At 71.4% G+C, this 115,343-nt stretch carries 99 protein-coding genes, 5 tRNA genes and 1 pseudogene (2 of these 105 running past the window's edge); 86 read left to right on the top strand and 19 right to left on the bottom strand.

The window, feature by feature from the left end; translation table 11 throughout:
* Positions 1 to 1,146: the 3' portion of a radical SAM family heme chaperone HemW gene (gene hemW, locus FDF13_RS12105; RefSeq protein ID WP_137319861.1), read on the top strand. 87 nt of this gene lie to the left of the window's left edge; only the last 1,146 of its 1,233 coding nucleotides appear in the window; its start codon lies beyond the left edge, outside the window; it ends in the stop codon at positions 1,144 to 1,146.
* 13 nt (positions 1,147 to 1,159) lie between these two features.
* On the opposite strand, the gene FDF13_RS12100 is transcribed toward hemW, so the two are convergent.
* The 3 genes and pseudogenes from FDF13_RS12100 to FDF13_RS12090 form a co-directional block, all read right to left on the bottom strand.
* Entirely contained in the window at positions 1,160 to 1,732 is a 573-nt protein-coding gene (locus FDF13_RS12100) for a DUF4870 domain-containing protein (protein WP_137319860.1), read from the bottom strand.
* 166 nt (positions 1,733 to 1,898) lie between these two features.
* The gene (locus tag FDF13_RS12095; RefSeq protein WP_137319859.1) at positions 1,899 to 2,669 is read right to left on the bottom strand and encodes a DUF4870 domain-containing protein; all 771 of its coding nucleotides are present in this window, start codon (positions 2,667 to 2,669) and stop codon (positions 1,899 to 1,901) included.
* A 148-nt stretch (positions 2,670 to 2,817) separates the two neighbouring features.
* Positions 2,818 to 3,688, bottom strand: a pseudogene (locus tag FDF13_RS12090) (DUF3097 domain-containing protein).
* A gap of 145 nt (positions 3,689 to 3,833) precedes the next feature.
* Between FDF13_RS12090 and hrcA the strand changes: the two are divergent.
* From hrcA to era, 7 genes are read left to right on the top strand one after another with little or no spacing between them, the layout of a single operon-like run.
* Positions 3,834 to 4,844, top strand: a complete 1,011-nt coding sequence (hrcA, locus tag FDF13_RS12085) for a heat-inducible transcriptional repressor HrcA (RefSeq protein WP_137319858.1) — start codon at positions 3,834 to 3,836, stop codon at positions 4,842 to 4,844.
* Between the two features lie 14 nt (positions 4,845 to 4,858).
* Positions 4,859 to 5,977: a molecular chaperone DnaJ gene (dnaJ, locus tag FDF13_RS12080; RefSeq protein ID WP_137319857.1), complete on the top strand. Its 1,119-nt coding sequence runs from the start codon at positions 4,859 to 4,861 to the stop codon at positions 5,975 to 5,977.
* Positions 5,974 to 6,795 carry a 16S rRNA (uracil(1498)-N(3))-methyltransferase gene (locus tag FDF13_RS12075; protein WP_137319856.1) on the top strand — a complete coding sequence of 274 codons (822 nt, stop codon included), beginning with the start codon at positions 5,974 to 5,976 and terminating at the stop codon, positions 6,793 to 6,795. Before dnaJ ends, FDF13_RS12075 begins: the two co-directional genes overlap by 4 nt.
* Before the next feature lie 10 nt (positions 6,796 to 6,805).
* A complete protein-coding gene (locus FDF13_RS12070; RefSeq protein ID WP_254668795.1) occupies positions 6,806 to 7,843 on the top strand; it encodes a PhoH family protein in 1,038 nt (345 codons plus the stop codon).
* Positions 7,840 to 8,322, top strand: coding sequence for an rRNA maturation RNase YbeY (gene ybeY, locus FDF13_RS12065; protein ID WP_137319854.1), 483 nt, complete (start codon positions 7,840 to 7,842; stop codon positions 8,320 to 8,322). The genes FDF13_RS12070 and ybeY overlap by 4 nt, the downstream gene beginning before the upstream one ends.
* Positions 8,323 to 8,328: 6 nt before the next feature.
* The gene (locus FDF13_RS12060) at positions 8,329 to 9,588 is read left to right on the top strand and encodes a hemolysin family protein (protein ID WP_368074039.1); all 1,260 of its coding nucleotides are present in this window, start codon (positions 8,329 to 8,331) and stop codon (positions 9,586 to 9,588) included.
* A complete protein-coding gene (gene era, locus FDF13_RS12055) occupies positions 9,585 to 10,526 on the top strand; it encodes a GTPase Era (RefSeq protein ID WP_137319853.1) in 942 nt (313 codons plus the stop codon). The genes FDF13_RS12060 and era overlap by 4 nt, the downstream gene beginning before the upstream one ends.
* Positions 10,527 to 10,560: 34 nt before the next feature.
* On the opposite strand, the gene FDF13_RS12050 is transcribed toward era, so the two are convergent.
* Together FDF13_RS12050 and FDF13_RS12045 are read right to left on the bottom strand one after the other, a co-directional pair.
* Positions 10,561 to 12,216: a family 16 glycosylhydrolase gene (locus FDF13_RS12050; RefSeq protein ID WP_137319852.1), complete on the bottom strand. Its 1,656-nt coding sequence runs from the start codon at positions 12,214 to 12,216 to the stop codon at positions 10,561 to 10,563.
* Between the two features lie 319 nt (positions 12,217 to 12,535).
* Positions 12,536 to 12,805, bottom strand: coding sequence for a hypothetical protein (locus FDF13_RS12045; protein WP_137319851.1), 270 nt, complete (start codon positions 12,803 to 12,805; stop codon positions 12,536 to 12,538).
* A 248-nt stretch (positions 12,806 to 13,053) separates the two neighbouring features.
* Between FDF13_RS12045 and zapE the strand changes: the two genes are divergently transcribed.
* Positions 13,054 to 14,076: a cell division protein ZapE gene (gene zapE / locus FDF13_RS12040; RefSeq protein WP_137319850.1), complete on the top strand. Its 1,023-nt coding sequence runs from the start codon at positions 13,054 to 13,056 to the stop codon at positions 14,074 to 14,076.
* Positions 14,077 to 14,078: 2 nt separating this feature from the next.
* Positions 14,079 to 14,987: a PPK2 family polyphosphate kinase gene (locus tag FDF13_RS12035; RefSeq protein ID WP_254668794.1), complete on the top strand. Its 909-nt coding sequence runs from the start codon at positions 14,079 to 14,081 to the stop codon at positions 14,985 to 14,987.
* A 36-nt stretch (positions 14,988 to 15,023) separates the two neighbouring features.
* Here the strand turns inward: FDF13_RS12035 and FDF13_RS12030 are convergent, their stop codons facing one another.
* The gene (locus FDF13_RS12030; RefSeq protein ID WP_254668793.1) at positions 15,024 to 15,494 is read right to left on the bottom strand and encodes a TIGR02611 family protein; all 471 of its coding nucleotides are present in this window, start codon (positions 15,492 to 15,494) and stop codon (positions 15,024 to 15,026) included.
* 193 nt (positions 15,495 to 15,687) lie between these two features.
* On the opposite strand from FDF13_RS12030, the gene FDF13_RS12025 reads away from it, so the two are divergent.
* The 4 genes from FDF13_RS12025 (at position 15,688) to FDF13_RS12010 (ending at position 16,085) form a co-directional block, all read left to right on the top strand.
* Positions 15,688 to 15,760: transfer RNA gene (locus tag FDF13_RS12025), tRNA-Gly, on the top strand.
* A 24-nt stretch (positions 15,761 to 15,784) separates the two neighbouring features.
* Positions 15,785 to 15,855 (top strand) — tRNA-Cys (locus FDF13_RS12020).
* Between the two features lie 27 nt (positions 15,856 to 15,882).
* Positions 15,883 to 15,954: transfer RNA gene (locus FDF13_RS12015), tRNA-Val, on the top strand.
* 59 nt (positions 15,955 to 16,013) lie between these two features.
* Positions 16,014 to 16,085 (top strand) — tRNA-Val (locus FDF13_RS12010).
* Positions 16,086 to 16,565: 480 nt separating this feature from the next.
* Here the strand turns inward: FDF13_RS12010 and FDF13_RS12005 are convergent.
* The gene (locus tag FDF13_RS12005; protein WP_137319849.1) at positions 16,566 to 17,819 is read right to left on the bottom strand and encodes an IS256 family transposase; all 1,254 of its coding nucleotides are present in this window, start codon (positions 17,817 to 17,819) and stop codon (positions 16,566 to 16,568) included.
* 1,041 nt (positions 17,820 to 18,860) lie between these two features.
* Between FDF13_RS12005 and FDF13_RS15485 the strand changes: the two genes are divergently transcribed.
* The 14 genes from FDF13_RS15485 to FDF13_RS11930 all read left to right on the top strand — a co-directional run bounded on the left by FDF13_RS15485 (position 18,861) and on the right by FDF13_RS11930 (position 35,717).
* Positions 18,861 to 20,036 carry a DUF308 domain-containing protein gene (locus tag FDF13_RS15485; protein ID WP_137319848.1) on the top strand — a complete coding sequence of 392 codons (1,176 nt, stop codon included), beginning with the start codon at positions 18,861 to 18,863 and terminating at the stop codon, positions 20,034 to 20,036.
* A 217-nt stretch (positions 20,037 to 20,253) separates the two neighbouring features.
* Positions 20,254 to 22,254, top strand: coding sequence for a threonine--tRNA ligase (gene thrS / locus FDF13_RS11990; protein ID WP_137319847.1), 2,001 nt, complete (start codon positions 20,254 to 20,256; stop codon positions 22,252 to 22,254).
* A 1-nt stretch (position 22,255) separates the two neighbouring features.
* Positions 22,256 to 22,873 (top strand): HIT domain-containing protein, encoded by a 618-nt coding sequence (locus tag FDF13_RS11985; RefSeq protein ID WP_137319846.1) that lies wholly within the window; start codon positions 22,256 to 22,258, stop codon positions 22,871 to 22,873.
* Positions 22,870 to 24,918, top strand: a complete 2,049-nt coding sequence (locus FDF13_RS14850; RefSeq protein WP_254668792.1) for a prolyl oligopeptidase family serine peptidase — start codon at positions 22,870 to 22,872, stop codon at positions 24,916 to 24,918. Before FDF13_RS11985 ends, FDF13_RS14850 begins: the two co-directional genes overlap by 4 nt.
* Positions 24,919 to 24,922: 4 nt before the next feature.
* Positions 24,923 to 25,543 carry a phosphatidylinositol phosphate synthase gene (gene pgsA / locus FDF13_RS11975; RefSeq protein WP_137319845.1) on the top strand — a complete coding sequence of 207 codons (621 nt, stop codon included), beginning with the start codon at positions 24,923 to 24,925 and terminating at the stop codon, positions 25,541 to 25,543.
* On the top strand, positions 25,540 to 26,019 hold the full coding sequence (locus tag FDF13_RS11970; RefSeq protein ID WP_137319844.1) for an NUDIX hydrolase: 480 nt from the start codon (positions 25,540 to 25,542) through the stop codon (positions 26,017 to 26,019). Before pgsA ends, FDF13_RS11970 begins: the two co-directional genes overlap by 4 nt.
* Before the next feature lie 176 nt (positions 26,020 to 26,195).
* Positions 26,196 to 26,951, top strand: coding sequence for a YebC/PmpR family DNA-binding transcriptional regulator (locus tag FDF13_RS11965; RefSeq protein ID WP_137319843.1), 756 nt, complete (start codon positions 26,196 to 26,198; stop codon positions 26,949 to 26,951).
* Positions 26,951 to 27,550, top strand: a complete 600-nt coding sequence (ruvC, locus tag FDF13_RS11960) for a crossover junction endodeoxyribonuclease RuvC (RefSeq protein WP_137319842.1) — start codon at positions 26,951 to 26,953, stop codon at positions 27,548 to 27,550. The genes FDF13_RS11965 and ruvC overlap by 1 nt, the downstream gene beginning before the upstream one ends.
* Positions 27,551 to 27,679: 129 nt before the next feature.
* The gene (ruvA, locus tag FDF13_RS11955) at positions 27,680 to 28,279 is read left to right on the top strand and encodes a Holliday junction branch migration protein RuvA (protein ID WP_137319841.1); all 600 of its coding nucleotides are present in this window, start codon (positions 27,680 to 27,682) and stop codon (positions 28,277 to 28,279) included.
* A complete protein-coding gene (ruvB, locus tag FDF13_RS11950; RefSeq protein ID WP_137319840.1) occupies positions 28,276 to 29,343 on the top strand; it encodes a Holliday junction branch migration DNA helicase RuvB in 1,068 nt (355 codons plus the stop codon). The genes ruvA and ruvB overlap by 4 nt, the downstream gene beginning before the upstream one ends.
* 156 nt (positions 29,344 to 29,499) lie before the next feature.
* Complete coding sequence (gene yajC, locus FDF13_RS15480; RefSeq protein WP_302630558.1) at positions 29,500 to 30,084, top strand: preprotein translocase subunit YajC; 585 nt, start codon at positions 29,500 to 29,502, stop codon at positions 30,082 to 30,084.
* 54 nt (positions 30,085 to 30,138) lie between these two features.
* On the top strand, positions 30,139 to 32,307 hold the full coding sequence (gene secD / locus FDF13_RS11940) for a protein translocase subunit SecD (RefSeq protein WP_254668791.1): 2,169 nt from the start codon (positions 30,139 to 30,141) through the stop codon (positions 32,305 to 32,307).
* Positions 32,304 to 33,359, top strand: a complete 1,056-nt coding sequence (gene secF / locus FDF13_RS11935) for a protein translocase subunit SecF (protein ID WP_137319838.1) — start codon at positions 32,304 to 32,306, stop codon at positions 33,357 to 33,359. The genes secD and secF overlap by 4 nt, the downstream gene beginning before the upstream one ends.
* Positions 33,360 to 33,407: 48 nt before the next feature.
* Positions 33,408 to 35,717, top strand: coding sequence for a bifunctional (p)ppGpp synthetase/guanosine-3',5'-bis(diphosphate) 3'-pyrophosphohydrolase (locus FDF13_RS11930; protein ID WP_137319837.1), 2,310 nt, complete (start codon positions 33,408 to 33,410; stop codon positions 35,715 to 35,717).
* 4 nt (positions 35,718 to 35,721) lie between these two features.
* Here the strand turns inward: FDF13_RS11930 and FDF13_RS11925 are convergent, their stop codons facing one another.
* Together FDF13_RS11925 and FDF13_RS11920 are read right to left on the bottom strand one after the other, a co-directional pair.
* A complete protein-coding gene (locus tag FDF13_RS11925) occupies positions 35,722 to 36,294 on the bottom strand; it encodes a hypothetical protein (protein ID WP_137319836.1) in 573 nt (190 codons plus the stop codon).
* Positions 36,295 to 36,427: 133 nt separating this feature from the next.
* Positions 36,428 to 37,834, bottom strand: coding sequence for a DUF349 domain-containing protein (locus FDF13_RS11920; RefSeq protein ID WP_137319835.1), 1,407 nt, complete (start codon positions 37,832 to 37,834; stop codon positions 36,428 to 36,430).
* A 116-nt stretch (positions 37,835 to 37,950) separates the two neighbouring features.
* Here FDF13_RS11920 and FDF13_RS11915 point away from each other — a divergent pair, with 116 nt between their 5' ends.
* Complete coding sequence (locus FDF13_RS11915) at positions 37,951 to 38,646, top strand: MBL fold metallo-hydrolase (protein WP_137319834.1); 696 nt, start codon at positions 37,951 to 37,953, stop codon at positions 38,644 to 38,646.
* 18 nt (positions 38,647 to 38,664) lie between these two features.
* A complete protein-coding gene (gene hisS / locus FDF13_RS11910; protein WP_137319833.1) occupies positions 38,665 to 40,011 on the top strand; it encodes a histidine--tRNA ligase in 1,347 nt (448 codons plus the stop codon).
* 27 nt (positions 40,012 to 40,038) lie between these two features.
* On the opposite strand, the gene FDF13_RS11905 is transcribed toward hisS, so the two are convergent.
* Complete coding sequence (locus tag FDF13_RS11905; RefSeq protein ID WP_137319832.1) at positions 40,039 to 40,434, bottom strand: metalloregulator ArsR/SmtB family transcription factor; 396 nt, start codon at positions 40,432 to 40,434, stop codon at positions 40,039 to 40,041.
* A 62-nt stretch (positions 40,435 to 40,496) separates the two neighbouring features.
* Between FDF13_RS11905 and aspS the strand changes: the two genes are divergently transcribed.
* From aspS to nusB, 14 genes are all read left to right on the top strand, one after another.
* Positions 40,497 to 42,275 (top strand): aspartate--tRNA ligase, encoded by a 1,779-nt coding sequence (aspS, locus tag FDF13_RS11900; protein ID WP_137319831.1) that lies wholly within the window; start codon positions 40,497 to 40,499, stop codon positions 42,273 to 42,275.
* On the top strand, positions 42,272 to 43,750 hold the full coding sequence (locus FDF13_RS11895) for a replication-associated recombination protein A (protein ID WP_137319830.1): 1,479 nt from the start codon (positions 42,272 to 42,274) through the stop codon (positions 43,748 to 43,750). Before aspS ends, FDF13_RS11895 begins: the two co-directional genes overlap by 4 nt.
* A 70-nt stretch (positions 43,751 to 43,820) precedes the next feature.
* A complete protein-coding gene (locus FDF13_RS11890) occupies positions 43,821 to 45,227 on the top strand; it encodes an NAD(P)/FAD-dependent oxidoreductase (RefSeq protein WP_137319829.1) in 1,407 nt (468 codons plus the stop codon).
* Positions 45,228 to 45,459: 232 nt separating this feature from the next.
* On the top strand, positions 45,460 to 46,086 hold the full coding sequence (rpsD, locus tag FDF13_RS11885) for a 30S ribosomal protein S4 (protein ID WP_137319828.1): 627 nt from the start codon (positions 45,460 to 45,462) through the stop codon (positions 46,084 to 46,086).
* 191 nt (positions 46,087 to 46,277) lie between these two features.
* Positions 46,278 to 48,935 (top strand): alanine--tRNA ligase, encoded by a 2,658-nt coding sequence (gene alaS / locus FDF13_RS11880; RefSeq protein WP_137319827.1) that lies wholly within the window; start codon positions 46,278 to 46,280, stop codon positions 48,933 to 48,935.
* The gene (ruvX, locus tag FDF13_RS11875) at positions 48,935 to 49,417 is read left to right on the top strand and encodes a Holliday junction resolvase RuvX (protein ID WP_175406964.1); all 483 of its coding nucleotides are present in this window, start codon (positions 48,935 to 48,937) and stop codon (positions 49,415 to 49,417) included. Before alaS ends, ruvX begins: the two co-directional genes overlap by 1 nt.
* Positions 49,414 to 50,541, top strand: coding sequence for an endolytic transglycosylase MltG (mltG, locus tag FDF13_RS11870; RefSeq protein ID WP_137319826.1), 1,128 nt, complete (start codon positions 49,414 to 49,416; stop codon positions 50,539 to 50,541). The genes ruvX and mltG overlap by 4 nt, the downstream gene beginning before the upstream one ends.
* The gene (locus FDF13_RS11865) at positions 50,531 to 51,442 is read left to right on the top strand and encodes a shikimate dehydrogenase (RefSeq protein ID WP_217494858.1); all 912 of its coding nucleotides are present in this window, start codon (positions 50,531 to 50,533) and stop codon (positions 51,440 to 51,442) included. The genes mltG and FDF13_RS11865 overlap by 11 nt, the downstream gene beginning before the upstream one ends.
* Positions 51,443 to 51,484: 42 nt before the next feature.
* Positions 51,485 to 52,255: a prepilin peptidase gene (locus tag FDF13_RS11860; protein WP_137319825.1), complete on the top strand. Its 771-nt coding sequence runs from the start codon at positions 51,485 to 51,487 to the stop codon at positions 52,253 to 52,255.
* Positions 52,256 to 52,265: 10 nt separating this feature from the next.
* Entirely contained in the window at positions 52,266 to 53,459 is a 1,194-nt protein-coding gene (gene aroC, locus FDF13_RS11855) for a chorismate synthase (RefSeq protein WP_137319824.1), read from the top strand.
* The gene (locus FDF13_RS15020) at positions 53,456 to 54,292 is read left to right on the top strand and encodes a shikimate kinase (RefSeq protein ID WP_254668790.1); all 837 of its coding nucleotides are present in this window, start codon (positions 53,456 to 53,458) and stop codon (positions 54,290 to 54,292) included. The genes aroC and FDF13_RS15020 overlap by 4 nt, the downstream gene beginning before the upstream one ends.
* Positions 54,189 to 55,247 carry a 3-dehydroquinate synthase gene (gene aroB, locus FDF13_RS11845; protein ID WP_254668978.1) on the top strand — a complete coding sequence of 353 codons (1,059 nt, stop codon included), beginning with the start codon at positions 54,189 to 54,191 and terminating at the stop codon, positions 55,245 to 55,247. Before FDF13_RS15020 ends, aroB begins: the two co-directional genes overlap by 104 nt.
* 117 nt (positions 55,248 to 55,364) lie before the next feature.
* On the top strand, positions 55,365 to 55,928 hold the full coding sequence (efp, locus tag FDF13_RS11840; protein WP_137319822.1) for an elongation factor P: 564 nt from the start codon (positions 55,365 to 55,367) through the stop codon (positions 55,926 to 55,928).
* A complete protein-coding gene (nusB, locus tag FDF13_RS11835) occupies positions 55,925 to 56,332 on the top strand; it encodes a transcription antitermination factor NusB (RefSeq protein ID WP_137319821.1) in 408 nt (135 codons plus the stop codon). Before efp ends, nusB begins: the two co-directional genes overlap by 4 nt.
* Here nusB and FDF13_RS11830 read toward each other — a convergent pair.
* Positions 56,313 to 57,320, bottom strand: a complete 1,008-nt coding sequence (locus FDF13_RS11830; protein ID WP_137319820.1) for an alpha/beta fold hydrolase — start codon at positions 57,318 to 57,320, stop codon at positions 56,313 to 56,315. The genes nusB and FDF13_RS11830 overlap by 20 nt on opposite strands.
* A gap of 155 nt (positions 57,321 to 57,475) precedes the next feature.
* Between FDF13_RS11830 and pyrR the strand changes: the two genes are divergently transcribed.
* From pyrR to pyk, 36 genes are all read left to right on the top strand, one after another.
* Positions 57,476 to 58,027, top strand: coding sequence for a bifunctional pyr operon transcriptional regulator/uracil phosphoribosyltransferase PyrR (pyrR, locus tag FDF13_RS11825; RefSeq protein WP_137319819.1), 552 nt, complete (start codon positions 57,476 to 57,478; stop codon positions 58,025 to 58,027).
* On the top strand, positions 58,027 to 59,007 hold the full coding sequence (locus FDF13_RS11820) for an aspartate carbamoyltransferase catalytic subunit (protein ID WP_137319818.1): 981 nt from the start codon (positions 58,027 to 58,029) through the stop codon (positions 59,005 to 59,007). The genes pyrR and FDF13_RS11820 overlap by 1 nt, the downstream gene beginning before the upstream one ends.
* Entirely contained in the window at positions 59,004 to 60,311 is a 1,308-nt protein-coding gene (locus FDF13_RS11815; RefSeq protein WP_137319817.1) for a dihydroorotase, read from the top strand. The genes FDF13_RS11820 and FDF13_RS11815 overlap by 4 nt, the downstream gene beginning before the upstream one ends.
* Positions 60,299 to 60,796, top strand: a complete 498-nt coding sequence (locus FDF13_RS11810) for a hypothetical protein (RefSeq protein WP_137319816.1) — start codon at positions 60,299 to 60,301, stop codon at positions 60,794 to 60,796. Before FDF13_RS11815 ends, FDF13_RS11810 begins: the two co-directional genes overlap by 13 nt.
* Complete coding sequence (carA, locus tag FDF13_RS11805) at positions 60,793 to 61,947, top strand: glutamine-hydrolyzing carbamoyl-phosphate synthase small subunit (RefSeq protein WP_137319815.1); 1,155 nt, start codon at positions 60,793 to 60,795, stop codon at positions 61,945 to 61,947. The genes FDF13_RS11810 and carA overlap by 4 nt, the downstream gene beginning before the upstream one ends.
* 12 nt (positions 61,948 to 61,959) lie before the next feature.
* Complete coding sequence (gene carB, locus FDF13_RS11800; RefSeq protein WP_137319814.1) at positions 61,960 to 65,232, top strand: carbamoyl-phosphate synthase large subunit; 3,273 nt, start codon at positions 61,960 to 61,962, stop codon at positions 65,230 to 65,232.
* Positions 65,229 to 66,122 (top strand): orotidine-5'-phosphate decarboxylase, encoded by an 894-nt coding sequence (gene pyrF, locus FDF13_RS11795; protein WP_137319813.1) that lies wholly within the window; start codon positions 65,229 to 65,231, stop codon positions 66,120 to 66,122. Before carB ends, pyrF begins: the two co-directional genes overlap by 4 nt.
* Positions 66,123 to 66,167: 45 nt before the next feature.
* Positions 66,168 to 66,485: an integration host factor, actinobacterial type gene (gene mihF, locus FDF13_RS11790; protein ID WP_137319812.1), complete on the top strand. Its 318-nt coding sequence runs from the start codon at positions 66,168 to 66,170 to the stop codon at positions 66,483 to 66,485.
* Positions 66,482 to 67,093, top strand: a complete 612-nt coding sequence (gene gmk / locus FDF13_RS11785) for a guanylate kinase (protein ID WP_137319811.1) — start codon at positions 66,482 to 66,484, stop codon at positions 67,091 to 67,093. Before mihF ends, gmk begins: the two co-directional genes overlap by 4 nt.
* Complete coding sequence (gene rpoZ, locus FDF13_RS11780) at positions 67,094 to 67,411, top strand: DNA-directed RNA polymerase subunit omega (RefSeq protein ID WP_137319810.1); 318 nt, start codon at positions 67,094 to 67,096, stop codon at positions 67,409 to 67,411. It abuts the gene before it with no gap.
* Positions 67,408 to 68,676 carry a bifunctional phosphopantothenoylcysteine decarboxylase/phosphopantothenate--cysteine ligase CoaBC gene (gene coaBC / locus FDF13_RS11775; protein WP_137319809.1) on the top strand — a complete coding sequence of 423 codons (1,269 nt, stop codon included), beginning with the start codon at positions 67,408 to 67,410 and terminating at the stop codon, positions 68,674 to 68,676. Before rpoZ ends, coaBC begins: the two co-directional genes overlap by 4 nt.
* Before the next feature lie 9 nt (positions 68,677 to 68,685).
* Positions 68,686 to 69,888 (top strand): methionine adenosyltransferase, encoded by a 1,203-nt coding sequence (gene metK, locus FDF13_RS11770; protein WP_137319808.1) that lies wholly within the window; start codon positions 68,686 to 68,688, stop codon positions 69,886 to 69,888.
* Between the two features lie 7 nt (positions 69,889 to 69,895).
* Positions 69,896 to 72,124: a primosomal protein N' gene (locus FDF13_RS11765; RefSeq protein WP_137319807.1), complete on the top strand. Its 2,229-nt coding sequence runs from the start codon at positions 69,896 to 69,898 to the stop codon at positions 72,122 to 72,124.
* Positions 72,125 to 72,939: 815 nt separating this feature from the next.
* Complete coding sequence (locus FDF13_RS11760) at positions 72,940 to 75,318, top strand: HNH endonuclease signature motif containing protein (RefSeq protein WP_137319806.1); 2,379 nt, start codon at positions 72,940 to 72,942, stop codon at positions 75,316 to 75,318.
* Positions 75,319 to 75,580: 262 nt separating this feature from the next.
* A complete protein-coding gene (locus tag FDF13_RS11755) occupies positions 75,581 to 76,330 on the top strand; it encodes a M23 family metallopeptidase (protein ID WP_360316476.1) in 750 nt (249 codons plus the stop codon).
* 89 nt (positions 76,331 to 76,419) lie between these two features.
* Positions 76,420 to 77,484 carry a methionyl-tRNA formyltransferase gene (locus tag FDF13_RS11750; protein ID WP_137319805.1) on the top strand — a complete coding sequence of 355 codons (1,065 nt, stop codon included), beginning with the start codon at positions 76,420 to 76,422 and terminating at the stop codon, positions 77,482 to 77,484.
* A complete protein-coding gene (locus FDF13_RS11745; RefSeq protein ID WP_137319804.1) occupies positions 77,481 to 79,082 on the top strand; it encodes an RsmB/NOP family class I SAM-dependent RNA methyltransferase in 1,602 nt (533 codons plus the stop codon). The genes FDF13_RS11750 and FDF13_RS11745 overlap by 4 nt, the downstream gene beginning before the upstream one ends.
* A 9-nt stretch (positions 79,083 to 79,091) precedes the next feature.
* Positions 79,092 to 79,754: a ribulose-phosphate 3-epimerase gene (gene rpe / locus FDF13_RS11740; RefSeq protein WP_137319803.1), complete on the top strand. Its 663-nt coding sequence runs from the start codon at positions 79,092 to 79,094 to the stop codon at positions 79,752 to 79,754.
* A gap of 16 nt (positions 79,755 to 79,770) precedes the next feature.
* Complete coding sequence (locus FDF13_RS11735; protein WP_137319802.1) at positions 79,771 to 80,433, top strand: nicotinamide mononucleotide transporter family protein; 663 nt, start codon at positions 79,771 to 79,773, stop codon at positions 80,431 to 80,433.
* Positions 80,434 to 80,506: 73 nt separating this feature from the next.
* On the top strand, positions 80,507 to 80,770 hold the full coding sequence (locus FDF13_RS11730) for a phosphoribosyl-ATP diphosphatase (RefSeq protein WP_137319801.1): 264 nt from the start codon (positions 80,507 to 80,509) through the stop codon (positions 80,768 to 80,770).
* Between the two features lie 24 nt (positions 80,771 to 80,794).
* On the top strand, positions 80,795 to 81,637 hold the full coding sequence (gene hisG / locus FDF13_RS11725; protein ID WP_137319800.1) for an ATP phosphoribosyltransferase: 843 nt from the start codon (positions 80,795 to 80,797) through the stop codon (positions 81,635 to 81,637).
* On the top strand, positions 81,621 to 82,079 hold the full coding sequence (locus tag FDF13_RS11720) for a PH domain-containing protein (protein WP_137319799.1): 459 nt from the start codon (positions 81,621 to 81,623) through the stop codon (positions 82,077 to 82,079). The genes hisG and FDF13_RS11720 overlap by 17 nt, the downstream gene beginning before the upstream one ends.
* Positions 82,080 to 82,113: 34 nt before the next feature.
* Positions 82,114 to 83,316: a CaiB/BaiF CoA-transferase family protein gene (locus tag FDF13_RS11715; protein WP_137319798.1), complete on the top strand. Its 1,203-nt coding sequence runs from the start codon at positions 82,114 to 82,116 to the stop codon at positions 83,314 to 83,316.
* A gap of 5 nt (positions 83,317 to 83,321) precedes the next feature.
* Positions 83,322 to 84,827: a carboxyl transferase domain-containing protein gene (locus FDF13_RS11710; protein ID WP_137319797.1), complete on the top strand. Its 1,506-nt coding sequence runs from the start codon at positions 83,322 to 83,324 to the stop codon at positions 84,825 to 84,827.
* Positions 84,828 to 84,835: 8 nt separating this feature from the next.
* A complete protein-coding gene (gene hisF / locus FDF13_RS11705; protein ID WP_137319796.1) occupies positions 84,836 to 85,609 on the top strand; it encodes an imidazole glycerol phosphate synthase subunit HisF in 774 nt (257 codons plus the stop codon).
* Positions 85,606 to 85,965 carry a phosphoribosyl-AMP cyclohydrolase gene (hisI, locus tag FDF13_RS11700; RefSeq protein ID WP_137319795.1) on the top strand — a complete coding sequence of 120 codons (360 nt, stop codon included), beginning with the start codon at positions 85,606 to 85,608 and terminating at the stop codon, positions 85,963 to 85,965. Before hisF ends, hisI begins: the two co-directional genes overlap by 4 nt.
* Complete coding sequence (locus FDF13_RS11695; RefSeq protein ID WP_137319794.1) at positions 85,943 to 87,484, top strand: anthranilate synthase component I; 1,542 nt, start codon at positions 85,943 to 85,945, stop codon at positions 87,482 to 87,484. Before hisI ends, FDF13_RS11695 begins: the two co-directional genes overlap by 23 nt.
* On the top strand, positions 87,481 to 87,978 hold the full coding sequence (locus FDF13_RS11690; RefSeq protein WP_137319793.1) for a Trp biosynthesis-associated membrane protein: 498 nt from the start codon (positions 87,481 to 87,483) through the stop codon (positions 87,976 to 87,978). Before FDF13_RS11695 ends, FDF13_RS11690 begins: the two co-directional genes overlap by 4 nt.
* Before the next feature lie 84 nt (positions 87,979 to 88,062).
* On the top strand, positions 88,063 to 88,341 hold the full coding sequence (locus tag FDF13_RS11685; RefSeq protein WP_137319792.1) for an HGxxPAAW family protein: 279 nt from the start codon (positions 88,063 to 88,065) through the stop codon (positions 88,339 to 88,341).
* Positions 88,338 to 89,138: an indole-3-glycerol phosphate synthase TrpC gene (trpC, locus tag FDF13_RS11680; RefSeq protein ID WP_137319791.1), complete on the top strand. Its 801-nt coding sequence runs from the start codon at positions 88,338 to 88,340 to the stop codon at positions 89,136 to 89,138. The genes FDF13_RS11685 and trpC overlap by 4 nt, the downstream gene beginning before the upstream one ends.
* A gap of 68 nt (positions 89,139 to 89,206) precedes the next feature.
* Positions 89,207 to 90,436 carry a tryptophan synthase subunit beta gene (gene trpB / locus FDF13_RS11675; RefSeq protein ID WP_137319790.1) on the top strand — a complete coding sequence of 410 codons (1,230 nt, stop codon included), beginning with the start codon at positions 89,207 to 89,209 and terminating at the stop codon, positions 90,434 to 90,436.
* On the top strand, positions 90,436 to 91,218 hold the full coding sequence (trpA, locus tag FDF13_RS11670) for a tryptophan synthase subunit alpha (RefSeq protein WP_137319789.1): 783 nt from the start codon (positions 90,436 to 90,438) through the stop codon (positions 91,216 to 91,218). The genes trpB and trpA overlap by 1 nt, the downstream gene beginning before the upstream one ends.
* A complete protein-coding gene (gene lgt / locus FDF13_RS11665) occupies positions 91,211 to 92,377 on the top strand; it encodes a prolipoprotein diacylglyceryl transferase (RefSeq protein WP_137319788.1) in 1,167 nt (388 codons plus the stop codon). Before trpA ends, lgt begins: the two co-directional genes overlap by 8 nt.
* Positions 92,378 to 92,512: 135 nt before the next feature.
* Entirely contained in the window at positions 92,513 to 97,159 is a 4,647-nt protein-coding gene (gene gltB, locus FDF13_RS11660; RefSeq protein WP_254668789.1) for a glutamate synthase large subunit, read from the top strand.
* Positions 97,152 to 98,600, top strand: a complete 1,449-nt coding sequence (locus tag FDF13_RS11655; protein ID WP_137319787.1) for a glutamate synthase subunit beta — start codon at positions 97,152 to 97,154, stop codon at positions 98,598 to 98,600. The genes gltB and FDF13_RS11655 overlap by 8 nt, the downstream gene beginning before the upstream one ends.
* A 109-nt stretch (positions 98,601 to 98,709) precedes the next feature.
* Positions 98,710 to 100,221, top strand: coding sequence for a pyruvate kinase (gene pyk, locus FDF13_RS11650; protein WP_137319786.1), 1,512 nt, complete (start codon positions 98,710 to 98,712; stop codon positions 100,219 to 100,221).
* 54 nt (positions 100,222 to 100,275) lie between these two features.
* On the opposite strand, the gene FDF13_RS11645 is transcribed toward pyk, so the two are convergent.
* Positions 100,276 to 100,357: transfer RNA gene (locus tag FDF13_RS11645), tRNA-Leu, on the bottom strand.
* Positions 100,358 to 100,451: 94 nt separating this feature from the next.
* Between FDF13_RS11645 and FDF13_RS11640 the strand changes: the two genes are divergently transcribed.
* Entirely contained in the window at positions 100,452 to 101,069 is a 618-nt protein-coding gene (locus FDF13_RS11640; protein ID WP_137319785.1) for an ANTAR domain-containing response regulator, read from the top strand.
* A 46-nt stretch (positions 101,070 to 101,115) separates the two neighbouring features.
* Here FDF13_RS11640 and FDF13_RS11635 read toward each other — a convergent pair whose 3' ends face one another.
* On the bottom strand, positions 101,116 to 101,577 hold the full coding sequence (locus FDF13_RS11635; RefSeq protein WP_247424848.1) for a PaaI family thioesterase: 462 nt from the start codon (positions 101,575 to 101,577) through the stop codon (positions 101,116 to 101,118).
* Positions 101,578 to 101,661: 84 nt separating this feature from the next.
* On the opposite strand from FDF13_RS11635, the gene polA reads away from it, so the two are divergent.
* Positions 101,662 to 104,343, top strand: coding sequence for a DNA polymerase I (gene polA / locus FDF13_RS11630; RefSeq protein WP_137319784.1), 2,682 nt, complete (start codon positions 101,662 to 101,664; stop codon positions 104,341 to 104,343).
* A gap of 44 nt (positions 104,344 to 104,387) precedes the next feature.
* Here the strand turns inward: polA and FDF13_RS11625 are convergent, their stop codons facing one another.
* Positions 104,388 to 105,224, bottom strand: coding sequence for a class I SAM-dependent methyltransferase (locus tag FDF13_RS11625; protein WP_137319783.1), 837 nt, complete (start codon positions 105,222 to 105,224; stop codon positions 104,388 to 104,390).
* Positions 105,225 to 105,575: 351 nt separating this feature from the next.
* Between FDF13_RS11625 and rpsA the strand changes: the two genes are divergently transcribed.
* The 3 genes from rpsA (at position 105,576) to coaE (ending at position 109,880) form a co-directional block, all read left to right on the top strand.
* Positions 105,576 to 107,054 (top strand): 30S ribosomal protein S1, encoded by a 1,479-nt coding sequence (gene rpsA / locus FDF13_RS11620; RefSeq protein WP_137319782.1) that lies wholly within the window; start codon positions 105,576 to 105,578, stop codon positions 107,052 to 107,054.
* 80 nt (positions 107,055 to 107,134) lie between these two features.
* Positions 107,135 to 108,883 carry a YfhO family protein gene (locus FDF13_RS11615; protein WP_137319781.1) on the top strand — a complete coding sequence of 583 codons (1,749 nt, stop codon included), beginning with the start codon at positions 107,135 to 107,137 and terminating at the stop codon, positions 108,881 to 108,883.
* A 28-nt stretch (positions 108,884 to 108,911) separates the two neighbouring features.
* Positions 108,912 to 109,880 carry a dephospho-CoA kinase gene (coaE, locus tag FDF13_RS11610; RefSeq protein WP_137319780.1) on the top strand — a complete coding sequence of 323 codons (969 nt, stop codon included), beginning with the start codon at positions 108,912 to 108,914 and terminating at the stop codon, positions 109,878 to 109,880.
* Here the strand turns inward: coaE and FDF13_RS11605 are convergent.
* Positions 109,861 to 110,304 carry an OsmC family peroxiredoxin gene (locus FDF13_RS11605; RefSeq protein ID WP_137319779.1) on the bottom strand — a complete coding sequence of 148 codons (444 nt, stop codon included), beginning with the start codon at positions 110,302 to 110,304 and terminating at the stop codon, positions 109,861 to 109,863. The two genes, coaE and FDF13_RS11605, sit on opposite strands and share 20 nt — an antisense overlap.
* A gap of 220 nt (positions 110,305 to 110,524) precedes the next feature.
* Here FDF13_RS11605 and FDF13_RS11600 point away from each other — a divergent pair, with 220 nt between their 5' ends.
* Positions 110,525 to 111,796: an ABC transporter substrate-binding protein gene (locus tag FDF13_RS11600; RefSeq protein ID WP_137319778.1), complete on the top strand. Its 1,272-nt coding sequence runs from the start codon at positions 110,525 to 110,527 to the stop codon at positions 111,794 to 111,796.
* A gap of 111 nt (positions 111,797 to 111,907) precedes the next feature.
* On the opposite strand, the gene FDF13_RS11595 is transcribed toward FDF13_RS11600, so the two are convergent.
* From FDF13_RS11595 to FDF13_RS11580, 4 genes are all read right to left on the bottom strand, one after another.
* Positions 111,908 to 112,753: an ABC transporter ATP-binding protein gene (locus tag FDF13_RS11595; RefSeq protein ID WP_137319777.1), complete on the bottom strand. Its 846-nt coding sequence runs from the start codon at positions 112,751 to 112,753 to the stop codon at positions 111,908 to 111,910.
* Positions 112,750 to 113,724 (bottom strand): ABC transporter ATP-binding protein, encoded by a 975-nt coding sequence (locus FDF13_RS11590; RefSeq protein WP_137320483.1) that lies wholly within the window; start codon positions 113,722 to 113,724, stop codon positions 112,750 to 112,752. Before FDF13_RS11590 ends, FDF13_RS11595 begins: the two co-directional genes overlap by 4 nt.
* A gap of 89 nt (positions 113,725 to 113,813) precedes the next feature.
* On the bottom strand, positions 113,814 to 114,794 hold the full coding sequence (locus FDF13_RS11585; RefSeq protein WP_137319776.1) for a branched-chain amino acid ABC transporter permease: 981 nt from the start codon (positions 114,792 to 114,794) through the stop codon (positions 113,814 to 113,816).
* Positions 114,795 to 114,815: 21 nt separating this feature from the next.
* Positions 114,816 to 115,343: the final stretch of a branched-chain amino acid ABC transporter permease gene (locus FDF13_RS11580; protein ID WP_254668788.1), read on the bottom strand. The gene runs 903 nt beyond the window's last position; only the last 528 of its 1,431 coding nucleotides appear in the window; its start codon lies beyond the right edge, outside the window; it ends in the stop codon at positions 114,816 to 114,818.

Raw genomic sequence — 115,343 nt, 5'->3', positions numbered from 1 at the left:
AGCCTCTACGTCCACGTGCCCTACTGCCGGGTCCGGTGCGGCTACTGCGACTTCAACACCTACACCGCCGAGGAGCTCGGTCCCGGCGCCTCGCGCGCGGACTTCCGCGACGGCATCCGCGCCGAGCTCGACCTCTCCCTCTCCGTGCTCGACCGGGCCGAGGTGCCGCGGCGTCCGGTGGAGACGGTGTTCTTCGGCGGGGGCACCCCGACCCTGCTGCCGGCCGCCGTGCTCGCTGGGGTGCTCGCCGACATCCGGGAGCGGTTCGAGCTCGCTCCGGGCGCGGAGATCACCACCGAGGCCAATCCGGACACACTGAGCCCGAAGTACCTCTCCGAGCTCGCCGCCGCCGGCTTCACCCGCGTCTCGCTGGGCATGCAGTCCGCGGTGCCCCACGTGCTCGCCACCCTCGACCGCACCCACGACGCCCGGCGGATCCCCGAGGTCGTCGACTGGGTGCGCGCTGCGGGCCTCGACGTCAGCCTCGACCTCATCTACGGCACGCCGGGAGAATCGCTCGCCGACTGGCGGACCTCGCTCGAGGCCGCGCTCGCCTGCACCCCCGACCACATCTCCGCCTATTCGCTCATCGTCGAACCGGGCACCCGGATGGGCATGCAGGTGCGCCGCGGGGAGCTGCCGATACCCGACGAGGACGACCTCGCCGACAAATACGAACTCGCCGACTCACTGCTCGCCGCCGCCGGCTACGACTGGTACGAGGTGAGCAACTGGGCCCGCGGCGATGAGCACCGGTGCCGTCACAACCTCGCCTACTGGCACAACGCCGATTGGTGGGGCTACGGGGCCGGGGCGCATTCGCACATCGGCGGCACCCGGTTCTGGAACGCCAAGCATCCCCGGGCCTGGGCCGATCGCCTGCGCGCCGGGCAGTCCCCGGCGATCGGACGCGAGGTGCTCGATGGGCCCACGCGCGAGATCGAGCGGATCATGCTCGCCGCCCGGATCCGCGACGGGCTCCCGCCGGACTCGCTGCCGGCAGGTGCCCGGAGCGCGGTCGCGGAGTTCGAGGCGAGCGGGCTGCTCGAGCCCGGTGCAGCCGCGCGCGGGCAGTGGCGGCCCACCCTGACCGGCCGACTGCTCGCCGATCACCTCGTGCGCGTGCTCACCGACCACCTCGACTGAGGTGAGCCGGTGATCACTTGACGAGGTCGAGGGAGAACGGGATCCGGTAGCCCTCACCCTCGTTGGCCTTGATGCAGGCGATGATCTCGAACGCCAGGAGCGCGATGAGCGGCAGGAAGCCGGCGTACATGAGGAAGAGCCCGAGCCCGAATGTCACGAGCGCGAGGACGAACCCGACGACGCTGAACACCACCAGCGCGGCGACCGTCCAGATGACATAGCTGATCTGGGCGTTGAGGGAGTGGCGCGCCTGGTCGCGGATGAAGGGCGACTCGTCCTTCTTGAGGACGTAGATGATGAGCGGGGTGATGAAGCCGGTGAGCAGCCCGCCGAGGTGGGCGAACATCCCCATCTGCCGCTCGTCGGGATCGGCGTTCCAGTAGCGGGCCGAACCCGGTCCGTACGCGCCGACCGGATGCGGGCCGCGCAGCGGGACCCCGGCGCGGGCGGACCCCGGCGGCGGGCGCATGGGCTGCTGGTACGGGGGCTGCTGGGGATGCTGCTGATACGGGCCCTGCTGAGGCTGACCGTGCTGCGGGAACTGCGGCTGGGGCGGGACGTGTCCGTGCGGGGGCGGGTATGCCATGGGGATTCCTTTCGTCTGCTCCGAGACTACGCCGCCACGGTGGGCCGGTGCCATGGGTGCCGGTTGCAGGTCCGGAACATCGGGTACGGGGCGTTAGCCGGGTCCAGGACGCACGCGCGCCCCGCTCCGGTGATCCGGTGCGGGGCGCGTGCGGGGGCGCGACAGGTCACTTGACCATGTCGGCCTTCATCGGGATCTTGTAGCCCTCGCCCTTGTTCGCGGCGACGGCGGCGATGATCTCGAAGACGATGTAGATGATCGGCGGGATGAACGCGAGCCAGAACGTGATGAAGCCGATGAAAACGAGCATCAGCGGCAGGCTGATGAGCATGATGCCGTAGCACAGGATCGCGTTCATGATCTGTGCGTTGAGCGACTGGCGGGCGTGCTCGCGGACGAACGCGGACTCGTCCTTCTTCATGATGAACATGATGAGCGGCATGAGCCAGCCGATGAGCAGCGTGCCGAGGTGGGTCCACATCGCCGCCGAGCGCTCCGACTCGGTGGGCTGCCAGAAGTTCTGCGACCCGGGGCCGTAGGCCTGCGGGGGCAACGGGTGGCGCAGGCCCGGGCCCGGCGGGCGGCTCTGCTGGAGCCCGCCCATGGCCGGCTGCCCGTAGGACTGCTGCTGGCCGTAGGCCTGCTGCTGACCGTAGGACTGGGGCTGGGAGCCGTAGGCCGCTCCGCCCTGCGGCTGGGAGCCGTAGGACTGCTGCGGCTGGGAGCCATAGGCGCCGCCGCCCTGGGGCTGGGACCCGTGGGCCCCACCCTGCGGCTGGGAGCCGTACGCCGGCTGCTGCGAGCCGTACGGCTGCTGGGGCTGTGATCCGTAGGCCGCTCCGCCCTGCGGCTGCGAGCCGTAGGGCTGCTGCTGGCCGGAGGTGTAGGTGGGGGGCATGGGACGGCCGGGATCCTGGCCGTAGGGCTGCTGCGACATGCTGGGGGACTTCCTTTCCGAAGCGGCGCGCACGGATGCGATACGTCCCTACGCTATGCCACCGGGCCGCCCGGCGCATTCTCCGGGTGTTCCGATTCGGCCACACCGCGGTCCGCGCACGGGTGTGGGAGCAGCCTGCGAGAACCCCTCAGTGCGCTCCGGGCTCGACCGTGACGAAGTCGATGAGCTCCTCGACCCGACCGGAGAGCGCGGGGTCGACGTCGGCGATCGTGCTCACCGAGCGCAGGATCCGCTGCCAGGCGCGCGCGACGTCCCGCTGGTCCGAGGCCGGCCAGCCGATGCGGCGGAGCACCCCGGTCTTCCAGTCCTCCCCGCGCGGCACCTCGGGCCACGCGGCGATCCCGACGACGGCCGGGCGGACGGCCTGCCAGATGTCGACGTAGGGGTGGCCGATGAAGTGCACGACACCGGCGTAGCGCGGATCCCGGGTCACCGCCTCGGCGATCCGCATCTCCTTCGAGCCGGCCACGAGGTGGTCGGCGAGGACGCCGACCCGGTGCGCGGCATCGGGACCGAACTCGACGAGCCGGTCGGCCACGTCGTCGAGCCCGCCGAGCGGTTCGACGACGACCCCCTCGACCCGCAGGTCGTCGCCCCAGATCTTCTCCACGAGCTCCGCGTCGTGCTTGCCCTCGACCCAGATCCGCGAGCCCCGGGCCACCCGGGCGCGCGCCTCGGGCACGGCCACCGAGCCCGAGGCGGTGCGGCCGGGGAGCCCGGGTGCGCGGGACAGGGCGGACGAGGCGCACGGGGGAGCCGTCGATGAGGTAGCCCGGGCCGAGCGGGAACGGGCGCGTGCGCCCGCGCCGGTCCTCGAGGTGGACGACGTGGCCGGCGCTCGTCTTCTCGAAGCCGACGATCGCGCCCACCCAGCCGCTCTCTGCATCCTCGACGACGAGGCCCGGGGCGACGGGCACCTCGTTGGACTCCGGACGGCGCCGGGAGCGGGGGGAGGAGGCGGAGAGCACATCACGGCCGTAGGGGTCGGAATAGGTCATCAGGCCACTGTAGGTCGCCCGCACCCGGGTTTTGGGACTCACCCGCCCACAGGCGTAGGATTGGCACTCGAACATGTGGAGTGCCAGACAGTCGAGAGCCGAAGAACCGAGCAGTCGAACGGGAGCCGGACAGGGGGGGAGCGCGATGAATGACGGCCGCCGCGCCCGCGTGCTGCGGGCCATCGTCGAGGACTACGTCGCGACGAACGAGCCCGTCGGATCCAAGGCGCTCGTCGAGCGCCACGGCCTCGAGGTGTCCTCGGCGACGATCCGCAACGACATGGTCGCCCTCGAGCAGGAGGGGCTCATCGCGCAGCCGCACACCTCGGCCGGGCGCATCCCCACCGACAAGGGCTATCGGATGTTCGTCGACCGGCTCGACGAGGTCAAGCCGCTGTCCGCGGCGGAGAAGCGGGCGATCGCGCGGATCATCGAGCGCCCCGTCGACATCGACGACATGCTCGACCGCACGGTCCGCCTCCTCGCCTCGCTCACGCACCAGGTCGCCGTCGTCCAGTACCCCATGGCCACGACCTCCCAGGTGCGCCACCTCGAGCTCGTCGACATCGCCCCGCACCGCCTGCTCGTCGTCCTCATCACCGACTCCGGGCAGGTCGAGCAGCGGATCGTCGACTCCGGGATGCCGCTCGGCGAGACCGACATCGCCCTGCTGCGCGATGCGTTCAACGAGGTCCTCCACCGCACCCGGCTCGACCGGGTCGCGGCGGCCTGCGACACGGTGAGCGTGCCGCCGGGGCTGCGGGACGTCGCCGCCGCGATCAGCGAGGTCGTCACCGATCTCGCCCGCTCGACCCGGCAGGACCGGCTCGTCATGGCCGGCACCGCGAACCTCGCCCGCTCCGGGCGGGACCTCGGAGCGCACATCGGCCCCCTGCTCGAGGCCTTCGAGGAGCAGGTCGTGCTCCTCAAGCTGCTGACCTCGATGGTCGCGGAGACCGGGCGCGTGAGCGTGCGGATCGGCCGGGAGAACCCGGTCGAGTCCTTCGCGAGCACCTCGGTCGTGGCCACCGGCTACGGCACCGACGACTCCGAGGCGAAGCTCGCCGTCCTCGGCCCCACCCGCATGGACTACCCGACCACGATGGCCGCCGTGCGCGCCGTCGCCAAGTACGTCTCCGTCATCCTCTCGGAATAAGCAAAGGACTCTGAGTGAGCGATCATTACGCAACCCTGGGCGTCGACCGCGACGCCACCCCCGACGAGATCAAGAAGGCCTACCGGAGGCTCGCCCGGAAGCTCCACCCCGACGTCAACCCGGGGCACGAGGCCGAGTTCAAGGAGGTCGCCGTCGCCTACGAGATCCTCTCGGATCCGAACAAGCGGCAGACCTACGACCTCGGCGGCTCCGGCTCCGGGCAGGGATTCGGGGGCGGCGACTTCGGCGGCTTCTCCGACCTGTTCGAGACGTTCTTCGGCGGCGGCATGGGCGGGGCAGGGCGCACGCAGCCGGCCTCCCGGCAGCGGCGCGGCAAGGACGCGCTCATCGAGGTCGAGATCGACCTCGAGACGGCCGTCTTCGGCGACACCGAGACCGTCGAGATCGTCACCGCCGAGGTGTGCGGGACCTGCGACGGCGACGGTGCCCGGCCGGGCACCTCGGCGGAGACCTGCTCGCTGTGCCACGGCACCGGCAGCATTCAGCAGATGACCCGCACCCTGCTCGGCCAGATGGTCACCAATCAGACCTGCAACAACTGCGGCGGCTACGGCACCCGCATCACCGACCCGTGCACGAGCTGCGGCGGCGACGGCCGCGTCCGAGCGGAGCGCTCGCTGCCCGTGCGGATCCCCGCCGGCGTGTCCGACGGCGTGCGCATCAAGCTCGCCGGGCAGGGCGAGGTGGGTCCGGGCGGGGGACCGCCCGGTGACCTCTACCTCGAGATCCGGGTGATCGACCACCCGGTCTTCACCCGCGACGGCGACCACCTGCGGTGCATGCTCACCGTCCCGATGACCGCTGCCGCCCTGGGCTCCGCGGTCCAGCTCGAGACCTTCGACGGGGTGCAGACGATCGAGATCGAGCCCGGTCTCCAGTCCGGCACCGTCAAGCGCCTGCCCGGTCTCGGGGCCACCCGCCTGCGGCACTCCTCGCGCGGGGACATGCTCGTCACCGTCGTCGTGCAGACGCCGAACAAGCTCGACGCCCGGCAGCGGGAGCTGCTCGAGCAGCTCGCCGAGGCGCGCGACGAGGTCGAGCCCGAGGCGATCGTCGGCGAGCAGTCGAAGAGCCGCTTCAGCCGGATCCGGGAGAGGTTCGCCGGCCGGTGAGCCTCCCTGTCTACCTCGCCGACGGGCTCGCCCCGGCACCGGTGGGCGAGCGGGTGGCGTGCGGGCCCGACGTGGCCGGCCACGCAGTCCGCGTGCGCCGGATGCGCACCGGCGAACCCCTCCAGCTCGTCGACGGCCGCGGCCTGCGGATCACCGGCACGATCACGGCGGCCGCACCGGATGCGCTCACCGTCGAGGTCACCGCATGCACCCGGGACCCGGAGCCGGCACCCGGCCTTGTGCTCGTCCAGGCGCTCGCCAAGCAGGACCGCGACCTCCAGGCGATCGAGGCCGCGACCGAGGTCGGCGTCGACGCCGTCGTCCCGTGGGCGGCGCAGCGCTCGATCGCCGACTGGCCGGCGAAGAAGCAGGCGAAGATGATCCAGAGATGGGAGAACACGCTGCGCGCGGCGACCCTCCAGGCCCGCCGCAGCCGCATTCCCGAGCTCGCCGGGCTCGCCCGCGGCACCGGGCTGACCACTGCGTTCGCCCCCGGTGACCACGTCCTCGTGCTCCATGAGGAGGCCGCGGTGCATCTGCCCACCGCACTCGCCCGGCGCCCGGCGGACACCGCACGGATCGTCCTCGTCGTCGGACCGGAGGGCGGGATCGCCCCGGAGGAGATCGCGGCGTGCACCGAGGCCGGCGCGGTGCCGGTGCGCCTCGGCGACACCGTGCTGCGGACCTCCTCGGCCGGCCCCGTCGGCCTCGCCCTGTGCCAGATGCTCCTCGGGCGCTGGGCCGATGCTCATGTCGGTTCCGAGCCCGCCGTCGATTCCGAGCCCGCGGCCCCTGCCGGTCCCGGCGCGACCCGATAGACTGTCGCCGGTGGACACCGCCGCAGCGAAAGGACACCCCCTGAACCCCGCATCCCTCCCGTCGAAGGTCCGGCTCTCCGTGCCCGAGGGCATCGATCTCGTCGCGCTCTTCGGCCCCGCCGAGGCGAACCTCCGGGTGCTCGAGGAGCTCGCACCCGACGTCGACATCCACTGCCGGGAGCGCGACCTCACGCTCGAGGGCCCGACTGACGACGTCGACGCGCTCGTCACGACGATCGGCGAGCTCAAGAAGCTCGTGGCCGCCGGCCACCGGATCGACGAGGAGACCGTCGGGCGGGTGCACCGGATGGAGGTGCCCGGCGCCTCGGCCTCCGAGGTGCTCGGTGAGAACATCCTGTCCTCCCGCGGGCGCACCGTGCGGCCCAAAACCTTCGGCCAGCACCAGTACGTCAACGCGATCCGCACCCACACCATCACCTTCGGCGTGGGACCGGCCGGCACCGGCAAGACGTACCTCGCGATGGCGATGGCGGTCAACGCGCTCCAGCACAAGGACGTGTCCCGGATCATCCTCACCCGCCCGGCGGTCGAGGCCGGCGAGAAGCTCGGCTTCCTGCCCGGCACCCTCAACGAGAAGATCGACCCCTACGTGCGGCCGCTCTACGATGCGCTCCACGACATGATCGAGCCCGACCGGATCCGGCTGCTCCTCGACTCCGGGACGATCGAGGTCGCGCCGCTGGCCTACATGCGCGGGCGCACCCTCAACGATGCGTTCGTCATCCTCGACGAGGCGCAGAACACGACGCCGGAGCAGATGAAGATGTTCCTCACCCGACTCGGCTTCAACTCCCGGATGGTCGTCACCGGCGACGCCACGCAGATCGACCTGCCCGGCGGCACCCGGAGCGGCCTCAAGGTCGTCCGCGACATCCTCTCCGGGGTCGACGACATCGCCTTCTGCGAGCTCACGAGCAAGGACGTCGTGCGCCACAGCCTCGTGTCGGCGATCGTCGACGCCTACGACCTGTGGTCCGCCGCGGAGGAGTCCGCGCCCGGCCGGTCCCGGAAGGGCGGCAGGGGATGAGCGTCGAGATCGGCAACGAGACCGATTACGACATCGCGCTCCGCGAGGTCGAGGAGCTCACCGCGCACGTGCTCGAGCGGATGGGCATCCACCCCGCCGCCGAGGTGTACGTCCGGTTCGCCTCCGAGGAGGCGATGAGCGAGCTCCACGTCGAGTGGATGGACCTGCCCGGCCCCACCGACGTCATGTCCTTCCCGATGGACGAGCTGCGGCCCGGGGATACGGATGCCGAGGGCACGCTCGGCGACATCGTCATCTGCCCCGCCGTCGCCGCCGAGCAGGCGCAGCGCGCCGGGCACACCCTGCACGACGAGGTCCTCCTCCTCACCGTCCACGGCCTGCTCCACCTCATGGGCTACGACCACGGGGAGCCGGCGGAGAAGGAGGAGATGTTCGGTCTGCAGCGCAACCTCCTCCTCACCTGGTTCTCCGAGAGGGAGCCGGGCCGCACCTCGGTGCCCGAGCCGACGGAGGACTGAGCCGCCGTGATCCTGCTGTTCTTCGCCCTCGCGCTCGTCTGCCTCGCCGTGGCCGCGATGCTCGCCGCCGCGGACGCCGCACTCTGGGCGGTGTCCCATCACCAGATCGCCGACGCGGTCGAGGACGGTCGCCGCGGCGCCGCCAAGGTCGCCCGGATCCTCGCCGACCTGCCCACCCACATCAACGTCCTCACCTTCTCCCGTCAGGTGTTCGAGGCGATGGCCACGGTGTTCGTCGCGATGGCCTACAACGCGGTGTTCGATGCGAGCTGGCAGATGGTGCTGTGCACCGTGCTCACCGCCTCGATCGCGGTGTTCGTCGTCGCCGGGATCTCCCCGCGCACGATCGGCCGGCGGCGCTCGCTGTCGGTGTCGCTCGCCCTCGGCGGGCTCGTCGCCGGGCTGCGCACCGCGCTCGGCCCGTTCGCCCGCGTGCTCGTGTGGATGGGCAACATGCTCACCCCGGCCCAGGTGTACCGCGACGGCCCGTTCGTGTCCGAGGAGCAGCTGCGCGACCTCGTCGACCGCGCCGATGTCATCGAGGACGACGAGCGCGACATGATCAAGAGCGTGTTCGACCTCGGCGACACCCGCACCTACCGGGTCATGGTGCCGCGCACCGACCTCGTCACCGTGGACGCGGAGATCCCGCTCGCCAAGGCGATGAGCCTGTTCCTCCGCTCGGGCTTCTCCCGCATCCCGGTGATCGGCGAGGACGTCGACGACATCATCGGCGTGCTCTACCTCAAGGACGTCGCCCGCCGGCTGCACGCGCACCCGGAGGAGCAGGGCACGCCGGTCCGCGCGCTCGCCCGGTCCGTCGCCTTCGTGCCCGACACCAAGGCCGTCGACGACCTGCTGCGGCAGATGCAGCGCGAGAGCAACCACGTCGCCGTCGTCGTCGACGAGTACGGCGGCACCGCGGGGATCATCACCATCGAGGACATCGTCGAGGAGATCGTCGGCGAGATCGATGACGAGCACGACGTCGCCGACGCCGACATCGCCGAGATCACCCCGGGCGTCTTCCACGTGAGCACACGCACCCAGATCGAGGACTTCGCCGACCACTTCGACGTGCGGATCGAGGAGGACGACGTCACCACCGTCGGCGGGCTGCTGACCAAGGAGATCGGCCGCGTGCCGATCGAGGGCTCCGAGGCGGTCATCGCCGGCCTCAGCGTCCGCGCGCTGCCCGGTCAGGGCCGCCGCCACCGCATCACCCACGTCGTCGTCACCGAGACCCAGGAGGCGGTCACGCCATGACATCGCTCATCGATCCCGACGTCCCCGAGGGCCACCGCGCCGGCTTCGCCTGCTTCGTGGGGCGGCCGAACACCGGCAAGTCCACGCTGACGAACGCGCTCGTCGGGGCGAAGATCGCCATCACCTCGGCGAAGCCGCAGACCACCCGGCACACGATCCGCGGCATCGTCCACCGGCCGGACCACCAGCTCGTGCTCGTCGACACCCCGGGCCTGCACCGGCCGCGCACCCTGCTCGGCGCGCGCCTCAACGACCTCGTCGTGTCCACCCTGTCCGAGGTCGACGTCATCGGCTTCTGCCTGCCGGCGAACGAGAAGATCGGACCGGGCGACCGCTACATCGCCGAGCAGCTCCAGCAGGTTGCACGCCGCACCCCGGTCGTCGCGCTCGTGACGAAGACCGACCTCGTCGACCGGGAGCGGGTGGCGCAGGCGCTCATGGCGGTCGGCGAGCTCGGGGAGTTCGCCGACATCGTGCCGGTGTCCGCGCAGGACGACTTCCAGGTCGACACCGTGGACAGCGTGCTCGCCGGGCACCTCCCGCCCTCGCCCCGGCTGTACCCCGACGGGGAGCTCACCGACGAGCCGGAATCGGTCATGGTCGCCGAGCTCGTCCGCGAGGCGCTGCTCGAGGGTGTGCGCGACGAGCTCCCGCACTCGCTCGCGGTGCAGGTGGAGGAGATGGGGCCGCGCGAGGGCCGCGACGAGGACCACCCGCTGTGGGATGTGCACGTGAACATCTACGTCGAGCGGCCCAGCCAAAAGGCGATCGTCATCGGCAAGCGGGGTGCGCGGCTCAAGGAGATCGGCACCCGGGCGCGGCAGGGGATCCAGGCGCTCCTCGGCACCCCGATCTACCTCGACCTCCACGTCAAGGTCGCGAAGGACTGGCAGCGCGACCCCAAGCAGCTCGGGCGCCTCGGCTTCGACTTCTCCTGAGCCCCCGGCGGGTCCGCCAGGGGCTCAGGGGCTCTCAGTTCTCGACGCGGACGCCGCGTCCCGGCTGCCAGTAGAGGGTGCCGCCCTCGAAGGTCTGGCGCACCCCTCCGCCTGCGACGGGGGTCTCCTCACTGGTGGGGTAGCCGAGCCGGCCGTTCTCCCAGCCCTGGGAGCGCCAGTGGCGTTGGATGGCGCCGCGGGTGGCGTGGGCTCCGGTGTCGCGTGACCAGTGGATCTGGCCGCCCTCGAAGCGTTGGGAGGCGCCGCCGTTCTTGCGGAGTCGTCCTTTGTCTGCGAGGGGGAGGCCGAGCCAGCCGTCGGGTCCGCCGTGGGTGCGGTGGCGGGTGGCGATGGCGCCGCGGGTGGTGGTGACTCCGGTCTTCGCGGTCCAGTAGAGGGTGCCGCCCTGGAAGGTCTGGGTGGCTGCTCCTGCGTCGGTGCGGGTCTCCTCACTGGTGGGGTATCCGAGCCGACCGTTCTCCCAGCCCTGGGAGCGCCAGTGGCGTTGGATGGCGCCGCGGGTGGCGTGGGCTCCGGCGTCGCGTGACCAGTGGATCTGACCACCCTCGAAGCTCTGAGACGCACCGCCGTCGCGGAGCGCGCGCTCATCGGAAGTCGGCAGTCCGAGTGACCCCTCGGGCCCGTCGAGATCCTCGTACGTGCGTGCGATGGCGCCGGTGACGGCGTGGGCTCCGGTGTCCGGGGACCAGTAGACGGTGCCGTGCTCGAACTCCTGCTTGCGGGCGCTGGCCGGCCCGGCATCCTGTTCGGGGGAGACGGGGGCGCCGAGTTCGTCGGTGCTCGACCACTCGCGGCCGATCGCACCACGGGGGTACACGTCGTCGAGCGGCTTCATCCGCAGGTAGTCGACCCGGTCGACACGGGCGGGGAAGGGCTCATCGTGCTTCGGCGGCGGCACCCAGGTGACCGTGTCGGGGAAGACGTAGGAGTTGATGATGATCTGATACGGGTGGTCGTTGAGCGCGCTCCGGAACTCGTCGACCTCCATCCGGAGCGTCTCGGCAGTGGTCTCGGGTGTCTGTCCGCGGACCGACGGCACGAGCTGATCGTTGAAGTAGTAGCGCACCGCGTAGCCGTCCCAGGTCATCCGGTAGGTGTTCCACGCTCCCGCGATCTGCCCGGGCATGCTGTGCCCGTCCCGTCGGGTGCCGGTGGCGTTCTCGCGCTTCTCGCACGTCACATGGGTGGTGTTCGTCGTCTTGGCGCGCGCCGACAGCACCTCCGTGGTGTCGATCTCCGTCATCTGCGATTTCTCGACCCCGGGTGCCGTGCAGTACGGCTGATCATTGAGCAGCCACGCTGCGAAATACATGCCGTCGATCATGTCATCGGACATCCGTGCCCTGACTTCCATCTCGAACGGGGCGTCGTAGAGGAAATCGGTGTTGATCCGACCCGAGGTGTACATCGTGCGGGTACCCTCCGGGCACACCGCTCCGTCCGGGCTCTCGTTCTCCGCCGAGGCGATCTCGTCGCCGGTCAGGCAGTGCCGGGCAGTGCGGATCTCGAGGTCGCCGTCGCGGACTCGCACGGCATCTTTTGTATGGATCGTGTTGACATCGGAAGGGAGATTCGAGCGGGTCGTGTCGTAGACGGTCCAGCCGGTGCCCGGCAGCGGAGATTCGTCGTCGAACTCGTCGCCCGCGTCCAGTGGACGGTCCAGTCGCACCGGAAACTCGTGCGTCCATTCCGTGGTCCCGCCGATGACAGTCGGTGGGCCTGCCGACACCGCAGTGATGGTGATCGGCACTCCGGTCCGGATGCCATCGGCAGCGGTGTATCGGTCGGGCTTGGCCTAATCGAGGCCGTCCTTGGTGACTGCTGTCCCGTCGACGTCGATGTGATAGCGGACGCCGCGATCGGCCGGGATCCGCACCGAGGGTTCCCAGTCGTCGAAGGTCGGTCCCTGAGGGATGACCGGATCAGGGCCCGTCGTTGAACTTCGGGGGGATCGGAGTGACCGGTTCGTGCACCGTGAGGGTGTGCGTTCATTCGGTGGTGCCGGTGAGCACGGTCGGGGGTCCTGCAGAGACCGCGGTGACGGTGATCGGGACGCCGGCGCGGATCCCGTGCTCCGCGGTGAACGTGCCGGGTCGGGCGTAGGGCAGGCCGTCCTTGGTGACTTCGGTCCCGTCGACGTCGATGTGGAAGCGCACTCCGTGCTGCTCGTTGATGTAGACGGTGCCGTTCGTGTCATTGAACTTCGGGGCGATGGGTGTGACCGCGCCCGCAGCCGCGGCTGCAGGCAGCGTGCTCACCAGCATCACCACGCAGATCACAGCAGCGAGAACCGAACGGAGAAGTGTGCGGAGCGAGATCGTCATCGTCGAGGACCTATCTGGAGTGTGCACGACGGAGAGCCGTGTGCACCCGACCGAAACTTTGGAATCTGCTGAGTGATGCATGTGTCGTCACTGACCAAGTTACCCGAGAGTCGCGACCGGCTGTGGCAATCGCCCCCCGGCGGCGGGTCCGCGGGCGGGCGGCCTGAGTAGACTTGTGCCTTGTGAATGCATCGCAGACCGTCGCGCTGACGGACCGGAACCCGCGGGTCGCCCCCGACGAGCTCATCGCCGGTCTCGTCCCGCCGCCGCACTTCGAGAACGTGTCCTTCGACAGCTACCGGCCGGATCCCGCCCAGCCCTCGCAGGCCGAGGCCCGCGACACGCTGCGTGACTTCGTCACCGCGAAGCCCAAGCAGGGGATGCTCGCCAAACTGTTCGGCGGAGGCGAGAAGAAGGGTGCCACCAAGGGCGTCTACCTCGACGGCGGCTACGGCGTGGGCAAGACCCACCTCCTCGCCTCGGCCTGGCACGCCCACGACAAACCGGCGACGTTCGGCACCTTCGTCGAGTACACGAGCCTGATCGGAGCGCTCGGATTCCAGAAGGCTCGTGAGCAGCTCTCGCAGATGAAGCTCGTGTGCATCGACGAGTTCGAGCTCGACGACCCCGGCGACACGGTGATGATGTCCCGTCTCATGCGCGAGCTCACCGACGCCGGGGTGAAGATCGTCGCCACCTCGAACACCCTGCCCGGCGCGCTCGGCCAGGGACGTTTCGCCGCCCAGGACTTCCTGCGGGAGATCCAGGCGCTGGCCGATCAGTTCTCGGTGCAGCGGATCGACGGCGACGACTACCGCCACCGCGGAGCGCCCACCCCGCCCGAGGCGCTCACCTCAGCGGAGCTCGACGAGCTCGCGGGGAACGCCGAGGGCATCGTCGCCCGGGATCGGTTCGGGGAGCTCCTCGACCACCTCTCGACCGTCCACCCCTCGCGCTACGGCCGGATGCTCGGTGACGTCGACGCGGTTCTCTGGGACGATGTCGAGACGATCGAGAACGAGGGCGTCGCGCTGCGGTTCGTCGCCCTCGTCGACCGGATGTACGACCGCGGCGTCGACATCCACAACTCCGGCGCCCGTCTCGACGCGGTCTTCACCGACGACATGCTCGCCGGCGGCTACAAGAAGAAGTATCTCCGCTGCCTGTCGCGCCTCACCGCGCTGGCCGGCCGGGAGGAGAAGTGAGTGTGAAGATCCGGCCCGCCGAGGTGCCGCCGCTCGCGGCCAACGTCCCGCAGGCCGCACCGAGCGAGGTCGCCGACCTCCTCCGGTTCGCTCCCGGCAACAGCTTCGATGCCGTCGACCCCGAGGCCACACCCGGGTTCTCCGGCGGTAAGGCCGACGGGAAGATCGCGCAGTCGCTCGACAACGCGGTGCTCTCCGACCTCCAGGAGCGCCTGTTCGCCAACGCCGCCGTCAACGGCCTCCAGCACTCGGTGCTGCTCATCATCCAGGGTCGCGACAGCGCAGGGAAGGGCGGGCTCGTCAAACACGTCGTCGGCGCTTTGAGCCCGCACGGCGTCGAGGTCGCGGCGTTCGGCGTGCCCACCGCGGAGGAGGCGGCGCACTACTTCCTGTGGCGCGTCTACCGGCGGCTGCCGCGCTGGGGCAACATCGGCGTGTTCGACCGCTCCCACTACGAGGACATCCTCGCGGTGCGGATGCACGGCCTGGCCCCGCAGAAGGTGTGGGAGGAGCGCTACGACGTCATCAACGAGTTCGAGGAGGGCCTCCACGAGAGCGGCATCCGCGTGGTCAAGGTCATGCTCACGATCTCGCCCGACGAGCAGGAGGAGCGGCTGCGCGACCGTCTCGTCCGGGCCGACAAGCAGTGGAAGCACTCCGCATCCGACATCTCCGATCGTGCCGCATGGGGGAACTACACGACAGCGTTCCAGGACGTGCTCGACCGGACCTCACGCGCCGGGGCACCATGGTTCGTCGTGCCGGCGAACCGGAAGTGGTACTCGCGCTGGGCCGTCACCCGGATCCTCATCAACGAGCTCCAGCAGCTCGGTCTCGAATGGCCGCAGGGCGATTTCGACCCGGCCGCGGAGCTTGCACGACTCGAGGCGAGCAGGCCGAAGAAGTCCTAGCGCTGCGAGGCGGTACAACCTCCCTGGACATCACAGCTAGTCGAGGCCGAGCCAGCCGGGGACGAGCCAGCCGGGCACCCAGGACGGCAGGCCGATGAGGCGCAGCATCGTCCATACCACGGCGAGCACGAAGGCGCAGGTGGCGCCGGCGACGAGCAGGCGGACGCTCCAGTGGCGGCGGGTCAGCCACACCGTCCAGCGGTGGAGGAGTGCTCGGCCCCAGTGGAGGAGGTCGCGCGCCCATTCGAACTCGGAGGCGACGATCGCGACGCCGACGAAGACGATGACCCAGCCCGGGCCCGGCAGCGGTACGAGCACGAGCCCGCCGGCGATGATGAGCCCGCCGAGGGTGCCGACGCACCATTTGTAGACGAACGAGGCCTGGGGGTTGCGGTGGATCGTCGCGCGCCAGCGGAAGAAGCCCAGGCGGGCACGGCGCAACCAGGAGGGGCCGTGCTTGTGCGAACGCGACAGCCAGCCCGCCGGTCTCGTGTCCCTCGCTCCCACGCGCTCCAGTGTATTGATCGCGCGTGGGAGCTCGCTGAACCGGGTGGACCGGGGGAGGCGTCCTCGCAGGTGAGTGCGCCTCGTCCGGATCGGGTGTGAGGAGCGTCACGCGACCGGATGCCGATGGAGATTTGGCATCGGGGAGGTGACCGTATAGAGTGGTTTTTCGTTGCCGGGGAGATCCCGGAGACATGCGGACGTGGCTCAGCTGGTAGAGCATCACCTTGCCAAGGTGAGGGTCGCGGGTTCGAATCCCGTCGTCCGCTCGGAGACAGGCCTGGCCGTCTCACGGTGGAGTGGCCGAGAGGCGAGGCAGCGGCCTGCAAAGCCGTATACGGGGGTTCGAATCCCCTCTCCACCTCAGGTTCGGCCCGGTCAGACGGGCAGAGCGCGATTGGCGCAGCGGTAGCGCGCTTCCTTCACACGGAAGAGGTCACTGGTTCGATCCCAGTATCGCGCACGGCAGGCCCTCACGGGTCTCCAGTGCACAGCCCTTCGGCATCTTGTCGGAGCGGATGAGCGCGATTGGCGCAGCGGTAGCGCGCTTCCCTGACACGGAAGAGGTCACTGGTTCGATCCCAGTATCGCGCACAGCAGGACGAGTGCCGGGTGGACATCCACCCGGCACTCTCCGCATTCACCCCTCAATTTACGAAGGTTCCTGAGAGCGATTCCGCGATTCTTCGCAATGTCGATGGGTGCCGGGAGGCCTCAGAACCCTCCGAACGAACAGGTGCCGAGCTGCCGTGGCGCGGGGTCCCCGTGGCGTCCCGCATCCGCTGCCGAGGTGCTCTTCCCGTTGCTGTGACGCCCGCAGGCGAGGTGACCGCCTGTTCCGGCATCCCTCGGCTGAGGTGGCCGCTCGCTCTCGGCACCGCCATTGCCGCGGTGCCCTCTCGCCTCACCGCTGAGGTGCCCTTCTCGCCACGGCGTGCCTGTGACCGGGGCTGTCGCTGGCGCTGGGGCCCGCGATGCTCCGATCCGGCATATCGATCACGCGAGACCGCATCGTGACGGGGGCGGGTCAAGTCCCTTGGAGTGGTGTAGCGGTTGGATCCTTCGTTAGGGGTCTCAGGCGCTGAGTTCGAGTGGGATGTCGGTGTCGGTGCTCACCTCGTCTCCGGTGTTCTCGACGGCCGTGAGTCGGCAACGGGCCAGGACCTCGAGCCCGAGGTAGCGGCGCCCTTCGGCCCATTCATCGGTCTGCTCAGCCAGCACCGCCCCGACCAGCCGCACGATCGCGGACCGATTAGGGAAGATCCCCACGGCGTCGGTCCGGCGACGGATCTCACGGTTGAGCCTCTCGGCAGGGTTGTTCGACCAGATCTGGGCCCAGACATCCTTCGGGAACGTGGTAAAGGCCAGGATGTCCGCCCGCGCCACGTCGAGATGCTCGCCGACCTGCGGCAGCTTCTCAGTCACGTAGTCCAAGAGCCGATCGAACTGGGCATCCACGGCCGCGGCGTCGGGCTGGTCGTACACGCTGTGCAGCATCGCCTTCACCGCCGGCCACATGGACTTCGGGGTGATGCCCATCAGGTTCGCCGCGTAGTGAGTCCGGCAGCGCTGCCACACCGCGCCGGGCAGATTCGCAGCGATCGCGTCCTTCAACCCGGCGTGGGCGTCGGACGTGACCAGACGGACCCCAGCCAGCCCACGGGCGACGAGGTCAGCGAAGAACTCGTTCCACGCCGCCCCTGTCTCACTGGTGGCCACCCGCAGTCCGAGGACCTCTCGGTGACCATCACCGTTGACGCCAGTGGCCAGCAGGGCGACGGCGTTGACCACCCGTCCGTTCTCGCGGACCTTCATCGTCAGCGCGTCGGCGGCGACGAACGTGAACGGGCCGGACTCATCGAGGGGCCGGTGGCGGAAAGCCTCGACCTGCTCATCGAGATCCGCTGCCATCCGGGAGACCTGGGACTTCGACAACGCGTTGATGCCCAGGGTCTTGACGAGCTTGTCCATCCGTCTCGTGGAGACTCCGGCGAGGTAGCAGTCCGCGATGACCGTGATCAGAGCCGACTCTGCACGCTTGCGGCGCTCGAGCAGCCATTCCGGGAAGTACGTGCCTTGTCGCAGCTTCGGGATGGCCACGTCGAGCGTCCCGACCCGGGTGTCGAGCTCCCGGTGGCGGTAGCCGTTACGCCTGGCCGTCCGGTCCGGGGAGGACTTGCCCCACTCGGCACCAACAACGGCATCGGCGTCCGCGGACAGCAGGGTATTGATCATGGTCTGCAGCAGGGTACGCATCATGTCCGGGGAGGCTTCGGACAGGGCTTCACCCAGCAGGCCGGCAGGGTCGATAATGTGAGGAGCGGTCATCGTTGTGACTCCGTTCGAGGATTCTTGGAAGGTTGACTCGAAGGATCACACGGTGGCCGCGTCCACATCAGGAGCGATGTGCCCGGGCCTCCGTGCGTTACACCACTCTATGGGGCACTACCCGGGGGCGACAGATTTCAGGAATGCTTCGGGGTTGTGCGCGGCGTGCAATGACGTGAAGGAGAACCCGGGGTGGACGCACGAGGCGGACCCCGGCCGGCTCATCGTCACGACCCCGACCGGTGCGCGCTATGAGGCGGCCACGCCGCCGTCGATCGGAGGAGCGTACTGGCAACCAGCACACTCGCCTCCCAGCCGTGGTGCACCCCCACCACAGGGCGCACCGGCGGCTTCCGACCAGGGCGATCTGCTGCCCGATGGGGCGGGCGGCAGCGCCCGTGCCCCAGTTGTGCGGCTCATCCGACTGCGGCCGTCGGTCGCCGGACCGGGAACCGGGTACCGGCGGGGGAGTGCGCAGGAGAAATGGTTCCGTGCGTACCTCAGCGCCCACCGTGCCGGATGAACGGGCCTGAACCTCGAGGAGACGGTGTGCTTTCCGCGGGTCGGCTCGTGGCCGACGGTCGACTACGACCCGCGAGCTCGACCCGGGCCAGGGGCTCAAGGGTACCCACACCCACCGCGAGATCACCGACGAGCAGATCGTCGAAGAGCTGGAACTGATGTTCCACGACCACGATGTCCTGACCGCACAGCTGGAGCGCGCCGGTTTCGAGCTCACCGCTGTGGGTGGCGACTGGCGCCGGACGCCCTTCGACGGCACCCAGCCGATCACGGTTCTCGAGGCGCGCGCAGCAGCACCCCACGGCTGTGAGCACGGACAGCGCACAGAGTGTGGAGATGGCACGCTCCGGCGCCGACGACCGGTCACCTGCCGGTTCGGAACGGTCGCGTGCCGATTCGGAATGCATGTTGTTCTCGAATTGGAACGGACGGTGGCACGGATTCCCCGGGACTGCCGCTAACCTGGATCTGTCACGATCACGAATCATCCCTGCGAACGCAGAAAGTGCAGGCGCAACGATGTCCTCACCTCAGAACCCCTACGGCTCTGATCCGAACAATCCGTACGGCAACCAGCCCGATCCTCAGGCCGGCGGCTCCTACGGCTCCGACCAGGGCTACCAGGCTCCGCAGTACGGCTCGCAGCCCGGCGGCTACGGCGATCAGCAGGGCTACGGCTCGCAGCCCGGCGGCTACGGCGACCAGTACGGCAGCCAGCCCGAGTACCAGGCCGCCGGTGGCTACGGCGACCAGCAGGGCTACGGGCAGCAGGGATATGACCAGCAGGGCTACGGCAGCGGCCCGCAGGCCTACGGCAGCGACCAGTTCAGTCCCGCCTACGACGGCAACGACCCCTACAACTCCGGTTACGGCTACGGCGGCGGCGACCCCAAGGCACGCAACATCTGGGGCATCCTCGCCCTCATCGCCGGCATCCTCGCCCTGCTGAGCTCCTTCGGCGCACTCATCCCGATCGCGGGCATCTTCATCGGCATCTTCGCCCTCGTCGTCGGCATCGTCGCCGTGATCTTCGGCTTCGTCGGCCTCAACGCCGCCAAGAAGGGCAAGGCCACGAACAAGGGCCTGAGCATCACCGGTCTCATCCTCGGTGCATTGGCCATCGTGCTCTCCATCGTCCTCGCGATCGCGAGCACCTTCTGGTTCGTCGACCAGGTGGAGCAGTCGAGCACCGGCGCCGCCAGCACTGCGCCGGCCGACCCGAACAGCGACCCCGCGCAGGAGCCCAGCGAACCCGTCGAGGAATCGACCGCAGCGGCTCCCGAGGAGACCGAGGACGCCGCACCCCCGGCATCGGGCGAGGGCGTCACCCTCACCGACGGTGTGACGATGAGTGCTTCCGTCGGCGCGGACAAGGTCGAGGAGTTCTCCGCCCCGGCGACCGGCGGTGAGATCGCCCGCGTCGAGTTCACCATCGACAACACCTCCGGCGAGGAGTTCGACCCCGGCTTCCCGCTGATCGAATGCACCTACTCGGGCGGCACCTGCGAGGACGTCTTCAACGGCGCCGAGTACGACGGCGGGCTGTCCTTCGCCCCCGTGCCGGCCGGCGAGTCGGAGACCTTCGTCATGGGCTTCATGGTGCCGGAGGCCGACATCGACTCGATCGAGCTCTCGGTCGCGATCAGCAACTCCGACCAGGGCATCGGCAACCCGTACATCTTCACCCGCGGCTGACCACCGCTGCGCCCGCCGGGGCCGTCCACTCCCTCCGGGGAGCGGGCGGCCCCACGCCGTCCGCTCTCCCGCCGCCGATCACCCCGCAGCGGCCCCCCGACCATCGCCGCATCACTCGGAATCCCCTCGGTGAGCCGTCCGATGTCCGGGGCACGATATAGACTGCACTACGCGTTCGCACGACACACCAGAAACCGCCAGACCGAGGAGCTCCGCAGTGTCAGACACCATTCATCTCGACGGATCCGACATCCCGTTCGAGGAGGGGATGACCGGGGCCGCGGTCTACGCGGACCGCCCGGAGGTCATCGCGATCCGGTTGAATGGTGCACCCGCCGACCTCCACCGCGAGCTCACGGCCGGCGATTCGATCGCTCCCATCACGCTCGCCGACCAGGACGGCCTCGACATCCTGCGCCACTCCGCGGCGCACGTCATCGCGCAGTCGGTGCAGGAGCTCTTCCCCGGCACCCGCCTGGGCATCGGCCCCTACATCACCGACGGCTTCTACTACGACTTCCAGGTCGGCGAGCCCTTCACCCCCGAGGATCTCAAGGCCATCGAGAAGCGCGCGCAGCGCATCGTCAAGGAGGGGCAGACCTTCCACCGCGTCGCCGTCAGCGACGAGGAGGCCCGCACCCGCCTCGCCGACGAACCCTTCAAGCTCGAGCTCGTCGCGGACAAGGGCAATGCCGGCCAGGACGCCGAGGCCTCCGTCGAGGTCGGTGCCGGCGAGCTCACGATCTACGAGAACCGCAATCGCAAGGGCGAGGTCGTGTGGGAGGACCTGTGCCGCGGGCCCCACCTGCCGAGCACCAAGCTCATCGGCAACGGCTTCGCCGTGACGAAGTCCTCGGCCGCCTACTGGCGCGGCGACCAGGCCAACGACACCCTGCAGCGCGTCTACGGCACCGCCTGGGCGTCGAAGGACGACCTCAAGGCCTACCAGCATCGCATCGCCGAGGCGGAGAAGCGCGACCACCGCAAGCTCGGCACTGAGCTCGACCTCTACTCCTTCCCCGACGAGATCGGCTCCGGCCTGCCCGTGTTCCACCCCAAGGGCGGCATCGTCAAGCGCGAGATGGAGGACTACGTCCGCCGCCGGCACGTCGAGGCCGGCTTCGAGTACGTCGGCACCCCGCACATCTCCAAGGAGGAGCTCTTCCACACCTCGGGCCACCTCCCGTACTACGCGGACACGATGTTCCCGCCGATGACCGTCGACGAGGTCGTCGACGCCGACGGCACCGTCGTCAAGCCGGGCATGGAGTACTACCTCAAGGCCATGAACTGCCCGATGCACAACCTGATCTTCCGCTCCCGCGGCCGGTCCTACCGCGAGCTGCCGATGCGCCTGTTCGAGTTCGGGCACGTCTACCGCTACGAGAAGTCCGGCGTCATCCACGGCCTCACCCGCGTGCGCGGCTTCGCCCAGGACGACTCCCACTCCTACGTCACCGAGGAGCAGGCACCTGACGAGATCCGTCACCTCCTCGACTTCATCCTCGATCTGCTCCGCGACTTCGGGCTCGACGACTTCTTCCTCGAGCTCTCGACGCGTGATCCGGAGAGCGACAAGTTCATCGGCTCCGACGAGCAGTGGGCGAAGGCCACCGCGGTGCTCGAGGAGGTGTGCTCGGAGACCGGGCTCGAACTCGTCCCGGATCCCGGCGGCGCGGCCTACTACGGCCCCAAGGTGTCCGTGCAGGCGCGCGACGCGATCGGCCGCACCTGGCAGATGTCGACGATCCAGTACGACTTCAACCAGCCCGAGCGGTTCGGCCTCGAGTACCAGGCCTCCGACGGCACCCGCAAGCAGCCGGTGATGATCCACTCTGCGAAGTTCGGCTCCATCGAGCGCTTCATGGGCGTGCTCGTCGAGCACTACGCCGCTGCGTTCCCGGTCTGGCTCGCCCCCGTCCAGGTCGTCGGCGTCCCCGTCGCCGAGCCCTTCGTGCCCTACCTCGAGGACATCGCCGCGCGCCTGCGGGCCGCAGGGGTGCGGGTCGAGGTCGACGACTCCGACGACCGGATGCCGAAGAAGATCCGCACCGCGACCAAGGAGAAGGTCCCCTACATCCTCATCGCCGGCGGTGAGGACCAGGAGGCCGGCGCCGTGTCGTTCCGGTACCGCGACGGCAGCCAGGAGAACGGGGTGCCGGTGGACCGGGCGGTCGAGATGATCACCGAGGCGATCGCGACGAAGGCGCAGGTCTGACATGAGCGGCAGCAGCCCTGAGCAGCCTGCCGCGGACCCCGCGGACCGGACTGCCGCATCCCACGCATCCCCGGGGATCCCCGAGCCCGAGGCGGCCGCCGGCTTCCCCGGTGAGCCGGACGGCCTGCAGCGCCTGTGGACCCCGCACCGCATGGTCTACATCGGGGGGCAGGACAAGCCGGCCGACGCGACCGAACACGCCTGCCCCTTCTGCCTGGCCCCGGAGAAGTCCGACGAGGATGCGCTCATCGTCGCCCGCGGCACCACGGTGTATGCGATCCTCAATCTCTACCCGTACAACCCCGGCCACCTCCTCGTCTGCCCCTACCGCCACGTCGCGGACTACACCGACCTCACCCCGGAGGAAACCATCGAACTCGCAGAATTCACCCAGCAGGCGATGCGCGTCGTGCGCGCGGTGTCCGGCCCGGACGGCTTCAACATCGGGATGAATCAGGGCCAGCTCGCCGGCGCCGGGATCGCCGCGCACCTCCACCAGCACCTTGTGCCGCGCTGGATCGGCGATGCGAACTTCCTGCCGATCGTCGCGCAGACGAAGGCGCTGCCCCAGGTCCACTCCCAGGTGCAGCAGCTGTTCGCGGAGGCGTGGAACCGATGATGAAGCTCTCCGACGTCGCCCACCTCCACACCGTCACCCATCCGGTCCGCTCCCCGCACGACCCCGCGACGGTGCTCGTCGAGATCGCCCGCCCGCACCCGGACTCCGACACCACCCTGTCCCAGCTCTTCGCCGTCGATCCCGACCGGCCCGGGGCCGCCCCGGAGCGGGTCACCCACGGCTGGCACGACAGCGCACTGCGCTTCGCCGGGCGGGCCGCGGGACTCCTCCGCGCCGCCCGGGACGCGCGCCCGCAGCTCCACATCGCCACCGGGACCGGGGAGGCCCGTCCCGTCACGGACGCACCTCTGGGCGTCAGCGCGTTCGCGCTGCGCCCCGACGGCGCGGCGGCCGCCTGGGTCGCTCGCGAGCCCGAACCCGGCCGCTACGGCACCGACCCGGACATCGGACCCGAGGCCGAGGCGCCGCGCCGCATCACGCGGGCGAAGTACCTCTCGAACGGGGTCGGCTACGTGCTCGACCGCCCGGCCCGGCTGTTCCTCACCCCCCTCACCGCACCTGCCGCCGGCCCGGCGCCTGCCGCAGCGGACGACGCCACGGACACCACCGGCCTGCTCGGGGCCGAGGACGTGCCGGAGCCGCAGCGCCTGCCCGCACCCGCCGGCGACGTCCGCGACCCGCAGTACTCGCCGTCCGGCAGCGTGCTCAGCGTCATCGCCGACGTGCCCTCCGGCGACGCGGACGTCGACACCCGCTCGACCGTCTGGCTCGTGGGCGAACAGGAGGCGACCCCGCTCGACCTCGGCGACGTCGCGGTGTCGCATCACCTCTGGCTCGACGACTCCACCCTCCTCTTCACCGCGAGCTCCCGAGCCGGCGGCGCGACCGACTTCGTCGCCCGGACCCTCGGCCTCCATCGCCACGACCGTGCCACCGGGACCACCGTGCGGCTCACCGACGAGGAGAGCGTCGAGCTCGCCGACATCGCCCCCGCCCTGTCCCGGCAGGGCTCCGTCCTCGCGGTCACCGTCTCCGACGGCGCGCAGCGCATCGTGCGCATCCCGATCGACGGGACCAGCACTCCGTCGACGGCCGCGGACCTCGACCCGCTCACCCCGGCCGACCACGTGGTCGACGGCCTCGTCGAGCTGCCCGACGGCTCCCTCGTCTACACCGCCGGGACCCCGGCGAGCGCCGGGGAGGTCCACCGGCTCGGCAGCCGGGATTCGGCCCCGCAGGCGCTCACCGCGCTCAGCCGGATCGCCGACCCGGTGATCCCGACCCCGATCGCCGCCGACAGCCCGCTCGGCGAGATCCACGGCTGGGTCGCGATGCCGCGCGGCGAGGGACCCTTCCCCGTGATCCTCAACATCCACGGCGGGCCCTTCGCCCAGTACTCGCACGCCCTGTTCGACGAGACGCAGGTGCTCGTCGAGGCCGGGTACGGCGTCGTGTGGAGCAACCCCCGCGGCTCCCACGGCCGCGGGCGCGCCTGGGGTGCGGCGGTCCAGGGCGACCTCGCCGACCCCGCTGCGGCGGACGTCCTCGCCGTGCTCGAGGCCGCTCTCGTGGCCCACCCGCAGCTCGACCCGGAACGCCTGGGGATCCAGGGCGGTTCCTACGGCGGCTACCTCACCGCGATGATCATCGGGTCCGACCAGCGGTTCGCCGGTGCGATCGTCGAGCGCGGCTACCTCGTCCCGCAGAGCTTCATCGGCACCTCCGACATCGGCCGCTTCTTCTCCGAGGGGTACACCGGCACGGACCCCGAGGAGATCGCCCGGCAGTCGCCGCTCGGCCGGGTCCCCGCAGTCCGCACCCCGACCCTCGTCATGCACTCCGAGCTCGACCACCGCTGCCCGCTCGAGCAGGCCCAGCAGTACTTCGCCGCGCTCCAGCGCGCCGGGGTGCCCAGCGAGCTCCTCGTCTTCCCCGGGGAGAACCACGAGCTGTCCCGGTCCGGCCGCCCCCGGCACCGGATCCAGCGCTTCGAGGCCGTGCTCGACTGGTGGTCCCGCGTGTTCGCTCCCGGCTCGAGGGCCCCCGCTGCCGACGGGGCCCCCGGCACCGGAGAACAGGACTGAGCGGATGCTCAACAGCATCGCCCGCCGGGCGTTCACCGCGCTCTTCACCCCGGTGGCCCGGCTGCTCCTGCGGATCGGCCTGACCCCGGATGCGGTGACGGTCATCGGCACCCTCGGCGTGTGCGCCGGGGCGCTGCTCGGCTACCCCTTCGGGCACCTGTTCTGGGGCACCGTCGTCATCACCTTCTTCGTGTTCGGCGACATGCTCGACGGCATCATGGCCCGCCTCGCGGACCGCCGCTCGACCTGGGGCGCGTTCCTCGACTCGACCCTCGACCGGTTCGCCGACTCCGCGGTGTTCGTCGGCATCGCCCTGTGGTACTTCCTCGGTGCCGAGGACCCGCTCACCGCGCTGCTCGCACTCGGCGTGCTCGTCACCGGCTCGATCGTGTCCTACGTCCGAGCCAAGGCCGAAGGCCTGGGCGTGACGGCGGCCGGCGGGATCGCCGAGCGGGCCGACCGCCTCCTCGTCACCCTCGTCGTCACCGGCCTCGTCGGGCTCGGTCTCCCCGACGTCGTGCTCACCGTCGCCCTCGCCGTGCTCATGGTGCTGTGCTCGATCACCATCGGCCAGCGCATCGTCGCCGTCCACCGCCAGCTCGCCCATGAGGAGGACGACCGGTGAAGATCAGGACCGCAGCCCGCGTGGTGCTGCTCAACGCGGCCGGAGAGGTCTTCCTCCTCCACGCCCGCGACCTCCACGACGACTCCCGCCGCTGGTGGCTCACCTGCGGCGGGGGAGCGGAGATGGGGGAGACGCCCCAGCAGACCGCGGCCCGCGAGCTCGCCGAGGAGACCGGTCTCGTGTGCGAGCCCGCCGAGCTGCTCGGGCCGCTCGCCACCCGCCGGGCGGTGATAGAGTTCACCGAGCGCACCCTCCACCAGGACGAGGTGTTCTTCGGCCTCGTGAGCGAGGACGAGTTCGACCTCGCCGACGCCGTGTGGACCGAGGTCGAGAAGCGCTCGATCGTCGGCGGCCGCTGGTGGTCCCAGGACGAGCTGCGCCGGACCACGGCGACCGTCTACCCTTCGCGCCTCACCGAGCTCATGGACCTCGTGCGCTCGGGTACGGCACCGGCTGTGCCGCTCGTGCTCGACTGACCTGGCCGTCCGGCCCAGCGCATCCTGCCCGGCCACATGCGCCCGGCCCAACGCATCCGCCGCGCGTCCGACGGCCGTGTCGCGGTGCCGCGGCGCTACAATGAACCCCGGACCGGAAGCGCAGGCCGCGCACCCTGCGGCTCGCGCACATCGCTAACGATCGCAGGGAGACATCAGTGTCAGGTCACTCCAAATGGGCCACGACCAAGCACAAGAAGGCGGCCATCGATGCCAAGCGCGGGAAGCTGTTCGCCAAGCTCGTGAAGAACATCGAGGTCGCAGCCCGCAACGGCGGCCCGGACACCGACGGCAACCCGACGCTCTACGACGCGATCCAGAAGGCCAAGAAGTCCTCCGTCCCCAACGACAACATCGAGCGCGCGGTCAAGCGCGGCGGCGGGCTCGACGGCGGCGGGGTCGACTACCAGACGATCATGTACGAGGGCTACGGCGCCGGCGGCGTCGCCCTCCTCATCGAGTGCCTCACCGACAACCGCAACCGCGCGGCCTCCGACGTCCGTGTCGCGGTGACCCGCAACGGCGGGTCGATGGCCGACCCCGGCTCCGTGTCCTACAACTTCAACCGCAAGGGCGTCGTCACCGTGCCGACCGCGGGCACCGACGAGGACGCCGTCCTCGAGGCGACCCTCGACGCCGGCGCCGAGGAGGTCAAGGACCACGGCGAGACCTTCGACATCATCAGCGAGGCCACCGACCTCGTCGCGGTGCGCACCGCGCTGCAGGATGCGGGCATCGACTACGACAGCGCCGAGGCCGCGTTCGTCGCCAATGTCGAGGTGCCGCTCGACGCTGCGACGGCGCGCAAGGTGTTCTCCCTCATCGACGCCCTCGAGGACCTCGACGACGTGCAGAACGTGTACTCCAATGCGGACGTCTCCGACGAGGTCCTCGCCGAGCTCGACGCCGACTGATGCGCATCCTCGGCGTCGACCCCGGGCTCACCCGGTGCGGCCTCGGGGTCATCGACTCCCGACCCGCCCGCACCGCCGAGCTCGTCGCGGTCGACGTCGTGCGCACCCCGGCCGGCGACTCCGTGGACGTCCGGCTCGGGGCGCTCGCCGAGGCGTTCGACACCTGGCTCGACGAGCACCGGCCCGATGTCGTGAGCATCGAGCGGGTGTTCGCCCGCAACGACGTGTCGACGATCATGGGCACGGCCCAGGTGTCCGGCCTCACCATGGGGCTCGCCGCACGCCGCGGGATCCCCGTGGCGATGCACACGCCCTCCGAGGTCAAGGCCGCGATCACCGGCAACGGCCGGGCGGACAAGAAACAGATGACCCGCATGGTCACCCGCATCCTCCGCCTCGACGCCCCGCCCACCCCGGCCGACGCCGCCGACGCGCTCGCGCTGGCGATCTGCCACCTGTGGCGCGGAGCGACCGCGGCGACCTCGACCCCGGGCCCCACGAAGGACCTCCTCGCCCGGCAGGCCGCCACCCGGCAGGGCGCCGGCCTCACGCGGGCCCAGGAGCAGTGGGCGGCCGCGCTGCGCAGCTCTCGCCGCTGAGGTGAGGCGTCGCGCCCCGGCGGGAGGCCCGCGACCGGCGTGACGCGCCGAACCGAGCCCGGTTGACCGGTGCGGCGGACCCGGTGCGGATACACTCGTATTCGTACATCCGTTCCCACAGGAGTTCGAGTGATCACCTTCATCTCCGGCCGCGTGCACTCCGTCCGCGCCGACAGCCTCACCGTCGTCACCGCCGGCCTCGGACGCCGCGTCCATGTCACCCCGCAGCTCGCCGCCGACACCCGCCACGGCGCCGAGATCGATCTCCACACCGTGCTCGTCGTGCGCGAGGACTCGCTCACCCTCTACGGCTTCGCCGGTGAGGACGAGCGGGACCTGTTCGAGACCCTGCAGACGATCTCCGGGATCGGCCCCCGCCTGGCGCTCGCGGTGCTCAGCGTGCTGTCCCCGGACGAGCTGCGCGCCGCGATCGCGAGCGGCGACCAGGTGCCGCTGACCAAGGTGCCCGGGGTCGGCAAGAAGGTCGCCGCCCGGCTCATGCTCGAGCTCGCCGGGAACATCGACACGAGCGTCGCCCGGCCCGCACCGGGTCGCGCCCCGGCCGCGCCCCCGGCGGTCGCCGCCCAGGTCGTCGACGCGCTCGTCGGACTCGGCTGGCGTCAGGCCCAGGCGGAGTCCGCGGTCGAGGACACCGCCGCCGGGCTGAATGACCCGACCGTGTCGGAGCTCCTCAAGGCTGCGCTGCGCGCGCTCGGGGCCCGCACATGAGCGACCGCAGCTACGAGGTCGACTTCGGCGCCGAGGAGCCCACCGGGGCCGAGCTCGAACGGCTCACCCGGGCCGGTGCCGGGGAGGTCGAGCGCGCCGCCGAGGCCGCCCTGCGACCGAAGGGCCTCGGCGACTTCATCGGCCAGCCGCAGGTGCGCGAGCAGCTCTCCCTCGTCCTCGACGCCGCCGCCGCCCGCGGGAAGGCCCCCGACCACGTGCTCCTGTCCGGCCCGCCGGGCCTGGGCAAGACGACGCTGGCGATGATCATCGCCCACGAGATGCGCTCGCAGATCCGTATCACCTCCGGCCCGGCCGTGCAGCATGCCGGCGACCTCGCCGCGATCCTGTCCTCGCTCGAGGAGGGAGAGGTGCTCTTCATCGACGAGATCCACCGCATGGCCCGCGCCGCGGAGGAGATGCTCTACGTCGCGATGGAGGACTTCCGGGTCGACGTCATCGTCGGCAAGGGGCCCGGCGCGACCGCGATCCCGCTCGAGCTCCCGGCCTTCACCCTCGTCGGCGCCACCACCCGCTCCGGCCTGCTGCCCGCCCCGCTGCGCGACCGCTTCGGATTCACCGGCCACCTGGACTTCTACACCGTCGCGGACCTGCAGACCGTGCTCGTGCGCTCGGCCCGGATGCTCGGCATGGAGGCCTCGGAGACCGGTCTGCAGGAGATCGCCTCCCGCTCCCGCGGCACCCCGCGGATCGCCAACCGGCTGCTGCGCCGCGTCCGGGACTGGGCGCAGGTGCGCGGCACCGGGGTCGTCGACCTCCCCGCCGCACGCTCCGCGCTCGAGGTCTACGAGGTCGACGAGCGGGGCCTCGACCGGCTCGACCGCGCCGTGCTCTCCACCCTGTGCACGCGGTTCGCCGGCGGCCCGGTGGGACTGAGCACGCTGGCCGTGTCCGTCGCGGAGGAGCCGGAGACCGTCGAAGAGGTCGCCGAGCCGTTCCTCGTCCGCGAGGGCCTGATCTCGCGGACCCCGCGCGGCCGGGTCGCCACTGCGGACGGCTGGGCCCACCTCGGGCTCACCCCGCCCGATGGCACGCTCGGCTTCTGAGCCGCCGGCCGCCGACGCCCCTCGACGACGACCCTGATCAGGCGATTGGGACGGAGACACCCCGGCCACTACACTGGATCACTGGCTCCCAACAGCGGCGGCCGTGCGCGCACCGTGCGCCGGCCCCGATCTCCTCAGCGAAAGGCTGGCCCTGACGTGGACATTCTCCTTCTGGTCGGACTCGGCGCCCTGCTCATCTTCTTCATGTTCAACTCGCGGAAGAAGCAGCAGGCGCGGATGCGACAGATCTCGGACAACCTCGTCCCGGGCGTCGAGGTCATGACGACCTTCGGCGTCTACGGCACGGTCGTCGCCGTCGACGCCGAGAAGATGGAGGTCACCCTGGAGAGCGGGCCGGGCACCGTGCTGCGCGTGCACCGCCAGGCGATCGGTCAGATCCAGACCCCCGTCGAGGCCGCACCGGCCGATCCCGCGCTCGGGGAGGACACCGCGGCCCGCGAGGACGCCGGCCCGGTCGTCGATACCGCGCCTGATGCACCCGCCGGCGCGGACGCCGCCGATGCTCCCGTCGAGGACACCCCGGCCGAGACCGCCGAGGAGGCCGAGCGCCGCCGCATCACCGACGCCGAGCTCGACGCGATCAACGAGGCCCGCCGCCGCGAGCAGTCGACCCCCGGCTCGGAGACCTCCCCGGAGACCACCGTGGACGCCGACGCAGACGCCGACACCCCTCGCACCGACATCGACGGCACGACCGGCGAGCCGCGCGGCGAGCGCTGATCCCGCACCGCTGCCCACCCCTCACGAACGGAAGACCGATCTGTGTCCGCACCTGTGAATAAGCCCCGTCCGGGACTGCGCTTCACCTGGCTGGGAATCCTCACAGCTGGCCTCATCGCCCTCATCGCCGGCGGCTCCATCTGGTCCACCGCCGTCTGGAGCCCCAACCTCGCGCTCGACCTCGAGGGCGGCACCTCGATCATCCTCGAGCCGCAGGTCGAGGACGCCTCGATCACCACCGAGCAGCTCGAGCAGGCCGTATCGATCATCCGTCAGCGCGTCGACGCCACCGGCGTGTCCGAGGCGGAGATCACCACCCAGGGCGACCGCAACATCGTCGTCAACCTGCCCGGCAATCCCGACGAGGAGACACGCGACCTCGTCCGCTCCTCCGCGCAGCTCGCCTTCCGCCGCGTCGCCGTCGTCGCCGCCCCGGAGCCGCAGACCGATGAGGAGCCTGTCGAGGAGGAGGTCCCCGCCGGGCCCGAGCTCTCCGAGGAGGAGCAGCAGCGCCTCGACGAGCTCCTCGGCACCGGCGAGGAGGGCGCCGGAGAGGGTGCGCCCGAGGACGCCGAACAGCCCGAGAGCGGCGGAGCGGTCTTCGGACCGGCCGTTGCCAAGGACCCCGTTGCCGACGTCGACCCCGCTGCCGAAGACCCCGCGCAGGCCGGGGGAGCGGTGCCCGGCCCGGCCGGCTCGAACGAGCAGGCGCCCGCCGACGAGGCACCGGCCGAGGGCGGCGCCGAGGACCAGGCGGCCGAGACCTTCCCGCGCTTCGACCCGATCGGCGACACCTCGTGGATGAATGAGGAGATCCTCGCCCGGTTCGCCGAGCTCGACTGCACCGACCCGGAGAACCGCACCGGCGGCGACAGCGGCCCGGCCGAGGAGCCCATCGTCGCGTGCGCCCAGGACGGCTCCGCGAAGTTCGTGCTCGGCCCCGTCGAGCTCGACGGCTCCCACGTCACCGACGCGAGCTTCGGCTACGAGATGTCCTCGGCCGGCACGCAGACGAACAACCTCGCCGTGACCCTCGAGTTCGACGACTACGGCGCCGATGTGTTCGGTCAGATCACCGGTGCCATCACCGGCCAGCAGCCGCCGTACAACCAGTTCGCGATCGTCCTCGACGGACTCGTGCTGTCCGCCCCGGAGTCCCGCACCCCGGTCACCGACGGCCGCGCCCAGATCACCGGGAACTTCAGCCAGGAGGAGGCGGAGACGCTCGCCAACCAGCTGAAGAACGGCGCGCTGCCGATCAGCTTCCAGGTGCAGAGCGAGCAGCAGATCTCCCCGACGCTCGGTTCCGACTACCTCGCCAAGGGCGTGCTCGCCGGCGTGATCGGCCTGCTCCTCGTCGTCGTGTACTCCCTGGTCCAGTACCGCATGCTCGGCCTCGTCACGGTGTCGAGCCTCGCGGTGGCCGGAGTGCTGACCTACCTGCTCCTCCTGCTCGTGTCGTGGCGCTACGGCTACCGCCTGTCGCTCGCCGGCATGGCCGGCATCATCGTCGGCATCGGCATGACCGCGGACTCCTTCATCGTCTACTTCGAGCGCGTCCGCGACGAGATCCGCTCGGGACGCCGCCTCGTTTCCGCAGTCGAGATCGGCTGGGACCGCGCCAAGCGCACGATCTACGCCTCGAAGGCCGTGAACATGCTCGCCGCGGTCATCCTCTACATCCTCGCCGTCGGCAACGTCCGCGGCTTCGCATTCACGCTCGGCCTCACCGTCATCGTCGACGTGCTGCTCGTCGTGCTCTTCACCCACCCGATGCTCCAGGTGCTCGCCCGCACCCGGTTCTTCGGCGAGGGGCACCCGATGTCGGGCATGGACCCGCGGCAGCTCGGCGTCAAGCAGGCCGCCTACCGCGGCGCGATGGGACTCGACATGGAGAAGGCGAAGGAGAAGTCCTCCAAGCGCCGCTCCTTCGGGGAGGCGAAGCGACGGCAGGCGGCCGCCGAACGCAAGCGGGCCGGCACCGCCGGCCGGTCGCTCGCCGAACGGAAGTCCGGGCGCAGCCTGTCCGACCGCTCCGGGTCGACCGCGCTGCTCGAATCGGATGACGCGGATCCGGACACCGCAGGCTCCGCAGAGCTCTCGCTCGCCGAGCGCAAGGCGCGCACCCGCCGGGCCGCCGCCGAGGATGCCGAGGCGAGCGCGCCGACCGAGGACATCGCCGAGACCGGGACGGACCCGGAGCCCGAGGGGGATGCACGATGAAGAAGTTCTTCGCCTGGGGCAACGACCTCCACAGCGGGCGCAGGTCGATCCCGTTCGTGCCGAAGACGAAGCTGTGGCTGTCGATCGCGGCCGTCGTGCTCGTCGCCTCCGTCATCGTGCCACTCGTCAACGGCTTCAACTTCGGGATCGCCTTCACCGGCGGCAGCGAGTTCCACGTCGCGAACACCTCCGAGACCGACGAGACGATCGGCACCGAGGCGATCACCTCCGTGGTGCCCGGCGCGGAGCCGAACGTCGTGCCGACCTCGGACACCTCGCTGCGGATCACCACCGACCAGCTCACCGACGACGAGATGCAGCAGGTGCGCGAGTCGCTCGTGGCGGCCTACGAGGTCGACAACGAGGACGTCACCTCGACCTTCGTCGGGCCCACCTGGGGGCAGGACGTCACCGAGAAGATGATCCGCGCGCTCGTGATCTTCGTCGCGATCGCGATGGTCGTCATGGCCCTGTACTTCCGCACGTGGAAGATGTCGCTCGCCGCGATCGTCGGCCTGTTCGTCGTCATGATCGTCACCATGGGGATCTACGCGACGCTCGGCTTCGAGGTCACCCCCGAGGCGATGATCGGCTTCCTCACCGTGCTGAGCTTCTCCCTCTACGACACCGTGGTGGTGTTCGACAAGATCAGGGAGAACACCGATGACTACGAGTCGAACCGGCGGATGAAGTTCTCCGAGCTCGTCAACCTCGGCGTCAACCAGACCACCGTGCGCTCGATCAACACCTCGGTGATCTCGGTGCTGCCGATCGGTGCGATCCTTTTCATCGGCGTCGCGCTGCTCGGCGCCGGCACGCTCACCGACATCTCGCTCTCGCTCTTCATCGGCACGATCGTCGCGGCCGCCTCGACCCTGTTCGTCGCCTCGCCGTTCTACGCCTGGCTGCGCAGCCGGGAGGACGCCGTGCAGGAGCAGGAGCAGCTCGTCGACGAGACCCGCGAACGGCTCGGCCTGCCCGATCGTGCGCCGGTGCTGTTCGAGGACGAGGAGCTCGCGAAGGCCGAGCGCGCGGAGTCCGCACGCGCCTGAGCCGCCGGAGTACGATGGTCCGAGCAGGTTCGAGAGAAGGGGCGAGGCATGGCGCAGTCCGTCGATGACGCCGCCGGTGCGGCGAAGCGCTCCCGGGGGTTCTCGCGCCTGGCGTGGTGGACGGCGCGCAGCCAGCAGACCCCGGAGCACCCCAAGGCGCTCGCACCGCTGCTCCAGGCCGTCGCCCACAACCACCCCAAGGCCGACATCGACGTCGTGCTCCGCGCCTACCGGGTGGCGGAGAAGGCGCACGACGGGCAGATGCGCAAGAGCGGCGACCCCTACATCACCCACCCGGTGGCGGTCGCCACGATCCTCGCCGAGATCGGCCTGACCCCGACGACCCTCGCCGCTGCCCTCCTCCACGACACCGTCGAGGACACCGAGTACAGCCTCGATCGGCTGCGCGCGGACTTCGGCGAGGAGATCGCCGTGATGGTCGACGGGGTGACCAAGCTCGACAAGATCGAGTACGGCTCCGCCGCGCAGTCGGAGACGGTGCGGAAGATGATCGTCGCGATGTCGCGCGACATCCGCGTGCTCGTCATCAAGCTCGCCGACCGCCTCCACAACGCCCGCACCTGGAAGTACGTGCCCGCCGCCTCGAGCACGAAGAAGGCCACCGAGACCCTCGAGATCTTCGCCCCGCTCGCCCATCGGCTGGGCATGAACACGATCAAATGGGAGCTCGAGGACCTGTCGTTCCAGGTGCTCTACCCCAAGGTCTACTCCGAGATCGTCCGGCTCGTCGCCGAGCGCGCCCCGGAGCGGGAGAAGTACCTCGGCATCGTGTCCCGGGAGCTCGGCGCGGAGCTGAGCGAGTCGAAGATCGACTACACGATCTCCGGGCGGCCCAAGCACTACTACTCGATCTACCAGAAGATGGTGGTCCGCGGCCACGACTTCGCCGAGATCTACGACCTCGTCGGGGTGCGCGTGCTCGTCGAGACGGTGCGCGAGTGCTATGCGGTGCTCGGCCACGTCCACGCCAGCTGGTCGCCGGTGGCCGGGCGCTTCAAGGACTACATCGCGATGCCGAAGTTCAACATGTACCAGAGCCTCCACACCACGGTGATCGGGCCCTACGGCAAGCCGGTGGAGATCCAGATCCGCACCCGCGAGATGCACCGCCGTGCGGAGTTCGGCGTCGCCGCGCACTGGAAGTACAAGGACCGCCGCCGGGTCAACCCCGCCGCGTTCAGCGGCGCCGGGGACCGCACGGCGAAGGTCGGGGACTCCGGCGAGGTCGACCAGATCGCGTGGCTGCGCCAGCTGCTCGACTGGCAGCGCGAGACGAGCGACCCGGACGAGTTCCTCGACAACCTCCGCTTCGAGGTCAACTCGAAGGAGGTGTACGTCTTCACCCCCAAGGGCGACATCGTCTCCCTGCCGGCGGACTCGACCCCGGTCGACTTCGCCTACGCCGTCCACACCGAGGTCGGGCACAAGACCATGGGCGCGCGCGTCAACGGCCGCCTCATCGCCCTCGACACCGCCCTCGCGAACGGCGACGTCGTCGAGGTGTTCACCTCGAAGGACGAGAACGCCGGGCCGAGCCGCGACTGGCTCGCATTCGTCAAGAGCCCGCGGGCGCGGAACAAGATCCGGCAGTGGTTCTCCAAGGAGCGGCGCGAGGAGGCGATCGAATCCGGGCGGGACCAGCTCGCCCGGGCGATGCGCCGCCACCGGCTCAGCGCGGAGAAGCTCATGAGCCAGGAGGCCCTCGTCGTCGTCGCCAATGAGCAGCGGCTCGGCGACGTGTCCGGCCTCTACGCCGCGATCGGCAACGGCACGATGTCCGCCGCCCACGTCGTCGACCTGCTGGCCAAGGAGGTCGCCGGGGACGAGCCCGAGGACTACCCCGCGCCGACGAATCCCACCGGCAAGTCCCGCGGCCACCACTCCTCGACGTCCGGGGTGCGCGTCAAGGGCGCCGACGACATCCTCGTCAAGCTCGCCCGCTGCTGCACCCCGGTGCCTGGCGACGAGATCGTCGGCTTCGTCACCCGCGGGGCCGGGGTGTCGGTGCACCGGGCGGACTGCTCGAACGTCGCTGGTCTGCGCCGCGAGCCCGACCGGATGGTCGACGTCGAGTGGTCCGCGCACAGCTCCGGGGTGTATCTCGTGCAGATCCAGGTCGAGGCCCTCGACCGCGCCGGCCTCCTGTCCGACATCACCAAGGTCCTCACCGAGAACCACGTGAACATCCTCTCCGCCTCCGTCGCGACCTCGAAGGCGCGCGTCGCGCAATCGCGGTTCGTGTTCGAGATGGGCGATGCCAACCACCTCGACACCGTGCTCTCCGCGGCGCGCCGCGTCGACGGGGTGTTCGACGTCTACCGCATCACCGGCGGCTGATCGCTCAAGCCCCGCCGGCCCCGTCCGGGCCGAACACCTGCGCCGCGACCCGGCGCAGCGCGCGCACGTGCGGCCGCCGGTACTGGTCGTCGAGGTAGTCGAGGAACTCGGCCCGCTCCGCCGCCGGCACCTGGGCGGCCGGCCGTCGCAGCCTCGCCGCCGCCTGCTCCTCGTCGCCGGAGTCCTCCCACGCCAGCAGCACGAGGTCGTAGAGCGTGCGCGCCGGAGCGGTGACCTCGATCCCGGCGACCCGGGCGAGGTCGCCCCCCTGCACCCAGCGCTCGTAGGTGATCCACGGATCGTCCGCCCGCCGCGCCCGGCGCCGGCTGCGCGTCGTGTACTCGCGGGTCGTCGGGCCGGTGCCCACGCCCCACCACACCCAGTGCGCCGAGTGGTGGGAGAGCACGAGCCCGCGCGCCGCCGGCCGGCCGAGCGCCCGCGCCCGGAGCTCCGCATCGACGCGCGTGCCGACCGGCACCCAGCAGCTGTCGGTGAGCCGGAACACGAGCCCGTCGAGCGCGAGGTCCATGAGCTCGGTGTAGGTCAGCGGTTCGCCGATCCGCAGCACATCGTCCATGCGCTCCATGCTCCGGCGTCGGGCGGGCCGGGGCAACAGCGACCGCGCAGCTGTGGACAGACCGACGTCGGCCGCGCCTTCCGCTGTGGACGGCGCGGCCGCAGAGCTCACCCGGCGGGGGAGGAGGGCCGGCTCAGCCGAGCTCCTCGGCGGTCTTCGCGACCTGCTCGTACCAGGCGCGGCGCGCCTCGAGAGCGGTGTGCGCCTCCGCGATCCGCTTCTCGTCGCCGCTCGCCTCGGCCGCGGCGAGATCGGACTCGAGACCGGCGATCGCGGATTCGAGCTGCGCGAGCATGCCCGAGGTGCGGCTGCGGGTCTCCGGATCGGTGCGCTTCCACTCGGCCTCCTCGGCCGCGGCGAGCGCCCGCTCGACCTCGCGCAGTCCGCCCTCCATCCGGGACACGTCGGCGCGCGGCACCTTGCCGGCGTCCTCCCACGCCTCCTGGATCCGGCGCAGCTCGTCCTTCGCCTTCGCCGGGTCGGTGATCGGCAGCAGCGCCCGCGCGCGGGCGAGCAGCTCCTCCTTGACCACGAGGTTCTCCCCGTAGGCGGCGTCGATCGCCTCGTTCTCCATCTCCCGGGCGGCGAAGAACACGTCCTGCGCGGCGCGGAAGCGTGCCCACAGAGCGTCGTCGTCCTTGCGTCCGGCCCGCGGGGCGGCCTTCCAGCGGTCCATCAGCGCCCGGTACTCCTGGGCGGTGCCGCGCCAGTCGGTCGACCCGGACAGCGCCTCGGCCTCCGCGACGAGCTTCGTCTTCACCCGCTTGCCCTCGGCGTTGCGCTTGTCGAGGTCGGAGAAGAACTCCCGCCGGTGCCGGTCGAAGGTGTTGCGCGCCTTCGAGAACCGCCCCCACAGCTCCTGGTCCTGGGCGCGGGGGAGGCGCGGGGAGTTCGCCTGGATCGACTTCCACTCCTCGAACAGCCGGGCCATCCGGGCGCCGGAGGTCTTCCACTGCACGCGCGCCGGATCCGTCCCGGCGATCGACTCCGCCTCCTCGACGACCGCGGTGCGTGCGGCGAGACCCTCGGCGCGGGCCGCCTCGCGCTCCTTCGACTGGGCCGCCGCGGTCTGCGCGGCGGACTCCTGGATCGCGGTGAGCCGGGCGGCGAGCGCGGCGAGGTCGCCGACGACCGCGGCCTCGGCGAGTGCGTCGTGCTGGGTGCGGGCGGAGGCGCGGATCGAGTCCCCGGAGGCCCCGGCGGCGAGCCGCTCCTCGAGCAGGGCGGCCGCGTCGACGAGATCGAGGTACTTGTGCGCGAAGTACGTCAGCGCCTGCTCCTCGTCGGCATCCGGGTACTGGCCGACCGCGCGCTCCCCGTCGGCGGTCCGGACGTACACGGTCGTGTCCTCATCCATCCGGCCGAACCCGATCGCCTCGGCGAGCGCGGCGCTGCGGTCCTGCCGGGGGGCGGCCGCTGCGGCCCTGCGCTGCCCGGCCGCGGGCGCCCGCGCGGCGAGCGCGGCCGGGCTGGGAGCGCCCGGGCGCGGGCCGGGCTTGGGGGCGGGTGCGGTCGGGCGCGGGGCTGAGTCGTCGGTCATGCTGGACACCTTGTCTTCGCGTCGGTCGAATCACGGATGATCACTCGACGATGGGCAGAACACACCCCAGCATATCCACCGCGGGCCGTGCGGGGCCCCGCGCTAGACTGGCGGGCATGGAGATCACCGCCGTCCGCGCCGAGCTGCTCGACGTCAACTGCTATGCCGTGGCCGCCGAGCCGGGCGCCGAGGCCGGCCCGGGCGACGACCCCGCGGACCGGGAGTGCGTGCTCGTCGATGCCGGCTTCGACTGCGCCCCCGACCTCGCGCGGGTCCTCGCCGAGCTCGGCTGGACCCCGGTCGCCGTCCTCCTCACCCACGGCCACCCCGACCACATCCTCGGGCTGCCCCGTCTGCTCGAGGCCTTCCCCGGCCTCGAGGTGCTCATCGGGGAGCCCGACCTCTACCGTCTGCAGGATCCCGCCTCGACGGTGTCGGCGCAGCTCGCCCACATCGTCGCCCCGCTCGTCGGGGAGTGGACCGCGCCGCAGGCCGCCGCGGTGTCCGGCACGGAGCCCTTCACGCGCGCCGGCCTCACCATCGCCCCGGACCCCGCGCCCGGGCACACCGAGGGTTCGACGCTGTGGCGGGTGAGCGATCCGCACGGGGAGGGCGACGCCGCCGAGGTGCTCTTCACCGGCGACGTGCTGTTCGCCGGGTCGATCGGTCGCACCGACCTCGCCGGCGGCGACGGGCAGGCGATGGAGCGCACGCTCGCCCACATCGCGAGCCTGCCCGACACCCCGGTGCTGCCCGGTCACGGGCCGGCCACCCGGCTCGCGCACGAGCTGCGCACCAATCCGTTCCTCTGATCAGGAGACCTGTTACCCATGGCCCAGGCCGCACGACTCTCGGGGTTCCCCGAATGGCTGCCCGCTGACCGCATCGTCGAGGAGCGGGTCATCGACCTGCTCAAGCACACCTTCGAGCTCAACGGCTTCGCCGCCCTCCACACCCGCGCCGTCGAGCCGATCTCCGCGCTCGCCAAGGACGGGGAGATCGACAAGGAGGTGTTCGCGGTGTCCCGGCTCCACGCCGAGCCCGGGGACGCGAAGAACCCGCTCGGTCTCCACTTCGACCTCACGGTGCCCTTCGCCCGCTACGTCGTGGAGAACGCCGGCCGGCTGCCGTTCCCCTTCAAGCGCTACCAGATACAGCCGGTGTGGCGCGGCGAGCGGCCCCAGGACGGGCGCTACCGCGAGTTCATCCAGGCTGACATCGACATCGTCGCCGAGGACACGCTGGCCGAGCACTTCGAGGTCGAGGTGCCCCTCGTCATGGCCCAGGCGTTCGGCGAGCTCGCCGAGCTCGGAGTGCCCGGGGTGCGGATCCTGGCGAACAACCGCAAGCTCATCGAGGGCTTCACCCGCGGCATCGGCCTCACCGACATCACGGCGGTGCTGCGCTGCATCGACAAGCTCGACAAGATCGGGCCGGCGAAGGTCGGGGAGCTCCTCGCCGCGCAGGCCGGCGCCGACGAGTCCCAGCAGCGCCGGCTCCTCGAGTTCGCCCGGATCGAGAGCACGACGGGGGCGTTCGCCGAGGAGGTGCGTGCGCTCGGCGTGTCCGACTCGCTGCTCGACGAGGGCCTCGAATCGCTGAGCCGGCTGCTCGATGCCGCGAACCGGCAGCAGCCCGGCGTCGTCGTCGCGCAGCTCAAGATCGCCCGCGGCCTCGACTACTACACCGGCTCGGTCTACGAGACGCAGCTCATCGGGCACGAGGCGCTCGGCTCCGTGGCCTCCGGCGGCCGCTACGACTCGCTCGCCTCGACGGGGAAGCGGACCTTCCCCGGCGTCGGCATGTCGCTCGGCGTGTCGCGTCTGATGTCGCGGCTCGTCGGGCGCGACCGGATGGTCGAGGCGAGCCGCGGTGTGCCGACAGCGGTGCTCGTGGCCGTCACCGACGACGCCGCCCGTGACGAGGCCGTCGACGTCGCCTCCCGCCTGCGGGCCCGCGGCATCCCCGTCGACGTCGCCCCGGCGGCGAGCCGGTTCGGCAAGCAGATCAAGTTCGCCGAGCGCCGCGGCATCCCCTTCGTGTGGTTCCTCGACGGGGAGACCGGTCACGAGGTCAAGGACATCCGCTCCGGCGAGCAGGTGAGCGCCGATCCGCTGCTGTGGACCCCGCCGGCCGAGGACCTCTGGCCGACCGTGCGCACCGTCTCCCGGGACTGAGCCCCCGCGGCCGAGCGCTCCGGGCGCTCAGCTGCGCGCGCTGAGCGGTCCGGCGGCGCGCGGCTCCGGATCCGGGGCGAGGGAGCCGTCGGGGGCGATGTGGTCGAAGATCTCGCTCACCATCGTCACGACGTGCGGGTCGTCCACGAGGTAGACGATCCGGCGGCCCTCCCGGCGGGAGGACACGAGCCCGGCGAGGCGGAGCTTCGCGAGGTGCTGGGACACCGCCTGCACGCTCGCCCCGGACGCCTCGGCGAGCCCGGTGACATCGGATTCGCTGTGCACGAGGTGCCACATGATCAGCAGCCGCGTGGACGAGGACAGCATGCGGAAGGTCTCCGCGGCCACCTCGATCTGGGCGCTCGTCGGCGCCTCCCCGATTCCGTCCTCCACGGCTCCTCCTCCACGACCTGCGACTATCATGGGTGCCGGACGCACCACCGTCCCATCCTGCACCATCTCCCAACGCTTAAGGAGCAGACCCAGTGCTGAGAACCCACGAGGCGGGCACGCTGAGTGCCGCTGACGTCGATTCCACCGTCACCCTCGCCGGCTGGGTCGACCGCCGCCGCGACCATGGCGGCGTCGCCTTCATCGACCTCCGCGACGCCTCGGGCATCGTCCAGGTCGTCGTGCGCGAGCAGGACGCCGACCAGCTCCGCAACGAGACCGTGGTGAAGGCGAGGGGCACTGTGGCGGCGCGCCCCGCGGGCAACACCAACCCCGGCCTGCCGACGGGTGAGATCGAGGTCGTCGACACCGAGATCGAGGTGCTCGCGCCCGCCCGTGCGCTGCCCTTCCAGGTGTCCGACCACGCCGAGGACTCCGGCCAGGTCGGCGAGGAGACCCGGCTCAAGTACCGCTACCTCGACCTCCGCCGCTCCGGCCCGGCCGCCGCCATGCGCCTGCGCGCGCAGGCCAACCGGGCGGCCCGCGGCGTCCTCGAGGACCACCGCTTCATCGAGGTCGAGACCCCCACGCTCACCCGTTCGACCCCGGAGGGTGCACGCGACTTCCTCGTCCCGGCGCGCCTGCGCCCGGGCAGCTGGTACGCGCTCCCGCAGTCCCCGCAGCTCTTCAAGCAGCTCCTCCAGGTGGCCGGCCTCGAGCGCTACTACCAGATCGCGCGCTGCTATCGCGACGAGGACTTCCGCGCCGACCGGCAGCCGGAGTTCACGCAGCTCGACATCGAGGCCTCGTTCGTCGAGCAGGAGGACGTCATCGGGCTCGCCGAGGAGATCCTCGCCGCCCTGTGGAAGCTCATCGGCCACGAGATCAGCACCCCGATCCCGCGCATCACCTACCACGAGGCGATGGCGCGTTATGGCACCGACAAGCCCGACCTCCGCTTCGGCCTCGAGCTCACCGACCTCACCGCGTACTTCGCCGACACCCCGTTCCGCGTGTTCCAGGCGCCCTACGTCGGCGCCGTCGTCCACCCCGGCGGCGGCTCCCTGCCGCGCCGCCAGCTCGATGCCTGGCAGGAGTGGGCCAAGCAGCGCGGCGCGAAGGGCCTGGCCTACGTCCTCATCCAGGAGGACGGCTCGCTCACCGGCCCGGTCGCCAAGAACATCTCCGAACAGGAGAAGGCCGGGCTCGCCGCCGCCGTCGGCGCCGAGCCGGGCGACGCGGTGTTCTTCGCCGCCGACGCACCCGGTGCGGCACGTGCCCTGCTCGGCGCGGCGCGCCGCGAGATCGCCGCGCGCACCGGGCTCATCGACGAGGGCGCCTGGTCGTTCGTGTGGGTCGTCGACGCCCCGCTGTTCGAGCCGACCGCCGACGCCGAGGCCTCCGGCGACGTCGCGGTGGGCTCCGGGAGCTGGACCGCGGTGCACCACGCGTTCACCGCGCCCAAGCCGGAGTTCATGGACACCTTCGACACCGACCCGGGCTCGGCGCTCGCCTACGCCTACGACATCGTGTGCAACGGCAACGAGATCGGCGGCGGCTCGATCCGCATCCACCGCCCCGACGTGCAGGAGCGCGTGTTCGCCGTCATGGGCCTCGGCGAGGAGGAGGCGCGGGAGAAGTTCGGCTTCCTCCTCGACGCCTTCGGCTACGGCGCGCCGCCGCACGGCGGCATCGCGTTCGGCTGGGACCGGATCGTCAGCCTGCTCGCCGGTGCGGACTCGATCCGCGAGGTGATCGCGTTCCCCAAGTCCGGGGGCGGCTACGATCCGCTGACCGACGCGCCGGCCCCGATCACCGACGCGCAGCGCGCCGAGGCGGGGGTCGACTTCGACCCCGAGGCCGAGGACGGATGACCGATCTGTTCAGCCAGGCGGGTGTCCCGGATTCCTCCGGGGCGCCCGCCTCGTCCGTCCTCGACCCGCTCGCGGTGCGGATGCGCCCGCGCACGATCGCGGAGATCGTCGGCCAGGACCACCTGACCTTCCCCGGATCGCCGCTCCACCAGCTCGTCACCGCCCAGCCCGGGGACAAGGCCGGGGCGAGCTCTCTGTTGCTGTGGGGCCCTCCCGGCGTGGGGAAGACGACGATCGCCCACGTCGTGTCGCACGCCTCCGATCGCCGCTTCGTCGAGCTCTCCGCGATCACCGCCGGGGTCAAGGACGTGCGCCGGGTGATCGAGCAGGCACGTGCCGACCGGGAGCTCCACGGGCGCACCACCGTCCTCTTCCTCGACGAGATCCACCGCTTCTCCAAGGCTCAGCAGGACGCGCTGCTGCCCGCGGTGGAGAACCGGCTCGTCGTCCTCATCGCAGCGACCACGGAGAACCCGTCGTTCTCCGTCATCGCCCCGCTCGTCTCCCGCTCGCTCGTGCTCACCCTCCGCCCGCTGTCGGACGCGGACATCGGGGAGCTCGTCGACCGCGCACTCGCCCACGAGCGCGGCCTCGCCGGGACCTTCGCACTCGCCGCGGACGCACGGGAGGACATCATCGCGCTCGCCGCCGGCGACGGGCGGCGCTCGCTCACCATCCTCGAAGCCGCCGCCGCGATCGCCCGCGCCCACGCCGGTGCGGGGGAGAGCACCGGTGGGGGGACCGACACCGAGGACGGAACCGACACCGGGACCGACGCCGAGGGGAAGGCCGACGGCGCCGGAAAGACCGACGCCGAGGGGGAGGAGCGCGACCTCCCGCTCATCTCCGCCGCCCATGTCGCAGATGCCGCCGACCGCGCCGTCGTGCGCTACGACCGGGCCGGTGACCAGCACTACGACGTCGTCTCCGCGTTCATCAAATCGATCCGCGGCTCCGACCCCGACGCCGCGCTCCACTACCTCGCGCGGATGATCTCCGCCGGCGAGGACCCCCGTTTCATCTGCCGCCGCATGGTGATCGCCGCCGCCGAGGACATCGGCATGGCCGATCCGCAGGCGCTCGTGATCGCCGTCGCCGCACAGACTGCGGTCGAGCGCATCGGCATGCCCGAAGGGCGGATCCCGCTCGCCGAGGCCGTCGTCTACCTCGCCTGCGCCCCGAAGTCGAACGCGAGCTACCGCGGGATCGACAGGGCGCTCGCCGACATCCGGGAGGGGAGGGCCGGCGAGGTGCCGCTGCACCTCCGCGACGCGCACTATCCCGGGGCGAAGGCGCTCGGCCACGGCGAGGGCTACCGGTACTCCCACGACTATCCGCACGGCGTCGTCGCCCAGGAGTACCTGCCGGAGTCGCTGGCCGGGACCCGCTACTACGAGCCGACGGCCAACGGCGCCGAATCCCGGATGGGCGAGCGGCTCGCGGCCCTGCGAAGGATCCTCGGCCGCCCCGACTGAGCACGCCGACGGCTCTCATCCACGCCCCCGGCGACGAGTTCCGGCTCTCAGCGGTCGGTAGGGTGGAGCCATGAGCGATTCGGTCGAACCCAGCACAACCGAATCCACCGGCCTCGCCGTCGACGTCCTCGTCATCGGCTGGGGCAAGGGCGGCAAGACGCTCGCCCGCACCCTCGGCAGCTCCGGGACCCGGGTCGCGCTCGTCGAGCAGTCGGAGTCGATGATCGGCGGCACGTGCATCAACGTCGCGTGCGTGCCGACGAAGACGCTCATCCACCAGGCGGCGGTGAAGCCCGAGGCGACACCGCCGGCGGAGTGGTTCACCACCTCCGTGGAGGCGCGTGACGCGCTCATCGGCAAGCTCAACACCCGCAACCGGGAGCTCGTCGAGGAGGCCCCGGACGCCGTGATCGTCATGGGGAAGGCGGCATTCCTCGACCCGCACACCGTCGAGGTGACCCAGGGCGAGGACCGGCTGCGCATCACCGCGGACACCATCGTGATCAACACCGGCACGGTGCCCGCCGGGCCCCCGATCCCCGGCGCGGACTCTCCCCGCGTCCACGACTCGACGACGATCCAGCACGCCAGCCCCTTCCCCGAGCGCCTCGCGATCGTCGGGGGCGGCTACATCGGGCTCGAGTTCGCCGGCATGTTCGCCGGTTTCGGCTCGGAGGTCACCGTCATCGATCCGGGGGAACGGATCCTGCCCAGGGAGGACGATGACATCGCCGCCGGTGTCACCGAGCACCTCGAAGCCGCCGGCGTGACCTTCCTCATGGGGTCGGCCGTGAGCGCGATCGAGGACACCGGGGATGCGGCCCTCGTCCGCACCGAGGACGGCCACGCAGTCGAGGCCGAGGCGGTGCTGCTCGCCGTCGGGCGCAGCGCCACGACGGCCGGGCTCGGCCTCGGGCGGGCCGGCGTCGAGGTCGACGAGCGCGGATTCGTCCGTGTCGACGACACGCTGCGCACCTCCGCCGAGCACATCTTCGCCGTCGGGGACATCAACGGAGGGCCCCAGTTCACCTACGTCTCCCTCGACGACCACCGGATCGTCGCCGGCCAGCTCACCGGCGACGGGACCCGCCGCCGCAGCGACCGGGCGGCCGTGCCGAACACGATGTTCCTCACCCCGCCCCTGTCCCGGGTCGGCATCAACGAGCAGCAGGCGCGTGCCGAGGGACGCGGCGTCCTCGTCGCCGCGAAACCGGTGGCGCAGATCGCGGCGATGCCGCGGCCCAAGATCCTCGGCAACCCCACCGGCATGATCAAGTTCGTCGCCGACCCCGATACCCGGGAGCTGCTCGGAGCGACCGTGTGGTGCGTCGACTCGCAGGAGGTCATCAATCTCCTCGCGCTCGCGATGCGCGCGCACGTCACCGTCGATGCGCTGCGCGACGGGATCTGGACCCACCCCTCGAGCACCGAGGCGCTCAACGAGGTGCTCGGCGAGCTCCGCCCGCTCACCGTCTGAGTCCTCGGGTGGCCCGGTGACGCCGCCGATTGGACGGCAGCGGCGCCACCGGACTAGTATGATCGATTGCTGTGCCTGCACCCTGAAGGCGGTCGGCTCCGGAGTGCTCGCTCCGGTCGCCCTCTTTCCCAGCCCGGGAAACAGCGGCTCCGGAACCGGTCGAGCCCCCGTGCGCATCGTGTGCGCAGGACCCGCCCGGAGCACACGATGCGAACCGAAAGGTCACCCACACATGTCCGCACCCGCACGCGATCGCCGTCAGGTCCGCCTGTCGCGCGCCCTCGGCCTCCCGCTCACCCCGAAGGCCGAGAAGTACTTCGAGCGCCGCCCTTACCCGCCGGGCGAGCACGGCCGTGCCCGTCGCCGCAACGACAGCGACTACTCGGTCCGCCTCAAGGAGAAGCAGCGCCTCCGCGCGCAGTACAACATCCGCGAGGCGCAGATGCTCAAGACCTACAAGGAGGCGCGCCGCCTCCCGGGTCTGACCGGTGAGAACTTCGTCGAGCTCCTCGAGATGCGACTCGACGCCCTCGTGCTGCGCGCCGGCTTCGCCCGGACCATCGCGCAGGCCCGCCAGTTCGTCGTCCACCGCCACATCTGCGTCGACGGCCAGCGCGTCGATCGTCCGTCCTTCCGTGTCAAGGAGGGCCAGATGATCCACGTCCACGAGAAGTCCGCGCAGATGGATCCGTTCCAGGTCTCCGCCGCCGGCGCGCACCGCGACGTGCTCCCGGCCGTGCCCGGCTACCTCAAGGTCGACCTCGAGGCGCTGCAGGCCACCCTCCTGCGTCGCCCCAAGCGCGACGAGGTTCCCGTGACCTGCGACGTGCAGCTCGTCGTCGAGCACTACTCGCGCTGATCGGCACGCACCAGCACCACCGGTGAGCGCACCCGCGCCCATCATTCGCACTGCCCGGCTCCCACTGCGGAGCCGGGCAGTCGCCATTCATCCGCCCGCCTCATCCACTAGACTTGCCCAGGATGCGCACCGCCCGCCGACACCTCCGGCGGTCACCCGATGAGCCCGCCGCGCGGGACGAAAGGTCAGGAATGAAGACGGCAGAGATCAGACGACGCTGGCTGGCATACTTCGAGGCCCAGGACCACGCCGTGGTGCCCTCGGCCTCCGTCATCAGCTCGGACCCGTCGATCCTGTTCAACATCGCCGGGATGGTGCAGTTCATCCCGTACCTGTCCGGTCGCGAACCCGCTCCCTTCGCGCGCGCCACGAGCGTGCAGAAGTGCGTGCGCACCCAGGACATCGAGGAGGTCGGCCAGACCACCCGGCACGGCACCTTCTTCCAGATGAACGGCAACTTCTCCTTCGGCGACTACTTCAAGGAGGGCGCCATCCGGTTCGCGTGGGAGCTCCTCACCAGGCCGGAGGCCGACGGCGGGCTCGGCTTCGACCCGGACCGCCTGTGGGCGACCGTCCACCGCGACGACACGGAGACCATCGACCTGTGGCTGGCGAACACCTCGATCCCGGCCGAGCGGATCCAGACCCGCGGCAACGAGGACAACTTCTGGCACACCGGACAGCCCGGCCCCGGCGGGTACTGCTCCGAGATCTACTACGACCGCGGGCCCGACTACGGCGTCGAGGGCGGGCCGGTCGCCGACGAGGACCGCTACATCGAGATCTGGAACCTCGTGTTCATGGAGTTCGCGCTGTCCGCGGTGCGCTCGAAGGTCGACTTCGACATCGCCGGCGAGCTGCCGGCGAAGAACATCGACACCGGCATGGGGCTCGAGCGCGTCGCGTTCCTCAAGCAGGGCGTGGAGAACATGTACGAGATCGACGAGGTGTTCCCCGTGATCGCCGCCGCGAGCGCCCTGTCGAACCGGGAGTACGGGGCCGACCACGCCGACGACGTGCGGATGCGCGTCGTCGCCGACCACGTGCGCTCCGCCCTCATCATCATCGGCGACGGCGTGCGCCCGGGCAACGAGGGGCGCGGCTACATCCTGCGCCGCCTGCTGCGCCGCGCCGTGCGCGCCATGCACCTGCTCGGCGTGAGCGAACCCGTGCTCCCGCACCTGCTGCCGGTGTCCAAGGACGCGATGGCGGAGTCGTACCCGGAGCTCGCCACCGACTTCGACCGGATCTCACGCATCGCCTACGCGGAGGAGACCGCGTTCCGCCGCACGCTCGACTCCGGCACCCAGCTGCTCACCACGGCGGTGGAGAAGGTCGGCTCCGGCGGCACGATCGGCGGCGACGTCGCCTTCGCGCTCCACGACACCCACGGCTTCCCCATCGACATGACGCTCGAGATGGCCGCCGAGCAGGGCGTGACCGTCGACGAGGAGGGCTTCACCGCCCTCATGGCCGAGCAGCGCCGCCGCGCCAAGGAGGACGCCAAGGCGAAGAAGGGCGGACTGCAGGCCGATCTCTCCGCCTACTCCGCGCTCCTCGAGTCCGGCCCCACCGAGTTCGTCGGCTACGACACGCTCACCACCGACTCCCGGATCCGCGGCCTCGTGGCCGATGGTGAGGCCGTCGACGTCGTGACTGCGGGGCAGACCGTCGACCTCGTCCTCGATGTCAGCCCGTTCTACGCCGAGTCCGGCGGGCAGAAGGCCGACACCGGGATCATCCGCGGCGACGGCTTCACCGCCCGCGTCCTCGACGTGCAGAACACGCTCAAGGGTCTGCCCGCGCACCGGATCGAGGTGCTCGACGGGGAGATCGCAGTGGGGCGCGACGTCCATGCCGAAGTCGACGGCGGCCACCGCTTCGCCGCCGCCCAGGCGCATTCGGCCACGCACCTCGTGCACGCAGCGCTGCGCGAGATCCTCGGCTCCAACGCCGTGCAGGCCGGATCCCTCAACCAGCCCGGCTACATGCGCTTCGACTACTCGTTCCCCGAGGCGCCGAGCACGGCTGCCCGCGCGGAGATCGAGGACGCGGCGAACATCGCGGTCCGCGACAACCTCGAGGTGAGCTACGAGCACCTGCCCTTCGAGGACGCGAAGGCCTCCGGAGCGCTCGCGCTGTTCGGCGAGAAGTACCCCTCCGTGGTCCGCGTCGTCGACATCGGCGGCCCGTTCTCGCGCGAGCTGTGCGGCGGCACCCACGTGGCCCGGACCACGGAGATCGGCCCGATCTCCGTGATCTCGGAGGCCTCGGTGGGCTCCGGCACCCGCCGGATCGAAGCCTCGGTGGGGCTCTCGGCGTTCCGGGAGCTCGCCAAGGAGCGCACGATCCTCCAGTCGCTGTCCGACCTCCTCAAGGTCCCCGGCGCGGACGTCCCCGAGCGCGTCGCGAACCTGCTCGCGCGGATCAAGGACGCCGAGCGCACGATCGCCGCCCTCAACCAGGAGAAGGTGCTCGGCGCGGCACAGGCCGCGCTCGACTCCGCCCGTCGGGTGGGAGCGGTGACCTTCTCCGGGACCGTGCTCGGCGACGTGTCCGGCGCCGGCGACGTCCGCTCCTTCGTCCTCGACGTCCGCAATCGGATGGGCTCGGAGGCCGGGGTCGTCGCGGCGATCGGCGTGGCGGGCGGGAAGCCCGCCGTCGTCGTCGCCGTCAACGACGCCGCCCAGGCCACCGGGCTGCGGGCCGGCGACCTCGTCAAGGCGGCCTGTGCCGAGCTCGGCGGGGGAGGCGGCGGCAAGCCCGACCTCGCGCAGGGCGGCGGCAGCGACGCGAGCCGCGCCGAGGCGGCGATGAGCGCGGTGGCGCGCGCCCTGGAGACGAGCTGATGGCATTCCGCCGCGGCCGCCGGCTCGGGATCGACGTCGGCAGCGTGCGCGTCGGAATCGCCCAGTGCGACCCCGACGGCATCCTCGCGACCCCGCTCGACACCGTGTACCGGCGCGACGGAGACGCCGCCGCGCTGCGGCGGATCGCCGCGCTCGTCGCCGAGGTCGAGCCGATCGAGCTCGTCGCCGGGCAGCCGCGCTCCCTCGACGGCACCGCACGCGCCTCGGCGGACACCGCCCTGGCCTTCACCGAGCAGATCGCCGGTGTGACCGGACTGCCGGTGCGGCTCGTCGACGAGCGCTTCAGCACCACCGAGGCCCACACCGTGCTGCAGGCGGTGGGGCGGAGCGCCCGGAAGCGGCGCGAGATCGTCGACGCCGTCGCAGCGGTGGTCATCCTGCAGAGCGCAGTGGACCAGGAGAAGAGCACGGGCATGCCGGCCGGCACGCTCCTGCACCCGGCACCGGAGGCCCCCGCATGACCGAGATGGATGAGATCACCAGCGACGACGGCCTGAGCCGGACCGAGCGCCGGGAGAAGGCCAGGCGGCGCATGCTGCGCCGTCGACGGACCACGATCTTCGCGCTCGTCGCCGTCCTCGTCATCGGCATCGGCGGATTCGCGGCCTTCACCACCGCCGGCTCGGTCGTGAGCGAGATCTTCGGAGACTCCGGCGACTACGAGGGCGAGGGCGGCGAGGCCGTCGTCGTCACCGTGCTGCCCGGCTCCTCGGCCACGCAGGTCGCCAACCAACTCGTGCAGGAGGACGTCATCAAGTCCGCCCGCCCCTTCCTCGATGAGATCGAGCGCCGCGAGGTCACGATCCAGGCCGGCGACCTCAGCCTCCGCAAGCAGATGAGCGCCGCCGCCGCCGTCGAGGCGATCGTCAACCCGGAGGCGCTGCAGACGATCGCGGTCCCCGAGGGCTTCCGGCTCAGCCAGATCGAGGCACGGATGATCGAGTCCGGGATGAGCGAGGACGAGGTCGTCAAGGCGCTGAAGGACAAGACCCCCGGAGACTACGGGCTCGACGTCGACACCCCGAGCCTCGAGGGCTATCTCTATCCCGCCACCTACGACATCCGGCCCGGGATGACCCCGGAGGAGATGGTGCAGGAGATGGTCGATCGCACGAAGACCGAGATCGAGGAGCTCGACATCCCGCTCGAGGACGTCAACGAGGTGTTCACACTCGCCAGCCTCGTCGAGATCGAGGCGCCCGGCGACGAGGAGGTGCGTCGGCAGGTCGCCCGCGTGTTCCTCAACCGGATCAGCGACACCTCGCAGACGAACGGCCTGCTCCAGTCCGACGCCACCGTCCACTACATCTTCGGCACCCGGAACGACGCGAGCACCACCGCCGAGGAGCGGGAGAGCGACGACCCGTACAACACGTACAAGCACCCCGGCCTGCCCCCGGGCCCCATCAACTCGCCCAGCCGCAGTGCCGTCGGCGCCGCCCAGAACCCCGCCGACGGCGACTGGCAGTACTTCGTCGCGACGAACCCCGACACCGGGGAGACGGAGTTCGCCGAGACCTACTCCGAGCACCAGCGCAACGTCGAGAAGTACCGCGAATGGCTGCGCAATCGCGATGACGGCTGACGCGGCGGTCGCGCCGGGCTCGCGGCCGCGGATGCGGGCGGCCGTGCTCGGCTCGCCGATCGACCATTCGCTCTCCCCGGTGCTCCACCGGGCGGGCTACGCCGCGCTCGGCCTCAGCGGCTGCGTCTACGACCGCTGCGAGGTGGACGAGGCCGGCCTCGCCGACTTCCTCGACACCCACCCCGAGCACCGCGGGTTCTCCCTCACCATGCCGCTCAAGCACGCGCTGCTCGAGCTCGCGGCCGCACGCGGCTGGGAGATCGACTCCGTCGCCGCGCGCACCGGGGCCGGCAACACGCTCACCCGGCTCCCCGACGGCTCCGTGCGCGTGACGAACACCGACGTGGCCGGCATCGTGCGCGCACTCCGCGCGGCCGGCGTCGGCACTGCCGGCCCGCGCCCGCTGCGCGCCGCGGTGCTCGGCGGCGGGGCGACCGCCGCCTCGGCGACCGCCGCGCTGGCCGAGCTCGGCGCGGAGTCCATCGAGTTCTCCGTCCGCACCCCGGCCCGTGCCGCCGCCGTGCACGCCCTCGCCGAGGAGCTCGGCATCGAGGCATCCGTGGGCCTGCTCGCCGACTGGCGGCCCGGGGAGGCCGACATCACCGTGTCGACCCTGCCCGCCGGGGCGCTGGCCGGTGTCCGCCTCGCCTGGCCCGAGCGGTTCGCACAGCCCGCGGCGCTCCTCGACGTCGCCTATGCGCGCGCGGAACCCGACCTCCTGGCGGAGTTCACCGCACGCGGCGGGACCGCGGTGCCCGGCACCCGCATGCTCGTCCACCAGGCCGTCGAGCAGTTCCTCGGCTTCACCGCCGCCGCGGGCTGCGACCTCGACACGCCGGAGCACCGGGCACGGCTCGTCGCCGCCATGCTCGACACCCTGCCCCGTGCCGTCGGTGCCTGAGCGCCCGCCCGCCCGACCGCCCCGAACCGGAATGGAGGAAGCGTGCCCGAGCCGCTCTCACTCGTCGCCAGCCTGAGCCTCACCGTCCTCACCGCGCTCGCGGTGAGCACCTGGATCCGACTGCGCTTCGCTCGCCTCATCGACGACGAGGCCGGCCTGCGGCTGCTCCGCGGGGTGGATCGGGACTCCACGCCGAGCGGACTCGTCACCGCCGTCCTCACCTCGAGCGGCGCCGTCATCGCCTGGCTCGCGGCCTTCATCGCACCGGCCTACCTGTCCCGCACCGTCGCCGACGCCCCGATCCTGCTCGCCCTCGGCCTGTTCGCGGGCGCGACCGGCTGGCTGTTCTGGATCGACTCCTCGATCCGTCGCCTGCCCAACCGGATCGTCCTGCCGATCACCTTCGCTTCCCTCCTCCTCTACCTCGTCTCCATCGTCATCGGCGTCACCCGCGAGCCGACCGGGCTGCCGGGCACCTGGGCCGGCGCGGCGACCCCCGCGGTCGAGGGCCTCATCAGCGGGCTCGTCGTCCTCCTCTTCTTCCTCCTCCTGGCCGTGCTGGCCCTGCGGATGCGGCGGACGGGGATGGGCGGCGGCGACGTCAAGCTCGCCGTCGTCGTCGGCATGCTGCCCGGGGCGCTGAGCCCGGTCGGCCCGCTCGTCGCGCTCGTCGTGATGAACCTCTCCGCACTCGTCCACGTGCTGTGGCTCACCGGCACCCGCCGGAAGCGGTGGGGCGACGCGATCGCCTTCGGGCCGCACATGCTGATCGGCACGTGGACGGCCGTGATCCTCGGCCCGCTGCTTTTGTAGACTCGGGAGAATGTTGAGATGGCTTACAGCAGGCGAGTCCCACGGCGAGGCCCTCGTCGGCATCCTCGAGGGACTGCCCTCCCACGTCCCCGTCACCCGTGACGACATCGCCGCCGCTCTCGCGCGCCGCCGGCTCGGCTACGGCCGCGGTGCCCGGATGAAGTTCGAGGCCGACGAGGTGCGGCTGCTCGGCGGCGTGCGCCACGGTCAGTCGCTCGGCTCGCCCATCGCGATCGAGGTCGGCAACACCGAATGGCCCAAGTGGGAGACGGTGATGAGCGCGGACCCGGTGCCGCCGGAGGTGCTCGCCGAGCAGGCGCGCAACGCCCCGCTCACCCGCCCCCGGCCCGGCCACGCCGACCTCGTCGGGATGCAGAAGTACGACTGGGACGAGGCGCGGCCGATCCTCGAGCGCGCCTCCGCCCGGGAGACCGCGATGCGGGTCGCGCTCGGCGCCGTCGCCGCGAACTTCCTCCGCGAGCTCGGCATCGGGCTCGTGTCCCACACCGTCGCGATCGGCCCGGTCACCGGCACCGGCGAGGAGCCGCTGCCCACGGCCGCCGACGTCTCCGCGCTCGACGCCGACCCGCTGCGCTGCTTCGACCCGGAGCTGTCGGCCCGGATGGTCGCCGAGGTCGACGACGCGAAGAAGTCCGGGGACACCCTCGGCGGCGTCGTCGAGGTCCTCGTCGAGAACGTGCCGCCGGGCCTCGGATCCCACGTCCACTGGGACCGTCGGCTCGACGGCCGCCTCGCCGCCGCGCTCATGGGCATCCAGGCGATCAAGGGCGTCGAGGTCGGCGACGGCTTCCGGACCGCGGCCCGCCGGGGCTCCGCGGCCCACGACGAGATCGTCCGCACCGACGCCGCAGTGACCCGGGCGACGAACCGGGCCGGCGGCATCGAGGGCGGGATGTCCACCGGTGAGCCGCTGCGCGTGCGCGCGGCGATGAAGCCCATCGCCACCGTCCCGCGCGCGCTCGCGACGATCGACGTGAGCACCGGGGAGCCCGCCAAGGCCCACCACCAGCGCTCCGACGTGTGCGCGGTCCCGGCCGCCGGGGTCGTCGCCGAGGCGATGGTCGCGCTCGTCGTCGCCGAGGCCGCGATCGAGAAGTTCGGCGGCGACTCCGTGGCGGAGACGCGGCGCAATCTCCAGTCCTACCTCGAGGCGATCCCGGCGGCGCTGCGCTCCGGCCGATGACCGCCTCCGAGCAGCCGCTGCCGCGACCGGTCCCGCCCCTGCGCCCGGTCCCGGCCGCGGAGTCCCGGATCGCGCTCGTCGGACCCCCGGCGGCGGGGAAGTCGACGATCGGGCGGCTGCTCGGCGACCGCCTCGGGCTGCCGATGACGGACACCGACGCGGAGATCACCTCCCGCCACGGGCCGATCCCGGAGATCTTCGCCGAACGCGGCGAGGCGCGCTTCCGGGAGATCGAGCGCGAAGTCGTCCGCCGCTGCCTGCGCCGCCTCCTCGACCGCCCCGGGGTGGTGTCGCTCGGCGGCGGGGCGATCCTCAACCCCGGCACCCGTGCCCAGCTCCTCCACCCGGCCATCCGGGTGGTGAGCATCGAGATCGACACCGCGACCGCCGCCGCCCGCCTCCACGGCTCCCAGCGTCCGCTGCTCGCCGGCGACGAGGATCCCGTGCGACGCTGGGAGGCCCTGCTCGCCGAGCGCGCCCCGCTCTACCGCGGCGTCGCGACGCTCACCGTGTCGGCGACGAGCGGCCCCCCGTCGACCGTCGTCAACCGGATCGTCGACCTCCTCACCGGGCTCGAGCGCGCCGAGGAGTACGCCCGGTTCGCCGCCGCCCACCCCGAAGCCGACCCCCGCCCTGTGCCGGGGACGGGCCCGCGCCCCCACCGAACGAAAGCAGGAGACCATGACCCCCACCACCCGCATCGACGTGAGCGCCGGAGGGGACTACCCGGTGCTCGTGGGCTCCGGCCTGCTCGGGCACCTCCCCGAGCTCATCGGCCCGCGCGCCGCGAAAGTGCTCGTCGTCCACCCGCGCGCGCTGCGCACCACCGGTGAGGCCGTGCGCGAGGACCTCGCCGCCGCCGGCTACGAGGCGGTGTCCGCGGAGATCCCCGACGCCGAGGAGGCCAAGCACGTCCAGGTCGCCGCATTCTGCTGGCAGATCCTCGGGCGCAGCGACTTCACCCGCTCCGATGCGATCGTCGGCGTGGGCGGGGGAGCGGTCACCGATCTCGCCGGCTTCGTCGCCGCGACCTGGCTGCGCGGCATCCGCTTCGTCACCATCCCCACCACGGTGCTCGGCATGGTCGATGCCGCGATCGGCGGCAAGACCGGGATCAACACCGCCGAGGGCAAGAACCTCGTCGGCGCCTTCCACGCCCCGGCCGGCGTCCTCGTCGACACCGACACGCTCGCCACGCTGCCGGACAACGAGCTGTTCACCGGCCTCGCGGAAGCCGTCAAATGCGGATTCATCGCCGACGAGCGGATCCTCGAGCTCATCGAGGGCACCGCGCGGGAGGCGCTGGCCGACCACTCCTCCCCGGTGCTGCGGGAGATCGTCGAGCGCTCGATCCGCGTCAAGGCCGAGGTGGTGAGCGAGGATTTCGGCGAGTCCGGGCGCCGCGAGATCCTCAACTACGGGCACACCCTCGGCCACGCGATCGAGCTCACCGAGCGCTACCAGTGGCGTCACGGCGCGGCCGTCGCCGCGGGCATGATGTTCGCCGCCGAACTCTCCGCGCTGACGAAGAACCTCCCGGAGGTCGTCGTCGACCGGCACCGCTCCGTGCTCGAGCACCTCGGGCTGCCGGTGGGCTACCGCGGCGACAAGTGGCCGCAGCTGCTCGACGCGATGCGGCGGGACAAGAAGGCGCGCGGCTCGCTCATGCGGTTCATCGTGCTCGAGGCGATCGGCCGCCCCACGGTCCTCGAAGGACCCGACACGAGTCTCCTCCACACCGCCTACCAGGAGATCGGTGTCGAGGCCCCGACCCGCACCCTGCTGTGAGGCACGGGCGCGGGCGCGCGGCCGGGATCCGGCGCACGCCGGCGGCCCGGCTTGCTAGAATCTGTCCCCGGTGCGTCGGACCGGCGCTCGCACACTCCCAACGGTGAAGGAAACCACGTGGCAACGACCAACGACCTCAAGAACGGCATGGTGCTGTCCATCGACAGCCAGCTGTGGCAGGTGCTCGAGTTCCAGCACGTCAAGCCGGGCAAGGGCCCCGCGTTCGTGCGGACGAAGATGAAGAACGTGCTCAGCGGCAAGATCATCGACAAGACCTTCAACGCCGGCACCAAGGTGGAGACCGCGACCGTCGACCGCCGCGACATGGAGTACCTCTACCACGACGGCACGGACTACGTGTTCATGGACGCCAAGGACTACGACCAGGTGTCGATCGGTCCCGAGCTCGTCGGCGACGCCGCGAACTTCATGCTCGAGAACCAGAAGCTGCAGATCGCCTTCCACGAGGGCACCCCGCTCTACGTCGAGCTGCCCGCGAGCGTCGAGCTCACCATCACCCACACCGAGCCCGGACTCCAGGGCGACCGCTCGACCGGCGGCTCGAAGCCCGCGACGCTCGAGACCGGCTACGAGATCCAGGTGCCGCTGTTCCTCGAGGAGGGCGTCAAGGTCAAGGTCGACACCCGGTCCGGCGACTACCTCGGTCGCGTCAAGGAGTGAGCGCCCGCACGCGCGCCCGGCGGCGTGCCCTCGAGCTGCTCTTCGAGGCCGAGCAGCGTGCGCTGCCCGAGGCCGAGGTGGTGCGCCTGCGCTCCGGCGACCCCGAGTACCCGATGAAGCCCTACGCCGTCGAGATCGTCGACGGCGTGGTGGCGCACCGGGAGCAGATCGACGAGCTCGTGCAGACCTATGCGCGCGGCTGGTCGCTCGAGCGGATGCCTGCCGTCGACCGGGCGCTGCTGCGGATCGCGGTGTGGGAGATGCTGTTCAACGACGAGGTCGACGACCCCGTGGCGATCTCCGAGGTCGTCGACCTCGCCCGGAAGTTCTCCACCGACGAGTCGCCGAAGTTCATCAACGGCGTGCTCGACCGGATCCGCTCGGTCAAGCCGACCCTCGACTGAGCCAGCCGCGCAGCGCGGCGACGAGCGCCTCCGGCTGCTCCTGCGCCACCCAGTGCCCGGCGTCGACGATCTCCTCGGTGAGGTCGTCGCACGCCGCGCGCATGGGATCGGCCGCCGTCGTCGTGAGCGTGGCGCACACCGCGTCCCAGCGCGCGTGGACGAAGAGCGCCGGCACGGCGATCCGCCCGCCGGTCACCGCGCGGGCAGCATAGGCGTCGTTCTCCCGGTTGTTGCGGTACCAGGAGTTCGCCGCGGCGAAGCCCGTGCGCTCGAGATCGGCGACGAGGGCCGCGAAGGCCGCGTCGTCGAGCACCCGCGGGTCCGGGTCGTGGCGCGGCGGTCCGTCGGGGAACCAGCCGCCGCGGGCGCGCACGCTCGCATTCGGCGCCGGCCGCTCGAGTGCCCGCGGGCTGCCGGCGCGCATGATCGAGGCGAGCAGCCCGGGGACGTCCGCGTCGAACTCCGCAGCGAGCCGCTCGGGCATCCGGGCGTGGGCCACGAGGTAGTCCCACTGGCCCAGCGGGTAGTCCTCGACCGGGTAGAGGCGGCGGTCGACGTGATCGGCGAGCGAGGTGCCCGGCGGCGTGTGCGGCACGCACACCCCGACCACACCGGCGAGCCGGTCCGGATGGTGGGTGGCGAGGTTCCACGCCACCGGTGCCCCGTAGTCGTGGCCGACGACGGTGGCCGCCCCCGGTGCCGCGCCCAGGTGATCGAGGAGCTCGATCATGTCCGCGACCCCCTCCTCGATCGAGTAGTCGCTCGGATCCGGGTGCACCGTCGAGGCCCCGTAGCCGCGCATGTCCGGGGCGATCACCCGGTAGCCGGCCGCGGCGAGCGGCTCCATCACGCCGGCCCAGCTGCGGGCGTGCTCGGGCCAGCCGTGGACGAGCAGGAGCACCGGGTCGTCCGGGTCGCCGGCGGCGAGGTACGCGCTCGAGTGCCGCTGCGTCGTGTGCCTGCCGGTGCTGATCCCGGGTGCGTCCATCGTGAGCTCCTTCGCCGTCGGATCCGCCCAGCCTACGTCACGTGACCTGCGTCGCACCGGGTCCGCGCGCAGTCGGCGGGGGCGAGCGAGTATGCTGGTGCGAGGACCGTACCGCTCCTTTAACCACCGTCCCGTGAGGCGGAGAAGGGGAACCTGTGAAGAACCGCACCGTCCTCGACGCAGCGGAGATCTCGCGGGCGATATCGCGCATCGCCCACGAGGTCCTCGAGAGCAACAAGGGTGCTGACGACCTCGTCGTCCTCGGCATCCCGTCCCGCGGCGTCCCGCTCGCCGTCCGGCTGGCGGAGAAGATCGCCGCGATCGAACCCGGCACCGATGCCGCCGCGATCACCGGCAGCCTCGACATCACGATGTACCGCGACGATCTGCGCACGCGCCGTCTCCGCTCGCCCGCCCCCACCCGCATCCCGGCCGCCGGGGTCGACGGCCGCACCGTCGTCCTCGTCGACGACGTGCTGTTCTCCGGGCGCACCATCCGGGCGGCGCTCGACGCGCTCGCCGACCTCGGTCGTCCGTCCGCGGTGCGGCTCGCGGTCCTCGTCGATCGCGGCCACCGGAGCCTCCCGATCCGTGCCGACCACGTCGGCAAGAACCTCCCGACCGCCGTCGACGAGCGCGTGTCGGTGAGCGTGGCGGAGATCGACGGCGAGGACGCGGTCACCATCTCCTCGGCAGAGGAGGAGTGATGCGCCACCTGCTGTCCACCGCCGACCTCGCCCACGACGACGCCGTCGACCTCCTCGACGTCGCCGAGGAGATGACGCAGGTCGCCGAGCGCGAGGTCAAGAAGATCCCCGTGCTGCGCGGCCGCACCGTCGTCAACCTCTTCTTCGAGGACTCGACCCGCACCCGGCTGTCCTTCGAGGCCGCCGCCAAGCGCCTGTCCGCCGACGTCATCAACTTCTCCGCCAAGGGTTCGAGCGTGTCGAAGGGCGAGAGCCTGCAGGACACCATCCAGACGCTGTCGGCGATGGGCGCCGATGCCGTCGTCGTGCGCCACAGCGGCTCCGGCACCCCGCAGCGGATGGCGACCTCCGGCTGGATCGACGTGCCGATCCTCAACGCGGGCGACGGCACCCACGAGCACCCCACCCAGGCGCTCCTCGACGCCTTCACCCTGCGCCGCGTACTCGCCGGGGCCCCGGCCTCCGGGCCCGCCGAGGGCGCCCGCGGACGCGACCTGTCCGGGGCCACCGTCGCGATCGTCGGCGACGTCCTCCACTCCCGCGTCGCCCGCTCAAACGTCCACCTGCTCACCGCGCTCGGCGCCCGCGTCGTGCTCGTCGGCCCGCCCACCCTCATGCCGTGGGGCGTCGACGCGTGGCCGGCCGAGGTGTTCTACGACCTCGACGAGGCGCTCGCCGCCCACAGCTTCGACGCGGTGATGATGCTCCGTGTCCAGCTCGAGCGGATGCACCAGTCCTTCTTCCCCAACCCGCGGGAGTACACGCGCCTGTGGGGGCTCACCGAGCAGCGCTGGCGCGCCCTGCCCGAGCACACCGCGATCATGCACCCGGGACCGATGAACCGGGGGTTCGAGATCAGCGCCGCCGCCGCGGACTCCCCGCGCGCCGTCATCCTCGACCAGGTCGAGAACGGCGTCGCCGTGCGCATGGCGGCCCTCTACAGACTCCTCATCGGCACCGATTCGGAAGGACGACCGTGACCTCGTATCTCATCCAGGGGGCGTCGGTGCTCGGCGCCGGCCCGCGCGACCTCGCGATCTCCGGCGGCCGCTTCGTCGACGCGCTCAGCGACCCCGACGTCGTCATCGACGCCCGCGGCCTCGTCGCGCTGCCCGGCCTCGTCGACCTCCACACCCATCTGCGCGAGCCCGGCCGGGAGGACGCCGAGACCGTGCTCACCGGCTCGCAGTCCGCGGCCCGCGGCGGCTACACCGCCGTCCACGCGATGGCGAACACCGCTCCGGTCGCCGACACCGCCGGCGTCGTCGAACAGGTGTGGAACCTCGGCCGCGAGGCCGGCTGGACGGAGGTCGTGCCGATCGGCGCCGTCACCACCGGCCAGCAGGGCACCCAGCTCGCCGAGCTCGGAGCGATGGCCCGCAGCGCGGCCGGGGTGCGGATCTTCTCCGACGACGGCCTGTGCGTCGCCGACCCGCTGCTCATGCGCCGGGCGCTCGAGTACGTCAAGACCTTCGACGGGATCATCGCCCAGCACTCGCAGGAGCCCCGGCTCACCGAGGGCGCGCAGATGAATGAGGGCACGGTGTCCGCCGAGCTCGGGCTGCCCGGCTGGCCGGCCGTCGCCGAGGAGGCGATCATCGCCCGCGACATCCTGCTGGCCGAGCACGTCGGCTCCCGCCTCCACGTGTGCCACCTGTCGACCGCCGGCAGCGTCGAGCTCGTGCGCTGGGCCAAGTCCCGCGGCGTGCGCGTCACCGCCGAGGTCACCCCGCACCACCTCATGCTCACCGACGAGCTCGTGCGCACCTATGACCCGCTCTACAAGGTCAACCCGCCGCTGCGCACGCAGGCCGACGTCGACGCCGTGCGGGCCGGGCTCGCCGACGGCACCATCGACGTCGTCGGCACCGACCACGCCCCCCATACCTCCGAGCACAAGTGCTGCGAGTGGACGGCGGCCGCGATGGGCATGGTGGGGATGGAGACCGCGCTCGCGATCGTCGTCGAGGCGATGCGCGACTTCGACTTCGACTTCGCCGACGTGGCCCGCGTGATGAGCACCCGCCCGGCGGAGATCTCCGGACTGCCCGAACAGGGCCGGATCGAGACCGGGCGCGGGGCGAACCTCGTGCTCGTCGACCCGGAGGCGGAGGTCCGCATCGACCCCGCCGAGCACGCCACGATGGGCCGCAACAACCCGTTCACCGGCTTCACCGTCTCGACCCGGATCGTCGACACCTTCCTCTACGGGCACCGAGTCGTGGCCGGCTCCGCGCTCGCCGACCCGCACCCGATCGCACGAGGTGGAACATGGATCGCCTGATCCCCGCGCTCATCGTCGTCGCCGTCGTCATCGTCCTGTTCGCCCTCGTGTGGTGGGGCTGGCGCTCCCGGCAGCGCTCCCAGTCGGCACAGTTCCCCGCCCCGTCGCGGCCGGTCGAGGGGATGCCGGTGCGCACCGAACCGGTCGCCGGGATGTACGTCGCGACCACCCTGTCCGAGCAGCCGCTCGAGCGGGTCGCCGCCCACGGCCTCGGCCTGCGCACCTCGGCGTTCCTGTCCGTCGCCGACGACGGGGTCATCATCGACCGCGACGGCGTGGACGACCTCCTCATCCCCGCCGCCGCGATCACCGGCATCACCACCGCGAGCGGGATGATCGGGAAGTTCGTCGAGAAGGACGGGCTCATCGTCATCACCTGGCGCCTCGGCGACACACCGGTGGACACCGGGTTCCGCACCCGCACCGCCGCCGACCGCACCCCCACCATCGACCACATCCGCCAGCTCATCGGGGAGAATTCGTGAACCTGCTGTCCACCACACCCGCCGTCCTCGTGCTCGAGGACGGCCGCACCCTGACCGGCCGGGCCTACGGCGCGGAGGGTGAGACGATCGGCGAGGCGGTGTTCGTCACCGGCATGACCGGGTACCAGGAGACGCTCACGGACCCGTCCTACCACCGGCAGATCGTCGTGCAGACGGCACCGCACATCGGCAACACCGGCGTCAACGATGCCGACGACGAGTCGCTGCGCTGCTGGGTCGCCGGGTACGTCGTGCGCGATGCCTCGCGGATCTCCTCGAACTGGCGTGCCACCGAGGACCTCGAGGCGCGGCTGGCCCGGCTCGGGATCGTCGGCATCTCCGGCGTCGACACCCGTGCGCTCACTCTCCACCTGCGCGAGCGCGGCGCGATGCGGATGGGCATCTTCTCCGGGGAGGCCGCCTCCCGCCCGGTGTCCGAGCTGCTCGCCGCCGTGACCGACGCCCCTCGCATGAGCGGCTCCGAGCTCGCCTCCGAGGTGTCCCGGGACGACGAGCTCGTCGTCCCGGCGGAGGGGGAGAAGCGGTTCACCGTCGTCGCCTACGACCTCGGCATCAAGTCCGAGACCCCTGCGCAGCTCGCCGCCCGCGGCATCGAGGTGCACGTCGTGCCCGCGACCACCCCGTACGAGCGGATCGCGGAGCTCGGCGCCGACGGCGTGTTCTTCTCCAACGGGCCCGGGGACCCGGCGACCGCCGACCACCAGGTCGCGGTGCTGCGCCGGCTGCTCGCCGAGCGCGTCCCGGTGTTCGGGATCTGCTTCGGCAACCAGCTGCTCGGCCGCGCGCTCGGCTTCGACACCTACAAGCTCAAGTTCGGCCACCGCGGCATGAACCAGCCGGTCCTCGACCGCGCCTCCGGCCGGGTGGAGATCACCGCCCAGAACCACGGCTTCGCCGTCGACGCCCCGCTCGACGGCCCCGTCGACGCCCCGGCGGACGCCGCCTTCGGCCGGGTCGAGGTCAGCCACGTGTGCCTCAACGACGACGTCGTCGAGGGCCTGCGCTGCCTCGACGCCCCGGCGTTCTCGGTGCAGTTCCACCCGGAGTCCGCCGCCGGCCCCCACGACTCCCGCGGCCTGTTCGACCGCTTCGTCGACCTCATGACCGAGTCCCGCGCAGCCGCGCTCTAAGGAGAACCCGAAGTGCCCATCAGAGAAGACCTGTCGTCCGTTCTCGTCATCGGCTCCGGCCCCATCGTCATCGGCCAGGCCTGCGAGTTCGACTACTCCGGCACCCAGGCCTGCCGTGTGCTCAAGCAGGAGGGCCTGCGAGTCATCCTCGTCAACTCCAACCCGGCGACGATCATGACCGACCCGGAGATCGCGGACGCCACCTACGTCGAGCCGATCGATCCCGGCGTCATCGAGACGATCATCGCCAAGGAGAAGCCGGACGCGATCCTCCCCACCCTCGGCGGGCAGACCGCGCTCAACGCCGCGATCAATCTCCACGAGGCCGGGATCCTCGAGAAGTACGACGTCGAGCTCATCGGCGCCGACGTCGCCGCGATCCAGCGCGGCGAGGACCGGCAGCAGTTCAAGGAGGTCGTCGAGCGCTGCGGCGCGGAGGTCGCGCGCTCGATCATCGCCCACTCGATGGACGACTGCCTCGCCGCCGCCGAGCAGCTCGGCTACCCGATGGTCGTGCGCCCGTCCTTCACCATGGGCGGGCTCGGCTCCGGCATGGCCTACGACGAGACCGACCTGCGCCGCATCGCCGGCGACGGGCTGAGCGACTCGCTCACCCACGAAGTGCTCCTCGAGGAGAGCATCCTCGGCTGGAAGGAGTACGAGCTCGAGCTCATGCGCGACCGCAACGACAACGTCGTGGTCATCTGCTCGATCGAGAACGTCGACCCCGTCGGCGTGCACACCGGCGACTCGATCACCGTGGCGCCGGCGATGACGCTCACCGACGTCGAGTACCAGAAGATGCGCGACATCGGCATCGACGTCATCCGCGAGGTCGGAGTCGACACCGGCGGCTGCAATATCCAGTACGCCGTCGACCCCGACACCGGACGCATCGTCGTCATCGAGATGAACCCGCGCGTGTCGCGCTCCTCCGCGCTCGCCTCGAAGGCCACCGGCTTCCCGATCGCCAAGATCGCCGCGAAGCTCGCGGTGGGCTACACGCTCGACGAGATCCCCAACGACATCACCGAGGTCACCCCGGCGTCCTTCGAGCCGGCCCTCGACTACGTCGTCGTCAAGATCCCGCGCTTCGCGTTCGAGAAGTTCCCCGCCGCGGACCCCACGCTCACCACGACGATGAAGTCCGTCGGGGAGGCGATGGCACTCGGCCGGAACTTCACCACCGCGCTGCAGAAGGCGATGCGCTCCCTCGAGCAGAAGGGCTCCGCCTTCGAGTTCGCGGAGCGGTTCGACCTCGCGGATCCGGACGTCCGCACCGAGGTCCGCGCCGCGCTCGGCCACCCCACCGCGGATCGCCTCGCGACGGTGCAGCGGGCGCTCAACTCCGGGATGAGCGTCGCCGAGGTGCACGAGGCGTGCGACATCGACCCGTGGTTCCTCGACCAGATCGCCCTCATCAACGAGGTCGCGGCCGCCGTCGCCGGTGCCCCCGAGCTCACCGCGGAGGTGCTCCGGCTCGCCAAGGACCACGGCTTCTCCGACGTGCAGATCGGCCTCCTGCGCCACCTCGACGAGCAGGTCGTCACCGGGCTGCGGCACGCGCTCGGCCTGCGCCCGGTGTTCAAGACCGTCGACACCTGCGCCGGCGAGTTCGCCGCCCGCACCCCGTACCACTACTCGAGCTACGACCGCGAGACCGAGGTGTCCTCCCGCGAGCGCGAGGCCGTGATCATCCTCGGCTCCGGGCCGAACCGGATCGGGCAGGGCATCGAGTTCGACTACTCGTGCGTCCACGCCACGATGGCGCTGTCCGAGGCCGGCTACGAGACGATCATGGTCAACTGCAACCCGGAGACCGTGTCGACCGACTACGACACCGCCGACCGCCTCTACTTCGAGCCGCTGACCTTCGAGGACGTCATGGAGGTCTACCACGCCGAGCTCGCCGCCGGGCCCGTCGCCGGCGTCGTGTGCACGCTCGGCGGGCAGACCCCGCTCGGCCTCGCCGACCGCCTCAAGGAGGCCGGGGTGCCGGTGCTCGGCACCCAGCCCGAGGCGATCGACCTCGCCGAGGACCGCGGCGAGTTCGGCCGGGTGCTCGCCGCCGCCGGGCTCACCGCGCCCAAGCACGGGACCGCGACGACGAACGAGGAGGCGCAGCGGATCGCCACGGAGATCGGCTACCCCGTGCTCGTCCGCCCCTCCTACGTGCTCGGCGGGCGCGGCATGCAGATCGTCTACGACACCGACCAGCTGTTCGACTACATGGCCACCGCGACCGAGGTGTCCGCCGACCGCCCGGTGCTCGTCGACCGCTTCCTCGAGGACGCCGTGGAGATCGACGTCGACGCGCTGTTCGACGGCGAGGAGGTCTACGTCGGCGGGATCATGGAGCACATCGAGGAGGCCGGGATCCACTCCGGTGATTCCGCCTGTGTGCTGCCCTCGATCACGCTCGGCGAGAACGTCCTCGAGCGGGTCCGTGAGGCGACCGCCGCGATCGCCCGCGGCACCGGGGTGCGCGGACTGCTCAACATCCAGTTCGCGATCGCCGCCGACGTCCTCCACGTCATCGAGGCCAACCCGCGCGCCTCGCGCACGGTGCCCTTCGTGTCGAAGGCGACGGGCCACCCGCTCGCCAAGGCGGCCGCGCTCATCGCGGTCGGCCGGAGCATCGAGAGCCTGCGCGGCGGGGTGCTCGCCGCTGCCGGCGACGGCTCACGGCTCGACCTCGATCACCCGATCGCGGTCAAGGAGGCGGTGCTCCCGTTCCGCCGCTTCCGTACCGTCGACGGCGCGATCGTCGACTCGATCCTCGGCCCCGAGATGCGCTCGACCGGCGAGGTCATGGGCATCGACCGCACCTTCCCCGTCGCCTTCGCCAAGGCGGAGCTCGCCGCCGACGCCGGCCTGCCCACCTCGGGCACGGTGTTCGTGTCCGTGGCCGACCGGGAGAAGCGCTCGATCGTGCTGCCGGTCAAGCAGTTCGTCGACCTCGGCTTCACCGTCGTGGCGACCGGCGGGACCGCCGCGGTTCTCGCCCGCTACGGCATCACCGCGACCCGGCTGCCGAAGTTCTTCGAGGCCGCAGACGGGGAGCGGACGATCCTCGATGACATCGCCGACCGGCGGATCGACCTCGTCGTCAACGTCCCCTCCGGCCGGCAGGAGCGCGCCGACGGCTACGAGATCCGCGCCGCGGCCGTATCCGCCTCGATCCCGCTCATCACGACGATCGCGGAGTTCACCGCCGCGGTCACCGCGATCGAGTCGGTGCAGCAGCAGAAGTTCGACGTCCGCTCCCTGCAGGACTGGGCATGAACGAGCGGAAGCCGGGGGAGCCGGTCACCGCGGAGCCGGGCACGCGGGACTTCGGGCGCGCGTGGCCTGCGGCCGTGCGCACCTCGGCCCTGTGCGTGGGCATCGACCCGCACGCCGGGCTGCTTGCCGACTGGGGTCTGCCGGACACCGCGGACGGCGCCCGCACCTTCTCGCTCGCCGTCATCGAGGCCGCCGCCGGTCGAGTGGGCCTCGTCAAGCCGCAGTCGGCGTTCTACGAGCGCTTCGGCTCCGCCGGTGTGGCCGTCCTCGAGGAGGTGCTCGCCGCCGCGCGCGCCGCGGACCTCCTCAGCGTGCTCGACATCAAGCGCGGGGACATCGGCTCGACGATGGCCGGCTACGCCCAGGCGTACATGGACCCGGCCTCGCCGCTGTGCGCGGACGCCGTGACGCTCTCGCCCTACCTCGGCTTCGGCTCGCTCGCCCCCGCGCTCGACGCGGCCCGGGAGTGCGGGACCGGGGTGTTCGTCCTCGCGCTCACCTCGAACCCCGACGGGCCGCAGGTCCAGCACGCTCTCACCCCGGCCGGTCGGCCGGTCGCTGCGGAGGTCATCGCCGGCGTGGAGGAGTTCAACGCCGAGGTCGGATCACCGCGGGCCGGCGTGGTCATCGGCGCCACGATCGGGGGCGCGATGCCGGCCCTTGGGATCGACCCCGCACAGCTCACCTGCCCGGTGCTCGCGCCCGGCTTCGGGGCGCAGGGCGGGACACCGGACGATCTTGCGGCGGTGTTCGGCGACTCCTTCACCGCCGGCCGGGTGCTCGTCAGCGCCTCGCGCTCGGTGCTCGCCGCCGGACCGGACCGGGCGGGCCTGTCTGGAGCGATGGACGAGATCACCCATGTGCTCCGGCAGCGGATGCGTCTAGACTGAGGAGACCTTCCCCTGCAAGGAACATTCTCTTGACGAGGAGTAGACGTGGCACTCGAACCATTGACGCCGGAGCAGCGGGCGGCCGCCCTGGACAAGGCGTTCAAGGCGCGGCAGGCGCGCGCGGAGGTCAAGACCGAGCTCAAGGCGGGGCGGACGACGCTGTCCGCCGTGCTCGACCGGGCCGGATCCGATGAGGCGCTGAGCAAGATGAAGGTCCACGACCTGCTCCGCTCGCTGCCCGGCGTCGGCGACCGGCGCGCGAGCGCCCTGATGGAGGAGATCGGCATCGCCGCCTCCCGCCGTCTCAAGGGCCTCGGGGTCCACCAGCGCGCCGCGCTGCTGGCGAAGTTCGGAGCTTCGTGAACACTCTCACCGTTCTCGCCGGGCCGACCGCGGTCGGCAAGGGCACCGTCAGCGCGTACATCCGCGAGCACTTCCCACAGGTGTGGTTCTCCGTCTCGGCGACCACCCGGCCCGCCCGTCCGGGCGAGGTCGACGGGGTGCACTACCTCTTCCGGACGGAGGAGGAGTTCGACGCGATGATCGCCGCCGGGGAGCTCCTCGAGTACGCGACCGTGCACGGCCGCTACCGCTACGGCACACCGGCCGGGCCCGTCCGGGAAGCACTCGAGAGCGGGCACGCCCCGCTGCTCGAGATCGACCTGCAGGGGGCCCGCCAGGTCAAGGAGGCGCTGCCCGAGGCGCGGTTCGTGTTCCTCGCCCCGCCGAGCTGGTCGGAGCTCGTGCGCCGGCTCATCGGCCGCGGCACCGAGACCCCGGAGGAGCAGGCGCGTCGGCTCGAGACCGCGAAGGCCGAGCTCGCCGCCGAATCGGAGTTCGACCACACGGTGGTCAACCACGATGTTCGTGCTGCCGCGCAGGACCTAGTAGGATTGATGGGGCTGTCGGTCGACAGCCCCGCCGACGGTTCCGCCGAACCGGTCGGCAGCCCCGAGTCAAATGGAGTCTGAGTGTCCGGAGAACCCGAAGGTATCACCAACCCGCCGATCGACGATCTGCTGGCGGTGACCGATTCGAAGTACGAACTCGTCATCGAGGCCTCGCGCCGCGCCCGGCAGATCAACGCGTACTACGCGCAGCTCCAGGAGGGCCTGCTCGAGAACGTCGGCCCGCTGGTGACCCCCGAGCCCAACCAGAAGCCCCTGTCGATCGCGCTGCGTGAGATCAACGAGGGCAAGATCCTCATCCGTGAGCCCCGCGAGTCCGACTTCGCCCCGCCGGTCGTCGAGGACTTCAGCATGCCGGTCGAGGAGCTCCCCGAGCAGTGAGGATCGTCCTCGGCGTCGCAGGCGGCATCGCGGCCTACAAGGCCTGCCATGTCGTGCGCGAGCTCAGGGAGCGCGGTCATACGGTGCGGGTCGTCCCCACCCGGGCCGCGCTCGAGTTCGTCGGCGCCGCCACCTGGGAGGCCCTGAGCGGGCAGCCCGTGGCGACAGACGTGTTCACCCGCGTCGACGAGGTCGAGCACGTGCGCATCGGCCAGGACGCCGAGCTCGTCGTCATCGCCCCGGCGACCGCGGACCTGCTCGCCCGGCTGCGGGCCGGGATCGCCGACGACCTCCTCACCGCCACCGTCCTCACCACCACCGCACCCGTCGTCGCGGCCCCGGCGATGCACACCGAGATGTGGCAGAACCCGGCGACCGTCGACAACGTCTCCACCCTGCGTTCCCGCGGGATGCACGTCATCGACCCCGCGAGCGGCCGCCTCACCGGCGCCGACTCCGGCCCCGGGCGCCTGCCCGAGCCCGGCGACATCGTCGCCGCTGCGCTGGCGGCCCATGCTGTGAGCGCCTCGGTCAAGGAGAGCACCGCGGTAGAGGGCGCCTCGGGCGAGGAGTCCGGCACCCCGCTCTCTGGCCGGAACGTGCTCGTCACCGCCGGCGGCACCCGGGAGCCGCTCGACCCCGTCCGCTTCCTCGGCAACCGGTCCTCGGGCAAGCAGGGCGCGGCGCTCGCCGCGGCCGCGGCCCGGTCCGGCGCCCGCGTGCGCCTCGTCGCGGCCAACGTCGCCGCCGAGGTGCTCGCCGAGCTTCCCGGAACCGTGACCGTCGAGCACGTCGAGACCACCGCGGAGCTCCAGGCCGCGGCCGAGGCCGCCCAGCCGGACTCCGACGTCGTCATCATGTGCGCCGCCGTGTCCGACTACCGGCCGGCCGAGGTCGCCGCGCACAAGATGAAGAAGGACGGCGACGCCGGCCTGCGGCTCGAGCTCGTGCAGAATCCCGACATCCTCGCCGGCCTCGTACGGACCCGCGCCCCCGGCCAGCTCATCGTCGGCTTCGCCGCGGAGACCGGGTCCCCGGACGCCGGGATCGAGCAGCTCGCCCGCGCCAAGCTGCTCCGCAAGGGCTGCGACCTGCTCGTCCTCAACGACGTGTCCGCCGGTCAGGCCTTCGGCACCGAGTCGAACTCGGTGATCCTCTACGCCCGCAGCGGCGACGCGGTCACCGAGGTGGCCCGCGCCTCGGGCACCAAGGCCGAGGTGTCGCAGAAGGTCATCTCCGGACTCGTGTCCGTCCTCGATCGCTAGGATGGGGGCGTGACTTCTTCAGCGCTGCGCCAATTCACGTCCGAATCCGTGACCGAGGGCCATCCCGACAAGATCTGCGACCAGATCAGCGATGCCGTCCTCGACTCCCTCCTGTCCCAGGACCCGCACGCCCGGGTGGCCGTCGAGACCCTCGTCACCACGGGGCTCGTCCACGTCGCCGGCGAGGTGACGACGAGCGGCTACGCCGACGTCGCGAACCTCGTGCGCGAGGTCATCACCGGGATCGGCTACGACTCCTCGGACAAGGGCTTCGACGGGCACTCGTGCGGTGTGTCGGTGTCGATCGGCTCGCAGTCGGCCGACATCAGCTCCGGCGTGACGACCTCGCTCGAGCACCGCAGCGGCACCCACGACCTCGAGGACGAGGGCTCGGCGCTCGGCGCGGGCGACCAGGGACTGATGTTCGGCTATGCCGACAACTCCACCGACGTCCTCATGCCGCTGCCCATCCACCTCGCCCACCGGCTCTCGGAGCGCCTCACCACGGTCCGGAAGTCCGGTGAGCTCGACTACCTGCGCCCCGACGGCAAGACGCAGGTGACGATCGGCTACGACGGCGACACGCCGGTGAGCATCGAGGCGATCGTCGTCTCCACCCAGCACGATGCCGCCGTGGGCGCCCACCAGCTCGAAACCGACATCCGCCGCACGGTCGTCGACCCGGTGCTCGCCGAGCGCGGTCTCGACACCTCCGGCACCGAATACTTCATCAACCCCGCCGGACCCTTCGTCGTGGGCGGGCCGATGGGCGACGCCGGTCTCACCGGACGCAAGATCATCGTCGACACCTACGGCGGCTTCTCCCGCCACGGCGGCGGCGCCTTCTCCGGCAAGGACCCCTCGAAGGTCGACCGCTCGGGCGCCTACGCGATGCGCTGGGTGGCGAAGAACGTCGTCGCGGCCGGCCTCGCCGACCGCGCCGAGGTCCAGGTCGCCTACGCGATCGGCTCCTCCCGGCCGGTGGGCCTCTACGTCGAGACCTTCGGCACGGAGACCGTGGACCCGGAGAAGATCGCCGCAGCGATCCGCAGCGTGTTCGACCTCCGTCCCGCGAAGATCATCGAGGCGCTCGACCTGCGGCGCCCGATCTACTCCGCGACCTCGACCTACGGCCACTTCGGCCGGACCGAGGACACCTTCACGTGGGAGAGGACCGACCGCGCCGAGGCGCTGCGCCGCGAGGTGAGCTGATCCCCCGATGAGCGGCGATCCGCGCGACGCGGCCCCGGGACTCTTCGAGGCGCCGACCGGCTCAGCCCTCGCACCGGTGCCCGAGGGCGACGGGCTCGGGGGAGTCCTGCGGGTGCGCGGCGGCATCACCCCGGCCGACGGCCTGCCCGTCGCCGCCGTCCTCGTCGAGACCCAGCTGCCGCACCTCGCCCGGCCCTTCGACTACGCGGTGCCCGCGAAGCTCGACGCGACCGCGCAGCCCGGCGTGCGGGTGCGGGTGCGCTTCGCCGGGCGGCTGACCTCGGGCTTCATCCTCGAACGGCGTGAGGTCACCGAGCACGTCGGCGAGCTCGCCGCGCTCGAACGCGTGACCTCCCCGCTGCCCGTCCTCACCCCGTCTCTGCTGACGCTGTGCCGGGCGATCGCGGACCGGTACGCCGGGACGCTGCCCGATGTGCTGCGGCTAGCGATCCCGCCGCGCCACGCCCGAGCGGAGAAGCGCGCGCTCGGCCGGCCCGGGCGCCTGCTCTCGGAGCCCGCGCTCGTCCAGGTGGCCGGGGAGGTCACCCCGCGCGCCGACGAGCCGCCGGCCTTCCACGACTACCTCGCCGCGCTCGAATCCTGGGCCGCGGAACCGGGTCCGGATGATCACGCGGGTGCGGATGGTGATGCGGGTGCGGATAGTGGCCCGGGTACTGATGGTGACGCGGATCCTGGTGCCGGGGATGAACGAGGTGCCGGTTCCGGGGTTGACCGAGATGACGGTGCGGGATCTGTGCGCGGGCCGCGCGCCGCCTGCGCCGTGCTGCCCGGCAACGATCCCGGCACCGGATGGATCCACCTCGGCCTGCGGGCCGCCGCTCCCGTCCTCGCCGCAGGGCGCAGCGTGCTCTGGCTCGTGCCCGACCACCGGGAGCTCGCCGCGCTCGAGGCGCGCCTCGGCGACCTCGCCCCGGTCACGGTCCGGCTCTCGGCGGACCAGGGTCAGGAGGAGCGCTGGGACGCGTGGGTGTCCGCACTCACCGGGCGCGCGCGCCTCGTCATCGGCACCCGGGCCGCGGCCTTCGCGCCGCTGCCGGACCCGGGACTCGTCATCTGCTTCGACGACGCCGACGGCTCCTACCTCGAGCATCGCGCGCCCTACCCGCACGCCCGTGAGGTGCTCCTCACCCGGGTGCAGCTCGAGGGGTCCGCGCTGCTGCTCCTCGACTACGGGCGGAGCGTGGAGACACAGCACCTCGTCGACTCCGGCTGGGTGGGGGACATCGTGGCCCCGCGCGAGCTCCGTCGGCAGGCGGCTCCGCTCGTGTTCGTGCCCGACCCCGACGGCGACCCGGGCTCCGCCGGCCGCCTCCCGCCTCGTGCCTTCGAGCTCGTCCGCGATGCGCTCGGCCGCTCGCGCCGGGCGCCGTCGGCGCCGGGTGCGGTGCTCGTCCAGGTGCCGCGTGCGGGCTATCTGCCGGTCATCGCGTGCGCCCGCTGTCGGACGGTGACCCGCTGTCCGCAGTGCGAGTCGAAGCTCACCGCCGCCTCGATCCTGGGCCCCTTCGCGTGCCGGCGATGCGGGTACCGGGCCGATTCGGTGACGTGCCGGGAGTGCTCCGCGACCGCCGTGCGCTCGGTGGTGAGCGGGCTCGACAAGGTGTACGAGGAGCTCGGAAGGGCGTTCCCGGGCGCACTCATCGTCCGGTCCGGCGGTGACCGGGTGCTCGGCGCGGTGGATCCGGAGCCGAGCATCGTCGTCGCGACGACCGGTGCGGAGCCCTATGTCGAAGGCGGGTACGCCTCGGCGCTGCTGCTCGACACGCTGTGGCCGGGGCCGGGGCTCCGTTCGACGGAGCAGGCGATCGCGCGTCGCCTGCGCGGTGCCTCGCTCGTGCGATCGCACTCCGCGGGTGGCCGGGTGCTGCTGCTCGACGAGGACGAGGCGGTGCAGCGTGTGGTGAGCCGGTTCGAGCCCATCCCGTGGGCGGCGGAGCAGTCCGCGGACCGGGCCGTGCTCGGGCTGCCGCCGGCGGCGCGGACGGTGACGATCAGCGGCGGGCGCGAGGCCGTGGGAGAGGTCATCGCGGTGCTGCGGGAGACCGCCGAGGTGCGCGAGCTCATCGCGGAGGACGAGCCGTACTCGGTCGTCGTGGGCTTCACGATCGCCGACGGCCGCGCAGTGACGACGCGCCTCGCCGCAGAGGTCGCATCGCGGTCGATGCGCGGAGCCGACATCGTCGCGGTCCGCGTCGACGACCCCGACGCGCTGTAGGCGCGGGGCAGGCGCGCTGGGTCCGAGGTGCGGCGGCTTGAGGCGCGGCGGCTCGAGTCGCCGGTTCGAGCTGCCAGTTCGAACTGCCACCTTGAGGCGCCCGCTCGAGTCGCCATCTTCGAGCGTCACCGTGAGGCGCTGTCTTGAGTCACCGGGTGGGGAGACTGACTGAATGCGCCTGCCGGTGCCTGTGCCGCTCGGCGGTCTCGGCCGGGTGACGAGTCGGGGAACCGTGAGGCCCGGGAACCATGCGCCGGACCGAGGTGTCCTCAGGTCGGGGGAGTTGTCCGGGGCTGTGTTTGGGCCGACCGGAGATATTGCCCGCAGTTGCTCGCGGTTTCGGGAAGCCGGGGAGTCGCGTACGTTCTCTGGATATCTCCAGTCATGGGGCTCGCGCGCTGGGTCGGGCTGTCGTGGTGCCGGGGGCGCCGTGAACCGGGCAGAGCTGTCCTCGTATCGGGGGAGTCGTCCGGGGCTGTGTCATGGAGCCGATCCGTGCGGTCGGATCCGGCAGGGTCCATCTGTGGCTGTCGGATTGCTCGCCTCGCAATCTGACCCTTCATTTCTAGCGGCGTCCCTGCGCAGAGTGGAATGGGTTTCCACAATCGATGATGCTGGCGAAAGAATATTCAGATTAATATCGAACACCCTGTGGATAACACGGCTTTTCGACGCTTTCAGCCCATTCTGTGTCCGTGGGTCCCGATAGCCTGGAACCACTCGCACAGCACACCCGACCAAACCCCAGTATCCACTGTTCCGTACCCGTTCCCCGATCGATTCCCGACACCCGTCCCCGAGGGAGGTGACCTCCGATGACCGCACCCACCGTCCACCCCGACAGCACCGACCCCGGCGACTCCGATCCCCGCGACCCTGCCGGTCACCCCTTCAGTGAGCGGCCTGCTCTCCTGCGGCTGCGGGACTCGGTGGCCGCCCATGATCGGGTGATGCTCGCCCGGATGCAGCTCATCGCCGAGACCATCGTCGAGGAATGCCTCGACCTCACCCCCGCCCCCGACTGCACCACCTGCGCGGGAACGGCCGGGCCCGTGGTTTCGTCTCCCGATTCTCCCGCCGCCGCGGACTCTGCAACCGGCATCGCAGAATCCGTGCCCTGTTCCGCGCCCACCGGCACTGCCAGCTCTGCCGCCGGCTGCCCGGGGTGCGGGCGGGACCGCTACGGCCTGCCTGCCGATGGGTCGCTCGCCCACTGGGTGCTCGAACGCGTCACCGGCGAACACCTCACCTGTCTCGCCGCGGTCCTCGACACCACCATCACACGCGCCTACACCGCCGCCCGCGAAGCACTCATCGCGACGTTCAGCCTGCGGGCCTGCCACGACCGCGCCACCACCGGAATCCTGCGCTACGAGCGCCTGCAGTACGCCGCCCGCCGCGCTCACCGACTCGGGCATGAGAAACTCGCAGCGCTCGATGCGGGGATCACCGCACTGCGTCCCGATCTGTCGTGGGAAGCCTATTGCCGGGCGGTCACCGAGCTCATCCGGATGCTCACCGATGACGAGGAACAGGAAGAACAGGTGCGGGAGAACCGGCGGGTCGATTTCTGGCGCAGCGATGCCCGGGAAGGACGTCTACTCCTCACCGGTCCCCTCGAGCCCCTGCACGCCCTGCACCGCCGCCTCGAGGCCACCGCCCGCGCGATCCGGGCCGCCCACGCCTCGACGTTCGGTGAGCAGCTGCCGGCCGGGGCGCAGATTGAGGACGATCGCACCATCCCGCAGCTGATGTTCGACCTCCTCACCGCCACCGCCCCGAGCACCGACATCGAGATCACCACCCCCAACACCACCACCACCGCCTCCGAGGAGGGCGGCGGCGGTGACGGCGGCAGTAGTCAGGACGCAGGCGCGTTCACTGCTGAGGGGAGTACCGCAGATCCGAATCCAGGACTCTTCCCCTCCACCGGTGATACCGATGCAGGTGAAGCAGGCCCGGACGGGCGCGTGCGGCAACATGTCACGGTGACGTGTCCGTCGAATCAGGACTGGCTGCGCAGACAGGCCACCGTCGTCATCACCGTTCCCTTCCTCACCCTCACCGGACACGCCACACTGCCCGGCACCTGGTCCGACGGCACCCCCATCCCCGCCGACCTCGCCCGCAGACTCGCCGCCGGGTCGGAGAAATTCACCCGCATCCTCACCGACCCCACCACCGGCGCCATCTGCCCCGAGATCGCACAGTCCTACACGCTGCCGGCCGGAATGCGCACCACGCTGAACCAGACCTGGGCCTGGTGCACCGCCCCGGGCTGCACGCGGCGAGCCGAGACCAGCGAAGCCGACCACATCACCCCCTTCGACCACGCCGCTCCTGCTCGTGGCGGGCGGACGGACTTCGACAACCTCCACCCCCTGTGCAAGCAGCACCACCAGATGAAGACCGAGCGGACCCTGCGCCTGCACCGCACCACCGACGGACTCATCTGCTGGCAATTCGCCCACGGCATCACCCACACCACCACACCGGCCGACAGGCCCGCCGATCGCGAGGCTGCGCGCCTCACCCGCCGCCTCCTCGGCCTGACCGACTCCGACGACCCCGACCCGCCACGGAGCACATCCCAAGAGAGGCCACCCGACGGCCCGAGCACCGGAACACCGGACGACCCCGATGACGACCCACCGGATCGTCCCGATGGCGGACCCCCGCGTGACCCTGATGACGGCCCGCCGGACCGCGAACCGGACGGCACCGCGTCGCGCAGCTCTCGTGCTTCTGTCGTCATCGATCCCTGGGAGTGCTGGGAGAAGGCGCCCCAGTCTGATATCGATGACACCGAGTCGGCCGACCCCCGGCCGGATTCCACCCGGCCGCAACCCGCCGCGTCCGTCGACAGCACAACTGCGAACAGCAGGAAGAGCGATCGCTTCGCGCACACCGGCGTTGCGACAGACTGCCAGCCCGACCGCAGGAACAGTGGCGCAGCGCACGCGGAGACCGGTTCCGGAGCGACTGTCCTGGGTGTGTCGGTCTCCGGAGGGTCAGTCACCGGACGATCGGCCAGTGCAGATCGGTCCGCTGGGGGATCGGTGATGAGAACGCCGGCGGTCGAGCGACTCGCAAACGATACCGACACCGGGAGTGCGACCGAGGCATCGACCGGTCCTCCCGCCGGTGGCAGCGACCCCTGGTGGCACGCCGACGACGACCCGCCGCCCTTCTGAGACCCGCCGATCTTATGAGAGCCACCGCCCATGTGAGGCCCGCAGCCCATCAGTGACCCGCAGCCCTTGTGAGAGCCACCGCCCCTCCAAAGACAGTGCTCTTCTGGGGACAGCGCCCTCGGATCACCGCCGCTCTTCCGGGATGGACCGGGCGACGACACTTTCCAGTGCCTGATCCCCTGGAACCGGAGCTCCGACGTGAGAGAATCGAGTGAGGGCTTGTCCCAGTGCGACTCCCGAGGCCCCGCAGACGATCGCCGCTGTGGATGCAAGCAGATCAGTCGACGAACGTGGCTCTGTCAACGCGCGTGCGCCGATTGGCTCACGTGGATCTATCGACGCATGTGGAGCGGTCGCGGCGCACGAAAGGGAGTCCTGTATGTCATCCGGCATCGATCTCGACTATCCGTTCTCCGGCCGCTGGCTCGTCCAGAACAGCCCGGCCGACAGGATTCCCAGCCATGGCACCCATCGGTTCGCCACATCGCATGCGATCGATTTCGTGCCGGTCGGGGAGGATTCGCGCACTGCTCCGATCACGTTCAGCGGGCTCGTCCGACCGGAGCCCCCGGAGCGCTTCCCGGGTTTCGGTCGGCCGATCCTCGCCCCTGCCGATGGTGCTGTGGTCGCGGTGCATGATGCGGAGCCCGACCATCGGGCTCACCGCGGCCTGCCGTCGATCGGCTATGCGCTGACCCAGCCACGTCGAGTCGCGGCGGGGTGGACGGCACTTGCGGGGAACCACGTGTTCATCGAACGCGGGGGCATCGTCGTCGCTCTCTGCCATCTGCAGCTGGGGAGTGCTGCTGTCCGGACGGGGCAGCACGTGCGCGCCGGCGAGCTCATCGGCCGGTGCGGGAACTCGGGCAACAGCACTGAACCCCATCTGCACATCCAGGCGATCGACGGCACGCACATCGAGGGCGCGAACGCGGTGCCGATGACCTTCCGGGGATCCCTGCCGCGGAACCGCGAGATCGTCGACGTCCCGCTGGCGCACGGAGTCGGATGACGCAGTCGTGACCGGGCGGACCCACCCCGGTGCACCTCGATCGCACTGCCGTACCGGCGCGCACGCCCCGCGCCGTAGACTGGATCCTCGTGAGACTGATCTTCGCCGGAACCCCCCACGTCGCCGTGCCCTCCCTCGAGGCGCTGCTCGCCTCCGAGCACGAGGTCGTCGCCGTGCTCACTCGGCCCGATGCGCCTGTCGGCCGCAAGCGCGTTCTCACCCCCAGCCCGGTCAAGGTCCGCGCGCAGGCCGCCGGGATCCCGGTCCTCGAGGCCGACCGGCTGCGCGGCGACATCCTCACCGAGATCGAATCCCTCGCCCCGGACGCCGTCGCCGTGGTCGCCTACGGCGCGATCGCCGGCCCACGCGCCCTCGCCGCGGCCGCCCACGGCTGGTTCAACCTCCACTTCTCCCTGCTCCCGGCCTGGCGGGGTGCGGCACCCGTGCAGCGCGCGATCATGGCCCGGCAGACCGGCTCCGGTGTCACCGTGTTCCGGATCGACACCGGCATGGACACCGGAGACGTCGTCGCCCAGGCCGCCTTCGAGCTCCCGGAGGCCGACGCCGGTGCTGTCCTCGACGACTACGCCGAGCGCGGTGCACCCGTGCTCGTCGCCGCGCTCGACGCCGTCGCCGCCGGCACCGCGGACTACCGGCCGCAGGCGGGGGAGTCCTCCCACGCGGACAAGATCACCCCGGACGAGGCGCGCCTCGACTTCCGCGCCTCCGCGCCCGAGGTGTCCGCCCGCGCCCGCGGAGTCACCCCGCAGCCCGGCGCCTGGGCTCTCATCGATGGGAAGCGGACCAAGCTCTTCGGCGTCCGGGTCCACCGCAGCGGCAGCTCCGATCACACCGCCCCCACGGACCCCCGGACTGCGCCTCCGACGGACCCCCAGACGGGCTCTCCGACGGACCCTCAGACCGAACCTCCGACAGATCCCCGGACGGATCCTCGGCCGGGGGCTCCGGCAGGCCCCTCGGCTGACCTCCCGCCCGGCCGGCTGACCCGGCGCGGGGACGCCGTCGTCATCGGCACCGGCGACGGCGCCGTGTCCGTCACCGGGATCCAGCCCTTCGGCAAGCCCCGCATGTCCGCGCTCGACTTCCATCGCGGCCACGGCGACATCGACTTCGACCTCGAGGAGACCCCGTGACATCGGACGAATCCAAGAACCACGACCGGCAGCACCACGACCGTCAGCCCCGCGACCGGCAGCGAGACGACCGGCAGCCCCGTGACAGGCAGGGCGATGATCGGCCGCGCCACGACCGCCGCACCTCCGGCCCTCGTGACTCAGGCCCCCACCACCACGACCGCCGGGGCTCAGGGCCCCGCGACCACGACCGTCGGGGGCCCCGTCAGCCGCGCCCGCCGCGCGCCGACCTCCCGCGGACCCTGGCCTGGGAGGTGCTGCGCGACGTCGAGCTCGAGGATGCCTACGCCAACCTCCTGCTGCCCGGCAAGCTCGCCCGCACCCGCCTCACCGGCCCCGACGCTGCCCTCGCCACCGAGCTGACCTACGGCACGCTGCGCGGCATCGGACTCTACGACGCGATCATCACCGTCGCCGCGGGCCGCCCCGCCGCCGACATCGACCCGCCCGTGCGCGCCGCGATGCGGATGGGCGCCCACCAGCTGCTGAATATGCGCGTCGCCGACCACGCCGCGGTGTCCGAGACCGTCGGCGTCGTCAAGGCCCACCACGACGCCCGGGCCGGCGGATTCGTCAACGCCGTCCTCCGGCGCATCTCCGAGCGCACCCGCGAGGAATGGCTCGACACCGTCACCGCGGACGTCGATCCCACCCGGGAGCTCGAGATCGAGACCTCCCACCCGGCCTGGATCATCCGCGCCCTGCGCCAGGCGCTCGTCGCCCACGGCCGCGACGCCGGTGAGCTGCGCGCGGTGCTCGATGCCGACAACGCCCCGGCCAAGGTCTGCCTGAGCGTCCTGCCCGGCCTCGCCGACCGCGCCGACGTCGCCGACCGGGTCGGCACCCCGACCCCGCTCTCGCCCCTCGGCGTCCACCTCGACCACGGCGCCCCGCTCGACGTGCCCGAGGTGCGCGAGGGCACCGCCCGGGTGCAGGACGAAGGCTCCCAGCTCGTCGCCCTCGCACTCACCCGGCCCGAGGCGCCCGCCGGGGCGTGGCTCGACCTGTGCGCCGGACCCGGCGGCAAGACCGCCGTGCTCGGCGCGGTCGCCGCGGGCACCGGTGATCGTGTCATCGCCGTCGACACCTCCGACCACCGGGCCGACCTCGTCGAGGACTCGACCCGGGCACTGTCCGAGGTCGTCGAGGTGTTCGCCGCCGACGGGCGCGAGTTCGGCACCGACCACGCCGAGCAGTTCACCCGCGTCCTCGTCGACGTGCCCTGCTCCGGCCTCGGTGCGCTGCGCCGCCGGCCCGAGGCCCGCTGGCGCCGCACCCCGAAGGACGTCAACACCCTCGGGCCCATCCAGCGCGAGCTCCTCGCCGCCGCGATCAGCGCCGCGATGCCCGGCGGTGTCATCGCCTACACCACCTGCTCGCCCCACCACGTCGAGACCCTGCTCGTCGTCGAAGAGCTCGCCGCCGCGGAGTCCTCCGCCGTCGAGATGCTCGACGCCGCCCAGGTGCTCGCCGAGGTCACCGGCCGCCCGGCCGAGGAGTTCGCCTCCGCACCGGTGGCCGGGGGCCGCTGCGCGCAGCTGTGGCCCGACGTCCACGGAACCGACGGCATGTTCCTCGCCCTGATGCGGAAGAAGTAGGATTCCCCCGTGACCATCCACATCAATCCGAGCATCCTGTCCTGCGACTTCGCCGACCTGCGCGGCGAGCTCGCCGCGATCGCGAACGCCGACATGGCCCACGTCGACGTCATGGACAACCACTTCGTGCCGAACCTCACCTTCGGCCCGCCGGTGGTCGAGCGGATCCGCGCCGTGTCCCCGATCCCGCTCGACGCGCACCTCATGATCACCGACGCCGACCGCCACGCACCCGTCTACGCGGAGCTCGGCTGCGCCTCGGTGACCTTCCACGCCGAGGCCGCCGCCGCCCCGGTCCGGCTGGCCCGGGAGATCCGGCGCCTCGGCGCGAAGGCGAGCCTCGCCCTCAAGCCGGCGACCCCGATCGAGCCCTACGTCGACCTCCTCGGCGAGTTCGACCAGATCCTCATCATGACCGTCGAGCCCGGGTTCGGCGGCCAGTCCTTCCTCGACGTGTGCCTGCCGAAGATCCGCCGCACCCGCGAGGCGATCAGCGCCTCCGGCCTCGACATCCTCCTCCAGGTCGACGGGGGAGTGTCCGCCGCGACCGTCGACCGCGTCGTCGACGCCGGCGCGAACGTGCTCGTCGCCGGCTCGGCCGTCTACGGCGCGGACAGCCCGGCCGCCGCCATCGACGAGCTCCGCACCCGCGCCGCCGCCCACGCGCACTGACCCGAGGGGGGATTCCATGGAGATCTTCACCTGGCTCAACACGCCGATCTTCGAGCTGCTGGGCAATCCCGTCCCGTGGTCGGACTTCCTCGGCAACATCTGTGCGCTCGCCACGGTGTTCCTCGCGCTGCGCCGGAACATCCTGTCCTGGCCGGTGCAGATCCTCGGCTCGATCCTCCTGTTCTCCGCGAGCGTCTCCGCCGGCCTCGGCGGCAACGCCTCCCGCCAGGTCGTCATCATCGTCGCCGCGATCTGGGGCTGGAGCCAGTGGAAGCGCTCGCGTGAGCAGACCGGTGAGATCCAGGTCCGCTGGGCGACGTGGAAGGAGCGGATCCTCCTCGTCCTCGCGCTGCTCGTCGGCACCGTCGCCTTCGGCGCGGTGCTCTCCGCCGGCGGCTGGTCGTGGAACCCCTACCCGGACGCCTACATCTTCGTCGGCTCGCTCGTCGCGATGTACGCCCAGGGCCGCGCGATCGTCGAGTTCTGGTTCGTCTGGCTCGCCGTCGACCTCGTCGGCATCCCGCTGGCGATCATGGGCGGGCTGGCCTTCTCCGGCATCGTCTACTTCATCTTCCTCATCATGGTGGTCGTCGGGATCATCGACTGGGCGAAGCGCTCCCGGCAGACGATCTCCTCGCCGATCGCACAGTCCCAGACGGTGACCGGCCGCCCCGATTGAGCGAGCGAGGTCACGTTCCCGAGGTGCGGACGGGCCCCGGCGCGCGCCCGCCCATGCACTAGGCTGGGACACCGTGAAGACCTTCGAAGAGCTGTTCGCCGAACTCACCGCCAAGGCCGCCGCCCGACCGGCCGGATCCGCCACCGTCGCCGAGCTCGACGCCGGGGTCCACGCGATCGGCAAGAAGGTCGTCGAGGAGGCCGCCGAGGTGTGGATGGCCGCCGAGTACCAGACCGACGAGGAGCTCGCCGAGGAGATCTCGCAGGCCCTCTACCACCTCCAGGTCATGATGATCGCCCGCGGCCTCACGCTCGACGACGTCTACCGCAAGCTCTGAATCCCGGATCCTCGAAAGGACATCATGCTCCGTGTCGCAGTGCCCAACAAGGGCGCGCTGTCGGAATCGGCCACGACGATGCTGCGGGAGGCCGGCTACTCCCTGCGGCTCAACTCCAAGCGCCTCGTCCATCGCGACATCGACAACGACATCGAGTTCTTCTACCTGCGGCCCCGTGACATCGCGACCTACATCGGCCGCGGCATCCTCGACATCGGGATCACCGGGCGCGACCTCCTGCTGGAGTCCGAGGCGGAGGCCGACGAGGTCATGCAGCTCGGCTTCGGCCGCTCCGCCTTCCACTACGCGGCGGAGGAGGGCACCTACTCCGACCCCGCCGAGCTCGCCGGGAAGACCATCGCCACGAGCTACCCCGTGCTCGTCGACCAGGACCTCGCCCGCCGCGGCATCGAGGCGACCACCGTCAAGCTCGACGGCGCCGTCGAGGTGTCGATCGAGCTCGGAGTCGCCGATGCGATCGCCGACGTCGTCGAGACCGGCACCACCCTGCGGATGGCCGGCCTCGAGACCTTCGGCGAGCCGATCCTCATGTCCGAGGGCGTGCTCATCGCCCGCGGCGAGGTCACCAAGCCGGGGGCGGACGTCTTCATCCGGCGCATGCAGTCCGTCATGGTCGCCCGCTCCTACGTGCTCATCGACTACGACATCCGCACCGAGCTGCTCGCCGATGCGATCGCGGTGACCCCGGGCTACGAGAGCCCCACGGTCTCCCAGCTCAACGACCCCGCATGGTCGGCCGTGCGTTCGATGGTCGAGAAGAAGGACTCCCACAAGATCATGGACCGGCTGTACTCGGCCGGGGCACGGGCGATCCTCGTTACCGCGATCGATGCCTGCCGGATGTGAGGTCTTCCGCCCCTACGTGCTGCGGCCCCTGACACTGGTGGCCGCGGTCGCGGTCCTCGCCGCCTTCATCGCCCTGTCCTACGGGCTGGGCACGATCGGCTGGGACGCATGGAAGCCGGTCGACCACATCTGGCTCATCGCCCTCGGCATCCTCTTCGCCGCGATCCTGTGGCGCCTCGGCTCGGTGCGCGCGATCGCGACCCCCGCATCGCTCACCGTCCGCAACATCGTGCGCACCCGGACCTTCACCTGGCCGGAGATCGTCGGCGTGAGCTACTCGACGACGAGCGGACAGCCGTGGCCGCTGCTCGACCTCGCCGACGGCACCACGTATGCGGTGATGGCGATCCAGACCGCCGACGGCGCCCGCGGATTCGCCGCCGCGGGCCGATTGCGTAGACTCGTGGACACGTACGGAACCCCCGACGGCCCCGACAACTGAGGCCGCGCGCGGACCCTCCCACCGGAAGGCAGCCATGTCCCGACCCACGCCCAATCCCCGCACCGCCGGCGCCCTGTCCGGGTACACGGTCGTCGACCTGTCCCGCGCGCTCGCCGGCCCCCACGCAGGGCAGCTGTTCGGCGACCTCGGCGCCCGCGTCATCAAGGTCGAGAACCCCGCCTCCGGCGACGACTCCCGCTCCTGGGGGCCGCCCTTCGTGGGGCCCGCCGACGACCCGCAGGCCACCTACTTCTTCTCCTGCAACCGCAACAAGGAGTCGATCGCGCTCGACCTCAAGAGCGAGGACGGGAAGGCCACCCTGCGCGCCCTCATCGCCCGCGCCGACGTCCTCGTCGAGAACTTCCGCGGCGGCGTGCTCGACCGGCTCGGCTTCTCGACCGCGACCTGCCTCGAGATCAACCCGCGCCTCGTCATCCTCTCGATCACGGGCTTCGGCCACGACGGGCCCGAGGCGCAGCGCGCCGGCTACGACCAGATCGCGCAGGGCGAGGCCGGCCTGATGTCGCTCACCGGCTCCGGACCCGACGACATGCAGAAGGTCGGCGTCCCGATCGCGGACCTGCTCGCCGGCATCTACGGCGCCTACGGCGTCCTCGCCGCCCTCCTCGAGCGCGAACGCACCGGCCGCGGCAAGGTCGTGCGCACCTCGCTCATCGCCGGCATGGTCGGCGTCCACGCCTTCCAGGGCACCCGCGCCACCGTCGCCGGCGAGGACCCGCGCCCCGGCGGCAACCACCACCCCTCGCTCTCGCCCTACGGCCTGTTCCACTGCGACGGGGGTGCTGTGCAGATCTCCGTCGGCAACGAGGGCCTGTGGCAGCGCTTCTGCGCCGCCTTCGACCTCGACCCCGCCGCCCCGGGGATGGCGACGAACTCCGAGCGGGTGACGAACCGGCCGGCCGTCACCGCCGCGATCGAGGACGTGTTCGCCGCCTACGAGTCCGCGGCGCTGCTCGAGAAGCTCGCCGCCGCCGGCATCCCCGCCGGGATCGTCCGCACCCTGCCCGAGGTCTACGACTGGGAGCAGGCGCTGTCCCAGGGCCTCAAGATCACCGTCGACCATCCCGTCGTCGGCCCGATGGACCTGCCCGGGCCCCCGGTCCGGTTCTTCGACGCCGACGCCGCCGGGGAGACGGAGACCACCGTCACCGAGCACCTCGCGCCGCCGCTGCTCGGCGAGCACGACGCCGTCATCCGCTCCTGGCTCGAGGGCTGAGGGCCATGGCACAGCGACTCGACGCCCGCGGGCTCATCGACCTCGTCGTCGACCCCGGGACCTACACGAGCTGGGACACCACCCCTGTCACCCCGGCCGCCGGGATCGACGCGGACTACGCCGCCGAGCTCGGCCGGGCGGCTCGGAAGTCCGGCGTCGACGAGGCGGTCATCACCGGTGAGGGACTCGTGCGCGGCCGCCGCGTCGCCGTCGTCGCCTGCGAGTTCCGGTTCCTCGCCGGCTCGATCGGCGTCGCCGCCGCCGAGCGGCTCGTGTCCGCGATCGAGCGGGCCACCGCCGAGGGGCTGCCGCTGCTCGCCGGGCCCGCCTCCGGCGGCACCCGGATGCAGGAGGGCACGGTCGCCTTCCTCTCCATGGTCAAGATCACCGCGGCCGTCATGGCCCACAAGCAGTCCGGCCTGCCCTTCCTCGTCTACCTCCGCCACCCCACCACCGGCGGCGTGTTCGCCTCCTGGGGCTCGCTCGGCCACTTCACCGTCGCCGAACCCGGCGCGCTCATCGGCTTCCTCGGCCCGCGCGTGTTCGAGCAGCTCTACGGCCGCGAGTTCCCCACCGGCGTGCAGACCGGGGAGAACCTCCACCGGCTCGGCATCATCGACGCCGTGATCGGTCCCGAGCGGATCGCCGACACCGTCGCGAAGGTGCTCGACGTCCTCATGGGCAGCCGCGAGGTGCCCGCCCCCGTGCCGGACCCCGAGACCGCGCCCGACCCCGCTCCGTCCGGCACCCGGGCCTGGGACATCATCGCGGCCTCCCGCAACCCCGAGCGCCCCGGCGTGCGCGAGCTGCTGCGCCACGGCGCCACCCACGTGCTGCCGCTCAACGGCACCGGCCAGGGGGAGAAGGACCCCGGCCTGCTGCTCGCGACCGCGAAGTTCGGCAGCGCGCCGTGCATCGTGCTCGGGCAGGACCGCTACCGGCAGCGCTCCCACGAGCCCATGGGCCCGGCCGCCCTGCGCGAGGCGCGCCGCGGCATGGCCCTCGCCCGCGAGCTCGGCGTGCCCCTCGTCACCGTCATCGACACCCCCGGTGCGGCGCTGTCGAAGCAGGCGGAGGAGGGCGGCCTGGCCGGCGAGATCGCCCGCTCGCTCGCCGATCTCATCACCCTCGAGGCGCCCACCGTGTCGCTGATCATGGGCGAGGGCAGCGGCGGAGGAGCGCTCGCGCTCGTCCCGGCCGACCGCGTGCTCACCGCGCAGAACGGCTGGCTGTCCCCGCTCCCGCCCGAGGGTGCCTCGGCGATCGTCCACCGCGACACCGAGCACGCCCCGGAGATGGCCCAGGCGCAGGGCGTGCAGGCCGAACGGCTGCTCGCCGACGGCGTCGCGGACAGGATCATCGTGGAGGAGCCCGACGCCGCGGCGGAGCCGGAGGCGTTCGTCGCCCGCGTGTCGGCTACCCTCGAACACGAGATCATCGCGCTCATGCGCCAGCCGGCGGACCGCCGCTGGCACCGCCGCATCGAGCGCTACCGCAACCTCGGACTGTGAGGAGCTCCATGGCAGTGTCGGTACGGGTCATCCCCTGCCTCGATGTGGACGCCGGACGCGTGGTCAAGGGGGTGAACTTCACCGGGCTGCGCGACGCCGGGGACCCGGTCGAGCTCGCCCACCGCTACGACGCCGAGGGCGCCGACGAGCTCACCTTCCTCGACGTCACCGCCTCGAGCGGCGACCGGGAGACGACCCTCGACGTCGTCGGCCGCTGCGCCGAACAGGTGTTCATCCCGCTCACCGTCGGCGGGGGAGTCCGCTCGACCGCCGACGTCGACCGCCTGCTGCGGGCCGGGGCCGACAAGGTCGGGGTCAACACCGCAGCCGTCGCCCGGCCCGAGCTCCTCGCCGAGATCGCCGACCGGTTCGGCAATCAGGTGCTCGTGCTGTCCCTCGACGCCCGCCGGGTCCCGCCCGGGGCGGATCCCACCCCCTCGGGCTTCGAGGTCACCACCCACGGCGGACGCCGGGGCACCGGGATCGACGCGATCGAGTGGACGCGGCGCGCCGCGGAGCTCGGCGCCGGGGAGATCCTCCTCAACAGCATGGACGCCGACGGCACGAAGGCCGGCTTCGACCTCGAGCTCATCTCCGCCGCCCGCGCCGTCGTCGACGTGCCGCTCATCGCCTCCGGCGGGGCCGGTGCCGTCGAGCACTTCGCGCCGGCCGTGCGCGCCGGGGCCGACGCGGTGCTCGCCGCGAGCGTGTTCCACTTCGGGCAGTTCACCGTCGGTGAGGTCAAGGACGCTCTGCGCGCCGAGGGGATCGAGGTCCGATGACACCGCCGACCATCGAGGACGCGCTGCCCGGCGTCGTCTTCAGCCCCGACGGCCTGGTGCCCGTCGTCGTGCAGGAGCACACCACCCGGGAGGTCCTCATGCTCGCCTGGATGGATGCCGAGGCGCTGCGCCGCACCGCGACCACCGGGCGGGCCACCTACTGGTCGCGCTCGCGGGGCGAGTACTGGGTCAAGGGGGAGACCTCCGGGCACGTCCAGCACGTGCGCGGGCTCGCCCTCGACTGCGACGCCGACACCGTGCTCCTCACCGTCGACCAGACCGGCCCTGCCTGCCACACGAACACCGCCACCTGCTTCACCGGGAGGGAGATCGATGTCCGTCACCCCGACGCGTGAGGAGTTCCGGGCCCTCGGCGCCGACCACCGCCTCGTGCCCCTGTACACGACCGTGCTCGCCGACTCCGAGACCCCGCTGAGCATCTACCGCCGGCTCGCCGGCGGTCGGCCCGGCGGGTTCCTCCTCGAATCGGCGACGAGCGGAGTGTGGAGCCGCTACTCCTTCATCGGCCGCCACCCGATCGCCACCCTCACCGAGGTCGACGGCGAGGTCGCCTGGCTCGGCACCCCGCCGGCCGGCGCCCCGACGAGCGGCGACCCGCTCACCGCCCTGCGCGCCACCCTCGAGCTGCTCCACATCGACGTCCCGCACCCCGACCTGCCGCCGATGATCTCGTCCCTCGTCGGCTACCTCGGCTGGGACGTCGTGCGCCGCTTCGAGCGGCTCGGCCACGGCCCGCTGCCGGAGGACGCGGTGCCCGAGCTCAGCCTGTCGATCCCCGGCGACGTCGCGATCTTCGACCACTCGACCTCCCGGGTCACCCTCGTGGCGAACGTCGTCAACGTCGACGGCCGCGACTCCGGCATCGATGCCGCCTACGACACCGGGCGCGCCCGGCTCGCGGCGATGATCGACGACCTGCTCGCCCCGGCCCCCTCGACCGTCGCCGTCCACACTCCGCTCGAGCCCGAGGTCAAGCCGCGCACCCCGCGCGAGGAGTACCTCGAGTCCGTGCTCACCGCCAAGCAGGAGATCGTCGACGGGGAGATCTTCCAGGTCGTGCTCGGGCAGCGCTTCGACTCGCCCTGCGATGCCGACCCGCTCGACGTCTACCGGATGCTGCGGACCACGAACCCGAGCCCCTACATGTACCTCCTCGACGTCCCGACCCCCGACGGGCGGCCGCTGAGCATCGTCGGGTCCTCGCCCGAGGCGCTCGTCACCGTCAAGGCCGGACACGTCGTCACCCATCCGATCGCCGGCTCCCGGCCGCGCGGGGCGACGCCGGAGGAGGACCACGAGCTCGCCCGCGACCTGCTCGCGGACGAGAAGGAGCGCGCCGAGCACCTCATGCTCGTCGACCTCGCCCGCAACGACCTCTCGAAGGTCTGCGAACCCGGCAGCGTCGACGTCGTCGAGTTCATGGAGATCGAGCGCTACAGCCACATCATGCACATCGTGTCGACCGTCACCGGCAGCCTCGATCGGCGGTGCAGCGGGGTCGATGTGCTCGCCGCGACCTTCCCCGCCGGCACCCTGTCCGGAGCGCCCAAGCCGCGCGCGCTCGAGATCATCGATCGGCTCGAGCCGACCGCGCGCGGCGTCTACGGCGGGGTCGTCGGCTACCTGTCCTTCACGGGCGACCTCGACGTCGCGATCGCGATCCGCACCGGCATCATGCGCCCCGGGGTGATCAGTGTGTCCGCCGGCGCCGGGATCGTCGCCGACTCCGTGCCCGACACCGAGTACATCGAGACGCAGAACAAGGCCGCCGCGGTGCTCCGCGCCGCCGCCGCGGCCCACACCCTGCGCACCCCCGGGACGGAACCGGAGCGGACCGCGGGGGCACCCCGGTGACGAAGGCGCGCGGCATCCTCGCCCTCCTCGTGTCCGCGGCCGCCCTGTGGATCGTCGCCGGTCGCACGTGGATCACCGCCGCCGCGGACCCCACCACCCCGGTACCCGGTGTCGCCCAGGCGACCGCCGAGGCGCCCGGGAACTCCCCGCTGCTCGTCTCCTGCGCCGCGATCATCGCCGTCATCGCGCTCCTCTTCGGCCTCCTCGAACGGGTCGGGCGCTGGGTGGTCGGCGGCGTCGCGGTGCTCGCCGCGCTCGGCTACTCCGGTGTCGCGCTCGCCACGATGCTCGCCGACCGGCCCCACACGGCGTGGCCCGGCGTCGGCCTCGTGCTCGGTCTCGCGGTCGCCGCCGTCGCGGCGTGGGTGACGCGCGCGAGCGGCCGCTGGCAGGCCTCGGCCCGCTACGAGCGCAGCAGCGCGGCCGACGACGGGGAGCCCGGCGCGGATCCCACCCGCACCTGGGACGCGCTGTCCCGCGGGGAGGACGTATGAGCGGATCCCGCATCGCGGGTCGGGGCGCGACCCGGCCCGCCCTCGTGAGACAATGACGGCACGCAGCCCCAGAGAAGGAGAACCATGACAGAGATCATCGCGCGCGACGGCACCGGAGACCTCGACCGGTCGTCCATCGACTACACCGCGGTCCAGGATCCCGGACACGGCAACACCGTCGCCGGCTGGACCGGCGTCTTCATCATCTTCGCCGGCGCGATCATCGCCACCTTCGGCAGCGTCGCCGGCAACTGGACCGTCTTCTGGGCCGGCATCATCGTCTGTGCCATCGGCCCCATCGTCGGCCTCGTGCTGCGTGCCGCGGGCAAGGGCGGGAAGCAGAAGTCGGGCCACCACCGGTGACCGTGCTCGACGCCATCGTGGCCGGGGTCCGCGAGGACCTCGGGCCGCGTGAGTCCGCAGTCCCTCTGGCCGAGATCCGCGCCCGGGCGGCGGCCGCCGCCCCGGTGCGGCCGCTGCTCCCGCGGGCGCCCGGCGATTTCGGCATCATCGCCGAGGTCAAGCGGTCCTCGCCCTCGAAGGGCGCCCTGTCCGACATCGCGGACCCGGCCGCCCTCGCCTCCGCGTACGCCGCCGGGGGCGCGGCCGCGATCAGCGTGCTCACCGAGGAGCGCCGCTTCGGCGGCAGCCTCGCCGACCTCGATGCCGTGCGCGCCGCGGTCGACGTGCCGCTCCTGCGCAAGGACTTCGTCGTCACCGAGTACCAGGTCCACGAGGCCCGCGCCCACGGCGCCGACATCGTCCTCCTCATCGTCGCCGCGCTGAGCGAGTCCCAGCTCGCCGAGCTCCACGGTCTCGCCACCGAGCTCGGTATGGCCGTGCTCGTCGAGGCGCACACCCCGGACGAGGTCGCCGCGGCGGCAGCCCTCGAGGCGCCGCTCATCGGCATCAACACGCGCAACCTCAAGGACCTCACCGTCGACCTCGCGCGGTTCGCCCCGCTCGCCGCCGACTGCCCGCCCGCGGCGGTGCTCGTCGGCGAATCCGGCGTCACCGACGCCGGGGACGTCACCGCCTTCGCCGACGCCGGGGCCGACCTCGCGCTCGTCGGCGAGGCGCTCGTCACCGGCGGCCGCCCGCAGGAGGCCGTCGCGGAGTTCACCGCCGCGGGCCGCGCCGCAGTCGCCGCCCACCGCTGAGCCCCACCCGCCGCCTCCGGCACGCCCGCGCGCCGCTCCACTCGCCGCATCCGATCCCGAAGGACCTCATGGACCACGAGCTGTTCTCATCACCGGCCTCCGAACTGCCCCAGGGCCCGTACTTCGGGACGTTCGGCGGCCGCTTCATCCCGGAAGCGCTCATCAGCGCCCTCGACGAGATCACCGACGCCTTCGCCAAGGCGACCGTCGACCCCGGGTTCGTCGCCGAGCTCCACCGCCTCCACCGCGTCTACACCGGCCGCCCGAGCCTGCTCACCGAGGCCCCGCGCTTCGCCGAGCACGCCGGTGGTGCCCGGATCCTCCTCAAGCGCGAGGACCTCAACCACACCGGCAGCCACAAGATCAACAACGTCCTCGGGCAGGCGCTGCTCGCACAGCGGATGGGCAAGACCCGTCTCATCGCGGAGACCGGGGCCGGCCAGCACGGCGTCGCGACCGCCACCGCTGCCGCCCTCATGGGACTCGAGTGCCGGATCTACATGGGCGCCCAGGACACCGAGCGGCAGGCCCTCAACGTCGCCCGGATGCGGCTCCTCGGTGCCGAGGTCATCGCCGTCGAGGCCGGATCCCGCACCCTCAAGGACGCGATCAACGCGACCTTCCGCGACTGGGTCGCGAGCGTCGACACCACCCACTACGTGTTCGGCACCGTCGCCGGCCCGCACCCCTTCCCCATGCTCGTGCGCGAGTTCCAGCGGATCATCGGGCTCGAGGCGCGCGCCCAGATCGAGGAGCTCGTCGGCCGCCTGCCCGACGCCGTCACCGCCTGTGTGGGCGGCGGGTCCAACGCGATGGGCATGTTTCACGCCTTCATCCCCGACTCCGGGGTCCGGCTCGTCGGGTGCGAGCCCGGCGGCGACGGGGGAGAGCTCCACGCCGCGTCCCTCACCCGGGGCACCGAGGGCGTGCTCCACGGCGCCCGCTCGATGATGCTCCAGGACGACGACGGACAGACGATCGAGAGCCATTCGATCTCCGCCGGCCTCGACTACCCCGGGGTCGGTCCCGAGCACGCTTGGCTCCACGACTCCGGCCGGGGCGAGTACCGGGCGATCACCGACGCCGAGGCGATGGAGGCCTTCCGGCTGCTCGCCCGCACCGAGGGCATCATCCCCGCGATCGAGAGCGCCCATGCTCTGGCCGGGGCGCTCCAGCTCGGCCGCGATCTCGGGCCCGATGCCGTCATCGCCGTGTGCCTGTCCGGCCGCGGCGACAAGGACGTCGACACGGCGGGGAAGTACTTCGGCTACTTCGACGCGAACAACGAGGAGGACTGATGAGCACCGCACCCGTGCTCCGCGCCTGCGCGGCGGAGAACCGCGCCGCCTTCATCGGCTACCTGCCGGTCGGCTATCCCGACGTGCCCGGCTCGCTCGACGCGATGCGCGCCCTCGTCGCCGGCGGCGTCGACATCGTCGAGGTCGGCATGCCCTACAGCGACCCCGGGATGGACGGCCCGGTCATCGAGGCCGCGGGCGTCACCGCGCTCGCCGGCGGGGTGCGCACCCGCGACGTCCTCACCGCGATCGAGGCCGTCCGCGAGGCCGGCGCAGCGGCGGTGACGATGACGTACTGGAACATCGTCGAGCGCTACGGGGTCGAGGCGTTCGCCCGCGACCTCGCCGCGGCCGGCGGCAGCGGCATCGTCACCCCCGACCTCGTCCCGGACGAGGCGGGGGAGTGGATCGCGGCCTCCGACGCCCACGGGCTCGATCGGATCTTCCTCGTCGCGCCGTCCTCGAGGCCCGAGCGGCTCGCCTACGTCGCCGGCAGCTCGCGCGGCTTCGTCTACGCCGCCTCGACGATGGGCGTCACCGGCACCCGCGCCGAGGTCGGCTCCGCGGCCGCCCAGCTCGTCGCCGACACCCGCTCGGCCGGCGCCGAGCACGTGTGCGTGGGACTCGGCGTGTCGACGCGCGAGCAGGCCGCCGAGGTCGCGGCCTACGCCGACGGGGTCATCGTCGGCTCCGCGCTCGTCAAGGCGCTCGACTCCGGCGGGACCGCCGCACTCGAGCGGCAGGCCGCGGAGTTCGCCGCCGGGGTGCGCGACCGTGGCTGAGCCGAGCACCGCCGGAACGGCCGTCGACGTGCTCGCAGCGATCCCCTCGCCCTCGTGGAGCGGGTTCTCGCTGGGACCGCTGACCATCCACGCCTACGCGCTGTGCATCCTGCTCGGCATCGTGCTCGCGCTGTGGGTGACGAACCGTCGCTGGCAGGCGCGCGGGGGGTCCGAGGACGACCTGTGGAACATCGCCATGTGGGCGATTCCCGCCGGCATCATCGGCGGCCGGCTCTACCACGTGTTCTCCACCCCCGACCCGTACTTCGGGCCGAACGGGAATCCGGTCGCCGCGCTCTACATCTGGAACGGCGGGCTCGGCATCTGGGGCGCGGTCGCGCTCGGCGTCCTCACCGTCTTCTTCGTCTGCCGGCACTACGGCATCCGCTTCACCGCGTTCCTCGACGCCGCGGCTCCCGGGCTCATCCTCGCCCAGGCCGTCGGCCGCTGGGGCAACTGGTTCAACCAGGAGCTGTTCGGCGCCCCGACCACCCTGCCGTGGGGGCTGGCGATCGACCGCGAGATCGACGGCGCGCCCAACCCCAACTGGCCCGACGCCGCGCTGCCGGCCGACACCCTGTTCCACCCGACCTTCCTCTACGAGTCCCTGTGGAACCTCGTCGGGTTCGTCCTCCTGATCTGGGCCGGGCGCCGGTTCGCGCTCGGCCACGGCCAGGTGTTCTTCCTCTACATCTGCTACTACACCGCCGGCCGCGTATGGATCGAGGCACTGCGCATCGACACCGCCGAGCTCATCCTCGGCGTCCGCCTCAACGTCTGGGTGTCGATCCTCGTCTTCGCCCTCGGCGCGGCGCTGTTCGTGCTCTCCCGGATCCGCCACCGGGCACCCGAGGACGGGGTCTACACCGGCCGGCGGGCGCAGCCCGGATCGGACGACGACACCGACGGCCGCGACCACGACGACCATGGCTCGGCCGGCCATGCCGGCCCCACGGCCGCCGGCACCGCCCCCGGGAACGCCGCTCCCGGGAGGGCATCCGGCCCTGCTCCGCGTGATCCCGAGGACCCCGAGGATCCGCGCGGCTCGACGATGTCGAAGCGGAGCTTCGGCTTCTTCGGTGCGGTGACCTCGGCGATCTCGATCGTCCCGCAGGTGGGGTCGCGCACACGATCCGAACGCCCGCCGCGCGCCGACTGACAGTTCGTGTACACTGCAAACCCGCGATCGGTGACCCGCGTCACCCCTCGCAGGTCCTCGGGGTCCGCCCGCTGACCGATGCAGACAGCGCCGTCCGCAGAAACCATGTCCGCAGCAGTTGAGAAGGACGGTGCCATGAGCCCATCCCGCATGTCCGCGCCCGCCCTGCCCCACAGCGCCCTCCCGGCCGCACGGGGACTCTACGATCCCGGGGCCGAGCGCGACTCGTGCGGATTGGCGATGATCGTCCGCTACCGCGGGGACGCCGACCACCTCGTCGTCCAGCAGGCCCTCACCGCGCTGCGCAACATGGAGCACCGCGGCGCCGTCGGCGGCGACGAGGGCACCGGCGACGGGGCCGGCATCACGGTCCAGGTCCCGCACCGGTTCCTGAGCGACGTCCTCGACTTCTCCCTGCCGGAGCCCGGCGACTACGCCGTCGGCACCGCGTTCCTCGACCCCGCCGACCCCGAGCGCGGCCGCGCGATCGTCGCCGGCTTCGCCGCCGAGGAGGGCCTGCGGGTGCTCGGCTGGCGCGAGGTGCCCATCGTCGCCGATATCGTCGGACGCGCCTCGCGGGCCGTCATGCCGCAGTTCAGCCAGGTGTTCCTCGCCCTCGACCCGAAGATCCCGGTGACCACCGACGACCACGGCCGTCCGCTCCAGGAGGAGCTCGAGCGGCGGTGCTTCGCGACCCGCAAGCGCAGCGAGCACGAGGGGATCTACTTCCCCTCGCTGTCCTCGAAGACGCTGACCTACAAGGGCATGCTCACGACCGCCCAGGTCGAGGCGTTCTACCCCGACCTGCACGACGAGCGGTTCGTGTCCCGGATCGCGCTCGTCCACTCCCGGTTCTCGACGAACACCTTCCCGTCCTGGCCGCTCGCGCAGCCCTTCCGGATGATCGCCCACAACGGCGAGATCAACACCGTGCGCGGCAACCGCAACTGGATGCGCGCCCGGGAGAGCGACATGTCGGCCCAGACCCTCGCCTCGCCGTGGTCCGACGGCTCGACCCGCGACCTCAGCCGGTTCTTCCCCGTCGTCACCGAGGGCGCCTCCGACTCCGCGTCGTTCGACGAGGTCCTCGAGCTCCTCGTCATGGGCGGCCGCTCGCTGCCCCACGCGGTGATGATGATGATCCCCGAGGCGTGGCAGAACGACGACTCCATGGACCCGGCGCGTCGGGCCTTCTACGAGTACCACTCGCTCCTCATGGAGCCGTGGGACGGACCCGCCTGCGTGTCCTTCACCGACGGGACTGTGGCCGGCGCCGTCCTCGACCGCAACGGCCTGCGGCCCGCCCGCTACGTCGTCACCGACGACACCGTCGTGCTCGCCAGCGAGGTCGGCGTCATCGACCTGCCCGACGAGCGGATCATCAAGCGCGGCCGCCTCAAGCCCGGCCGCATGTTCCTCGTCGACACCGCCGCCGGCCGGATCGTGCCGGATGCGGAGATCAAGGACGAGCTCGCCGCCGCGCACCCCTACGCGGAGTGGCTCGAGACGGAGAGCTCCGAGCTCGCCGACCTGCCCGACCGGGAGCACATCGTCCACCCGCAGTCCTCCGTGGATCGCCGCCAGCGCACCTTCGGCTACAACGACGAGGACCTCATGTTCCTCATCGGGCCGATGGCGGAGACCGGGGCGGAGCCGATCGGCGCGATGGGCTCCGACACCGCGATCGCCGCGTTCGCGCAGCGCCCGCGGATGCTCTTCGACTACTTCGTGCAGAGCTTCGCGCAGGTGACGAACCCGCCGCTCGATGCGATCCGCGAGGAGCTCGTCACCAGCCTCGCGACCGGGCTCGGCCGCGAGCACAACCTGCTCGCCGCCGGCCCCGAGCACGCCCGGCAGGTCCTCCTGCCCTACCCGGTGATCGACAACGACGAGCTCGCGAAGTTCGTCCACCTCACCAAGCCGCGCCGCCGCGGCGGCGCGGAGCGGCCCTCGTCCCACGTGCTCAGCGGGCTCTACGCGCCGGCCGGCGGGGGAGTGAGCATGGCCCGTCGGATCGAGGAGCTGTGCACCGAGGCGAGCGAGGCGATCGCGCGCGGGGTCCACTACCTCATCGTGTCCGACCGCGACTCCACCGCCGAGCTCGCCCCGATCCCCTCGCTGCTCCTGACCTCGGCGATCCACCACCACCTCATCCGTGAGCGCTCCCGCACCCGGGTGTCGCTCCTCGTCGAGGCCGGCGACGTCCGCGAGGTCCACCACGTCGCGACCCTCATGGCCTACGGCGCCTCCGCGGTCAACCCCTACCTCGCGATGGAGACCGCGGAGCTCCTCGTCCGCGAGGGCCGGATCCCCTCGGTGACCGAGGAGCAGGCCGTCGCGAACCTCCTCACCGCCCTCAACAAGGGCCTGCTCAAGATCATGTCGAAGATGGGCATCTCGACGGTGCAGTCCTACCAGGGCGCCCAGACCTTCGAGGCCGTCGGCCTGTCCAAGGCCTTCGTCGACCGCTACTTCACCGGCACGGTGTCCCGGCTCGAGGGCCTGAGCATCGAGGGTGTGGCCGCCGAGGTCGATGCCCGCCACACCATGGCCTACCCCGCCCAGCACCCGCCGCTGCCGCACCGCCGGCTCGAGATCGGCGGGGAGTACCAGTGGCGCCGCGAGGGCCCCACCCACCTCTTCAACCCGGAGACGGTGTTCAAGCTCCAGCACTCGACCCGCACCCGCCGCTACGACATCTTCCGGGAGTACACCCGCCTCGTCGACGACCAGGCCGAGGAGCTCATGACGCTGCGCGGGCTGTTCGACCTGCGGCCGCTCGACTCGGGCCCGATCCCGCTCGAGGAGGTCGAGCCGGTGAGCTCGATCGTGCGCCGGTTCTCGACCGGGGCGATGAGCTACGGCTCGCTGTCGCAGGAGGCGCACGAGACGCTCGCGATCGCGATGAACCGGCTCGGCGGCAAGTCGAACACCGGAGAGGGCGGCGAGGACGTCGACCGGCTCCTCGACCCGGAGCGGCGCTCGGCGATCAAGCAGGTGGCGAGCGGGCGCTTCGGCGTCACCAGCCTCTACCTCACCCACGCCGAGGACATCCAGATCAAGATGGCGCAGGGCGCGAAGCCCGGCGAGGGCGGGCAGCTCCCGCCGTCGAAGGTCTACCCCTGGGTGGCGCGCACCCGCCACGCGACCCCGGGCGTCGGCCTGATCTCCCCGCCGCCGCACCACGACATCTACTCGATCGAGGACCTCGCCCAGCTCATCCACGACCTCAAGCGGGCCAACCCGGCCGCCCGCATCCACGTCAAGCTCGTCGCGGGGATGGGCATCGGCACGGTCGCCTCGGGCGTGGCGAAGGCGAGCGCGGACGTCGTGCTCGTGTCCGGCCACGACGGCGGCACCGGTGCGAGCCCGCTCAACTCTCTCAAGCACGCCGGCGCCCCCTGGGAGCTCGGCCTCGCCGAGGCGCAGCAGACCCTGCTCCTCAACGATCTCCGCGAGCGAATCAGCGTCCAGGTCGACGGCCAGCTCAAGACCGGCCGCGACGTCGTCATCGCCGCGCTGCTCGGCGCCGAGGAGTTCGGCTTCGCGACGGCCCCGCTCGTCGTGTCCGGCTGCGTGATGATGCGCGTGTGCCACAAGGACACCTGCCCCGTCGGCGTCGCGACCCAGAACCCGGTGCTGCGCAGCCGGTTCACCGGGAAGCCGGAGTTCGTCGTCAACTTCTTCGAGTTCATCGCCGAGGAGGTCCGTGAGCTCCTCGCCGAGCTCGGCTTCCGCAGTCTCGACGAGGCGATCGGGCAGGTCGAGCGGATCGATATGCGCAAGGCGATCGGGCACTGGAAGGCGCAGGGGCTCGACCTCACGCCGATCCTCACCGTGCCGACCCTCGTCGACGGCTCGCCGGCGACGGTGCGCAAGCAGACGACGGTGCAGAACCACCGCATCGAGGAGCACTTCGACCAGCGCCTCATCAGCGCCGCCGCACCCGCCCTGCGGAACCGGGAGGCGGTGGAGATCGACGCCGAGGTGTGCAACATCGACCGCAGCGTCGGCACGCTGCTCGGCCACACCGTGACGCGCACCTTCGGCACCGACGAGCTCCCCGACGACACGATCACCGTGCGCCTCAGCGGCAACGCCGGCCAGTCGCTCGGCGCGTTCCTGCCCGCCGGGGTGAGCATCCACCTCTCCGGCGACGCGAACGACTACGTCGGCAAGGGGCTGTCCGGCGGGCGCATCGCAGTGCGCACCGCACCCGGCGTGTCCGGCCGGCCGGAGGACAACGTCATCGCCGGCAACGTCATCGGCTACGGCGCGACGAGCGGCGAGATGTACATTTCCGGTCAGGTCGGCGAGCGGTTCCTCGTCCGCAACTCCGGGGCCCGCGCGGTCGTCGAGGGGATCGGCGACCACGGCCTGGAGTACATGACCGGCGGCACCGCGGTGGTCCTCGGCGCGGTGGGCCGGAACTTCGGCGCGGGGATGTCCGGCGGCACCGCCTATCTGCTCGACTTCGACGCCGCGCGGATGAATCGGGCCGACGTGCGCGCCGGCCGGTTCCGGCTGGACGGGGTGGAGGCCGAGGACTCCGCCGAGCTCCTCGAGCTCCTCGCCTCGCACGTCCACCACACCGGCTCGCCGCTCGCATCCGAGCTGCTCGCCGCCCACGACCGCGGCGAGGACATGCTCGCCCGCTTCACCCGCATCGTCCCCGCCGACTACGCGGCGGTCCTCGAGATCCAGGCGCAGTGCGCCGAGTCGGGGCTCGACCCGGAGGGCGACGAGGCCTGGACCACGATTCTGGAGGCAACTCATGGCTGATCCGCGCGGATTCCTCAAGGTCACCGAGCGCGAGCTCCCGCCCAAGCGACCGGTCCCGGTGCGGCTCATGGACTACCGGGAGATCAACACGACGATGGACCGGCAGGCGTTCATCGAGCAGGCCGGACGCTGCATGGACTGCGGCATCCCCTTCTGCCACCAGGGGTGCCCGCTGGGGAACTACATCCCGGAGTGGAACGACGCGATGTGGCGCGACGAGCTCGAGCGCGCCGTCGGCCTCCTCCACAGCACGAACAACTTCCCGGAGTTCACCGGCCGCGCCTGCCCCGCACCGTGCGAGAACGCCTGCGTGCTCGGCATCAACCAGCCGGCGGTGACGATCAAGAACATCGAGGTCACCATCGTCGACCGCGGCTTCGAGGAGGGACTCATCACGCCCTTCGTCGCGGAGCGGATCTCCGGGCGCCGGGTCGCCGTCGTCGGGTCCGGGCCGGCCGGCCTCGCCGCCGCCCAGCAGCTCACCCGGGCAGGCCACACCGTCGTCGTGTACGAGCGCGACGACCGGGTGGGCGGGCTGCTGCGCTACGGCATCCCGGATTTCAAGCTCGAGAAGCACCACATCGACCGCCGGCTCGCACAGATGCGCGCCGAGGGCACCCGGTTCCGCACCGGGGTCGAGATCGGCGTCGACATCTCCTGGGACGACCTCCACGACCGCTTCGACGCGATCGTCGTGTGCACCGGTGCGCTCGCCCCGCGCGATCTCCCGCTGCCCGGCCGGGACCTGCCCGGCGTCGAGTTCGCGATGGACTACCTCGTGCCCGTCAACCGGCAGCAGGCCGGGGACGAGGTCGAGATCATCGACGCCGCCGGCAAGGACGTCATCATCATCGGCGGCGGCGACACCGGCTCCGACTGCCTCGGCACCGCCCTGCGCCAGCAGGCGAACTCGGTGACGACGCTCGCGATCGGCAAGCGCCCGCCCGTCGAGCGCCCCGCCGACGGCCCCTGGCCCACGACGCCGCGCGTGTTCGAGGTCTCCACCAGCCACGAGGAGGGCGGGGAGCGGACCTTCCTCGCCTCCACGGTGGAGTTCCTCGCCGACGACGCCGGTGCGCTGCGCGCGCTGTCGGTGGCGGAGACCGGGTTCGTCGACGGCCGGCGCGTCCCGCTGCCGGGCACCGAGCAGGAGATCCCCGCCGACCTCGTGCTCATCGCGCTGGGCTTCACCGGCCCGGAGACCGCGCAGCTCGCCGATTGGGGGCTCGCCGTCCAGCGCGGCAGCTTCGCCCGGGCCCGCGACTACTCGACCGATGTCCCCGGCGTCTACGTCGCCGGCGACGCCGGCCGCGGCCAGTCGCTCATCGTGTGGGCGATCGCCGAGGGCCGTGCGGCGGCCGCGGAGGTCGACGCCTACCTCATGGGCTCGACGCTGCTGCCCAAACCGGTCACGCCCACGGAGGCCGCGCTCAGCGTGTGACCCCTCCGCTCCCGGCGCACCGTGCGGCGGGTGTGAGGATGATGACGGATGCGCGAATTCCTCGTTGCGCACGCGACGCGGGGCACCCCGGATGACTAGGGTGGACGGCATGAGGCATGCAAAGATCGTCGCCACTCTCGGCCCCGCCCAAGCAACCTACGAGGACATCCGCGCGCTGATCGAGGAGGGCGTCGACGTCGCCCGCTTCAACTTCAGCCACGGCACCCGTGCCGAGCACGAGGAGCGCTACCGCTGGGTGCGCCAGGCCGCCCAGGACACCGGGCGCACCGTCGGCGCCCTCATCGATCTCCAGGGTCCGAAGATCCGCGTCGGCACCTTCGCCGACGGCGCGAAGCCGGAGCTCTCCAAGGGGGATGCCTTCACGGTCACCACGCGGGACGTCGCGGGCTCGGCGAGCGAGGTGTCGACGAGCTACGCCGGACTGCCCGGCGACGTCGAGGTCGGCGATCCGCTCCTCGTCGACGACGGCCGGATCCGGCTGCGCGCCGTCGAGGTCACCGACACCGACGTCCGCTGCGAGGTCGAGGTCGGCGGCCGCATCTCCGACCACAAGGGCATCAACCTGCCCGGCGTGGCGGTGTCCGTGCCGGCGATGTCGGACAAGGACATCGAGGACCTCCGCTGGGGCCTGCACCTCGGTGCCGACTGGGTCGCCCTGTCCTTCGTCCGCACTCCCGCGGACGCCGAGCTCGTGCGTGATGTCATGCGCGAGGAGGACATCCTCATCCCGGTCATCGCGAAGCTCGAGAAGCCGCAGGCCGTCGAGGTGCTCCCGGACATCGTGCAGGCCTTCGACGGGATCATGGTCGCCCGCGGCGACCTCGGCGTCGAGCTCCCGCTCGAGCAGGTGCCGATCGTGCAGAAGCGCACCGTCGAGCTGTGCCGGCGGCAGGCCAAGCCCGTCATCGTGGCCACCCAGATGCTCGAGTCGATGATCGAGGAGCCGCGCCCCACCCGCGCGGAGGCCTCCGACTGCGCGAACGCCGTGCTCGACGGCGCGGACGCCCTCATGCTCTCGGGGGAGACCTCGGTCGGGGCGCACTGGCTCGAGGCGGTGCGCACGATGAGCCGGATCATCACCTCGACGGAGGAGCACGGGCTCGAGCGGATCGCGGAGCTCGGCACCGAGCCGCACACCCGCGGCGGCGCGATCACCGCGGCCGCGGTGCGGGTCGCCCAGCAGCTCGACATCGACCTGCTGTGCACCTTCACCCAGTCGGGCGACTCGGTGCGCCGGATGTCGCGCCTGCGCGCCCCGCATCCGATCCTCGCCTTCACCCCGGACGTGCGCGTGCGGCACCAGCTCGCGCTGACCTGGGGCGCCCAGGTGTTCCTCGTCAAGGAGGTGCGCCACACCGACCAGATGGCGCGCCAGGTCGATGCGGTGCTGCTCGGCAACGGTCGTGCCCAGGAGGGGCAGCTGTGCGTCATCGTCGCCGGCTCCCCGCCGGGGATCGCCGGGTCGACGAACGCGCTGCGCGTGCACCGGATCGGGGATGCCTCGAAGGGGCTGGCCGCGGCCTACCGCGACGAGTCGGACAACGGGGAGAACCCGCTCGAGGGGTACGGGGAGATCCGGGAGGACGCCGCGCAGTCCTGAGCGGGGGAGCGGGAGCGCCCCGGGATCCTGCCCGGGTGCCCGCGCGGCTTCGAGTACCGGATGCGGGACTCGAACCCGCACGTCTTGCGACAGCGCATTTTGAGTGCGCCGCGTCTACCAATTCCGCCAATCCGGCATACCCGTCCATGGTAGAGCACGTGCGTGCATGCGCGCGTCGCCGGGCCCGGGGCAGGTGGCTAAGCCCGCGCCCGGGGGTCTAAGATCGGGGCGTGCCTACTTCAGACAGCGCCCCCGCCCCCGATCAGGGTCCGGTCCGCCGGATCGTCGTCGCCGAGGACGAGGCGGTCATCCGCCTCGACATCGTCGAGATGCTCCGTGAGATCGGCTACGACGTCGTCGGCGAGGCCGCCGACGGCGAATCCGCGATCCGCCTCGCCGAGGAGCTCCGCCCCGACCTCGTGGTGATGGACATCAAGATGCCGATCCTCGACGGCATCTCCGCCGCCGAGCGCATCGCCCGCGCCCGCATCGCCCCGGTCGTGCTCCTCACCGCGTTCTCGCAGAAGGAGCTCGTCGAGCGCGCTCGCGACGCCGGCGCGATGGCCTACGTCGTCAAGCCCTTCACCGCCGCCGACCTCGCCCCGGCGCTCGAGATCGCGCTGTCGCGGCACGCCGAGATCGGTGCGCTCGAGACGGAGATCGCCGACCTCACCGACCGCTTCGAGACCCGCAAGCTCGTCGACCGGGCGAAGAGCCTGCTCATGTCGAACATGGGGCTCACCGAGCCCGAGGCGTTCCGCTGGATCCAGAAGACGTCGATGGACCGGCGTCTGACGATGCGCGAGGTCGCCGAGACCGTCCTCAGCCAGATCGGCAACAAGGGCTGATCCGAACTCCGGCGGCCAGGCCCCGGGCTCAGCGCTGCGAGCGGGCTCAGCCCTGCGAGCGCTGCGCGAGGACGAAGTTCGTGATCCGCACGATCGACAGCAGCTTCCCGTCCGCGTTCGTCATCTTCACCTCGTGGCTGATGAGCGTGCGCCCGTGGTGGAGGACCTCCGCGCGGCCGTAGACCCAGCCCTCGCGGATGGGCCGCAGATGGGTGGCGTTGAGATCGACTCCGACGACGTCGTGCCCGTTCGCCAGCAGGTACGAGTGCATCGACCCCAGGGTCTCCGCGAGCACGACGTGCGCCCCGCCGTGGAACAGCCCGGCCGGCTGCAGATTGCCCTCCACCGGCATCCGGGCGGAGAACCAGTCGTAGCCCATGTCGAGGAACTCGATGCCGCACCGCTCGACGAGCGTGCCCGGCGTGCGGCCGGCGTTGTACTCCATGAGGCGGCGGTAGTCCTCGGGGGCGAGCCCCGGCTCCATGCGCGGTCGATCGTGTGCGGTCATTCCTACTCCTTGCTCCGGGCAGCCGAACGGGTGCGTCGAGGTGGGTGCGGGGCGTGCGGGGACGCGAGGCGCTAGGCTGGCAGGGTGAGTACGGATACCCGCAGACTGCTGCTGATCGACGGCCACTCCCTGGCCTACCGCGCCTTCTACGCCCTGCCGGTGGAGAACTTCTCCACCACCACGGGCCAGTCCACGAACGCCGTCTACGGCTTCGTGTCCATGCTCATCAATGTACTCGCCTCCGAGGAGCCCACCCACATCGCGGTCGCCTTCGACCTCGGCCGCGAGACCTTCCGGCTCGAGGAGTACCCGGAGTACAAGGCCGGCCGGGCGAAGACCCCGCCGGAGTTCCACGGCCAGGTCGAGCTCATCCAGGACCTGCTGCGCGCCCTCGCCGTGCCGGTGGTGACGAAGGAGGGCTTCGAGGCCGACGACGTGCTCGCCACCCTCGCCGTGCAGGGCACCGCCGCGGGGATGGAGACCGGGATCGTCACCGGGGACAAGGACTCCTTCCAGCTGGCCTCGCCGAGCGTGACGATCCTCTACCCCAAGCGCGGGGTGAGCGAGCTCGCCCGGATGACCCCGGAGGCCATCGAGGACAAGTACGGCGTGAGCCCGGAGAACTACCGGGGGCTCGCGGCGCTCGTGGGGGAGAAGGCCGACAATCTGCCCGGTGTGCCCGGCGTCGGCGACAAGACCGCGGCGAAGTGGTTGACGAAGTACGGCGACCTCCCCGCGGTCCTCGCCGCCGCGGACGACATCGGCGGGAAGGCCGGGGAGAACCTGCGCGCCCACCTGTCCGAGGTCGAGCGCAACCATCGCCTCAATCGGCTCGTCACCGACCTCGAGCTCGCCACCTCGGCGGCGGAGGCGGTGCGCGGAGAGGCCGACCGGGAGGCCGTCGAGGCGCTGCTCGACCAGCTCGAGTTCCAGGTCCTCGGGCGCCGCCTCGAACCGCTGCTCGGCGCCGCCGCGGCACCGGCGGCCGACGCGGAGATCCCCGTCCCGCGCCTCGTCGACGCCGCCGGGCTCGTCGAGTTCGTCTCCGGGCTCGACGCCGAGGCGCCGGTCGGGGTCGCCACCGACGCGCGCTTCGAGCTCGGCCTCGGCACCGTCGACGCGATCGGGATCGCGCAGGGCGATGCGGCCGTCGCCGCCGACCTCACGACACTCGACCCGGCGGCCGTCGACGCGCTGTCGGAGCTGCTCGGCTCGCATCCCGGACTCGTGCTCCACAGCGCCAAGCCGCAGCTCAAGGCGCTCGCCCAGGCCGGGTACCCGCTGCCGCACCTCGCGCTCGACACCGAGATCGCCGCGTACCTGCTCGTGCCCGACCAGCGGACCTACGAGCTCGCCGATCTCTGCACCCGCTACTGCGGGTTCAGCCCCGCCGTCGCGGAGGACGAGCCCGAGGCCGGCACGCTCGACCTCGGGCCGGCGGACGCCGCGAGCGCGCTCACCGGCATCGGCCGGAGCGCCTGGGCGGTGCTCCCCCTCGCCGCGGTGCTCCGGGAGCGGATCGAGGCCGCCGGGATGACCGGGGTGCTCACCGACATCGAGATCCCGCTCGTGACGATCCTCGCGCGGATGGAGCTCACCGGAATCGCCGTCGACCGCTCCGGGCTCACCGCGCTCGGGGCCGAGTTCGGCGCCCAGGCCCAGGCGAGCGCGGACGCCGCCTACGCCGCGATCGGCCACGAGGTCAACCTCGGCTCGCCCAAGCAGCTCCAGACGGTGCTGTTCGAGGAGCTCGAGATGCCGCGCACCAAGCGCACGAAGACCGGGTGGACCACCGACGCCGACGCGCTCACCGACCTGTTCGTCAAGACCGGGCACCCCTTCCTCGAGCACCTGCTCGGCTACCGCGACACGACGAAGCTCAAGCAGACCGTCGTCGGGCTCGAGCGGATGGTCGCCGACGACGACCGGATCCACACGACCTACCTGCAGACGGTCGCGGCGACCGGCCGCCTGTCCTCGATCGACCCGAACCTCCAGAACATCCCCGTGCGCACCGACGCCGGGCGGCGCATCCGCGAGATGTTCGTGCCCGCGGCCGGGGACGGCTTCGCCGACCTCGTCACCGCCGACTACTCGCAGATCGAGATGCGCATTATGGCCCATCTGTCGGGCGATGCGGGGCTCATCGACGCGTTCCGGGCCGGCGAGGACCTCCACTCCTTCGTCGGTGCGCGCGTGTTCGACGTGAGCACCGACGCCGTCACCCCGGCGATGCGCTCCAAGGTCAAGGCGATGTCCTACGGGCTCGTCTACGGCCTGTCCGCCTACGGTCTGTCCAAGCAGCTGCGGATCGGCGTCGAGGAGGCGCGCGGCCTCATGGACGAGTACTTCGAGCGCTTCGGCGCCGTCCAGGAGTACCTCGCCGGAGCCGTCGAGTCCGCCCGCCGAGTGGGATACACCGAGACGATGTACGGCCGTCGCCGCTACCTCCCGCAGCTGAGCAGCGACCGCCGCCAGGTCCGCGAGATGGCCGAACGCGCCGCGCTCAACGCCCCGATCCAGGGCACTGCGGCCGACATCATGAAGATCGCGATGCTCCGCGTCGACGCGGCGCTCGCCGAGGCCGGGCTGGCCAGCCGGGTGCTCCTCCAGGTGCACGACGAGATCGTGCTCGAGCTCGCCGACAGCGAGTTCGATGCGGTGGCCGAGCTGCTCGCGACGACGATGGGTGCGGCCGCGGAGCTCGAGGTGCCGCTCGAGGTCAACATCGGCCGCGGCGCGACCTGGCAGCAGGCCGCCCACTGAGGCCGGGCGCCCGCTGCGTCACGGGGCGCAACGGGGCCGGCCGCCTACTCCGGCAGGCGGGTGGAGAAGATCGCGGTGCCGGGCATGACCTGGCCGCGCAAAGGCGACCAGCCGCCCCACGCCGTCCGGTTGTGCTCGGGCCATTCCGGCTCGGTGAGCCCGGTGAGGACGAACCCGGAGTCGACGAGCAGCGAGATCCAGTCGCCCATCGTGCGGTGGTGCTCGGCGTACACCGGGTGCCCGTCCCCGTCGAGCTCGACGTAGGGCGTGCGGTCGAAGTACGAGTACTCGACGGTGAGCCCGGCCTCGCCGGGGACGTCGGGGAACATCCAGCGCACCGGGTGCGTGACGGAGAACACCCAGGTGCCTCCGGGGCGCAGCACGCGCGCGACCTCGGAGAGCACCACCTCGGCGTCCTTGACGAACGGCAGCGCGCCGTAGGACGAGAAGGCCATGTCGAAGCTGCCGGAGGGGAACGGCAGGGCGCGGGCATCGGCCTGGAGGAAGGTCGGCGGCACCGTGGACGGATTGAGCGGGTGCTCGCGCTGGAGCCGGGAGGCCTGCTCGAGCATCCCGGAGGAGAGGTCGACGCCGGTCGCGAGCGCCCCCTGCTCGGCGAGCCAGCGGGAGCACTGGCCGGCACCGCACCCGACCTCGAGGATCTGCCGGCGGGCGACGTCGCCGAGCAGTCCGACATCGGATTCGTGCACACCCTCGGGACACCACACGAACTCGCTCGCGCCGAGGAAGCTGCCGTGCTCGGCGAGATAGTCCGCGGCCGAGCCGTCCCAGTAGGTGCGGTTGGCCCGGACCGAGGCCTCCTCGTCGATCGCGAGGTACCCGCCGCTGATGATCTCGGGGGAGTATTCGCTGTCGGTCATGGCTTCTCCGTTCCTCGCCCGCGCCGCGCGGGCACTGGGCACCGGGGTGCACGCGGGTGCTGTCAGGTGCTACGATTGACACTGTATGCGCTGTGCTCAGCACGTGCGGTCGTCGTGTCCCATGGTGTCACATCCCGTGTCACTTCCGGTTCGCCTCGGGTTCACCTCTCGGTCCACCGGCAGGTCGATCGCCGGGGCCGCCCACCCGGTGCACGCTCCGGCCGACGGCGAGCGCGTGCATCACGGCACCACCGCAGCACCATCGCGCGGCGCAGCACCTGTCCATCCACACGCACCGAGACCGCCGGCCCCGGCCGACGGGCATCAGTCCATTACGGAGTCCCTACCTTTATGACCACCACCACGCCGGACACGGCGAAGAACGAGCAGATCGCAGTCAACGACATCGGATCTGCGGAAGATTTCCTCGCGGCAGTCGACGAGACCATCAAGTACTTCAACGACGGAGACATCGTCGAGGGAACGGTGGTCAAGGTCGACCGCGACGAAGTTCTGGTCGACATCGGCTACAAGACGGAAGGCGTCATCCTTTCGCGCGAGCTGTCGATCAAGCATGATGTCGATCCCGCCGAGGTGGTCGAGGTCGGAGACGACATCGAAGCCCTGGTCCTCACCAAGGAGGACAAGGACGGACGCCTGATGCTGTCGAAGAAGCGCGCGCAGTACGAGCGCGCCTGGGGCGACATCGAGAAGGTCAAGGACGAAGAGGGCGTCGTCACCGGCACCGTCATCGAGGTCGTCAAGGGCGGCCTCATCGTCGACATCGGACTCCGCGGATTCCTCCCGGCCTCGCTCGTCGAGATGCGCCGCGTGCGCGACCTCGCGCCGTACATCGGCCAGCAGGTCGAGGCGAAGATCATCGAGCTCGACAAGAACCGCAACAACGTCGTCCTCTCCCGCCGCGCCTGGCTCGAGGAGACCCAGTCGGCGGTCCGCCACGACTTCCTGCAGACCCTGCAGAAGGGCCAGGTCCGGCCCGGCGTCGTGTCCTCGATCGTCAACTTCGGCGCCTTCGTCGACCTCGGCGGCGTCGACGGGCTCGTCCACGTCTCCGAGCTCTCGTGGAAGCACATCGACCACCCGAGCGAGGTCGTCACCGTGGGCGACGAGGTCACCGTCGAGGTCCTCGACGTCGACATGGACCGCGAGCGCGTGTCCCTGTCGCTCAAGGCCACCCAGGAAGATCCGTGGCAGCACTTCGCCCGCACCCACGTCATCGGACAGATCGTGCCGGGCAAGGTCACCAAGCTCGTCCCGTTCGGTGCGTTCGTGCGCGTCGAGGACGGCATCGAGGGCCTCGTGCACATCTCCGAGCTCGCCGTGCGCCACATCGATCTGCCCGAGCAGGTCGTCAGCGTCGACGAGACCATCTACGTCAAGGTCATCGACATCGACCTCGATCGCCGCCGGATCTCGCTGTCCCTCAAGCAGGCCAACGAGGGCGTCGACCCGGAGGCCGAGGAGTTCCTCGACCCCGCGCTCTACGGCATGACCCAGGAGTACGACGAGGACGGGAACTACAAGTACCCCGAGGGCTTCGATCCGGAGACCCAGGAGTGGTTGGAAGGCTACGAGACCCAGCGCGAGGAGTGGGAGCAGCAGTACGCCGCCGCCCAGGCCCGCTGGGAGGAGCACAAGAAGCAGGTCGCGAAAGCCATCGCGGCCGACGCCGAATCCGGCTCCGAGGCTCCCGCCGAGTCCGGCTCGCAGGCCTCCTCCTCGTACAGCTCGGACGACCGCGCCGACGAGGGCACGCTGGCCAGCGACGAGGCACTCGCGGCTCTCCGCGAGAAGCTCGCGGGCAACTGAGCTCCAGCACAGCACCCCTGAAGGGCTCCCGGACGACCGTCCGGGGGCCCTTCGGCCGTCCCCGGCTCCCGCGCGGGCCGGTGCGCGCGTGGCTCCTCTACGCGCTCGTCCTCGTCCTCGCCTCGCTCACCGTGTTCGGCGAGGTCATCGCGCACCCGGGCACGCGGGTGTTCGCGGACAACGACGACACCTCGCTGTTCATCTGGTGGCTCGCCCACGCCGCCGACGTCGTCGCCGGCTGGTTCGGCCAGGGCTCGGGGGAGCGGCACCTCCTCTACTCGACCTCGATGCACCACCCGGCCGGGGTCAACGGCGGCTGGAACACCACCGTCCTCGGGCTCGCCCTGCCGCTCGTCCCGGTGACCTGGCTCGCCGGGCCCGTCGTCGCCTACAACCTCGCGATCATCGCCGCGCCGGTCGCCTCCGCGCTCGCCGCCGCCGCCCTCGTCCACCGCTTCGTGCCGCGTCTCCCGGCGTTCGTCGGCGGGTTCGCCTACGGCTTCTCCACCTACCTCGTGTCGCAGGCCTCGGGCCATCTCAACCTTGCATTCGCGGTCCTGCCGCCGCTCGTCGCGCTCGGCATCGTCGAGCTCCTGCGCACCGGTCCGCGCCGCCGCCCGGTGGTCACCGGCGTGTGGCTCGGGTGCGCGATCGGGTGGCAGTTCTACGTCTCGACCGAGCTCCTGGCCGGGACCTTCCTCGCCGCCGTGTGCCTGCTGCTCGCCATGCTCGTGTGCGCGCCGCGCATCCTCGCCCGCGCCGGCCTGCAGCTCCTCGGCGGGGGCCTGCTCGCCGCGGGCATCGCCGTGCTCATCGGCACGCCGCTGCTGCTCGCGATGTTCACCCTGCCCGGGGCGCCCGGGCAGACGATCCGTCCCCACGGCGTGTGGAACAACGACCTCCTCGACCCGCTGGTCCCCGGCGCCTACACGCTGCTCGGCGGCGGCCCCACCCCGATCCCGCGGCAGCTCGGCCTCGACCCATCCGAGATCGGCGGCTACACCGGAATCGTGTGGCTCGTCTGCACTGCCCTCACGGTGCTCGCGCTGCACCGCTCGACGCGGTACGGCACGCTCGTGCGCGTCACCGCCCTCGCCGGCCTTCTCGTCTGGCTGCTGTCCATGGGCGCGCCGTGGTACGTGTGGGGCCGCCCGGTGTGGGAGCACACGCCGTTCCGTCTCGTCGAGCTGCTCCCCGTGCTCGGCAACGTGCTGCCGATGCGGCTCGCCGTCCACTCCACGCTCGCCCTCTCCGTACTCCTCGCGCTCGGCCTGTGGCGGTGCCTGCGCAGCCCGCGCCCGGCCCTGCGCCGGCTCGGGCCGATCGCCGCGGCGCTGTCGCTGCTCCTCGTCGCCCCCGGGGCGGTGACCGCACGGCCGATCATCATCCCGGACTTCTACGCCGGCGCCTACGCCGAGGTCATCCCGGCGGGCTCGGTCGTCAAGACCCTGCCGCGGCCGGTGGCGATGGCGACCCCGCACGCCGACGAGGCGATGGTGTGGCAGGCGCTGACCGGGATGCACTACCGGGAGACCGGCGGCTACTTCATCGGCTCCACCCCGGAGAGCCCGATCATCTTCTCCGCGCCTGCGGACCCGCTCGACGCGGTGCTCGACGAGCACCGCGGCTCCCCGCTGCCCGACGGCGCCCGGCCGCGCGGTCGGGAGGCCGTCGACGCGCTGCGCGCGCGCGGCGTCGACTTCGTCGTCATCGCCGTCGACGGCGCCCACCTGCCGCACGAGGCCCTCGCGATCGCGCAGCACACCTCGCGGGCCGCCGGCGCCCCGTACCTCGAGATCGACGGCGTCTACCTCATCGATCTGCGCTGACCCATTGCACGCGGGATACGCTGGGGCCATGCTGCTCATCGGACTCACCGGCGGAATCGGCGCCGGCAAATCGACCGTCGCCCGTGTGCTCGAGCAGGCCGGGGCCGCGATCGTCGACGCCGACGCGATCGCCCGCGAGGTCGTCGCCCCCGGCGCGCCCGCGCTGCAGGAGCTCACCGCGGCGTTCGGGCCGGACATCCTCACTGACGAGGGTGCGCTCGACCGGCCCGCGCTGGCCGCCCTCGCCTTCGCCGACCCGGAGTCGACCCGGCGTCTCAACGCGATCATGCACCCCGCGATCGGGGAGCGCACCGCCGAGCGCGTCCGCGCGCACGCCGACCGGGAGCTCGTCGTCCACGACGTGCCGCTGCTCGTCGAGAACGGGATGTCCCCGCGCTACCACCTCGCGCTGCTCGTCGACGTGCCCGCCGCGGAGCGGCTCGAGCGGCTCGTCGGCTCCCGCGGGATGGACCGGGCCGACGCCGAGCGACGGATCGCCGCGCAGGCGAGCGACGCGGACCGCTATCGGGCCTGCGATGTCGTCATCGACAACGCGGGGGAGCAGGCTGCGACCGCCGCTGCCGTCGAGCGCCTCGTGGACGAGCGCCTGCTGCCCTTCTCCCGGAACCTCGCCGCCGCCCGCCCCGCGCCCCGGGAGCAGGCAGCGAGGAACGGCGCTCCGGAGGGTCCGCGCGAGCGTGCGTGGGCGGTCGAGCGCCTCACCGCCCGGATCCGTCACGCGTGTGCGGAGGCCGGCGTGGAGATCGAGTCCGTGGAGCGCACCGACGACGCGGCCGCCGGCGCGATCGCCCTCACCGCGGTGCCGGGCGCGGGGGAGTCGGAGGAGCGTTTCGGTGCCGCGCTGGGCGCGGCGGGCTTCCCGCCGGTCCCGGCGGGTGCGGCGGAGACGCCCGGACAGCAGTCCGCCCGGAGCCTGCATCGCAGTGCGGACCCCGGGCGGCCGGCCGATGTGGAGCTCAGCCGAGCGATGCGGTGAGGTGGATGTCGACGCCCTTGAGGGCCTTCGACACCGGGCAGTCCTTCTTCGCCTTCTGCGCGATCGTGTCGAAGTCCGCCGCCGACATCCCCGGCACCCGGCCGACGACGACGAGGTGGATGTCGGTGATGCCCTTCTCCGGGGAGAAGGAGACGTCGGCCCCGGTGGTGATCTCCTCCGGCGGGGTGCCGTTCTGTGCGAGCGCGTTCGACAGCGCCATCGAGTAGCAGGCGGAGTGCGCCGCCCCGATGAGCTCCTCCGGGTTCGTCACCCCGTTGATCGCGGTCTCGGCGCGGCCGGCCCAGGACAGGGTCATCGAGGCCGCGGCCGAGGAGTCGAGGGACACCGTGCCGGTGCCCTCTGCCAGGGTGCCGTGCCAGGTGGTGTGCGCCTTGGAGACGATCGCGTTCGCTGCGGGGGCCATGGGGTTCCTCGTTCCTTCGAGTCGGGATGTGCGGGGTCGGCGACCCTGAATGGAGTCTACTGGGCAGGACTCGTGGAGGCCTCCCGGCGGCCCCGGATGTAACGGGTGTGAAAATTTCCTCCGTGTCGGGCCCCGCGCGGGTCGAATGTGTGGTGATATTCATCACATCCCCTGCGGGGGCTGACATGGGCACGGCGCCCGTGATCGAAGGAGGCTGAACATGGCTGTGACACAGCGGACGAGGCGTGCAGCGCGTCTCTCGGCATCGGTGGCGATGGGCGCAGTGGTCGCTCTCGTCGCCACGGCGTGCGCGACGGGCGGGGGCTCGGAGGGATCCGGCGGCGAATCGGGCGGCGGAGGCGAGGGCGGAGCGCTGAAGATCGGCACCCTGCTGCCGCAGACCGGTGCGCTCGCGTTCCTCGGACCCCCGGAGATCGCCGGGGTCGACCTCGCGATGAAGGAGATCAACGAGGCCGGCGGCATCAACGGCGAGGACGTGGAGATCATCCACCGCGACTCCGGCGACACGACGACGAACCTCGCGACGCAGTCGACGACGGACCTCCTCAACCAGGACGTGTCGGCGGTCGTCGGACCCGCCTCGTCCGGTGTGGCGAAGACGGTGATCAACCAGATCACCGGCGCCGGTGTCATCCAGTTCTCCCCGGCGAACACCTCGCCGGACTTCACCGACTGGGACGACGACGGCTTCTACTGGCGGACCGCGCCCTCGGACGTGCTCCAGGGCCAGGTGCTCGGGAACTTCATGGTGTCCCAGGGCGCCTCGAACGTCGGCATGATCGTCCTCAACGATGCCTACGGCACCGGTCTGGCCGCGAACATCCGTGAGACCGTCGAGGCCGCCGGCGGCACCATCGCCGTCGAGTCGATGTTCAACGAGGGAGATTCGCAGTTCACCTCGCAGGTCGACGAGGTCGTCGGGGCGGACCCGGATGCGATCGCGGTGATCACCTTCGACCAGGCGAAGTCGATCGTGCCGCTGCTGACCTCGAAGGGGATCAGCGCGGACCAGCTGTACTTCGTCGACGGCAACATCGCCGACTACAGCGCGGACTTCGATCCCGGCACCCTCGAGGGCGCCTACGGCACGCAGCCCGGCTCGTTCGCGCAGGACGACTTCAAGGAGCGGCTGGCGGAGGTCGACGACGCGCTCACCGTGTGGAACTACGCGGGCGAGTCCTACGACGCCACCGTGATGCTCGCGCTCGCCGCGGCGCAGGCGGGGTCGACCGACCCGGCCGCGATCCGCGACGAGCTCCAGGCGGTGTCGCGCGACGGCGAGAAGTGCACCGAGGTCGCGCAGTGCCTCGAGCTCATCGAGGCCGGCACCGACATCGACTACGACGGCATCTCCGGACCGGTGACGATGTCGGAGAACGGCGATGTCACCGAGGCGACGATGGGCATCTACAAGTTCGACGGCGAGAACCGCCCGCAGCCGGACATGGAGGAGCAGGGCTCGCTCGAATGAGTCCGCGCCTCCTGCGGGAGCACATCTGAGCACAGCGGGAGGGGGGGCCGTCGATCCGCCGGCCGCCCCTCTCGTGTGCGCCGTGCGCGTGTGCGCTCAGTACTCGTGTGCTCAGTGCGGACCGGGCTGCGTCCCCGGCGCCGCGCCTGCCGCCGTGCCGTGGTCCGGGCCGTGGTCCTTCCCGTCGACCTTCTCGGCGAGGTCGCCGAGGTAGAGCTCGATGACCTTGGGGTCGCCCAGGAGATCCCGGCCGGTCCCGGTGTGCGAATCGCGGCCCTGGTCGAGCACGTAGCCGCGGTCGCAGATCTGCAGGCAGCGCCGCGCGTTCTGCTCGACCATGATGACGCACACCCCGGCCCGATTGATCTCGTGCACGCGGAGGAACGCCTCGTCCTGCTTGACCGGGGACAGGCCCGCCGAGGGCTCGTCGAGGAGGAGCACGGCGGGATCCATCATGAGGGCGCGCGCCATCGCGACCATCTGCCGCTCGCCGCCGGACAGCGAGCCGGCCCGCTGGGTGCGGCGCCGGCCGAGCTCGGGGAACAGCGTCGTGACGTAGTCGAAGCGCTCGTCGAACCTCTTCGCGCGCAGGTAGATCCCCATCTGCAGATTCTCCTCCACCGTCAGGGTGGTGAAGACGTTCTCCGTCTGCGGGACGAACCCGAGCCCGCGCTTGACGAGGACGTTGGCCTTGAGCCCGGTGAGATCCTCCCCGCGTACCCGCACGGTGCCGGAGTGGACCTTGACGAGCCCGAACATCGCCTTGAGGAGCGTCGACTTGCCCGCCCCATTGGGGCCGATGATGCCGATGAGCTCGCCGGGCCGGGCCTCGATGCTGCACCCGTTGAGGATGTTGACGCCGGGCAGGTAGCCGGCGACGAGGTCGGTGACGGTGACGACCGGCTCCCCGGCAGTGTCCGGGCCCGGTGTCGGAGCGATGTGCGGTGCGGCGGTCATGGGGTGTCCTTCGGGTCGGTGGGGGAGGCGGGCGGCTCGCCGGCGGAGTCCTCGCCGGCGGGGTCCTCGCCGGCGGTGCCGACGACGGATTCCTCGTCCTGTGCGAGGCTGTGCTCGAGCGCGGCCACCCCGGCGGAGTCGCCGAGGTCGACGTCGTGGTGGGCGCCGAGGTAGGCGTCGATGACGGCCGCGTCCTGCATCACGGTGTCCGGCGGGCCCTCGGCCACGATCCGGCCCTCGGCCATGACGATGACCCAGTCGGCGATGTGCCGGACCATGTGCATGTCGTGCTCGACGAAGAGGACGGTCATGCCCTCGGCCTTGAGGTTGATGATGTGGTCGAGGAGCGACTGCTTGAGCGCCGGGTTGACGCCGGCCATCGGCTCGTCGAGCATGACGAGCACCGGGTCGGTCATGAGCGCGCGCGCCATCTCGAGGAGCTTGCGCTGGCCGCCGGACATGCTCGCGGCGTAGTCCTCGCGCTTCGCGTCGAGCTTGAACCGGCGCAGCAGGTCATCGGCCCGCTCGGTGATCTCGGCCTCGCGCCTGCGCCACAGCCACGGGAGGAGAGCGGTGTGGATCCGCTCCCCGGGCTGCCGCGACCCGCCCAGGCGCATGTTCTCGATCACCGAGAGCTTCCCGAGCACCTTGGTGAGCTGGAAGGTCCGCACCATGCCGAGGCGCGCCACGCGGTGCGGGCGCATCCCGGACAGCTGGTGCCCGTCGAACGACCACGAGCCGGACTGCGGGGTGTCGAAGCCGGTGAGGAGGTTGAACAGGGTCGTCTTGCCGGCGCCGTTCGGGCCGATGAGCGCGGTGATCTTGTGGCGCGGGATCTCCACGTGGTCGACGTCGACGGCGGTGATCGCCCCGAACCGGCGGGTGATCGAGTCGCCGACGATGATCGGGTCGCGCTTCGCGCAGCCCGGCCCGGAGGCGTCCCCGGCGACGATCGGGCGCTCGTCGAGCATGTACTCGCTCGTCGTCCAGTGCGCGTACTCGTCGGGGTGCGCTCCGGTCCCGGCGTCGGGCCCGGGGCGCGGGGTGTCGGTCTGGGCGTTCACGAGAACACCAGCTCCTTCCGGTTGCCGAGGATGCCCTGCGGCCTGAAGATCATGAGCATCATGAGCGCGACGCCCACGAGGATGTAGCGGAGCTGACCGGCCTGCACGGTGGTGATGAACGTCACCGTGCCGGACTCGACGAGCCCGGTGAGGATGCCCTGGGTGAGCGAGAGCACGACCCAGAAGATCATCGCGCCGAGGATCGGGCCGAGCACGGTCGTCATGCCGCCGAGCAGCAGGCAGGTCCAGAGGAAGAACGTCAGCTCGGTGCCGAAGTTCGCCGGCTGCACCGACCCGGTGTTGAGGACGAAGATCATGCCGGCCAGGCTGCCGAGCACGCCGCCGAGCATGAGCGCCTGCATCTTGTACGAGAAGACGTTCTTGCCGAGCGAGCGGACCGCGTCCTCGTCCTCGCGGATGCCCTTGAGCACGCGGCCCCAGGGGGAGCGCATGAGGAGCCAGATGAGGACCGCGCAGACGGCGACAGCGGCCCAGGACACGATGAGCATCCACAGCGTGCGCGAGGAGATCACGGTGAAGCCGAGCGAGTAGCTGCCCGACGGGATCGGGCTGAGGTCGTAGAACCCGCCCTCGAAGGCGGCGAGTCCGTTGGCGGAGCCGGTGACGTCGGTGAGCTCGTTCGTCGTCACGACGTAGCGGATGATCTCCGCCGCCGCGATCGTGACGATCGCGAGGTAGTCGGCGCGCAGCCGCAGCGTCGGGATGCCGAGCAGCGCGGCGAGCGCGAGCGAGCACACGAGGGCGACGAGGAACGCCGCCCACAGCGGGGCGCCGAAGGTGAGGACCGCGATCGCGAAGCCGTAGGCGCCGACGGCCATGAAGCCCGCCTGGCCGAAGTTGAGCAGGCCCGCGTAGCCGAAGTGCACGGCGAGGCCGAGCGCGCCGAGCGCGTAGGCGGCGGTGATGGGGTTGAAGAACTCCCACAGGGCGTTGGTGAGGATGCTGGAGAAATCCATGATGATGACCTCGGACCGGCGTCAGCCGATCCTCTCCTTTCGTCCCAGGATCCCCTGGGGTCGGAACACCAGGACGAGGATCATGATGACCAGCGCGCCCACGTACTTGAGGTCCGCCGACAGCCAGATCGTCGAGATCTCGACGAAGATCCCCACGATGAGCGAGCCGACGAGCGCCCCGAACACCGTGCCGAGACCGCCGAGCGTGACCGCGGCGAACATCATGAGGAGGATCTGCTGGCCCATGTTGAAGGTGACGCCGGGCCGGTAGTACGCGTAGAGGATGCCGCCGAGCGCGGCGAGCGCGGCGCCGGTGATCCAGATGATCCGGATCACCCGGTCGACGTCGATGCCCGAGGCCGAGGCGAGCGCCGGGTTGTCGGCCACCGCGCGGGTCGCCTTGCCGATCTTCGACTTCATGAGGAGCAGGGAGACGATGATGACGACGGCGAGCGCGACGAGCATCGACACGAGGTTGTTCCGCGTGATCGAGAACGGGCCGAGGTCGAACACCGGGCCCTGCGCGTACGGGAGCTGGCGGGTCGAGCC

Origin of the sequence: Brevibacterium sp. CS2, from assembly GCF_005280295.1 — a bacterium.
GTDB classification, from domain to species: domain Bacteria; phylum Actinomycetota; class Actinomycetes; order Actinomycetales; family Brevibacteriaceae; genus Brevibacterium; species Brevibacterium pityocampae.
The sequence above is the reverse complement of the archived record's forward strand: the minus strand, read 5'-3'. Positions and strand labels throughout refer to the sequence as shown.

Bases quoted from the DNA above. Each gene is read 5' to 3' on its own strand.
- FDF13_RS12100 (WP_137319860.1), bottom strand. From the start codon at position 1,732: ATGGCATACCCGCCCCCGCACGGACACGTCCCGCCCCAGCCGCAGTTC.
- FDF13_RS12095 (WP_137319859.1), bottom strand. From the start codon at position 2,669: ATGTCGCAGCAGCCCTACGGCCAGGATCCCGGCCGTCCCATGCCCCCC.
- hrcA (WP_137319858.1), top strand. From the start codon at position 3,834: ATGAATGACGGCCGCCGCGCCCGCGTGCTGCGGGCCATCGTCGAGGAC.
- ybeY (WP_137319854.1), top strand. From the start codon at position 7,840: ATGAGCGTCGAGATCGGCAACGAGACCGATTACGACATCGCGCTCCGC.
- era (WP_137319853.1), top strand. From the start codon at position 9,585: ATGACATCGCTCATCGATCCCGACGTCCCCGAGGGCCACCGCGCCGGC.
- FDF13_RS12005 (WP_137319849.1), bottom strand. From the start codon at position 17,819: ATGACCGCTCCTCACATTATCGACCCTGCCGGCCTGCTGGGTGAAGCC.
- FDF13_RS15485 (WP_137319848.1), top strand. From the start codon at position 18,861: ATGTCCTCACCTCAGAACCCCTACGGCTCTGATCCGAACAATCCGTAC.
- FDF13_RS11985 (WP_137319846.1), top strand. From the start codon at position 22,256: ATGAGCGGCAGCAGCCCTGAGCAGCCTGCCGCGGACCCCGCGGACCGG.
- FDF13_RS14850 (WP_254668792.1), top strand. From the start codon at position 22,870: ATGATGAAGCTCTCCGACGTCGCCCACCTCCACACCGTCACCCATCCG.
- pgsA (WP_137319845.1), top strand. From the start codon at position 24,923: ATGCTCAACAGCATCGCCCGCCGGGCGTTCACCGCGCTCTTCACCCCG.
- ruvC (WP_137319842.1), top strand. From the start codon at position 26,951: ATGCGCATCCTCGGCGTCGACCCCGGGCTCACCCGGTGCGGCCTCGGG.
- ruvB (WP_137319840.1), top strand. From the start codon at position 28,276: ATGAGCGACCGCAGCTACGAGGTCGACTTCGGCGCCGAGGAGCCCACC.
- secF (WP_137319838.1), top strand. From the start codon at position 32,304: ATGAAGAAGTTCTTCGCCTGGGGCAACGACCTCCACAGCGGGCGCAGG.
- FDF13_RS11930 (WP_137319837.1), top strand. From the start codon at position 33,408: ATGGCGCAGTCCGTCGATGACGCCGCCGGTGCGGCGAAGCGCTCCCGG.
- FDF13_RS11925 (WP_137319836.1), bottom strand. From the start codon at position 36,294: ATGGACGATGTGCTGCGGATCGGCGAACCGCTGACCTACACCGAGCTC.
- FDF13_RS11920 (WP_137319835.1), bottom strand. From the start codon at position 37,834: ATGACCGACGACTCAGCCCCGCGCCCGACCGCACCCGCCCCCAAGCCC.
- FDF13_RS11915 (WP_137319834.1), top strand. From the start codon at position 37,951: ATGGAGATCACCGCCGTCCGCGCCGAGCTGCTCGACGTCAACTGCTAT.
- hisS (WP_137319833.1), top strand. From the start codon at position 38,665: ATGGCCCAGGCCGCACGACTCTCGGGGTTCCCCGAATGGCTGCCCGCT.
- FDF13_RS11905 (WP_137319832.1), bottom strand. From the start codon at position 40,434: ATGATAGTCGCAGGTCGTGGAGGAGGAGCCGTGGAGGACGGAATCGGG.
- FDF13_RS11895 (WP_137319830.1), top strand. From the start codon at position 42,272: ATGACCGATCTGTTCAGCCAGGCGGGTGTCCCGGATTCCTCCGGGGCG.
- FDF13_RS11890 (WP_137319829.1), top strand. From the start codon at position 43,821: ATGAGCGATTCGGTCGAACCCAGCACAACCGAATCCACCGGCCTCGCC.
- rpsD (WP_137319828.1), top strand. From the start codon at position 45,460: ATGTCCGCACCCGCACGCGATCGCCGTCAGGTCCGCCTGTCGCGCGCC.
- alaS (WP_137319827.1), top strand. From the start codon at position 46,278: ATGAAGACGGCAGAGATCAGACGACGCTGGCTGGCATACTTCGAGGCC.
- ruvX (WP_175406964.1), top strand. From the start codon at position 48,935: ATGGCATTCCGCCGCGGCCGCCGGCTCGGGATCGACGTCGGCAGCGTG.
- mltG (WP_137319826.1), top strand. From the start codon at position 49,414: ATGACCGAGATGGATGAGATCACCAGCGACGACGGCCTGAGCCGGACC.
- FDF13_RS11865 (WP_217494858.1), top strand. From the start codon at position 50,531: ATGACGGCTGACGCGGCGGTCGCGCCGGGCTCGCGGCCGCGGATGCGG.
- aroC (WP_137319824.1), top strand. From the start codon at position 52,266: ATGTTGAGATGGCTTACAGCAGGCGAGTCCCACGGCGAGGCCCTCGTC.
- FDF13_RS15020 (WP_254668790.1), top strand. From the start codon at position 53,456: ATGACCGCCTCCGAGCAGCCGCTGCCGCGACCGGTCCCGCCCCTGCGC.
- FDF13_RS11830 (WP_137319820.1), bottom strand. From the start codon at position 57,320: ATGGACGCACCCGGGATCAGCACCGGCAGGCACACGACGCAGCGGCAC.
- FDF13_RS11820 (WP_137319818.1), top strand. From the start codon at position 58,027: ATGCGCCACCTGCTGTCCACCGCCGACCTCGCCCACGACGACGCCGTC.
- FDF13_RS11810 (WP_137319816.1), top strand. From the start codon at position 60,299: ATGGATCGCCTGATCCCCGCGCTCATCGTCGTCGCCGTCGTCATCGTC.
- pyrF (WP_137319813.1), top strand. From the start codon at position 65,229: ATGAACGAGCGGAAGCCGGGGGAGCCGGTCACCGCGGAGCCGGGCACG.
- FDF13_RS11765 (WP_137319807.1), top strand. From the start codon at position 69,896: ATGAGCGGCGATCCGCGCGACGCGGCCCCGGGACTCTTCGAGGCGCCG.
- FDF13_RS11760 (WP_137319806.1), top strand. From the start codon at position 72,940: ATGACCGCACCCACCGTCCACCCCGACAGCACCGACCCCGGCGACTCC.
- FDF13_RS11735 (WP_137319802.1), top strand. From the start codon at position 79,771: ATGGAGATCTTCACCTGGCTCAACACGCCGATCTTCGAGCTGCTGGGC.
- hisG (WP_137319800.1), top strand. From the start codon at position 80,795: ATGCTCCGTGTCGCAGTGCCCAACAAGGGCGCGCTGTCGGAATCGGCC.
- FDF13_RS11720 (WP_137319799.1), top strand. From the start codon at position 81,621: ATGCCTGCCGGATGTGAGGTCTTCCGCCCCTACGTGCTGCGGCCCCTG.
- FDF13_RS11715 (WP_137319798.1), top strand. From the start codon at position 82,114: ATGTCCCGACCCACGCCCAATCCCCGCACCGCCGGCGCCCTGTCCGGG.
- FDF13_RS11710 (WP_137319797.1), top strand. From the start codon at position 83,322: ATGGCACAGCGACTCGACGCCCGCGGGCTCATCGACCTCGTCGTCGAC.
- hisF (WP_137319796.1), top strand. From the start codon at position 84,836: ATGGCAGTGTCGGTACGGGTCATCCCCTGCCTCGATGTGGACGCCGGA.
- hisI (WP_137319795.1), top strand. From the start codon at position 85,606: ATGACACCGCCGACCATCGAGGACGCGCTGCCCGGCGTCGTCTTCAGC.
- FDF13_RS11695 (WP_137319794.1), top strand. From the start codon at position 85,943: ATGTCCGTCACCCCGACGCGTGAGGAGTTCCGGGCCCTCGGCGCCGAC.
- FDF13_RS11685 (WP_137319792.1), top strand. From the start codon at position 88,063: ATGACAGAGATCATCGCGCGCGACGGCACCGGAGACCTCGACCGGTCG.
- trpB (WP_137319790.1), top strand. From the start codon at position 89,207: ATGGACCACGAGCTGTTCTCATCACCGGCCTCCGAACTGCCCCAGGGC.
- trpA (WP_137319789.1), top strand. From the start codon at position 90,436: ATGAGCACCGCACCCGTGCTCCGCGCCTGCGCGGCGGAGAACCGCGCC.
- gltB (WP_254668789.1), top strand. From the start codon at position 92,513: ATGAGCCCATCCCGCATGTCCGCGCCCGCCCTGCCCCACAGCGCCCTC.
- FDF13_RS11655 (WP_137319787.1), top strand. From the start codon at position 97,152: ATGGCTGATCCGCGCGGATTCCTCAAGGTCACCGAGCGCGAGCTCCCG.
- pyk (WP_137319786.1), top strand. From the start codon at position 98,710: ATGAGGCATGCAAAGATCGTCGCCACTCTCGGCCCCGCCCAAGCAACC.
- FDF13_RS11635 (WP_247424848.1), bottom strand. From the start codon at position 101,577: ATGACCGCACACGATCGACCGCGCATGGAGCCGGGGCTCGCCCCCGAG.
- FDF13_RS11625 (WP_137319783.1), bottom strand. From the start codon at position 105,224: ATGACCGACAGCGAATACTCCCCCGAGATCATCAGCGGCGGGTACCTC.
- rpsA (WP_137319782.1), top strand. From the start codon at position 105,576: ATGACCACCACCACGCCGGACACGGCGAAGAACGAGCAGATCGCAGTC.
- coaE (WP_137319780.1), top strand. From the start codon at position 108,912: ATGCTGCTCATCGGACTCACCGGCGGAATCGGCGCCGGCAAATCGACC.
- FDF13_RS11605 (WP_137319779.1), bottom strand. From the start codon at position 110,304: ATGGCCCCCGCAGCGAACGCGATCGTCTCCAAGGCGCACACCACCTGG.
- FDF13_RS11600 (WP_137319778.1), top strand. From the start codon at position 110,525: ATGGCTGTGACACAGCGGACGAGGCGTGCAGCGCGTCTCTCGGCATCG.
- FDF13_RS11595 (WP_137319777.1), bottom strand. From the start codon at position 112,753: ATGACCGCCGCACCGCACATCGCTCCGACACCGGGCCCGGACACTGCC.
- FDF13_RS11590 (WP_137320483.1), bottom strand. From the start codon at position 113,724: ATGCTCGACGAGCGCCCGATCGTCGCCGGGGACGCCTCCGGGCCGGGC.
- FDF13_RS11585 (WP_137319776.1), bottom strand. From the start codon at position 114,794: ATGGATTTCTCCAGCATCCTCACCAACGCCCTGTGGGAGTTCTTCAAC.